The organism is Metabacillus lacus, from assembly GCF_009674805.1.
GTDB classification, from domain to species: Bacteria; Bacillota; Bacilli; order Bacillales; family Bacillaceae; genus Metabacillus_C; species Metabacillus_C lacus.
Genome location: NZ_WKKI01000004.1, coordinates 57,672 through 170,655, shown reverse-complemented (window position 1 = coordinate 170,655; position 112,984 = coordinate 57,672). Strand labels below are relative to the sequence as shown.

General features: G+C 43.5%; 117 protein-coding genes, 1 other RNA gene, 1 pseudogene and 3 other annotated features (1 of these 122 running past the window's edge). Of the genes and pseudogenes, 103 read left to right on the top strand and 16 right to left on the bottom strand.

Going from position 1 to position 112,984, the window contains the following annotated elements; genetic code table 11:
• Nucleotides 1–1,161: 1,161 nt before the first annotated feature.
• From GJU40_RS04610 to GJU40_RS04600, 3 genes are read right to left on the bottom strand one after another with little or no spacing between them, the layout of a single operon-like run.
• Nucleotides 1,162–2,895 (bottom strand): hypothetical protein, encoded by a 1,734-nt coding sequence (locus GJU40_RS04610; protein ID WP_154306564.1) that lies wholly within the window; start codon nucleotides 2,893–2,895, stop codon nucleotides 1,162–1,164.
• Nucleotides 2,896–2,911: 16 nt separating this feature from the next.
• The gene (locus GJU40_RS04605) at nucleotides 2,912–3,508 is read right to left on the bottom strand and encodes a PilW family protein (RefSeq protein WP_154306563.1); all 597 of its coding nucleotides are present in this window, start codon (nucleotides 3,506–3,508) and stop codon (nucleotides 2,912–2,914) included.
• Nucleotides 3,492–3,980 carry a type IV pilus modification PilV family protein gene (locus GJU40_RS04600; protein WP_154306562.1) on the bottom strand — a complete coding sequence of 163 codons (489 nt, stop codon included), beginning with the start codon at nucleotides 3,978–3,980 and terminating at the stop codon, nucleotides 3,492–3,494. The genes GJU40_RS04605 and GJU40_RS04600 overlap by 17 nt, the downstream gene beginning before the upstream one ends.
• A gap of 141 nt (nucleotides 3,981–4,121) precedes the next feature.
• Between GJU40_RS04600 and GJU40_RS04595 the strand changes: the two genes are divergently transcribed.
• The 20 genes from GJU40_RS04595 to minD all read left to right on the top strand — a co-directional run bounded on the left by GJU40_RS04595 (nucleotide 4,122) and on the right by minD (nucleotide 22,698).
• Nucleotides 4,122–5,582, top strand: a complete 1,461-nt coding sequence (locus tag GJU40_RS04595; RefSeq protein ID WP_154306561.1) for a DUF308 domain-containing protein — start codon at nucleotides 4,122–4,124, stop codon at nucleotides 5,580–5,582.
• Nucleotides 5,583–5,636: 54 nt separating this feature from the next.
• The gene (locus GJU40_RS04590) at nucleotides 5,637–6,344 is read left to right on the top strand and encodes a PRC-barrel domain-containing protein (RefSeq protein ID WP_154306560.1); all 708 of its coding nucleotides are present in this window, start codon (nucleotides 5,637–5,639) and stop codon (nucleotides 6,342–6,344) included.
• Between the two features lie 14 nt (nucleotides 6,345–6,358).
• The gene (locus GJU40_RS04585) at nucleotides 6,359–7,684 is read left to right on the top strand and encodes a VanW family protein (RefSeq protein ID WP_154306559.1); all 1,326 of its coding nucleotides are present in this window, start codon (nucleotides 6,359–6,361) and stop codon (nucleotides 7,682–7,684) included.
• Nucleotides 7,681–9,342, top strand: coding sequence for a GspE/PulE family protein (locus GJU40_RS04580; protein WP_154306558.1), 1,662 nt, complete (start codon nucleotides 7,681–7,683; stop codon nucleotides 9,340–9,342). Before GJU40_RS04585 ends, GJU40_RS04580 begins: the two co-directional genes overlap by 4 nt.
• Nucleotides 9,343–9,352: 10 nt before the next feature.
• Nucleotides 9,353–10,396 (top strand): type IV pilus twitching motility protein PilT, encoded by a 1,044-nt coding sequence (locus tag GJU40_RS04575; protein ID WP_154306557.1) that lies wholly within the window; start codon nucleotides 9,353–9,355, stop codon nucleotides 10,394–10,396.
• Complete coding sequence (locus GJU40_RS04570; protein ID WP_154306556.1) at nucleotides 10,396–11,604, top strand: type II secretion system F family protein; 1,209 nt, start codon at nucleotides 10,396–10,398, stop codon at nucleotides 11,602–11,604. The genes GJU40_RS04575 and GJU40_RS04570 overlap by 1 nt, the downstream gene beginning before the upstream one ends.
• A gap of 86 nt (nucleotides 11,605–11,690) precedes the next feature.
• Nucleotides 11,691–12,164, top strand: a complete 474-nt coding sequence (locus tag GJU40_RS04565; protein WP_154306555.1) for a type II secretion system protein — start codon at nucleotides 11,691–11,693, stop codon at nucleotides 12,162–12,164.
• Nucleotides 12,165–12,252: 88 nt separating this feature from the next.
• A complete protein-coding gene (locus GJU40_RS04560) occupies nucleotides 12,253–13,020 on the top strand; it encodes a prepilin peptidase (protein ID WP_154306554.1) in 768 nt (255 codons plus the stop codon).
• A 12-nt stretch (nucleotides 13,021–13,032) separates the two neighbouring features.
• Complete coding sequence (pilM, locus tag GJU40_RS04555; RefSeq protein ID WP_154306553.1) at nucleotides 13,033–14,034, top strand: type IV pilus biogenesis protein PilM; 1,002 nt, start codon at nucleotides 13,033–13,035, stop codon at nucleotides 14,032–14,034.
• A 2-nt stretch (nucleotides 14,035–14,036) separates the two neighbouring features.
• The gene (locus GJU40_RS04550) at nucleotides 14,037–14,648 is read left to right on the top strand and encodes a PilN domain-containing protein (RefSeq protein ID WP_154306552.1); all 612 of its coding nucleotides are present in this window, start codon (nucleotides 14,037–14,039) and stop codon (nucleotides 14,646–14,648) included.
• Nucleotides 14,645–15,436 carry a hypothetical protein gene (locus GJU40_RS04545; RefSeq protein WP_154306551.1) on the top strand — a complete coding sequence of 264 codons (792 nt, stop codon included), beginning with the start codon at nucleotides 14,645–14,647 and terminating at the stop codon, nucleotides 15,434–15,436. The genes GJU40_RS04550 and GJU40_RS04545 overlap by 4 nt, the downstream gene beginning before the upstream one ends.
• Entirely contained in the window at nucleotides 15,426–15,896 is a 471-nt protein-coding gene (locus tag GJU40_RS04540) for a type II secretion system protein (protein WP_154306550.1), read from the top strand. Before GJU40_RS04545 ends, GJU40_RS04540 begins: the two co-directional genes overlap by 11 nt.
• 115 nt (nucleotides 15,897–16,011) lie before the next feature.
• On the top strand, nucleotides 16,012–17,016 hold the full coding sequence (locus GJU40_RS21335; RefSeq protein WP_154306549.1) for an SPOR domain-containing protein: 1,005 nt from the start codon (nucleotides 16,012–16,014) through the stop codon (nucleotides 17,014–17,016).
• Nucleotides 17,017–17,197: 181 nt separating this feature from the next.
• Nucleotides 17,198–17,785 carry a Maf family protein gene (locus tag GJU40_RS04530; RefSeq protein ID WP_154306548.1) on the top strand — a complete coding sequence of 196 codons (588 nt, stop codon included), beginning with the start codon at nucleotides 17,198–17,200 and terminating at the stop codon, nucleotides 17,783–17,785.
• A gap of 44 nt (nucleotides 17,786–17,829) precedes the next feature.
• Entirely contained in the window at nucleotides 17,830–18,519 is a 690-nt protein-coding gene (radC, locus tag GJU40_RS04525; protein WP_154306547.1) for a RadC family protein, read from the top strand.
• 114 nt (nucleotides 18,520–18,633) lie between these two features.
• On the top strand, nucleotides 18,634–19,656 hold the full coding sequence (locus GJU40_RS04520) for a rod shape-determining protein (protein ID WP_154306583.1): 1,023 nt from the start codon (nucleotides 18,634–18,636) through the stop codon (nucleotides 19,654–19,656).
• Nucleotides 19,657–19,683: 27 nt separating this feature from the next.
• Nucleotides 19,684–20,565: a rod shape-determining protein MreC gene (gene mreC / locus GJU40_RS04515; protein WP_154306546.1), complete on the top strand. Its 882-nt coding sequence runs from the start codon at nucleotides 19,684–19,686 to the stop codon at nucleotides 20,563–20,565.
• Nucleotides 20,562–21,080 carry a rod shape-determining protein MreD gene (mreD, locus tag GJU40_RS04510; RefSeq protein WP_343031392.1) on the top strand — a complete coding sequence of 173 codons (519 nt, stop codon included), beginning with the start codon at nucleotides 20,562–20,564 and terminating at the stop codon, nucleotides 21,078–21,080. The genes mreC and mreD overlap by 4 nt, the downstream gene beginning before the upstream one ends.
• A 131-nt stretch (nucleotides 21,081–21,211) precedes the next feature.
• Nucleotides 21,212–21,892 (top strand): septum site-determining protein MinC, encoded by a 681-nt coding sequence (gene minC, locus GJU40_RS04505; protein ID WP_343031391.1) that lies wholly within the window; start codon nucleotides 21,212–21,214, stop codon nucleotides 21,890–21,892.
• A gap of 2 nt (nucleotides 21,893–21,894) precedes the next feature.
• Nucleotides 21,895–22,698, top strand: a complete 804-nt coding sequence (minD, locus tag GJU40_RS04500) for a septum site-determining protein MinD (protein ID WP_154306545.1) — start codon at nucleotides 21,895–21,897, stop codon at nucleotides 22,696–22,698.
• Between the two features lie 110 nt (nucleotides 22,699–22,808).
• On the opposite strand, the gene GJU40_RS04495 is transcribed toward minD, so the two are convergent.
• Both GJU40_RS04495 and GJU40_RS04490 read right to left on the bottom strand, forming a co-directional pair.
• A complete protein-coding gene (locus GJU40_RS04495) occupies nucleotides 22,809–23,186 on the bottom strand; it encodes a fluoride efflux transporter FluC (RefSeq protein ID WP_170289323.1) in 378 nt (125 codons plus the stop codon).
• Between the two features lie 7 nt (nucleotides 23,187–23,193).
• Nucleotides 23,194–23,565, bottom strand: a complete 372-nt coding sequence (locus GJU40_RS04490; RefSeq protein WP_154306543.1) for a fluoride efflux transporter FluC — start codon at nucleotides 23,563–23,565, stop codon at nucleotides 23,194–23,196.
• 178 nt (nucleotides 23,566–23,743) lie between these two features.
• Between GJU40_RS04490 and GJU40_RS04485 the strand changes: the two genes are divergently transcribed.
• The 10 genes from GJU40_RS04485 to pheA all read left to right on the top strand — a co-directional run bounded on the left by GJU40_RS04485 (nucleotide 23,744) and on the right by pheA (nucleotide 32,365).
• Nucleotides 23,744–24,529, top strand: coding sequence for a peptidoglycan DD-metalloendopeptidase family protein (locus GJU40_RS04485; RefSeq protein ID WP_343031390.1), 786 nt, complete (start codon nucleotides 23,744–23,746; stop codon nucleotides 24,527–24,529).
• Entirely contained in the window at nucleotides 24,522–25,388 is an 867-nt protein-coding gene (locus GJU40_RS04480) for a M50 family metallopeptidase (protein ID WP_154306542.1), read from the top strand. The genes GJU40_RS04485 and GJU40_RS04480 overlap by 8 nt, the downstream gene beginning before the upstream one ends.
• 54 nt (nucleotides 25,389–25,442) lie before the next feature.
• The gene (locus GJU40_RS04475; RefSeq protein ID WP_154306541.1) at nucleotides 25,443–26,900 is read left to right on the top strand and encodes an Rne/Rng family ribonuclease; all 1,458 of its coding nucleotides are present in this window, start codon (nucleotides 25,443–25,445) and stop codon (nucleotides 26,898–26,900) included.
• 54 nt (nucleotides 26,901–26,954) lie between these two features.
• Nucleotides 26,955–27,033, top strand: a sequence feature (ribosomal protein L21 leader region).
• 13 nt (nucleotides 27,034–27,046) lie between these two features.
• Complete coding sequence (gene rplU / locus GJU40_RS04470; RefSeq protein WP_154306540.1) at nucleotides 27,047–27,355, top strand: 50S ribosomal protein L21; 309 nt, start codon at nucleotides 27,047–27,049, stop codon at nucleotides 27,353–27,355.
• A gap of 8 nt (nucleotides 27,356–27,363) precedes the next feature.
• The gene (locus GJU40_RS04465) at nucleotides 27,364–27,705 is read left to right on the top strand and encodes a ribosomal-processing cysteine protease Prp (protein WP_154306539.1); all 342 of its coding nucleotides are present in this window, start codon (nucleotides 27,364–27,366) and stop codon (nucleotides 27,703–27,705) included.
• Between the two features lie 20 nt (nucleotides 27,706–27,725).
• Nucleotides 27,726–28,016 carry a 50S ribosomal protein L27 gene (gene rpmA / locus GJU40_RS04460; protein ID WP_154306538.1) on the top strand — a complete coding sequence of 97 codons (291 nt, stop codon included), beginning with the start codon at nucleotides 27,726–27,728 and terminating at the stop codon, nucleotides 28,014–28,016.
• A gap of 266 nt (nucleotides 28,017–28,282) precedes the next feature.
• The gene (locus GJU40_RS04455; RefSeq protein WP_154306537.1) at nucleotides 28,283–28,828 is read left to right on the top strand and encodes a sporulation initiation phosphotransferase B; all 546 of its coding nucleotides are present in this window, start codon (nucleotides 28,283–28,285) and stop codon (nucleotides 28,826–28,828) included.
• Nucleotides 28,829–28,850: 22 nt separating this feature from the next.
• Nucleotides 28,851–30,146 carry a GTPase ObgE gene (gene obgE / locus GJU40_RS04450; protein ID WP_154306536.1) on the top strand — a complete coding sequence of 432 codons (1,296 nt, stop codon included), beginning with the start codon at nucleotides 28,851–28,853 and terminating at the stop codon, nucleotides 30,144–30,146.
• Between the two features lie 913 nt (nucleotides 30,147–31,059).
• Nucleotides 31,060–31,503, top strand: a complete 444-nt coding sequence (locus GJU40_RS04445) for an ACT domain-containing protein (protein WP_154306535.1) — start codon at nucleotides 31,060–31,062, stop codon at nucleotides 31,501–31,503.
• 10 nt (nucleotides 31,504–31,513) lie between these two features.
• Nucleotides 31,514–32,365, top strand: a complete 852-nt coding sequence (gene pheA, locus GJU40_RS04440; protein ID WP_154306580.1) for a prephenate dehydratase — start codon at nucleotides 31,514–31,516, stop codon at nucleotides 32,363–32,365.
• Between the two features lie 477 nt (nucleotides 32,366–32,842).
• On the opposite strand, the gene GJU40_RS04435 is transcribed toward pheA, so the two are convergent.
• Both GJU40_RS04435 and GJU40_RS04430 read right to left on the bottom strand, forming a co-directional pair.
• The gene (locus GJU40_RS04435) at nucleotides 32,843–33,385 is read right to left on the bottom strand and encodes a transcription repressor NadR (protein WP_154306534.1); all 543 of its coding nucleotides are present in this window, start codon (nucleotides 33,383–33,385) and stop codon (nucleotides 32,843–32,845) included.
• Nucleotides 33,378–34,529 carry an IscS subfamily cysteine desulfurase gene (locus GJU40_RS04430; RefSeq protein WP_154306533.1) on the bottom strand — a complete coding sequence of 384 codons (1,152 nt, stop codon included), beginning with the start codon at nucleotides 34,527–34,529 and terminating at the stop codon, nucleotides 33,378–33,380. Before GJU40_RS04430 ends, GJU40_RS04435 begins: the two co-directional genes overlap by 8 nt.
• A gap of 100 nt (nucleotides 34,530–34,629) precedes the next feature.
• Here GJU40_RS04430 and nadB point away from each other — a divergent pair, with 100 nt between their 5' ends.
• The 13 genes and pseudogenes from nadB (at nucleotide 34,630) to yajC (ending at nucleotide 47,102) form a co-directional block, all read left to right on the top strand.
• The gene (nadB, locus tag GJU40_RS04425; protein ID WP_343031388.1) at nucleotides 34,630–36,204 is read left to right on the top strand and encodes an L-aspartate oxidase; all 1,575 of its coding nucleotides are present in this window, start codon (nucleotides 34,630–34,632) and stop codon (nucleotides 36,202–36,204) included.
• Nucleotides 36,204–37,034, top strand: a complete 831-nt coding sequence (gene nadC / locus GJU40_RS04420) for a carboxylating nicotinate-nucleotide diphosphorylase (RefSeq protein ID WP_154306532.1) — start codon at nucleotides 36,204–36,206, stop codon at nucleotides 37,032–37,034. Before nadB ends, nadC begins: the two co-directional genes overlap by 1 nt.
• Before the next feature lie 12 nt (nucleotides 37,035–37,046).
• Nucleotides 37,047–38,156 carry a quinolinate synthase NadA gene (gene nadA / locus GJU40_RS04415; RefSeq protein WP_154306531.1) on the top strand — a complete coding sequence of 370 codons (1,110 nt, stop codon included), beginning with the start codon at nucleotides 37,047–37,049 and terminating at the stop codon, nucleotides 38,154–38,156.
• A 225-nt stretch (nucleotides 38,157–38,381) separates the two neighbouring features.
• A pseudogene (gene safA, locus GJU40_RS21480) lies at nucleotides 38,382–38,532 on the top strand (SafA/ExsA family spore coat assembly protein); the annotation flags it as partial.
• A 1,542-nt stretch (nucleotides 38,533–40,074) separates the two neighbouring features.
• Entirely contained in the window at nucleotides 40,075–40,815 is a 741-nt protein-coding gene (nadE, locus tag GJU40_RS04405) for an NAD(+) synthase (protein WP_154306530.1), read from the top strand.
• Nucleotides 40,816–41,085: 270 nt separating this feature from the next.
• A complete protein-coding gene (locus GJU40_RS04400) occupies nucleotides 41,086–41,757 on the top strand; it encodes a YhcN/YlaJ family sporulation lipoprotein (RefSeq protein WP_170289322.1) in 672 nt (223 codons plus the stop codon).
• Nucleotides 41,758–41,954: 197 nt separating this feature from the next.
• Complete coding sequence (locus GJU40_RS04390) at nucleotides 41,955–42,500, top strand: BofC C-terminal domain-containing protein (protein ID WP_425481193.1); 546 nt, start codon at nucleotides 41,955–41,957, stop codon at nucleotides 42,498–42,500.
• 117 nt (nucleotides 42,501–42,617) lie between these two features.
• A complete protein-coding gene (gene ruvA, locus GJU40_RS04385) occupies nucleotides 42,618–43,220 on the top strand; it encodes a Holliday junction branch migration protein RuvA (RefSeq protein ID WP_154306527.1) in 603 nt (200 codons plus the stop codon).
• Nucleotides 43,221–43,229: 9 nt separating this feature from the next.
• The gene (ruvB, locus tag GJU40_RS04380) at nucleotides 43,230–44,231 is read left to right on the top strand and encodes a Holliday junction branch migration DNA helicase RuvB (protein ID WP_154306526.1); all 1,002 of its coding nucleotides are present in this window, start codon (nucleotides 43,230–43,232) and stop codon (nucleotides 44,229–44,231) included.
• The gene (locus tag GJU40_RS04375; RefSeq protein WP_343031387.1) at nucleotides 44,228–44,428 is read left to right on the top strand and encodes a DUF2905 family protein; all 201 of its coding nucleotides are present in this window, start codon (nucleotides 44,228–44,230) and stop codon (nucleotides 44,426–44,428) included. Before ruvB ends, GJU40_RS04375 begins: the two co-directional genes overlap by 4 nt.
• A 181-nt stretch (nucleotides 44,429–44,609) precedes the next feature.
• Entirely contained in the window at nucleotides 44,610–45,638 is a 1,029-nt protein-coding gene (gene queA, locus GJU40_RS04370; RefSeq protein WP_154306525.1) for a tRNA preQ1(34) S-adenosylmethionine ribosyltransferase-isomerase QueA, read from the top strand.
• A gap of 30 nt (nucleotides 45,639–45,668) precedes the next feature.
• The gene (gene tgt / locus GJU40_RS04365) at nucleotides 45,669–46,814 is read left to right on the top strand and encodes a tRNA guanosine(34) transglycosylase Tgt (RefSeq protein WP_154306524.1); all 1,146 of its coding nucleotides are present in this window, start codon (nucleotides 45,669–45,671) and stop codon (nucleotides 46,812–46,814) included.
• Nucleotides 46,815–46,841: 27 nt separating this feature from the next.
• Nucleotides 46,842–47,102, top strand: coding sequence for a preprotein translocase subunit YajC (gene yajC, locus GJU40_RS04360; protein ID WP_154306523.1), 261 nt, complete (start codon nucleotides 46,842–46,844; stop codon nucleotides 47,100–47,102).
• A gap of 210 nt (nucleotides 47,103–47,312) precedes the next feature.
• Here the strand turns inward: yajC and GJU40_RS04355 are convergent, their stop codons facing one another.
• The gene (locus tag GJU40_RS04355) at nucleotides 47,313–47,693 is read right to left on the bottom strand and encodes a TIGR04086 family membrane protein (RefSeq protein WP_343031399.1); all 381 of its coding nucleotides are present in this window, start codon (nucleotides 47,691–47,693) and stop codon (nucleotides 47,313–47,315) included.
• A gap of 229 nt (nucleotides 47,694–47,922) precedes the next feature.
• Between GJU40_RS04355 and GJU40_RS04350 the strand changes: the two genes are divergently transcribed.
• On the top strand, nucleotides 47,923–48,576 hold the full coding sequence (locus GJU40_RS04350; protein WP_154306521.1) for a DUF421 domain-containing protein: 654 nt from the start codon (nucleotides 47,923–47,925) through the stop codon (nucleotides 48,574–48,576).
• A 20-nt stretch (nucleotides 48,577–48,596) separates the two neighbouring features.
• On the opposite strand, the gene spoVB is transcribed toward GJU40_RS04350, so the two are convergent.
• Nucleotides 48,597–50,177, bottom strand: a complete 1,581-nt coding sequence (gene spoVB / locus GJU40_RS04345) for a stage V sporulation protein B (protein WP_154306520.1) — start codon at nucleotides 50,175–50,177, stop codon at nucleotides 48,597–48,599.
• A 154-nt stretch (nucleotides 50,178–50,331) separates the two neighbouring features.
• On the opposite strand from spoVB, the gene GJU40_RS04340 reads away from it, so the two are divergent.
• From GJU40_RS04340 to dtd, 8 genes are all read left to right on the top strand, one after another.
• Nucleotides 50,332–50,625 carry a post-transcriptional regulator gene (locus GJU40_RS04340; protein ID WP_170289321.1) on the top strand — a complete coding sequence of 98 codons (294 nt, stop codon included), beginning with the start codon at nucleotides 50,332–50,334 and terminating at the stop codon, nucleotides 50,623–50,625.
• A gap of 15 nt (nucleotides 50,626–50,640) precedes the next feature.
• Nucleotides 50,641–52,893, top strand: a complete 2,253-nt coding sequence (secDF, locus tag GJU40_RS04335; protein ID WP_154306518.1) for a protein translocase subunit SecDF — start codon at nucleotides 50,641–50,643, stop codon at nucleotides 52,891–52,893.
• Nucleotides 52,894–53,113: 220 nt separating this feature from the next.
• A complete protein-coding gene (locus tag GJU40_RS04330) occupies nucleotides 53,114–53,980 on the top strand; it encodes a cation diffusion facilitator family transporter (protein ID WP_425481194.1) in 867 nt (288 codons plus the stop codon).
• Nucleotides 53,977–54,309: a LapA family protein gene (locus tag GJU40_RS04325; RefSeq protein ID WP_154306516.1), complete on the top strand. Its 333-nt coding sequence runs from the start codon at nucleotides 53,977–53,979 to the stop codon at nucleotides 54,307–54,309. Before GJU40_RS04330 ends, GJU40_RS04325 begins: the two co-directional genes overlap by 4 nt.
• A 68-nt stretch (nucleotides 54,310–54,377) precedes the next feature.
• On the top strand, nucleotides 54,378–56,726 hold the full coding sequence (gene recJ, locus GJU40_RS04320) for a single-stranded-DNA-specific exonuclease RecJ (protein ID WP_154306515.1): 2,349 nt from the start codon (nucleotides 54,378–54,380) through the stop codon (nucleotides 56,724–56,726).
• Between the two features lie 16 nt (nucleotides 56,727–56,742).
• Nucleotides 56,743–57,255, top strand: a complete 513-nt coding sequence (locus tag GJU40_RS04315; protein ID WP_154306514.1) for an adenine phosphoribosyltransferase — start codon at nucleotides 56,743–56,745, stop codon at nucleotides 57,253–57,255.
• Nucleotides 57,256–57,535: 280 nt separating this feature from the next.
• Complete coding sequence (locus GJU40_RS04310; protein ID WP_154306513.1) at nucleotides 57,536–59,734, top strand: RelA/SpoT family protein; 2,199 nt, start codon at nucleotides 57,536–57,538, stop codon at nucleotides 59,732–59,734.
• Between the two features lie 14 nt (nucleotides 59,735–59,748).
• Nucleotides 59,749–60,201 (top strand): D-aminoacyl-tRNA deacylase, encoded by a 453-nt coding sequence (gene dtd / locus GJU40_RS04305; protein ID WP_154306512.1) that lies wholly within the window; start codon nucleotides 59,749–59,751, stop codon nucleotides 60,199–60,201.
• A 523-nt stretch (nucleotides 60,202–60,724) separates the two neighbouring features.
• On the opposite strand, the gene GJU40_RS04300 is transcribed toward dtd, so the two are convergent.
• Nucleotides 60,725–62,416: an N-acetylmuramoyl-L-alanine amidase family protein gene (locus GJU40_RS04300; RefSeq protein WP_154306511.1), complete on the bottom strand. Its 1,692-nt coding sequence runs from the start codon at nucleotides 62,414–62,416 to the stop codon at nucleotides 60,725–60,727.
• Nucleotides 62,417–62,555: 139 nt separating this feature from the next.
• Between GJU40_RS04300 and GJU40_RS20665 the strand changes: the two genes are divergently transcribed.
• The 30 genes from GJU40_RS20665 to GJU40_RS04155 all read left to right on the top strand — a co-directional run bounded on the left by GJU40_RS20665 (nucleotide 62,556) and on the right by GJU40_RS04155 (nucleotide 92,646).
• Nucleotides 62,556–62,732, top strand: a complete 177-nt coding sequence (locus tag GJU40_RS20665) for a hypothetical protein (RefSeq protein WP_170289320.1) — start codon at nucleotides 62,556–62,558, stop codon at nucleotides 62,730–62,732.
• Between the two features lie 50 nt (nucleotides 62,733–62,782).
• Nucleotides 62,783–63,017, top strand: a binding site (T-box leader).
• Nucleotides 63,018–63,234: 217 nt separating this feature from the next.
• Nucleotides 63,235–64,503: a histidine--tRNA ligase gene (hisS, locus tag GJU40_RS04295; RefSeq protein ID WP_154306510.1), complete on the top strand. Its 1,269-nt coding sequence runs from the start codon at nucleotides 63,235–63,237 to the stop codon at nucleotides 64,501–64,503.
• Nucleotides 64,504–64,516: 13 nt separating this feature from the next.
• Nucleotides 64,517–66,283: an aspartate--tRNA ligase gene (aspS, locus tag GJU40_RS04290; protein WP_343031386.1), complete on the top strand. Its 1,767-nt coding sequence runs from the start codon at nucleotides 64,517–64,519 to the stop codon at nucleotides 66,281–66,283.
• 103 nt (nucleotides 66,284–66,386) lie between these two features.
• Nucleotides 66,387–66,568: non-coding RNA, 6S RNA (ssrS, locus tag GJU40_RS04285), on the top strand.
• 295 nt (nucleotides 66,569–66,863) lie between these two features.
• A complete protein-coding gene (locus GJU40_RS04280; protein ID WP_154306509.1) occupies nucleotides 66,864–67,730 on the top strand; it encodes an NAD-dependent epimerase/dehydratase family protein in 867 nt (288 codons plus the stop codon).
• A 20-nt stretch (nucleotides 67,731–67,750) separates the two neighbouring features.
• Nucleotides 67,751–68,584, top strand: coding sequence for an aldo/keto reductase (locus tag GJU40_RS04275; RefSeq protein ID WP_154306508.1), 834 nt, complete (start codon nucleotides 67,751–67,753; stop codon nucleotides 68,582–68,584).
• A 630-nt stretch (nucleotides 68,585–69,214) separates the two neighbouring features.
• Nucleotides 69,215–69,976: a tRNA threonylcarbamoyladenosine dehydratase gene (locus tag GJU40_RS04270; protein WP_154306507.1), complete on the top strand. Its 762-nt coding sequence runs from the start codon at nucleotides 69,215–69,217 to the stop codon at nucleotides 69,974–69,976.
• A 99-nt stretch (nucleotides 69,977–70,075) separates the two neighbouring features.
• Nucleotides 70,076–71,368 (top strand): replication-associated recombination protein A, encoded by a 1,293-nt coding sequence (locus GJU40_RS04265; RefSeq protein ID WP_154306576.1) that lies wholly within the window; start codon nucleotides 70,076–70,078, stop codon nucleotides 71,366–71,368.
• 103 nt (nucleotides 71,369–71,471) lie between these two features.
• Nucleotides 71,472–72,161: a YczE/YyaS/YitT family protein gene (locus GJU40_RS04260; protein WP_246188265.1), complete on the top strand. Its 690-nt coding sequence runs from the start codon at nucleotides 71,472–71,474 to the stop codon at nucleotides 72,159–72,161.
• 10 nt (nucleotides 72,162–72,171) lie between these two features.
• A complete protein-coding gene (cymR, locus tag GJU40_RS04255; RefSeq protein ID WP_154306506.1) occupies nucleotides 72,172–72,591 on the top strand; it encodes a cysteine metabolism transcriptional regulator CymR in 420 nt (139 codons plus the stop codon).
• Between the two features lie 42 nt (nucleotides 72,592–72,633).
• The gene (locus tag GJU40_RS04250) at nucleotides 72,634–73,779 is read left to right on the top strand and encodes a cysteine desulfurase family protein (protein ID WP_343031385.1); all 1,146 of its coding nucleotides are present in this window, start codon (nucleotides 72,634–72,636) and stop codon (nucleotides 73,777–73,779) included.
• Between the two features lie 16 nt (nucleotides 73,780–73,795).
• Nucleotides 73,796–74,911: a tRNA 2-thiouridine(34) synthase MnmA gene (gene mnmA / locus GJU40_RS04245; protein ID WP_343031384.1), complete on the top strand. Its 1,116-nt coding sequence runs from the start codon at nucleotides 73,796–73,798 to the stop codon at nucleotides 74,909–74,911.
• 61 nt (nucleotides 74,912–74,972) lie between these two features.
• On the top strand, nucleotides 74,973–75,626 hold the full coding sequence (locus GJU40_RS04240) for a tetratricopeptide repeat protein (protein WP_154306505.1): 654 nt from the start codon (nucleotides 74,973–74,975) through the stop codon (nucleotides 75,624–75,626).
• Between the two features lie 18 nt (nucleotides 75,627–75,644).
• Nucleotides 75,645–78,005 carry an SF1B family DNA helicase RecD2 gene (recD2, locus tag GJU40_RS04235; protein ID WP_154306504.1) on the top strand — a complete coding sequence of 787 codons (2,361 nt, stop codon included), beginning with the start codon at nucleotides 75,645–75,647 and terminating at the stop codon, nucleotides 78,003–78,005.
• A gap of 120 nt (nucleotides 78,006–78,125) precedes the next feature.
• Nucleotides 78,126–78,611 carry a PRC-barrel domain-containing protein gene (locus tag GJU40_RS04230; RefSeq protein ID WP_154306503.1) on the top strand — a complete coding sequence of 162 codons (486 nt, stop codon included), beginning with the start codon at nucleotides 78,126–78,128 and terminating at the stop codon, nucleotides 78,609–78,611.
• A gap of 15 nt (nucleotides 78,612–78,626) precedes the next feature.
• Entirely contained in the window at nucleotides 78,627–78,818 is a 192-nt protein-coding gene (locus GJU40_RS04225) for a hypothetical protein (protein WP_154306502.1), read from the top strand.
• 22 nt (nucleotides 78,819–78,840) lie between these two features.
• Complete coding sequence (locus GJU40_RS04220) at nucleotides 78,841–78,975, top strand: YrzQ family protein (RefSeq protein ID WP_154306501.1); 135 nt, start codon at nucleotides 78,841–78,843, stop codon at nucleotides 78,973–78,975.
• A gap of 138 nt (nucleotides 78,976–79,113) precedes the next feature.
• Entirely contained in the window at nucleotides 79,114–80,172 is a 1,059-nt protein-coding gene (locus GJU40_RS04215) for an AI-2E family transporter (protein ID WP_154306500.1), read from the top strand.
• Nucleotides 80,173–80,217: 45 nt separating this feature from the next.
• Nucleotides 80,218–80,428 (top strand) — a binding site (T-box leader).
• A 78-nt stretch (nucleotides 80,429–80,506) separates the two neighbouring features.
• Nucleotides 80,507–83,137, top strand: a complete 2,631-nt coding sequence (gene alaS / locus GJU40_RS04210; RefSeq protein WP_154306499.1) for an alanine--tRNA ligase — start codon at nucleotides 80,507–80,509, stop codon at nucleotides 83,135–83,137.
• Nucleotides 83,138–83,269: 132 nt separating this feature from the next.
• Nucleotides 83,270–83,539 carry an IreB family regulatory phosphoprotein gene (locus tag GJU40_RS04205; protein WP_154306498.1) on the top strand — a complete coding sequence of 90 codons (270 nt, stop codon included), beginning with the start codon at nucleotides 83,270–83,272 and terminating at the stop codon, nucleotides 83,537–83,539.
• A gap of 3 nt (nucleotides 83,540–83,542) precedes the next feature.
• The gene (ruvX, locus tag GJU40_RS04200) at nucleotides 83,543–83,959 is read left to right on the top strand and encodes a Holliday junction resolvase RuvX (protein ID WP_154306497.1); all 417 of its coding nucleotides are present in this window, start codon (nucleotides 83,543–83,545) and stop codon (nucleotides 83,957–83,959) included.
• A gap of 31 nt (nucleotides 83,960–83,990) precedes the next feature.
• The gene (locus GJU40_RS04195; protein WP_154306496.1) at nucleotides 83,991–84,281 is read left to right on the top strand and encodes a DUF1292 domain-containing protein; all 291 of its coding nucleotides are present in this window, start codon (nucleotides 83,991–83,993) and stop codon (nucleotides 84,279–84,281) included.
• A 219-nt stretch (nucleotides 84,282–84,500) separates the two neighbouring features.
• Nucleotides 84,501–85,625 (top strand): endolytic transglycosylase MltG, encoded by a 1,125-nt coding sequence (mltG, locus tag GJU40_RS04190; protein ID WP_154306495.1) that lies wholly within the window; start codon nucleotides 84,501–84,503, stop codon nucleotides 85,623–85,625.
• Nucleotides 85,626–85,786: 161 nt separating this feature from the next.
• A complete protein-coding gene (locus GJU40_RS04185; RefSeq protein ID WP_154306494.1) occupies nucleotides 85,787–86,431 on the top strand; it encodes an O-methyltransferase in 645 nt (214 codons plus the stop codon).
• Between the two features lie 6 nt (nucleotides 86,432–86,437).
• The gene (locus tag GJU40_RS04180) at nucleotides 86,438–87,364 is read left to right on the top strand and encodes a peptidase U32 family protein (RefSeq protein ID WP_154306493.1); all 927 of its coding nucleotides are present in this window, start codon (nucleotides 86,438–86,440) and stop codon (nucleotides 87,362–87,364) included.
• Nucleotides 87,365–87,381: 17 nt separating this feature from the next.
• Nucleotides 87,382–88,650, top strand: coding sequence for a peptidase U32 family protein (locus tag GJU40_RS04175; protein ID WP_154306492.1), 1,269 nt, complete (start codon nucleotides 87,382–87,384; stop codon nucleotides 88,648–88,650).
• Nucleotides 88,651–88,655: 5 nt separating this feature from the next.
• On the top strand, nucleotides 88,656–89,291 hold the full coding sequence (udk, locus tag GJU40_RS04170) for a uridine kinase (protein ID WP_154306491.1): 636 nt from the start codon (nucleotides 88,656–88,658) through the stop codon (nucleotides 89,289–89,291).
• A 340-nt stretch (nucleotides 89,292–89,631) separates the two neighbouring features.
• Nucleotides 89,632–90,105, top strand: a complete 474-nt coding sequence (gene greA, locus GJU40_RS04165; protein ID WP_154306572.1) for a transcription elongation factor GreA — start codon at nucleotides 89,632–89,634, stop codon at nucleotides 90,103–90,105.
• Nucleotides 90,106–90,158: 53 nt separating this feature from the next.
• Nucleotides 90,159–91,931 carry a peptidoglycan D,D-transpeptidase FtsI family protein gene (locus GJU40_RS04160; RefSeq protein ID WP_154306490.1) on the top strand — a complete coding sequence of 591 codons (1,773 nt, stop codon included), beginning with the start codon at nucleotides 90,159–90,161 and terminating at the stop codon, nucleotides 91,929–91,931.
• 43 nt (nucleotides 91,932–91,974) lie between these two features.
• Nucleotides 91,975–92,646 carry a YrrS family protein gene (locus GJU40_RS04155; RefSeq protein ID WP_154306489.1) on the top strand — a complete coding sequence of 224 codons (672 nt, stop codon included), beginning with the start codon at nucleotides 91,975–91,977 and terminating at the stop codon, nucleotides 92,644–92,646.
• 329 nt (nucleotides 92,647–92,975) lie between these two features.
• On the opposite strand, the gene GJU40_RS04150 is transcribed toward GJU40_RS04155, so the two are convergent.
• Complete coding sequence (locus GJU40_RS04150) at nucleotides 92,976–93,182, bottom strand: DUF2536 family protein (RefSeq protein ID WP_154306571.1); 207 nt, start codon at nucleotides 93,180–93,182, stop codon at nucleotides 92,976–92,978.
• Between the two features lie 175 nt (nucleotides 93,183–93,357).
• On the opposite strand from GJU40_RS04150, the gene GJU40_RS04145 reads away from it, so the two are divergent.
• The 6 genes from GJU40_RS04145 to GJU40_RS04120 all read left to right on the top strand — a co-directional run bounded on the left by GJU40_RS04145 (nucleotide 93,358) and on the right by GJU40_RS04120 (nucleotide 97,771).
• Nucleotides 93,358–93,999, top strand: coding sequence for a class I SAM-dependent DNA methyltransferase (locus GJU40_RS04145; protein WP_154306488.1), 642 nt, complete (start codon nucleotides 93,358–93,360; stop codon nucleotides 93,997–93,999).
• Nucleotides 94,000–94,023: 24 nt separating this feature from the next.
• On the top strand, nucleotides 94,024–94,728 hold the full coding sequence (gene mtnN / locus GJU40_RS04140) for a 5'-methylthioadenosine/S-adenosylhomocysteine nucleosidase (RefSeq protein WP_343031398.1): 705 nt from the start codon (nucleotides 94,024–94,026) through the stop codon (nucleotides 94,726–94,728).
• A 53-nt stretch (nucleotides 94,729–94,781) separates the two neighbouring features.
• Nucleotides 94,782–95,705 carry a PLP-dependent cysteine synthase family protein gene (locus GJU40_RS04135; protein ID WP_154306487.1) on the top strand — a complete coding sequence of 308 codons (924 nt, stop codon included), beginning with the start codon at nucleotides 94,782–94,784 and terminating at the stop codon, nucleotides 95,703–95,705.
• A gap of 1 nt (nucleotide 95,706) precedes the next feature.
• Entirely contained in the window at nucleotides 95,707–96,840 is a 1,134-nt protein-coding gene (locus tag GJU40_RS04130) for a bifunctional cystathionine gamma-lyase/homocysteine desulfhydrase (protein ID WP_154306486.1), read from the top strand.
• An 83-nt stretch (nucleotides 96,841–96,923) separates the two neighbouring features.
• A complete protein-coding gene (locus tag GJU40_RS04125; protein ID WP_154306485.1) occupies nucleotides 96,924–97,160 on the top strand; it encodes a YrhC family protein in 237 nt (78 codons plus the stop codon).
• A gap of 470 nt (nucleotides 97,161–97,630) precedes the next feature.
• Nucleotides 97,631–97,771: a YrzI family small protein gene (locus tag GJU40_RS04120; protein ID WP_154306484.1), complete on the top strand. Its 141-nt coding sequence runs from the start codon at nucleotides 97,631–97,633 to the stop codon at nucleotides 97,769–97,771.
• 273 nt (nucleotides 97,772–98,044) lie between these two features.
• Here the strand turns inward: GJU40_RS04120 and sigK are convergent, their stop codons facing one another.
• A complete protein-coding gene (gene sigK / locus GJU40_RS04115; protein ID WP_154306483.1) occupies nucleotides 98,045–98,761 on the bottom strand; it encodes an RNA polymerase sporulation sigma factor SigK in 717 nt (238 codons plus the stop codon).
• 203 nt (nucleotides 98,762–98,964) lie between these two features.
• On the opposite strand from sigK, the gene GJU40_RS04110 reads away from it, so the two are divergent.
• Together GJU40_RS04110 and GJU40_RS20660 are read left to right on the top strand one after the other, a co-directional pair.
• Nucleotides 98,965–99,723 carry an SGNH/GDSL hydrolase family protein gene (locus GJU40_RS04110; protein WP_343031381.1) on the top strand — a complete coding sequence of 253 codons (759 nt, stop codon included), beginning with the start codon at nucleotides 98,965–98,967 and terminating at the stop codon, nucleotides 99,721–99,723.
• A 70-nt stretch (nucleotides 99,724–99,793) separates the two neighbouring features.
• Nucleotides 99,794–99,934: a hypothetical protein gene (locus GJU40_RS20660; RefSeq protein ID WP_170289319.1), complete on the top strand. Its 141-nt coding sequence runs from the start codon at nucleotides 99,794–99,796 to the stop codon at nucleotides 99,932–99,934.
• A gap of 424 nt (nucleotides 99,935–100,358) precedes the next feature.
• Here the strand turns inward: GJU40_RS20660 and pssA are convergent, their stop codons facing one another.
• Nucleotides 100,359–100,898, bottom strand: a complete 540-nt coding sequence (gene pssA, locus GJU40_RS04105) for a CDP-diacylglycerol--serine O-phosphatidyltransferase (protein WP_154306481.1) — start codon at nucleotides 100,896–100,898, stop codon at nucleotides 100,359–100,361.
• A gap of 102 nt (nucleotides 100,899–101,000) precedes the next feature.
• On the opposite strand from pssA, the gene GJU40_RS04100 reads away from it, so the two are divergent.
• Nucleotides 101,001–101,789, top strand: a complete 789-nt coding sequence (locus GJU40_RS04100; protein WP_154306480.1) for a phosphatidylserine decarboxylase — start codon at nucleotides 101,001–101,003, stop codon at nucleotides 101,787–101,789.
• 45 nt (nucleotides 101,790–101,834) lie between these two features.
• Here GJU40_RS04100 and sda read toward each other — a convergent pair whose 3' ends face one another.
• On the bottom strand, nucleotides 101,835–101,972 hold the full coding sequence (sda, locus tag GJU40_RS04095; RefSeq protein WP_154306479.1) for a sporulation histidine kinase inhibitor Sda: 138 nt from the start codon (nucleotides 101,970–101,972) through the stop codon (nucleotides 101,835–101,837).
• Between the two features lie 365 nt (nucleotides 101,973–102,337).
• On the opposite strand from sda, the gene GJU40_RS04090 reads away from it, so the two are divergent.
• From GJU40_RS04090 to GJU40_RS04055, 8 genes are read left to right on the top strand one after another with little or no spacing between them, the layout of a single operon-like run.
• Nucleotides 102,338–102,853, top strand: coding sequence for a YqeG family HAD IIIA-type phosphatase (locus tag GJU40_RS04090; RefSeq protein ID WP_154306478.1), 516 nt, complete (start codon nucleotides 102,338–102,340; stop codon nucleotides 102,851–102,853).
• 2 nt (nucleotides 102,854–102,855) lie between these two features.
• Nucleotides 102,856–103,956 carry a ribosome biogenesis GTPase YqeH gene (yqeH, locus tag GJU40_RS04085; protein WP_154306568.1) on the top strand — a complete coding sequence of 367 codons (1,101 nt, stop codon included), beginning with the start codon at nucleotides 102,856–102,858 and terminating at the stop codon, nucleotides 103,954–103,956.
• A 15-nt stretch (nucleotides 103,957–103,971) separates the two neighbouring features.
• Nucleotides 103,972–104,811: a shikimate dehydrogenase gene (gene aroE / locus GJU40_RS04080; RefSeq protein ID WP_343031380.1), complete on the top strand. Its 840-nt coding sequence runs from the start codon at nucleotides 103,972–103,974 to the stop codon at nucleotides 104,809–104,811.
• A complete protein-coding gene (yhbY, locus tag GJU40_RS04075; protein WP_154306477.1) occupies nucleotides 104,805–105,095 on the top strand; it encodes a ribosome assembly RNA-binding protein YhbY in 291 nt (96 codons plus the stop codon). The genes aroE and yhbY overlap by 7 nt, the downstream gene beginning before the upstream one ends.
• Nucleotides 105,096–105,139: 44 nt before the next feature.
• Complete coding sequence (locus GJU40_RS04070) at nucleotides 105,140–105,709, top strand: nicotinate-nucleotide adenylyltransferase (RefSeq protein ID WP_154306476.1); 570 nt, start codon at nucleotides 105,140–105,142, stop codon at nucleotides 105,707–105,709.
• Nucleotides 105,699–106,268, top strand: a complete 570-nt coding sequence (gene yqeK, locus GJU40_RS04065; protein WP_154306475.1) for a bis(5'-nucleosyl)-tetraphosphatase (symmetrical) YqeK — start codon at nucleotides 105,699–105,701, stop codon at nucleotides 106,266–106,268. Before GJU40_RS04070 ends, yqeK begins: the two co-directional genes overlap by 11 nt.
• Nucleotides 106,269–106,276: 8 nt before the next feature.
• Nucleotides 106,277–106,633 (top strand): ribosome silencing factor, encoded by a 357-nt coding sequence (gene rsfS, locus GJU40_RS04060; RefSeq protein WP_154306474.1) that lies wholly within the window; start codon nucleotides 106,277–106,279, stop codon nucleotides 106,631–106,633.
• Nucleotides 106,630–107,379 carry a class I SAM-dependent DNA methyltransferase gene (locus GJU40_RS04055; protein WP_154306473.1) on the top strand — a complete coding sequence of 250 codons (750 nt, stop codon included), beginning with the start codon at nucleotides 106,630–106,632 and terminating at the stop codon, nucleotides 107,377–107,379. The genes rsfS and GJU40_RS04055 overlap by 4 nt, the downstream gene beginning before the upstream one ends.
• 78 nt (nucleotides 107,380–107,457) lie before the next feature.
• Here GJU40_RS04055 and comER read toward each other — a convergent pair whose 3' ends face one another.
• A complete protein-coding gene (comER, locus tag GJU40_RS04050; protein WP_154306472.1) occupies nucleotides 107,458–108,294 on the bottom strand; it encodes a late competence protein ComER in 837 nt (278 codons plus the stop codon).
• 83 nt (nucleotides 108,295–108,377) lie between these two features.
• Between comER and GJU40_RS04045 the strand changes: the two genes are divergently transcribed.
• The 3 genes from GJU40_RS04045 to GJU40_RS04035 all read left to right on the top strand — a co-directional run bounded on the left by GJU40_RS04045 (nucleotide 108,378) and on the right by GJU40_RS04035 (nucleotide 111,977).
• A complete protein-coding gene (locus GJU40_RS04045; RefSeq protein ID WP_170289318.1) occupies nucleotides 108,378–109,004 on the top strand; it encodes a helix-hairpin-helix domain-containing protein in 627 nt (208 codons plus the stop codon).
• 63 nt (nucleotides 109,005–109,067) lie between these two features.
• Nucleotides 109,068–109,643: a ComE operon protein 2 gene (locus GJU40_RS04040; protein ID WP_154306470.1), complete on the top strand. Its 576-nt coding sequence runs from the start codon at nucleotides 109,068–109,070 to the stop codon at nucleotides 109,641–109,643.
• Nucleotides 109,644–109,664: 21 nt separating this feature from the next.
• Complete coding sequence (locus GJU40_RS04035; protein WP_154306469.1) at nucleotides 109,665–111,977, top strand: DNA internalization-related competence protein ComEC/Rec2; 2,313 nt, start codon at nucleotides 109,665–109,667, stop codon at nucleotides 111,975–111,977.
• Nucleotides 111,978–112,004: 27 nt separating this feature from the next.
• Here GJU40_RS04035 and GJU40_RS04030 read toward each other — a convergent pair whose 3' ends face one another.
• The gene (locus GJU40_RS04030; RefSeq protein WP_343031379.1) at nucleotides 112,005–112,139 is read right to left on the bottom strand and encodes a YqzM family protein; all 135 of its coding nucleotides are present in this window, start codon (nucleotides 112,137–112,139) and stop codon (nucleotides 112,005–112,007) included.
• 326 nt (nucleotides 112,140–112,465) lie between these two features.
• Here GJU40_RS04030 and holA point away from each other — a divergent pair, with 326 nt between their 5' ends.
• Nucleotides 112,466–112,984 carry the 5' portion of a DNA polymerase III subunit delta gene (gene holA / locus GJU40_RS04025; protein ID WP_343031397.1) on the top strand. 495 nt of this gene lie beyond the right edge of the window, so 519 of the gene's 1,014 nt are visible here — the first part of the coding sequence; it begins with the start codon at nucleotides 112,466–112,468; the stop codon falls past the right edge of the window.

Genomic DNA, 112,984 nt, shown 5'->3' with positions numbered 1-112,984 from the left:
GAGTCAAGCACCCTCCGCTCCAATCAGCAGATATATTCTTAGTCCTTTGACTTAACATCTATTGGGAGTCACAGCAAGCACTTTGCCAATTTCTTTACATTCATGGCAGGAAGCATTGTTTGCATACAAATTTCAATCCTTCGCATTAGCAAATACATGTTCAAATCGTCACTTCATTGAAAAATTGAAAAATCAATAGTGATTCTAGCTTGCGAACTAAATAATCTTTGTAGTGATAATGACAATGGTTTACTCCATCCATACCAATTTTTGTTCAGGAGTGGTGGGGGAAAAGCCGATTTCCGCTCCGGGTGCTTGCTTTCCGGGGGGCGGGCGGCGAGCCTCCTCGTCGCTGACGCTCCTGCGGGGTCTCGCCCATCCCGCTAATCCCCCAGGAGTCAAGCACCCTCCGCTCCAATCAGCAGATATATTCTTAGTCCTTTGACTTAACATCTATTGGGAGTCACAGCAAGCACTTTGCCAATTTCTTTACATTCATGGCAGGAAGCATTGTTTGCATACAAATTTCAATCCTTCGCATTAGCAAATACATGTTCAAATCGTCACTTCATTGAAAAATTGAAAAATCAATAGTGATTCTAGCTTGCGAACTAAATAATCTTTGTAGTGATAATGACAATGGTTTACTCCATCCATACCAATTTTTTTCAGGAGTGGTGGGGGAAAAGCCGATTTCCGCTCCGGGTGCTTGCTTTCCGGGGGGCGGGCGGCGAGCCTCCTCGTCGCTGACGCTTCTGCGGGGTCTCGCCCATCCCGCTAATCCCCCACGAGTCAAGCACCCTCCGCTCCAATCAGCAGATATATTCTTAGTACTTTGACTCAACATCTATTGGGAGTCAAAGCAAACACATTACCCAATTTTTTGATCCCTCGCAGAGTATCAAACGCATGCCATACTTTTCCTTTACATCAGTAAACACACGTTTAATCATCTTTTGCGACTTGCATATTGTTTCATTGTGTAAGTTTACTGTAGATGTTCTGCCTCTTCTAGGTAAGCCTCCATACATGATGCTGAATGAGTTTTTAATGGTTGGCTCCTGCGGGAAAAGCAGCTCGGCCCCGCCCGCGGAAAGCATCCACCCGGAGTGGAGATCTACCTACATTGATATTCTATCTATATTTTATAATAAAATTCACTTATTCAATGATGGGATCTTCCAGCAAGATTTGATATCTGTCTACCCTTGGGAGAGCATCTAGCTGATTTAATAACACTGACAAATCATGAGTCACAGAAAAACGAGACTGCTGCCCTTGCTGAGCATTACGCGGCACAATATTGCTTCCAAGTCTGTTAGATCTCGCAACTTTATTCTGCCGGATACTGTTTATGGTCAACATGTCTCTTGCAAAAATGCCTCCGTCAATCTGAAACAAGGAGCCAACTCCATATAATTCAGCTTTTCCTTCTGTATAGAAGAAAGCTTTTAAAGGAGTAATGGTGTCAGCGCCTATGTCTTTAAACTCGTTAATTCTAGTAATCATTAAATCTTTTCTCGACATCAGTACAAGCTGAGAAGAATCTATTCCTTTGATATTGGTGTTGGATATTTCGCTTTGGCCAAGCACATAAACAGTGGAATCAAATTGAACTTCATCATCTTCCGTTTTTTCAGGCTGGCTGCGGTCATCCACAGTATCTCCTTTGATCCTTAAATTTCCGGTCACGAGAATGTTTCCATCGATCTCGATGGGCCGTCCGCTTTGAGGCTGAATTTCCAAATCTCCATGAACAATCAGCCATGCCTGGGGATGCAGCTTTAAGTTGCCCTTAATATACAGAGGCGGATAATCCCCGGCCTGATGATTTTTGACACTTAATGTTCCTGCAGGTGAAACTTCCAAATTCGCATACAAAACGGACTTTGCGCTTTGATTTGAAATATTTTCAATGTCACGGTAATTTAAACCAGGTTCTATCATTGTAAAACGGGTGCAGCTGTTAAGAGGCGAAGATTTGTTCAGCATATGCTGAGATAATGCTGCTTTGCATGGTTCTATCAGTTTTTCAATGACAAAGGGCAGATTGTGATCCTGAAAATCGCTTTCTTTCAGGATCACTGAGCCTCCAGAGATTTTGGTAAGCAGCTGAAGCAGCGTTTTTCCAAAATTCACTTCCATATAATCATTTACATCCCTGCTGATGATCACCTTGGAATCCTCATCAAAAAAATTCAGCAGGGAAGCATCTTGGAAGTTTTTTAAGCCATTCAGATTGTCTTTGAGCAAAACTTCGCCAAATATTCTTGGATAGAGTGTATCAGATGAGCTTATTTGATTGAGCTGTGTGGAAGCACCATCCTTATACATTGCTGTGTTATTTGACAGCAGTGTATGGGAAAAAACATTGCCGTTAATCTCGGAAGCACCTTGAAGAAGGAGCGTTCCCTGTGGACCGGATCCCACAGCATAGCGAAGAAAACTTGGAGTTGGCGAGAGGAACACGGTTCTTTTCATCGTTTTGGACCGCTCTCCTCCTTCTCCTTGTTTTCTTTTTGCGGTATAGGAAAATTCATACACCCTTGTGAAGGTTTGAGAAGGCTGAATGTGATAGTGTGAGGATGAAATGTCCTTTATATTCATTCCCCTGCCTCGCAGCTCCTGCAGCAAAGGAGACAGATAGCTGTCTATGTTTATCAGCTTTTCATCTGTTAAGTAGAACAGTTGATTCACCGCAAGTTCCTGGGAGAGATGGGCGATTGATTCGTTCATCACGGCTGCTGCTTGTGCTGCTAGCTCAACCTCATCCTTTCTTGCTTCAGTCCTTTGCGCTCCGCCAATGGCTGCTGACAAAATTGCCAGGCCAAGCACTGTAAAAATGATCGTGATCAGAAGCACGGTCAGCAAGCTGCTGCCTCTTTCATTCTTCAACCTACTTCCACCTTTCCTAAAACCCAAATTTGCTTTCAAATTCTATGTGTTCCGCTCTGCCTTTCTGAAATAAGAGGCGAAGAGTGATCACGCCGCTGGAACATTGTTTTTTGCTGCTCCCGGAACCAGAGAGCCTGCTGTCTGTACAGGAAAGACTGCTGTTTAAGGATGAAATCTGAACATTGCTGCTGCTAATAATTCTTTCTGTCGTTTCTTTCTCTGATTGCTCCTGCCGTTTAATAGAAGATTGACTGACCAGATAGGTAATGGTGCTAGGTTTTTCTTTGCCCTTTTTTTCAACAAGAGAAGAATTTAATGAACTGATGCTCAGCTCGTGGTCATTTACAATTTTAAAACAAAACTCACTTTCAGTTTTAGTACAGTTCTCCACAGTATCAATTTTCGCTGCATACAAATCACTGAGAATCAAGGAGAGAATATAATCTCCCTCATCACGCAATTCCTGCTCGGCGGCCGTTTTGCTGTATGCTTGTACCCCCATTTGAAAAACACCGTAAATAGAAGCGAGGGCAATCGTGGAGATCGTAATGGCAGCCAGCAGCTCAATTACAGTCAAGCCCTGCTGATTAAAAATGTTACCGGATTTTTTCATGAACGATGTATCCCTCCAACGTGACAGACTGCCCGTTCCATTCACTCGTTACCATAACTGGGAGTAGATGCTGCTTCTGTACTGGCTGCAGAATTTTTGCAGTAATGCTGTAAGATCTATTGTTGAGCAGCGGCTGAAACATTGTGCTGCACTGCTCGGAAAATATCCGCTCGCCTGTTTTAGCTTTCGCTTCACAGTGCAGGCCGGCATGCAGAGTCAGTGAGAAATCAGCATCTTTTTCGGCAGCATACAACTCACTGATGAGTGTAAAGTCCTGCCTTTCTAGGTAATTCAGCATATTTTTCGCTGTGTAAATGCCAAGAGTCGACTCTTCACTTTTCTTAGTATAGCTGTACGATTGGGAGAAAAATGAGAGCATTGCTAACGAAATAATGCCCAGTATGGTCACTGATATCAGTACTTCCAGCAAGGTGAAACCCTGCTCCCTTTTTGAAAAGATAACCTTTTCCATAAAAATCACTTCTTTCCAATTCTTCAAATCTATTATACAATAAAATAGGAAAATACATCCGTTTTTCAGTCAATTTTTACTATTTTTAAAGATATATAGCACCAATTTTGCGTCATATCCTATTGTGAGAGGGTCTTATGTATGATAAATGTCGTATTAATTCTGCTTGGAGCAGGCATGCTGATTCCAATTATCTATTTGATTCCTATGGGAATAAGCCGGAAAGGAAAGGCACTCATTCTTTTCCTCTCAGGGGTCTTGGCGCTTATTTTTACGTTTGCCAATAAAACAATGGAAAGCTGGCAGGCTTTATTGTCACTGACAGGTTTAACAGGAGCAATGAGTATGCTGCTTTTCAAAAACGCTGGAAAATTCGTGAAGAAGATGCAGGAAGTGTCCCTGGATGACATTGATAGAGAAGCTGCACAGCATTCCTTCAGAACAGCAGCCCTGGAGACTGCTGCAGCCTCCGCTTTTCCCGCCAGCCAAGTAGAAGAATATGAAGAGCTGTTTGAAGAAGTACTGTACAGTAATGAAGATTTGAACCCTGCTGAACGTATTGTTGAAAAAGCTCTAGATGCTCTCACCGAGGAGCCGGCAGATTCCGGGGAAGAGAAAGCAGAAAGGGTTGAGGAAGCCGGCGGGCTGCTTGAGGAAATGGGTGATCATGGCTTGATGGACTTTCTGGATATTAGAAATGATGTGGAGGAGCCCGCTGTTGACGCTGCTGTGCCAGATGGGGAAGATCTCTCCGGAGAACAGAGTGACCATGCTGCAAGCCGGATGGAAGCAGCAGGGGCAGTCAGCAGCAGAGAGGATGAACTGACGGAAGATGAGCTGTTGAATTTCCTTGAAATTAGAAAATCTGAAGAGCAGCCTGATGATGAAAAACAGAACAGCTTTCCGCTGCGGGATGATACTCTCACGGAGAAATCAGCTGATCTTTATGATAAGGAAGAAACTTCCCATCAAATCTCAGCCGAAGAAGAGCCTGACTCCGGACTGCTGGATTTTCTGGACATCAGACATGAGACTGAAGAGGTTACTGTGAAAGAGAAACTGGAACTCTCCCCATATTCTTTCGGGATAAGTGAGGAAGAAAAGGAAGTCCTGCTTGGTCAGGTTCCTGCCGGGGAAAACTTAAAACCAATCCAAAAAGACCCCCCGGATACGATAGAACCAGTGGTGGAAAACGGGCTGAAAAGTCTTTCTGAAGAAACTGCACTCCCGGAAAAAGTTTCTTCTTTCTTAGTGGAAAAAGAACGTGATGACGACGATATAAAAAGCAAGAAGAACATCAGTAACATAGAAGAGAGAAAGAGGCAGAGTTTATCACCTGCACTGTATGATCTTCTTTCTGAACAGCTTCTCCTCTGGAAGAAAACACTACATGCCTCAGAGTATGAAGAAGTGTTGAAAACCGCGCTGAGCGCAGCTTCTTCTCATAAAGAAATGTTTCTTTTCGGAAGCAGGCTTCTTGAGCACTATACTGCAACAAAACAGGAAGTGCCGGCTGCTGAAATGTTCACAAGATTATCCAGTGAACTTGCTGCATTTCCGGTGCTTGTCAGCCAGCTGGACATGACTATGAGTAAGCAATAATTCTGCAGCATATTTACAAGATACTAAAAAATAAAAACGAACAAGGTGAGAGAGATGAAAAAAAGTACTGAGATTATAGGTTTGCCGATCATTAATATTTCTGAAGGATCTGAGGCGGGCAGTGTGAAAAGCCTTGTCATTAATCCTGACAAAGGGACAGTGGATTTTCTGACAGTTGAACACGAGGAGTGGCAGGTCAGCATCAAAGCTGTACCGTTCAGAAAGGTTGTCGGCATCGGGGAGTTTGCCGTTACGATAGATTCCGATCATGCAATTATAGATTTAAATGAAATTCCTATTGCAAATCAGCTGGTTAACAAACGAATTCGGATTACAGATACAAAAGTGATTACAAAAAAAGGACAGCTGCTTGGAGCTGCAACGGAATATTTTATAGATGATGAAAGCGGTCAAATAATCGGCATTCAGCTTAAGCTTGCAGAAAGAGATGTCTATTTAAAGGCCGCTCATATCCTGACATTTGGCAAGGATATTTTAATTGTGCAGGAAGATGCTGAAGCGAAGATTGCTGAAAACCTGGAAGACTTGGTAAAAGAGGGTTCGGGTGAAGATGAATCTGTCTCTGTTGAGCAAAAGCAGGTTGATCTGCTGTTTGGAAACAAGCTGTTAAGAGATATTCATTCCAAAGACGGCAGCCTGCTCATACAGCAGGGAGCAGTCCTTTCTTATGATGATATTCAAAAGGCCTTGAATGACGGGCCAGGCACGTTTGTTGAGCTTTCCATGAATACGGAAGTGTAAGGGAGAAGTGGACAATGAAAAGCTCTGGAGCAGCAGCCAAACTTTTAGTTGTACTCATCCTTTCAACAGGCTATCTGATTGCTTTTTCACAGGTGGGAGCTTACGCATACAGCCAGATGTTTAAACCGCTTCAATTTTCTGCAGAAACGCTGGTCGGCTCTGCAGATATATCTGGTTTAACAAGAAGTGAAGCTCATCGGGAAGTCGCTTCTGCAGTTGAAAAATGGGAATCTGAAAGAAATATTATTCTCACGGACGGAGAAACGGAAGCAGAGCTGGAGCAGGGAACTGTTGTTTTCCGCATCCCTGAAAGCATTGAAGCAGCAGAGGATGGCGGCAGCAGCAAAGTAGCTGCAGTCCTGAACAACGGAAAACTGGACTCCCTGCTGAAATCTCTACTGGGTTCAGGTGAGGAACTGATTGACAGAGATATGCTGAAAAGCAAGATTACTCAACATGCTGAAATGCTGTCTCCCAGGATAGTGTTCTCCCTGGAGGACTTTGTGAGTAACGGACTCGAAACAGCTGTTGCAGAAACGGTAACAGCAAAAGTGCCTGACGAAGAGGAAATGATCCAGCTTCTTGCCCATTTGAACGGACTGGTACTGGAGCCTCAGCAGGAAGTCTCTCTTCTTGACTTAACGAACGGAGGAGCAGGCTATTCAAAGGAAACGTTAAACCATTTTTCTTCCGCACTCTACAGAAGCGTTTTGTACACACCGTTTGAGATTCTGGAACGCCATATCAGCGTTGAGATTCCTGAATACATAGAACCTGGATTTGAGGCGGCAATTATACCGGGAAAAATGGATTTAAAAATTTACAATTCAACTCTGTCACCGTACACGGCGAGTTTTGAACTGAAGGGAAGCGAGCTGTACGCAACGATAACAGGAAAGCCGTTCCTTTCTGAGGCGAAAGTGGTCATGGTGGGACAAAAAACATTTCAGCCGCGAACGATCATCCGCTATGATGCTTCACTTTCTGAAGGAGCAGAAAGGCTGAGAGAAGGTCAGGCAGGAACTATGATGTCTTTGAAACGACTGCTGATTTACCGGAATGGAGCAGAAAAACTCCTGGGAAATCTAGAAGACTTTTATCCTCCAAAGCATCACATTCTCTATCAAGCACTGATTTCTCCGCCAGAGCCAGAACCGGAAGTGCTGATAGAACCAGAGATAGAGGAAGAAACAGAGCTTTCCGAAGATGAGATTGAAGTGGAAGTTGATGACATTCAACCTATAGAGGCTCTCCCTGAAAGCGAAGTAACAGAAGAACCCCTCTCAGAAGAGCAGGAAGGGGAGATAGAGGAAAGAGAAGCACTGGAGGAGCAGTCATGAAGCAGGTGAGAAAACGGCTCGGAGATTTACTGGTAGAGGCAGGACTGATACGTGAGGAGCAGCTGCAGGAAGCGCTAACCACAAAAGCACCGGGTCAAAAGCTTGGCGACGTGCTCCTTGATCTCGGTTTTATAACAGAACAGCAGCTAATTGAAGTACTTGAGTTTCAGCTTGGTATTCCGCATGTTAGTTTGTTTCGATATCCTTTTGACAAAAATCTGGTCAATATGATTTCCATTGAATTTGCGAAGCGCAATATGATTATTCCTCTTAAAAAAGAAGGAGATACGCTTTATGTTGCGATGGCAGATCCAATGGATTTTTACACAATAGACGATCTGCGCCTGTCAACAGGGTTTGTGATTGAAACAGCTATTGCATCAAAGGACGATATTGTTAAAGCCATTTCAAAATATTATGAAATGGATGACAGCATGTCGGATTTGATGGAACAGCTTCCTGACTTTGGGGATGCTGAAGAGGAAAAAATCACAGGTGAAGACTCTCCTGTTGTCAGGCTTGTGAATCAGCTGCTGACAAATGCTGTTCAGCAGCGGGCGAGCGATATTCACATTGATCCTCAGGAAACAAAGGTGAGTGTCCGTTACCGTGTGGACGGAGTGCTGAAAACGGAAAGAGCATTGCCAAAGCATATGCAGAATGTGTTAACAGCCAGAATTAAAATCATGGCGAATCTGGACATCACGGAACATCGCATCCCTCAGGACGGCAGAATGAAAATTTCTTTGAACTTTCATCATACAGATTTGCGGGTATCAACGCTTCCCACTGTGTACGGTGAAAAAATCGTCATGCGTGTGCTGGATCTGGGCAGTGCGCTCAATGATATCGAAAAGCTTGGATTTAACCAGCTGAATCTGGAGAGATTTACACATCTGATCAGCCAGCCAACAGGCATTGTATTAATCACCGGCCCAACAGGGTCTGGTAAATCTTCCACTTTGTATGCGGCTTTAAATCAGCTGAACAATGAAGAAGTGAACATTATCACAATTGAAGATCCAGTAGAATATCAGCTCGAAGGAATTAATCAGATTGCAGTCAATCCAAACGTTGGCATGACCTTTGCGAAAGGGCTGAGGTCGATTCTCCGCCAGGATCCCAATATCATTATGGTCGGGGAAATTCGGGACAGGGAAACGGCTGAAGTGGCAGTCAGGGCCTCGTTGACCGGACATCTTGTTATGAGCACTCTTCATACCAATGATTCGCTCGGTACCATTACCAGATTGATTGATATGGGAGTTGAGCCGTTTCTTGTTGCAAGCTCTCTTTCCGGCGTTGTTTCTCAGCGTCTTGTGCGAAAGGTGTGCAGAGACTGTTTAAGAGAAGAAGCACCTACAGAAAGAGAAAAAGAAATCTTTTCTAAGCGGGGAATGTCTGTCAGCAGTATCTCCAGGGGAGAAGGCTGCGGCACCTGCAATATGACAGGTTACAAAGGCAGAATTGCTATTCATGAGCTGCTGGTCATGAATGAAGAAATGAAAAAGGTCATTATGAACAAGCAGTCATATACAGAGTTAAAAGATCTGGCGGTTGCAAATAAAACGATTTTCCTGATTGATGACGGACTGATTAAAGTAAAACAGGGGCTTACCACAACAGAAGAAGTATTACGGGTTGCGGTACTGGAATAGGTGATCTGCTATGAAAGAAAGAATCGATGAAATACTAACAGCTGCTTTTCAAAAAGGCGCTTCTGACATTCATTTGTCAGTAGGCGTCCAGCCCATTATGAGAATTAACGGTGACCTTGTGAAATACGGTGAAGCCGTTCTTTTGCCAAGGGATACGGAAGGCATGTCAAGAGCTGTCATTTCCCAGACAAAATGGGCTCTTTTTGAGGAAAAGGGCGAGCTGGACTTTTCCTACGGCATCCCGGGCGTATCAAGATTCAGGGTAAATGCTTTTCGGCAAAGATCATGCATTTCGCTAGCTGTGCGTGTTGTTCCAAGAAACATTCCGACACTTGAAGAGCTTCAGCTTCCAGAGATACTTTCCTCCATCATGGAGAAGCCTCACGGACTTATTCTCGTAACAGGGCCGACAGGAAGCGGGAAGTCCACAACGCTGGCAGCAATGATACACCATTTAAATGCAACCGTAAAAAAGCACGTGATTACGCTTGAAGATCCAATTGAGTATCTTCACCGCCATCAGCTCAGTATTATTGATCAGCGTGAAGTGGGCTTTGACACGACCAGTTTTGCCACAGGTTTAAAGGCTGCGCTCAGGCAGGACCCTGATGTCATACTAGTGGGGGAGCTGAGAGATCTTGAAACCATACATACAGCTATCACCGCAGCTGAAACCGGGCATCTTGTTCTGGGAACGCTGCACACCTCTTCTGCACCAGCAACAATTGACAGAATGATCGATGTGTTTCCTGCAGGCCAGCAGCCCCAGATTCGCCATCAAATTGCTTCCGTATTGGCAGCAGTCATTTCTCAGCGCCTGTTTCCGCGCGCAGACGGCAAAGGGAGAAAAGGCGCTTTTGAAATTTTAATTAACAATGCCGCTTCAGCTAATCTGATCCGAAACGAAAAAACGCATCAGCTTCAAAGCGTGATTCAAACGAACCGCGCACAAGGCATGCAAACCTTTCAAAGTGCTCTTGGGGAACTGGTGGAATCAGGCCATATCTCAAGATCTGCAGCAATGCCATATATGTCACAGGGGATGATGGACTAATGCCGCGATTTCAGTATGAAGGAAGAAATCAATTAGGGCAGCAAAAAGGGAAAATACAGGCTTCTTCCAAGCGGGAAGCGATTCTGAAACTAAATGGTGAAGGAATACGGATCATTGGCATTGCAGAGGTGCCTGACACCCTTCTCACTAAGGACATCACGTTTGGAAATCCTGTGAAACTTCAGGATCTTGTCATTTTTCTCCGCCAGTTCTCCACACTGCTTGAAGCGGGCGTAACTGTTGTAGACTGCACATCTATTCTTGCAAAGCAGACGGAAAGCAAAGCGCTGCAAAAGGCACTGGAGCAGATGGAGGAGGATCTCAGATCGGGCAGCCCCTTATCAGCTGCTGCAGCAAAACACCCGAAGATGTTCACAAGCATGTTTATCAATATGGTCAGAGCAGGTGAAGCGGGCGGAAATATGGATGAAACACTGAACAGACTGGCAGAACATTATGAAAAACAGCATCGTACGAAACAGAAGATTCAGTCTGCTCTTGCCTATCCCGCAGCAGTCGGCATCATTGCAGCAGCAGTGGTCGCATTTTTATTAATCGCTATTGTTCCTACCTTTGTAACCATGTTTGAAGATTTTGGCGGTGAACTGCCCGCCATAACGGTGTTTGTACTGAACGCCAGCAACTTTATGCAGAATTTCTGGTGGCTGATTGCTCTGATGATTTTAATGTTTTACATACTGCTTCACACACTGTATAAAAACCCGGCAACAAAGTATTATCTCGATTATGCCCTGCTGCGCATGCCGATTTTTGGCAGCATGATCCAAAAAGCGATGATTGCCAGGCTGACAAGAACGCTCAGTTCATTATTCTCAAGCTCTGTACCAATCCTGCAGGCACTGGCCATTGTGGAAAAAGTAGTGGAAAACGAAGTCATCAGCAGGGTTCTTCTGGAATCCAGACGATCTCTTGAAAATGGTCTTTCACTAACAGAACCTATGAAAAAACATTGGGCATTTCCTCCCCTTGTCACATCAATGATTGCTATTGGAGAAGAAACGGGTGCACTGGACAGTATGCTGTCAAAAATAGCTGATTTTTATGAAGCGGAAGTAGAAAGCAGCACAGACCGGCTGAAATCATTAATAGAGCCGCTCATGATTGTCCTGCTCGCAGCAATTGTCGGAACAATCGTGACTTCCATCATGGTTCCAATGTTTGATATATTCAACCAAATTCAAACATAAATTTACAAAAAAATGATTTTAAATAAGTAATTTGTCATGTATAATAGAAATAGGATAATTTTACTAATATTTAGGAGGAAGAAAGTATGATGAAACGATTATTTAAAAATGAAAAAGGATTAACACTGATTGAACTTCTCGCAGTAGTTGTCATTCTCGGAATCATTGCTGCAATCGCTATCCCAAGCATCGGCGGCCTGATCGACAACTCGAAAAAAGATGCCCATGTGGCGAATGCACAGCAAATGGTGAGTGCTGCTAAGATGGCTATCAGCTCTGATACAAGTTTGCAGTCTTCTACAGTGCAATATCTGTCGCTTGCTTACTTAGAAGAAAAACAGTATTTGGATAAGGTGAAAGACCCTGATAAAGGAAATTATAAGCGAGGTAAAGCAGAGAGCGTTACTGAAGCTGATGAGAGCTATGTAAAAATCCAGGGTAGTAAAGTTGCAGGAGTTAGATTAGTTAATGATAATCGGGGTATTCAAATAACTAACTTCTTAGCTGATAACGCCAAGCTTGAGAGAAGTGAAGTAAAAGCAATAGCTGATTTAAAATAATCAATCGAAATTAGCAAAAATAAAACCAGGGATAGATAACCTTTCTGTATAGTTATCTATCCTTGCTTTATAAAATCGAGGTACTATCATGCTCCTAATCTATTCATACATCTTCATCCTGGGCCTTGTTCTGGGCTCTTTTTATAATGTGGTCGCCCTGCGCGTACCGCAGTCCATTTCCATCGTCGCACCCCGTTCGGCATGTCCTTCGTGTGGACATACCCTCACTGCTACTGAGCTGATTCCCGTTTTTTCGTTTTTGTTTCAAAGGGGAAAATGCAGGAGCTGCCGTGCAGGCATATCGCCATTGTATCCTGCAATGGAGCTTGCAACAGCGGTGCTGTTTGTCACCGCTCCATTGCTGGCAGGGTGGTCAGAGGATTTGATCGTCTCCTGGTCACTGATTTCTCTTTGCAGCATTGTGTTTTTATCTGATTTGAAATATATGATTATTCCCGATAAGGTGCTGGCCTTTTTTCTTGCACTGTTTATTGCGGAAGTCATTTTGCTTCCTCTGAATCCTTGGTGGGACTCACTGCTGGGCTTCTCAGTCGGTTTTTTCATTCCATTTCTCATCATCCTGATCAGCAGGGGCGGCATGGGGGCTGGCGACATGAAGTTTCTTGCCGTGCTTGGCGTTGTGCTGGGGTGGAAGCTCGTTCTGCTTTGCTTTATGCTGGCAACCTTTCTTGGAACAATTATCGGCCTTGCTGGCATGTTCATGGGGAAAATTCAGCGGGGCAAGCCGTTTCCTTTCGGGCCATTTTTGGTCGCAGGTGCCCTCCTGTCTCACTTTTTCGGGGAGAACATGATCTCCTGGTATCTTAACAGCATTGCAGCTTACTTTTATCTTTAAGGGGAATATGCCATGAAACTGTCTTTTCTATCTGGAAAAAAAAACACTGTTAATCTGCTGATCAATGATTATTCTATTCAATTTTTAGAGCTCAAATCATCTTCTCCGCTTGTGGCCAGCAGGTTTGGGGAGTACCTGCTGCCGCCTGGTATTGTAGAGACTGGGAGAATAGCAGACACTGAGAAGTTCGAAATCATTCTAGAGGAACGGATTCAGGAGTGGGGGCTGAAGCGGAAATCTGTCCGGTTTCTTGTGCCAGATTCGGTTGTGGTGATTAAAAGAATTTCAATTCCGGCAGATATCAAAGAAGATGAAATCAAAGGATATCTGTATCTCGAATTCGGGACGAATATTCACCTGCCATTTGAAAATCCCGTATTTGACTACACAGTGTTGAATTCCACAGGCGGACAAAGGGAGCTCCTTTTGTATGCCGCGCCTGAGGATCTTGTCTCTTCTTACGCTGCACTGTTCGAAAAACTTAAGCTGCCTGCCGTGTCTGCTGACATCTCACCACTGTCACAAAGACGTTTGCATGATCATTTTCACAAACTGGAAGAGCAGAAGAGCACCCTGATGGTTCAATTTCAGCTCAACGCTTTTACAATGACGATTTTTGAAGGAATATATCCCATCCTGACAAGGCATATTCCAATTGATTTTCTCTTTGAAGACTGGGAAACAACACAATCCCTTATCAGCGAAGGATACTACCGTTTCAAACCCTCCCATGAAAATGAATTGGAGAATTCGTACGTATTTCAGGATGCAGTAAAAGAAATGGAAAAGGTAATGAATTTTTTCAGATTTTCTCTGCATCAGGGAAACCGCGAAATTGATGCTGTTTTCATTTGCGGCGATCATCCTTTTCTGGGGGGAATTGAAGACATCATGAATAGCAGATTGGACATTCCGGTTTTACATATTGGACACAGCGAGATTCTGACAGCTCAGGGTGAAAAGCTTCCTGAAAAGTTTTATTCTGTTCTCGGACTTGCTCTTAAAGAGGTGTAATCATGGCGTTAGAGATTAATCTGCTTCCTGAAAAAAAGAAAAAAAGCTATAGAACTGCCTTGCTGATAGCTGTGTTTGTACCTATTTTATCAGTGCTGTTGATCTGGCTCACTTTTTCCTATCAGGGGAAAAAGGATGAGCTTCTAAGAATACAGCAGGAAACTGAACAGACGGCAAAACAGTCAGAGCTTCTTCAAGGTATAAAAGCCGAACAAATCAACTCCAATGCAGCTGCTGTTCTTCAAAATACAGTAAACTGGTCAATCAGCTATCCGGCCAGAGTTGTTCCTGTTTTGGAAGAAATTAGTTCTTTGCTGCCTGAAACCGGTTATTTTCAAAGCCTTTCTTACAGCGGAGCTCAAAGAGCTGATATCTCTGTACAATTTGATAACAGCAGAGAAGCCGCTTTTTATCTGAACCGGCTGAAGTCTTCTCATATCATCCTGGAAGCGAAGCTCCTGTCCATTACAACTCAGCAGCTTCAAACGGAGGAGAGCGGGACTGAAGAAGAAGAAACAGAGAGAAAGGAAGGAATTCCCCGCTATATAGCCGCTTATCAGGTTGTATTTAATTCAGAAGAACTAAAGGCTGCCGGAATGGAGGGAAGTGAATGAACAATATGTGGACAAAGCTTTATTGGATGCTTCTTTCTTTTTTTGGTATTTTGCTATCAGTCATTCTTGCAGGCTATTATTTTTTCTTTCTCACAGGAATCGAACGAGAAATAGAAAGTGCTTCTTCCTTGCTGGCAGCAGAAAAACAGCTGCTGGAATCAGTCGCTCAGAATTCAGAAGGTCAGATGATAAACAAGCAAACAGCAGCTGAACTGCAAAAAAGAATTCCGGTAGATCCTTTTGAGGAGCAGTTTTTGCTGGAACTGGAAAAAGCTGAAATTATTTCGAATACATTTATTACGAATCTGGCATTCTCGGAAAGTGTTTTTGAGATTCAGCCTCCAGAAGCGGAAGCAGCAGTCTCAACTGAATCCGAGCAGGAGAATGCAGCTTCTTCTGAAAACGGGGAGGTTACTGAGGAAGCTGAAGCTTCAGGAGGAGAAGCAGCATTTTTGCCCGCAGGTTTGGAGATGCTCAGCGTTCAGGCGAACGTTACTGCAGCCAATTATTATGACATGCAGCAATTTTTAATTTCCCTGGAAAAGATGCAGCGCATTGTGCAGATTGAAGATTTGACGATTACCGGCCAGCCGGAAATTACCAGCCTGGAGCAGGATATAGGAGATTATGAGTTTTCCGTTTCACTGAACTCATTTTATATGCCGGGACTGACAGAGCTGAAAAATTCTCTTCCCGGTATAAGCGCGCCTGTTTCCAGCAATAAACATAATCCATTTCAAAACTATCTCAATGATTCTGCAGTGATAACGGAAGAATATGAAGAGTAACAGCAGTTTTCCAACCCAAAGAGGAATGACTCTTCTTGAGGTGCTAGCAGTGATTGTCATTCTTGGAATTTTAGCTGCCATTGCAGTGCCGACCTTTGGTTCGCTGATTTCGACATCAAAGGACAGAGCTTTTGAGGGGCATGCCTATCAGCTGAAAGAGTCAGCCGTTTTTTATCAGCAGTCACTGAATAGATCGCCTCCTGCGTCCGTCACTTACGGAGATTTGCTGAAGGGCAGCATGCTGGAGCCTATTAGAGATCCTTATAGCAGGGAACTGTTTCAGGAGGGCAATGAATCATATGTACAGTTTTCAGTGGATGGATCCATTTCTGTGTGCCTTCTCGGCTATACAAAAAGAATCTGCACGGCTGAGGTGGGAGCAGACAGCAGCTCTCCGGATCAGCCGGTTCCTTTTCAAAAAATCAGCACGTCCTATATTTCTCCACTTGTAAAAAAATAGAAGGAAAATGACGAAAACCTTTGAGAACGAGACGACAAATGTCTTGTTTCTTTTTTTTGCCTCTATGCTAGGATGGGAACAAACATGACAGATCGTTCTGGAAGGCGGGGGCAAAGTGGACAAGCAGAGAGCAGAAACGATAAAAGTGAAAATTAACGGAGAAGAACGAGTTGTACCGTTTCCGGGCAGTAATGGGGATACAGCAGGGCAGCCATTTCTATCAAGCTGGGAGCAAAAAGTGCAGGCTGAAAAAGAGACGGCTGGGGCAGAACAGGAAGAAGAAGAATTTCCATGGATGCTGGCTGACAGCAGCGAGCTGTTTCAGGAAGAAGATCCTAAAGTCGTAACTCCATTCAAACGAAAAGGAAATGAAAAGGGGAATAACAAAACGTATTCTTATGCTGGCAGCAAAGGAAGCATTAACCCTGCTTTTCCTATTAAAAAATTTGCTGTTACAGCATTGCTGGCCATTGTGGTTGGGGCATGTTTCGGTACGCTCGCCCTGAAAATGATTTCAAGCGGCGCACTGCCTGCTGAGGGCAGTCCTGCTGTTATTTCTGTGGATGGAACACCGGCACTGTCAGAAGATGCTGCTTCAGGCGAGAAAGAAGCGCCAGCTGCAGGTGCAGGAGAAGGAAGCTATCAGTCTCATGTTGTGCAGCTTGGGAAATACTCCAGCAAAGAGGGAGCAGATGCTGTTGCCGCAAAAATGAAAGACAGCGGTTTTGCAGCTGCAGTGTTTTCTGCTGAGGATGCTTACTTTGTTTATGGGGGAGTCGCAAAAGAAAAAGCCATTACAGATTCACTTAGTACCGTTTATTCGGCAGCTTCCATAGAGGCCTGGGGCGGGAAAAATGTATCTTTATCCTACGATGCTTCCCAAAGTGAATTGATTCAGCAATTTGAGGTGTTATCCTCGGCCTCCGCCGAGCTGATCAGCGGGGGAAAAGCACCTGATTTGAAAGCTTCCGTCGCTGTACTCAAGGATGCTGCGGCAAAGAGTGAAACAGCAGCCAGCCTTTTGGCTGCAGCAGAGATAATGCAGTCAGATGCATCCCAAAAAGGCGGCTGGAAAGCGCAGCAGCTTCTTCTAGAAACGATGCAAGTGCTCCAAAAGTAAATATCTCTACTGAAAACTGCATTTTACGTGCAGTTTTTTATTTGCAGCAAGGCTGCCTGAGAGTTTTTCTGCAGAATAAGAGGTTGAAAATTGATTTTTTCGAGATTGTTTCCTCATATTGTATTTGTTACCATACTCTTATATCTCCCTGCCATAACAGTTTTGAAAGGATGAAAAGACGATGGAACAGCAGCATCTTGTTTTGGCTTCAGGATCTCCGCGAAGAAAAGAGATTCTGGAGAATGTCGGATTATCATTTACCATCGCTGTCAGCGATATAGAAGAAATCATTGAAGAAGGCGCAAGCCCTTCAGAGGCGGTTTCTTCGCTCGCAGCGCAAAAGGCGCAGAGCATTGCAGACCGCTTTCAGCATTCTTTTGTCATTGGTGCTGATACGGTAGTGGTTCTTGATGGCGTGATACTGGGAAAGCCTAGAGACAAAGAAGAGGCTTTTTCTATGCTGTCAGGTCTTTCAGGAAGCACCCACAGCGTTTTAACAGGCGTCTGTCTCATGCAGGGCAGCAGAACTGTCAGTTTTTACGAAAGTACATCTGTTACTTTTTATGAACTTTCTGAGACTGAAATCAGAAGTTATATTGAATCAGGTGAGCCGATGGATAAAGCAGGTGCTTACGGCATTCAGGGACTTGGTTCTCTGCTTGTGAAAGAGCTTCATGGAGATTATTTCTCTGTTGTGGGCCTGCCGGTTGCACGAACCATCCGCGAACTGAAGAAATTCGGCTTTCATGCTGAAAAAAATGCGCTCTAGAAAATATGTAAAAAAGCAGAAAGGAAAAAGAAGGAGAGAAGAAGATGAGTATATCTGCTTTAAAAATCCGCGAATTCCAAAAGGATGACCGGCCCCGTGAACGCATGCTGAATGATGGGCCGGCAAGCCTTTCAAATCAAGAACTCCTCGCAATCCTGCTTCGGACAGGGACGAAAAAAGAGTCCGTATTAGAGCTCGCCAACACTGTGTTAAAGCATTTTGAAGGACTAAGGCTGCTAAAGGAAGCGTCCGTACAGGAGATTACCTCCATTTCAGGCATCGGAGAAGCAAAGGCTGTTCACATTCTCGCAGCTCTTGAGCTTGGCAGAAGAATCAACCGCCTCTCCTATGACGAAAGATATGTTATTCGCTCTCCTCAGGATGGAGCAGATTTTGTCATGGAAGAAATGAGATTTTTAACACAGGAGCACTTTGTTTGTATATACTTAAATACGAAAAACCAGGTTCTTCATAAGCAGACCGTATTTATCGGCAGCCTTAACGCCTCTATTGTACACCCCCGCGAAGTTTTCAAGGAAGCCTTCCGCAGATCTGCCGCTTCTTTTATATGCGTGCATAATCACCCTTCCGGAGACCCATCACCAAGCAGGGAAGACATTGATGTGACAAAGAGACTCGCCGAAGCCGGCAAGATGATTGGAATAGAACTTCTCGATCACTTGATCATTGGTGAACAAAAATTTGTGAGCTTAAAGGAGAAAGGCTACTTGTAATACTTTTTTTTTTGAAGGTTTGAGTTATAATAGTGTTTATGAGTCTTTTTGAGAAAAGATAGACTGCGAATTCATCCATAAATGGAATTTGTTTTGGAAAGGGAGATACAAATCATGTTTGGAATTGGTACAAGAGACCTTGGGATAGATTTAGGCACTGCCAACACGCTCGTTTATGTTAAGGGAAGAGGCATTGTGGTTCGTGAACCGTCAGTTGTGGCGATTAAAACGGACAATAAGCATATTGTAGCTGTCGGAAATGAAGCAAGAAATATGATCGGCCGTACCCCCGGCAACATTGTGGCGCTCCGCCCGATGAAAGACGGAGTTATCGCTGATTACGAAACAACCGCTACTATGATGAAATATTATATAAAGCAAGCTACTAAAAATCGAGGCGTTTTTTCGAGAAAGCCTTATGTTATGGTGTGTGTTCCTTCAGGTATTACTGCTGTAGAAAAACGCGCTGTTATTGATGCAACGAGGCAGGCGGGTGCAAGGGATGCGTATCCGATTGAAGAGCCGTTTGCAGCCGCAATCGGTGCGAATCTGCCGGTTTGGGAGCCGACAGGCAGCATGGTCGTGGATATTGGCGGCGGTACGACGGAAGTGGCGATTATTTCCCTTGGCGGAATTGTAACAAGCCAGTCCATCCGTGTCGCAGGTGATGAAATGGATGAAGCCATCATCAACTATATCCGCAAAACATACAACTTGATGATTGGTGACCGTACATCAGAAGCTATTAAAATGGAGATCGGTTCAGCAGGCTCTCCGGAAGGTGTTGAAAACATGGAGATCCGCGGCCGCGACCTGTTGACAGGACTGCCGAAGACGATTGAAATCACAGCTGCTGAAATTGCTGATGCTCTTCGCGATACGGTCTACACGCTTGTTGATGCCGTGAAAAACACTTTGGAGAAAACCCCGCCTGAACTGGCTGCTGACATCATGGACAGAGGAATTGTGCTGACAGGAGGAGGAGCCCTTCTCCGCAATCTTGATAAAGTGATCAGCGAAGAAACAAACATGCCGGTACTGATTGCAGAAAATCCTCTGGATTGTGTAGCAATCGGTACAGGAAAAGCATTGGAACATATTCATTTATTCAAAAGTGAAGCAAAAGATAGCCGCTGATTAGAATTGAATTAAGAGGTGTAAGTCATGCCGCAATTTTTTCTCAATAAACGTTTAATCATCCTACTCGTCAGCATCATTGTATTAGTGGCATTGATTGGTTTTTCGTTAAAAGAGGACAGAAAACTTACATGGCCGGAGCAGTTCATCAATGATACAACCGGCTTGTTTCAAACTATGTTTCACAGGCCCGCACAATATGTGGCGGGCTTCTTTGAAAATGTTGAAGATCTGAAAAATACGTATGATGAAAATAAATATTTAAAGTCCCGCCTTGATGAATATGCAAAACTAGATTCAGAGCTTCAGATACTGGCTAAGGAAAATGAGCAGCTCCGTGAAGAGGTGGACAGAAAAGAAAGCCTCAGGGATTATAATCCGATATACAGTACGGTGATCGGACGAAGCCCTGATCAGCGCTGGTATGAGCTTGTTAAAATAGACAAGGGTTCTCAGCATGGAGTAGAGGCTGATATGGCTGTTATTACGTCTAGAGGCATGGTCGGCAGAGTAAAATCTGTTTCCAGCTTTGTATCAACTGTTCAGCTTCTCAGCGCTCAGGACAGGAAAAACAGAATCGCCGCAATCGTGGAAGGCGACGAGAGCATTTACGGTCTGATTGAAGGGTATGACAGTGAACGCCGCATGCTGATGTTCAGGCGCCTGAACTCCGATATGGATATACAGGAAGGGCAGAAGGTTATCACATCAGGAAAAGGCGGTGTGTTTCCGGAAGGGCTCCTGATTGGAGAAGTAAAGGAAGTGCAGCCGGATTCTTATGGTCTGACTAAAATGGCATTCATTGAGCCTTCAGCAGATTTTTACGATCTTGAAAATGTGATTGTCGTTGAGAGAACAAAAGACAAGGTGGATGTTGAGGCAATGTTTGAGGAGGAGGAAGTAGAGTGAACAAATATCTCCTTCCTCTTTTTATGCTGATATTATTTATAGCCGAGAGTGTGTTTACAGATCTGATTGCGGTCCCTTTTTCATCGGACAACCATATTTTTGTTCCCAGGTTCGTCCTGCTCGCACTGACATTTATTACTGCGTTTGTGAACAGAAGGTACGGAATTCTCTACGGTTTCGCATTTGGCTTGCTTCATGACATTGTGTATACAGAGGTAATCGGGATTTACCTGTTTGCTTATCCTCTGTTTGCTTACCTGCTTGCCAAAGTATTTAAGATTCTTCATAACAATGTGCTTGTTGTCCTATTTATGGGTCTGTTGGCGATTTCCGTTTTGGAGTTTTATGTGTATGGCATTCACACACTAATCCGTCCCACACCTTATCCATTTCAGGAATTTACTACACAGAGTCTTCTTCCGAGTCTGGGAGTAAACCTGTTTGCGGCAATCTTACTGATCCTTCCGGCGAGATTGTTTTTGGAAACATTAGATGTTGAACATAATGAAGAATAAACGGCCGCTGTTAAGAGGAATTTTTAAGAAGCTGTCGAATAACAATTAGGAAGTCAAGCCCAGGGAAAGCAATCCTTCCCCGGTATGTTTGGCATCCGGCACAGCCGGTCTAAGTCATTGAGGTGAACATCGTGAAAGCACAAAAACAGCAATACGTTACTATAAAAGGAACAAAGGATGGACTGACTTTGCATCTGGATGATAACTGCTCTTTTGAACAGATTCTTCTGGATTTAGAAGATATGCTGTCTCTGAAGCAATACATTCAGGAAGATGTCCCCCTTATCAGTGTAAGAGTAAAGGCGGGAAACAGGCTGCTTACTTCTCTGCATGAGGATAGTATCCGTGAAAAGATAGGTCAAAAACGAAATTTGATAGTGGATAGCATTGAAAGCAACGTGATGACAAAAGAGTCGGCGGAACAGCTCAGGCGTGAAACAGAAATTGTTTCTGTTGCGAGAATGATCCGGTCGGGACAGGTTTTTCAGGTTGAAGGCGATTTGCTTCTCATCGGAGATGTAAATCCCGGAGGAACAGTGATTGCCGGCGGCAACATTTTTATAATGGGTGCATTAAAGGGAATTGCGCACGCGGGTTACAGCGGCAACCAGGACGCTGTGATTGCTGCCTCTTTGCTGATGCCTTCCCAGCTCCGTATTTCCGGCATATTTAACAGGTCGCCGGATCATATTCCTGAAGAAGGAAGCGGGATGGAATGCGCCTATCTTGAAGGTGGAGAAATGATAATAGATCGTCTCCAGAATCTTGCTTATTTAAGGCCTGCGTTAACAAGGTTTGAGGGGGGAATGTAACCATGGGTGAGGCAATAGTAATTACATCAGGCAAAGGCGGAGTAGGTAAAACGACTACTTCCGCAAATCTGGGAACTTCCTTAGCAATACTAGGGAAGAAAGTATGTCTTGTTGATACTGATATTGGATTAAGAAATCTTGATGTGGTCATGGGACTTGAAAACAGAATTATTTATGATCTGGTGGATGTCATTGAGGGGCGCTGCAAAACACATCAGGCTCTTGTGAAAGACAAAAGGTTTGAGGACAGGCTTTATCTTCTTCCTGCTGCACAAACCAGTGATAAAACAGCGGTGGCGCCGCACCAAATGAAAAAATTGATAGATGAACTGAAACAGGACTATGATTACATATTAATAGATTGTCCGGCAGGCATAGAGCAAGGCTATAAGAATGCTGTGGCAGGGGCTGACAGGGCCATTGTAGTCACCACTCCTGAGATATCTGCAGTCAGAGATGCTGACCGCATCATCGGCCTGCTTGAAAAGGAAGAGATAGAACCTCCGAAGCTCGTCATTAACCGAATTCGTACGCATATGGTCAAGAACGGAGATATGCTGGATGTGGATGAGATTGTCAGCCATTTGTCCATTGACCTTCTTGGAATTGTTGGAGATGATGATCAGGTTATTAAAGCTTCCAACAGCGGGGAGCCAATTGCCATGAATCCTGATAACAAATCCTCGATTGCTTACCGCAACATAGCAAGGAGGATACTTGGGGAATCTATTCCTCTGCAGATTCTGGAAGAACAGAGCTCCGGCGTATTCGCCAAAATTAAACAGTTTTTTGGAGTGAAAGTTTAATAGCTATAAGTATATATAGCAAAAACACCGCTTTCCTTCTATCACCTGATGATAGAAGGGGGGCGGTGTTTTTTGATTAACGGCATTCTCTGCAGCATTTTTAAACAAGATTACAGTAAAAAGGAAAGTCCATGCTGTCCAATCCAGTAACCTGATAGTGTGAAGAAAAAACCTGCTGCGAAGGTTAAAGACACGTATGTAAGAAACAGGATCAGACGTTTTTTCTGCAGCAATGAATACAGCTCTAACATGAATGTTGAATAAGTCGTATAGCTTCCAAGAAAACCTGAGATAAACAGCAGGTTAGTTCTGTCTGAAAGCCCTGCATAACCTGCCAGAATTCCAACGGCAAAGGCGCCCGTCAAATTTACAAACGCTGTTCCAAATGGAAATGCCGTATATTTCCCTAAATATTTAGATAGTGTGTATCTTAGTATTGCTCCAGAAAAGCCTCCAATACCAACAAATAATAAATCAGCCAGCAGCATATCGTCCTCACACCTTTTTAAACTTTCCGGCTTGATAGCCTGCATACACAAACAGCAGGCCCAGCCAAAAACTACTCAACAAATAGATTAATGCTCTTAACAATTCATCTATTAAAGCATACTGAACAAGTTCAAGGCTTAAGGTGGAAAATGTAGTAAAAGATCCGATGAGTCCTGTGCCAAAGCCCAGTACAAGCCAGCGCGGCAGCTTGTGGACAGAGGCAAGTCCCTGCAGATAACCCAGTAAAAAACTCCCGATTACATTCACCAGCAGCGTTTTTAGGGGTGCGATCACTTCATGTGTATCCAACAGGTAGGCAATGGAATATCTGAGAACAGCTCCTGCAATTCCACCCGCCCCCACAGCAAGCAAAGTCATATACAGCCCTTCTCTCTATAATGATTTAGAAGAGGAAATAACAATATTATATCATCCTATTCCGTTTTAACAGGCTAAGTATTCAGTTGAAAGTGCATTTTTCTATTGAATGGATCTCTGGGACATAAAAGAAAGGGACAAGACATACATATGTACAAATAATTGAAACAGAGGATGGATGATGATGAGCCATCGTGCCGACGAGATCAGAAAACGAATTAGCAAGAGAAAAAAAGAGCGCCAGCCAGGGGTGGTCAGAAACTTTGAAAAAAAAGGGTTCACTGATATTCCATATGTGAGTGATGAGGAGAAATACGGTCAGGTGTCATTGCCGGCTTATGAGGCGGGGCCGGAAAATGAGAAAATTCTTCATCCGCTGTTTCGTTCAGATCTTTTTATCCTGAAGATCCTGCTCTCTGCCTGTCTTGTTCTTTTCTCAGCCATTGTATTTAAAAACAATACATTTCAGCCTCTGCAATTCTATGTTCATGAAGCGCTGAATGAGGAATTTCAGTTTGCCGCCGCAAGCAAATGGTATGAAGAAAAGTTTGGCAGTCCCCTAACAGTCTTTCAGCAGGGATCCGATCAAAGCGGAAAAGAGGTTGAGCAAGCACAATTTTCTCTGCCTGCTTCTGGAAAGGTTCTTGAATCCTTTGAGGATAATGGGCATGGAATCATGGTGGAAACCAATAAAACAGTGGTAGAAGCAGTGAATGAAGGGATTGTTATTGAAGCCGGCAAAAAAGAAGAAACAGGGTTAACAGTTGTTCTTCAGCATGCGGACGGCACTGAATCTTGGTATGGCAATCTGGAGAAAGTGAACGTGGCGCTGTACGATTTTGTGCAAAGCAAGAAGGAGATTGGGAGCATTAAGCAAAATGAAACTGAGAAGGGAACATATTACTTCGCCATTAAAAAAGGGGATACATTTGTGGATCCGGTTCAGGTGACCTCTATTGAATAACTTCTTATCCTTATTCATGAAGATTCATATTCACCCTGTTTTATGGTGCGTGATCGCAATCAGCATTGCAACAGCGCAATTTAAAAATCTTTTGTTTTTGTTCTTGATCGTATTTATTCATGAAATGGGCCACGCCGTTTGTGCTCATTTTTTTTCTTGGAGAATCAAGAGAATCATGCTTTTTCCTTTCGGAGGAGTTGCAGAAGTGGATGAGCACGGAAACCGGCCTGAAAAAGAAGAGCTTTTTGTCATTCTGGCAGGGCCTGCAATGCATCTTCCGCTTCAGCTAGCCGGATATCTCCTGTTCCTTGCGGGAATTTTGCCGTCTGCAGATTATGAGCTGTTCACATTTAATAATGTCACAATCTTTCTGTTTAATCTGCTTCCTATTATCCCTCTGGACGGCGGAAAGCTGCTGTTCTTAGGATTATCGAGATATAAACCCTATTTAACAGCTCAGCATGGAGCTTTTATTCTTTCAAGCTGCTTTCTGCTGGTTTACATGCTGATTGCACTTATGTTTTCTCCGCTTCAGCTCAATATCTGGCTGATCAGCGGCTTTCTCGCTTATAGCATTTACCGGGAATACAAACAAAGGCATTACAGCTATATGAGGTTTCTGCTGGAGAGATACTACGGCAAACAGCCTGCGGTCCCGCCTTTAAGGCCGCTTATTGCGAGTTCAGAAGAAACGCTGCTGCAGGTTCTTCTCAGGTTTCAAAAAGGCTGTAAGCATCCAATTGTGGTGGAGGAAAACGGAAAAAAGATTACCCAGCTGGATGAAAATGAACTGCTTCATGCTTATTTCAGCGAAAAAAGAGTGAACGCAAAGGTGAACGAGCTTCTTTATGCATATTAACTTTTCCGTGATACAATAATAGAGACGAAAAAGCAGCGGAGTGAGGTAACATTAGTGAAGAAGCTGATAATCAATGCAAAAACATCTGAAAAGAGGTCGGCCGCTGAGGAAGATGGCCGGCTTATTGATCTTTACATAGATAAACCTAACCAGCAAGAAGCGCCAGGCAGCATTTTTCTTGGCAGAGTGGTGAATGTGCTTCCCGGCATGCAGGCAGCATTTATAGATATTGGGCTTGAAAAAAACGGATTTTTAAGGGCTTCAGATCATCCCTCCTTTGTGAACGAGAACACTACGCCCATTCAAAGGCTGCTGCATCAGGGGCAGAAACTGATCGTTCAGCTTGCAAAAGAGGGGCAGGGGACAAAAGGTCCGCTGCTTTCAGGCAACGTGGAGCTGACAGGAGCTTCGCTTGTTCTGCTGCACGGCAAGAAACATATCGCTGTTTCCAAAAAAATCACAGATCTTTCAAAAAGAAAACAGCTTGAAGATCTGGGGAGGACACTTGCAGCTGAAGGAGAGGGAATCCTTTTCCGCACTAGCAGCGCTGCGATGCCCGAAGCTGAGCTTGCAGCCGAATACAGCATCCTTCAGGAGGAATTAGCACAGCTTTTCAAAGCTGAAGGAGATAAAGCACCTGCACTGTTAAAAGAAGCGCAGAGCTTTGGAATGAAAATGATGGGTGAATTACAGAAAACTGCATATGATGAAGTGATTTGCGATGAGCCTGAGCTTGCGGGCCGTCTAAAGGGCATTGCAGGAGAAAAGGTTATATATTATAGAAAAAAGGAAGATATTTTTTCTCATTATGAACTGCAGCCGCAAATTGAGAAATTGTTTAAAAAGGCAGTCTGGCTGAAAAGCGGCGGCTATCTGCTCATTGAACAAACAGAAGCTTTAACATCAATTGACGTTAACTCAGGGAAATTTGCAGGCAGGGACTCTAAGAGAGACACTGTGCTTCAAACGAATCTTGAGGCTGCCCAAGAAGCTGCCCGGCAGATCAAGCTTCGCAATTTAAGCGGCATCATCCTGATTGATTTTATTGATATGACTCTGGCGGAAGACCGGAAAAAAGTGCAGGCAGCATTTGAAAAAACGGCAGGGGAAGATTCTGTTCAGACGAAAATACTAGGTTTTACAAAGCTGAATATTCTCGAACTAACGAGAAAAAAGACAAGGGACAGTCTTCAAGCTTCTGAAACAGTTCCCTGTCCTTCCTGCGGGGGATCAGGAAAGGTACTATCTGCAGAACACCTGGCATTCAAGCTGGAACGACAATTGTGGGAGCATCAATACATGGATCAGGAAGCAATGCTGATTGAAACAACAGAGGAAATCGCCGCACTGCTTAAAGGCCGTGATTCTCTTCATTTGAAACAGCTGGAAGCAGCTCTCCAATTTAAGATTTATTTCAGAATTCGGCCGCAGATCGTCCCGTTTTATCAGGTTGTCTTTCTTGGTTCGGAAGGTGAAGCAGCAGTAAAGTTGCTGAAAAATATTCAGCAATAGCATTGACTGCTTTATGGATTTTTGATAATATGTTTAATGTTATGGTTTGTAGCACCATAGCTACAACCGCTCAGATTCAGGTTATAAGCAGGAAGTGTTTCCTCACCTGCATCAGGCGAGTCTTAGTTAAACAGGAGGTGCAAAGAATGTACGCTATTATTGAAACTGGTGGAAAACAAATTAAAGTTGAAGCAGGTCAAGCAATCTATGTTGAAAAACTAGGTGCTTTGGAAGGTGACACAGTTACTTTCGACAAGGTTCTTTTCGTAGGCGGCGACAACGCTCAAGTTGGAAGCCCGACTGTAGAAGGAGCTACTGTTACTGCTAAAGTTGAAAAGCATGGCCGCGCGAAGAAAATCGTTGTCTTCAAATATAAGGCAAAGAAAAACTACCGCAGAAAGCAAGGTCATCGTCAGCCTTATACAAAAGTTGTCATTGACGCTATCAACGCGTAAGGCAGCCGATGATACGAGCAGGCTTTAACCGTTCAAAAGACGGATACATCAGGTCCTTTACATTAACCGGACATGCTGAGTTTGCTGAGCATGGCAAAGATCTTGTATGTGCCGGAGCATCAGCTGTTGTCTTCGGATCTGTTAATGCTGTTGCAGCCCTGACAGGGGTGGAGCCCGACATTGAGCTTGCTGATGAAAAAGGCGGATATTTTTCCTGCCGAATTCCCGGCAATCTTGAAAAAGAGGCTTCTGCACAGATTCAGCTCCTGCTGGAAGGCCTGGTTGTCTCTTTACAAACAATAGAAGCTGATTACGGTGAGTATATACAAGTAATCTCTCATGATGAATAAGTAAACAGGAGGTGAACTTCATGCTAAGATTAGATCTTCAGTTTTTCGCATCCAAAAAAGGTGTAGGTTCTACAAAGAACGGACGTGACTCTATCTCTAAGCGCCTTGGCGCTAAGCGTGCGGATGGACAATTCGTATCAGGCGGTTCAATTCTTTACCGTCAGCGCGGTACAAAAATCTATCCGGGTGAGAACGTAGGCCGTGGTGGAGATGATACACTATTTGCAAAGGTTGACGGAGTTGTACGCTTTGAGCGTTACGGCCGTGACCGCAAAAAAGTGAGCGTATATCCTGCTGCTCAAGAAGCTTAAGATGGAAAACTCCAGCCTTTCAGGCTGGAGTTTTTTCATGTTTGGAAGATTGTATTTCTTTATTGGAATTGCGATGAAAAATCACCGCTGAGAGCGGGAGTACCAGGGTTCTCCTTCGCTGTTTCTGTTTGAAAAGACAGGGGGTTAAAGGCTTTTTTATGATTTCGCCTTCTTTTCAGGTTGCTGCTTTGTTATAATTTTCATTAGATGAGAATAATGTCAATTACAGCTCCTCGTATAGATAACAGACAGTTGGGAGTGCCAATATGAAAAGTAATGAAAAAATTTGGGATGTTGTTGAAATTTTAACCCACTCCCGTCATGACTGGATGAACAGACTGCAAATTATAAAAGGAAATATGTCACTGAATAGATATGACAGGGTGGAAGCGATTATCGAGGAGATTGTGGCTGAAGCTCAAAATGAATCCAGGCTTTGCAATATGAAAATGAATAACTTTGCAGGTTTATTAATGACCTTTAACTGGGAAAACCACCATTTTACACTGGAGTATGAAATTCTGGATGATTCCGGAGATGCTTCCAGGCACGATGATGTGCTGACAAAATGGACAAGCGGTTTACTGAACCTGCTGGATGAAGCTGTTGACCGATGTGCTGAGAATCATTTATGTATAACCGTTGAAATGTCTGGCGGGCTTCCTCGTTTCTTTTTTGATTTTAACGGAATAATAAACGGGGAAGAGAAGTTAAAAGGCTTTTTTTCAGCAGAGCTGAAAACAAGGCTTGCTGTTGAACAGTATAATGTAGCTTCACATGAAATGACTGCCATGGTGACAATTTCATCATAATTATTGAATCGGAGGCTATGCCATGTTTGTAGATCAGGTTAAAATTTATGTAAAGGGCGGTGACGGAGGAAACGGTATGGTTGCCTACCGCCGCGAAAAGTACGTACCTAAGGGAGGCCCTGCCGGCGGCGACGGAGGAAGGGGCGGAGACGTTGTATTTGAAGTGGAAGAAGGCTTGCGCACACTGATGGATTTCCGCTATAAAAAGCACTTCAAAGCGGACCGCGGAGAGCATGGAATGTCCAAAAATCAGCATGGGCGCAACTCGGCTGAAAACATTATCAAAGTTCCCCCAGGAACCGTGGTCATTGATGATGATACAAAGCAAATCATTGCGGATCTTGTAGAGCACGGCCAAAGAGCCGTGGTTGCAAAGGGAGGACGCGGAGGACGCGGAAACTCCAGGTTTGCATCTCCTTCCAATCCTGCGCCGGAAATTGCAGAAAACGGTGAACCAGGCCAGGAGCGATACTTAGTTCTTGAACTTAAGGTGCTTGCAGATGTGGGGCTTGTTGGATTTCCGAGTGTAGGAAAATCAACGCTTCTGAGTGTTGTTTCTTCTGCAAAACCGAAAATTGGAGAATACCATTTCACCACGCTTGTTCCAAACCTGGGTGTTGTGGAAACCGAGGACAACAGAAGCTTTGTTATGGCTGATCTTCCTGGACTGATTGAAGGCGCTCATGAAGGAGTGGGGCTGGGGCACCAGTTTTTGCGCCATATTGAGCGGACGAGGGTAATAGTACATGTAATAGATATGGCTTCCACAGAAGGCCGTGATCCTTATGAAGATTATTTAACAATCAATCAAGAGCTGAAAGAATACAACCTTAGGCTGACAGAGCGTCCGCAAATCATTGTTGCTAACAAAATGGACATACCTGAAGCTGAGGAAAATCTTGCAGCCTTTAAGGAAAAGCTGGAAGAAGACTCTCCTGTTATCCCAATTTCAGCAGTGACACGAGAAGGACTGAGAGACCTGCTTTATCTAATCGCTGACAAGCTGGAAGATGCACCTGAATTCCCGCTTATTGACGAGGAAAAAGAGGAAGAACTCAGCACGCACCGTGTTGTATATAAATTTGAAAGAGAAGAAAACGATTTTGTCATTACCCGTGACCCGGACGGTGCCTTTGTCCTCTCAGGTGACAAAATTGAAAAAATCTTTAAAATGACAGACTTCAACAGAGACGAATCTGCGAAGCGATTCGCAAGGCAAATGAGAGGTCTGGGAGTAGACGAAGCCCTCCGCCAAAAAGGTGCCGAAAACGGAGACACCATCAGACTGCTCGAACATGAATTTGAATTTGTGGATTAACCCGAAAAGCGGAATCGGCTTGCTCAGGCCTGACAAGCATAAGACAGCTTGGGCAGGAGGTCGCTCTTTGACCTCTTGACCAAGATGGCTTATGACCTCGAGGGCCTAGCCGATGGAGCTGGACAAGACCGAAAAGCGGAAGGCGCCCGTAAAGGAAGTCATGCTAAGGGCGCCACGTCCTGTGGCAACGCATGACTATCCGACGTCGTGTCGGACTTCGACAAGCATAAGACGAGCATCTTTAAAAGGCGCTCTTTGCCTTTTTAAGATGATTGGCTTATGACCTCGAGAGCCTAGCTGCCGGAGCTGGACAACCCGAAAAGCGGAAGGCGCCCGCACAGCCCCGACAAGCATAAGACGAGCCGGAATGTAGGTTGTTCTTTAACCTTCAGGCCGGATTGGCTTATGACCTCGAGGGGCTGGCGCCTGGAGCTGGACAATAACGAAAAGTGGAATCGGCTTGCTCAGGCCTGACAAGCATAAGGCAGTTTGGGCAGGAGGTCGCACTTTGACCTCTTGATCAAGATGACTTATGACCTCGAAGGCCTAGCCGATGGAGCTGGACAATAACGAAAAGCGGAATCGGCTTGCTCAGGCCTGACAAGCATAAGGCAGTTTGGGCAGGAGGTCGCACTTTGACCTCTTGATCAAGATGACTTATGACCTCGAAGGCCTAGCCGATGGAGCTGGAAAATAACGAAAAGCGGAACCGGCTTGAAAGGAAGTCATGCCAAGGGCGCCACGTCCTATGGCAACGCATGACTGTCCGACGTCGTGTCAGACTCCGTTGTAAGCTAGCTAATGTATCGTCTTTTGCAAGGAGAGCAGCTGCTCTCCCCTTTTTACATAAGAGACCGGACCGGCTTCGGCCGGCAGGAAACGAAATTGATGACTAAAAGCGGGGAAGCATACTATGAAGGAAGAAACTTTTTACCTGGTGAGGGAAGACGTACTGCCGGAAGCGATGAAAAAAACGCTTGAAGTGAAAAAGATGATTGAACGCGGCAAAGCCGATTCCGTTGCAGACGCAGTAAACAGGGTTGATTTAAGCCGCAGTGCTTTTTATAAGTATCGTGATGCTGTTTTTCCATTTCATACAATGGTAAAAGAGAAAATCATTACGTTGTTTTTTCATCTGGAAGACCGGTCCGGAACTCTCTCGCATTTGTTAAGCGTTGTTGCCGGTGCAGGCTGCAATGTGCTCACGATCCACCAGACGATTCCTCTTCAGGGCAGGGCAAATGTTACGCTCTCCTTAAGCACGAACGGAATGGTAGAAGAGATTAATCTGCTGCTGAGCAAGCTGAAGCGCCTTGAATTTGTAGAAAAAGTAGAAATACTGGGCTCAGGTGCATAGGGGGAATATGATGAGAGTCGGCTATTTGGGACCAAGGGCAACATTTACACATTTGGCAGTTGACACATTTTTCGGGGAAAGCGCTGATGCTTTAGCATATGCAACAATTCCGCATTGCATGGATGCAGCTGCCTCAGGAGAGATAGAAGCGGCAGTCGTGCCGCTCGAAAATGCACTGGAAGGTTCAGTGAATTTAACAGTTGACTATTTGGTGCACGAGCGCCCTCTCACCATTGTAGGAGAAATAGTTTTTCCTATCCGCCAGCATTTGATGGTCCACCCGGAGCATGTAGATAGCTGGAGTAAAGTGGACTGTATACTCTCTCACTCTCATGCGATTGCTCAGTGTCATAAATTTTTACATTCACATTTTAAAAATGCGCGGTTTGAATATGCTGCTTCTACCGGAGCAGCTGCTCAGTATATCAGCCAGCATCCCCAGGAAAAAAGTGCAGTGATTGCAAATGATTTGGCTGCAGCTGAATACGGTCTTTCTATTGTGAAGCAGGATATTCATGACTATCATTATAATCATACAAGGTTCGCTGTTTTGGCTCCGGGAGAAATTGAGCTGCCGCGGCAACCGCTGCAAGGAACCCCGAAGACCACGTTAATGGTCATGCTGCCATCCGACCAGTCAGGAGCCCTTCATCAGGTACTCTCAGCCTTTTCATGGAGAAAGCTGAATTTGTCTAAAATTGAATCGCGTCCAATGAAAACAGGCCTTGGAAACTATTTTTTTATGATAGATGTGGAAATGGAGCTTGATGAAGTTCTCATACCAGGCGCAATTTCTGAAATACAGGCTTTGGGGTGTGAAGTGAAGGTATTGGGTTCTTATCATGCGTATATCCTAAAATAAAAGAGAATTACACGTTGTTTAAGAGTTGAAAAATATGAAGCAAGCTGCTTGTGATAAGCAGTTGAAGTAAGAACGAGCTCCCTTTCAGATAGTTAAACTGAAGGGGAGTTTTTGGTATGTTTAAAGTGGAAGGTTCAACAAGAGGCTTTCAAAACGGTGCTGTTTGTTCTACTACTTCAAGAAAATGCCCAGATAGTAGAACAAAGCGATGCTGTATAACAAACGGGGCGTCTTTGTTCTGCTATTTCAAGAAATTCCCCAGATAGTAGAACACATCTGCAGGTTAGGGGGAGAGAAATAGCTATCTTATCTAAGATAGCAGGAGAAATTCCGTTATTCAGCTGATAGAAACCATTGCCAGACCCTTCAACCTCATGTGCAGCATTTCTTCCCTGCAAAAAACGCTCAGAATTTCATTTCTGAGCGTTTTTTCATTCTCCGTTCGGCCCTGTCAGCAAGACCTACAGCTTCAATTCTTCAATCTTCCTGCGCGAGGTAGCCAGCCGCCTGAAGTGCTTTCTTCACCTGCTGCAGCTTTTCAGGTGTATCAGCTGCAAGTGTATGAAGGTGAAGGCCGTCGGTCAGCTGGGAAAGATACGATGCCTTGGATGCTCGAATTTTTTCCATAAATTCATCTACTTCTCTTCTGTTGCTGACCATGATCGAGGCTGTTAAGTCACCGTAAACAGGGTGTTCTATGATCACATCTTTCACCAGCACCCCAAAATCAACAATTAAATAAAGCTCGTCAACGGTTTGCTGAGGGGAGTGCCTGCATGCAACGAGCTTTTCATGCTGCTGAATGGGAGGAGTCTCCTTAGAGTGGTAAATATAACCCTGGCTGGTGGCAATAATAGGTTCATTCAGTGCTTTCAGCAAGGAAATGTCCTGGACGATGACCTGCCTGCTAACATTGGTGCGCCTGGCAAGTTCACTTCCTTTCATTGGATTTTCAGCTGTTTTCAGCCAGTTAAGAAGCAGGTTTCTCCTCTGGGCTCCTGGCAGTTTTTCTTCAGTCATGCTGCAGCTCCTTTTCATCTATATTTTTAAGCGCAGTAAGAAGATGTTGTAAGTCTTCTTTTGATGTTTGTTTTCCAATCGATACCCGAAAGTATTGAAGCGCCCTGTCGGCTGAAATACCAATTGCGGTAATTGCTTTCGAAGGATCAAGCATGCCGGCCTGACATGCAGTTCCGGTCGAAATGGCAAGATGGCGTGAATTGCAGTGCAGCAGAACGTACTGCCCTTCGTATCCTTCCAGCATAAGGGCAAATATATATGGCAGCTGAAAAGAAGGATCTTCGGCATTCAGCAAAATCAGCGGCAGTTTTTCCTCCTGCACCTCTTGGATAAGGTATTCCCTTAGTTTCTGCGCCTTTTTTAGCTGCTCTTCCATTTCGCTGCAGGTATCCACTGACGCCTGAGTAAACGCTGCAATGGCAGGAAGGTCAACTGTTCCTGCCCTGAATCCAGATTCATGGGTTGTATCAGGAAGAAGTGGTTTCCAGTAAACACCAGGTGAAATATAAACGGCGCCTGTTCCTTTTGGTCCGTACACTTTATGGCTGGAAAAAGAAATTGCATCTACGTTCCAGTTTCTCATATCAATCGGGATTTTGCAGTAAGTCTGCACACAATCACTATGAAAAAGAACTCCGTTTTCCTTCAGAACCCTGCCGATTTCTTTGATATCCTGAATCACACCAAGTTCAGAGTTGGCATGTTGAATTGTAGCCAGGACAGTTTCTTCTGTTAAAGCTTCTCTTATTGTGCTGATAGCTATTCTGCCATCTGCTTCCGGATTCAAATAGGTGACCATATATCCTTCATATTCTAGTTTTTTTAAATAACTAAGAATAGATGCATGCTCCAGGCGGGAGGAGATAATATGTTTTTTTCTTGAGTCGGAAGCATTCAGCAAAGACCCAATGGCTAGAACATTCGCCTCACTTCCTCCGCCGGTAAAATAAATTCCCTCAGCCCTTCCTTTAATCAGGCCGGCAAGTATGCTTCGGCACGAAGACAACAGACGGCTTGACTGCTCTCCAAGATCATGAAGGCTTGCGCTGTTAGCGAACATATTTTGTGCAGTACTGCTGTATACATCTATGGCTTTTTGACTCATGGGAGTGGTTGCTGCGTAATCTAAATAGATCAATATCATCTCTGCCTTTCTCGGTATCAGGAAAATAAAAAACTCTTGTTTTTATTTTAAATTTGTGTAAATATAGGTGTCAAGACAGCTGTAAAACAAATGGAGGGTTATGATGCCTCAATCTGATATTTTGATCATAGGCAGCGGCCTTGCAGCTTTAGCCATTGCTTATCATACACATATGCATAAGAATGTGACAATCATCACAAAGAAGAGCCTAAAAGACAGCAATTCAGTTATGGCACAGGGCGGCATTGCTGTACCAATATCTTCTGAAGACAGCTGGAAGGCGCATTATAAAGACACGATGGAAGCAGGATGTTTTCATAACAGCAGCAAAGCGGTTGAACATTTAATTAAAGAAGGCCTCTGTGAAGTGAAAGCATTAATAGAGGCGGGAATGAATTTCGATAGAGATGAGAGAGGGAGGGTCCTGCTTGGAAAAGAGGGCGCTCACGGATGTAACCGAATTCTCCATGCCGGAGGAGACGCAACCGGGAAAAAACTGATAGAATTTTTTCTGAAGAAATTAAAAGAAAAGGTTTCATTTATTGAGGACGAGACTGCGGTAGAACTGATCGTTGACAGAGGGTATTGCTCCGGAGCGACAGTCAGGGACAGAGACGGTAATATGAAATACCGTTATGCAGAGGCAACAATTATTGCAACTGGCGGTTTTGGCAGCCTCTATTCGCAAACGTCCAATTGTCCTTCGTTAACGGGTGACGGACTTGCTATGGCTTACAAAGCAGGTGCAGAACTGGCAGATTTGGAATTTGTTCAGTTTCATCCAACAATGCTGTATATCAATGGTGAAACCAAAGGATTGATTTCAGAGGCAGTTAGAGGAGAAGGGGCATTTTTAGTAGATGAAAACGGAAGAAGAATCATGGAAGGAGTTCACCCATTTCAAGATCTTGCTCCCAGAGATGTTGTTAGCAGAGCAATTTTTCAGCAAATGGAGAGCGGTAAATCTATTTTTCTTAATATCAGTACTGTGAAAAATTTCCGTGAACGTTTTCCTACTATTACAAATTTATGTGAACAGCATTCAATTTCCTTGGAAAAAGGACTTCTTCCAGTTGCTCCCGGTATGCATTTTGCTATGGGAGGAATTTCAACAGATTTGAACGGCAGAACTAGTGTAGCAGCATTATATGCAGCGGGTGAAGCGGCATGTACTGGTGTTCATGGGGCAAACAGGCTAGCCAGCAATTCTCTGCTGGAAGGACTCGCGTTTGCCAGAAGCATTGCAAATCATATTGTTAAGACTCCTGGACAGGGCTATTGCAGAGCAGTAAAAAAAGAGCAGAAGCTTCCCATTGATACTCCTCAGCTTCCTTCACAAAAGGAAATTCAAGAAATGATGGCCAGGTATGTTGGAATACAGAGAAACGAAGCTGGACTGCTGAAAGCAGTTGGTTGGTTTCAAGGCTATACAAATCAAAAGAATTTTTGGCGATTTAATGTGAAGGAATTCACAAGTGAACAGACTGCTGTTTATCACATGTTAATTTCAGGCTATCTTGTATCACGATCAGCACTGCAAAGGACAGAAAGCAGGGGAGCTCACTTTAGAACCGACTTTCCGTTTGCTGACGAAGAAGCATGGCGGGGAAAACAAATCATTCAAAGCATCAACAGTTTAGATCAGCAGGGATTGGGAAGGGCAGGGGTACTGTAATGAATTCACTGAAATTAAAAAGAAAGCTGGAAGAATTTTTTCTAGAGGATATTGGAGAGGGAGATTTGACCAGCAATTACATCTTTGACAGCAGTCATACCGGAAAGGCAGTATTTCTTGCAAAGGAAGATGGAGTGTTTGCCGGGGCAGATGTAATCCGAAGCGGCTATAATCTGCTGAATTCAGCAATCAACGTTACGGTGTTTAAGAAAGATGGTGAAGAAATCACAGCAGGAGACAAAATTGCAGAGGTTGAGGGGCCGACGCAGACAATTCTGACGGGCGAGAGAGTGATATTGAATTTGCTGCAGAGAATGAGCGGAATTGCAACTGTCACTTCTAAGGCAGTCAAGCTTCTTCAATCTTCACATACTAAAATTTGCGACACGAGAAAAACATCGCCTGGACTCCGGATGTTTGAAAAATATGCAGTTGCCTGCGGCGGGGGCTGCAACCACAGGATGGGGCTGTATGACGGTATCATGATAAAGGACAATCATATTGCATACTGCGGATCTATAGAGAAGGCAGTGGAAAGAGCGCGTTCCCGTGCCGGGCACATGGTGAAAATTGAAGTTGAAGTTGAAACGTTGTCACAGCTTCAGGAGGCAATTGAAGCAAAAGCGGATATCATCATGTTCGATAACCGGACTCCTGAAGAGGCAAAGCAGTTTGCAGAAATGACTCCGAGCTGGATCATTACGGAAGCGTCCGGAGGAATCAAGCTGGATAACCTTGAGAGCTACTCAAACACAGGAGTGGACTATATCTCATTGGGATTTTTAACCCATTCAGTTCAAGCGCTGGATATCAGCTTAATTGTAGAGTAAGGAGGAGCAGCGATGGAATTGCTGGACATGATTGAGCATCAAAAGAGGGAAATGATGCCGGAAAGCTATAAAAATAGGTCTTATGAAGAAATGGTTCAAAGAGTGTGGGAAATCAAAGAGAAGCTGGGAGATACGCTGTATATTCCCGGACATCATTACCAGAAAGATGAAGTTATTCAATTTTCGGATATAACCGGAGACTCGCTGCAGCTGGCTCAGGCTGCTGCTCATAATAAAAAAGCCCAATATATCGTGTTTTGCGGTGTACACTTTATGGCTGAAACAGCTGATATGCTGACAACAGAGAATCAAAAGGTTTACCTGCCTGACATGAGGGCGGGCTGTTCTATGGCTGATATGGCAGACATCGATCAAACGGAGCGCGCGTGGACAAAGCTCTCCAGTCTGTTTGGCGATAGTATTCTTCCGCTGACATATGTGAATTCTACTGCCAGCATCAAATCCTTTGTCGGCAAACATGGAGGAGCTACTGTCACTTCTTCTAATGCAGAAAAGATGCTGAAGTGGGCTTTTACCCAGAAGGAAAGAATTCTGTTTTTGCCCGATCAGCATCTTGGCCGAAATACAGCGTACAATCTTGGAATACCGCTTGAAAAAATGGCGGTCTGGGATCCGCACAGCAACGAACTTCTCTATGAAGGAGATCTGGAAGAAATTCTAGTGATACTTTGGAAGGGACATTGTTCCGTTCATGAGAAATTCACGGTTAGCAATATTGAGCACCTGCGCAGCACAAAGCCGGATATGAAAATTCTCGTTCACCCCGAGTGTACAAGAGAAGTAGTAGAGTTATCAGATTATGCAGGTTCTACGAAATATATAATTGATAAAATTGAAGAAGCAGAGCCGGGTTCCAAATGGGCTGTCGGGACAGAAATGAATCTTGTAAACCGGATTATTCAGCAGCATCCTGATAAGGAGATTATCTCGCTTAACCCTTTTATGTGCCCATGCCTTACCATGAACAGAATTGATCTTCCACATCTGCTTTGGTCTCTTGAAAGTATTGAAAAAGGTGAAGAAATCAATCGAATTTCTGTGGACAAAGAGGTTGCAGAAAATGCAGTGCTTGCCCTGAACAGAATGTTGCAACATGTCTAAAACAGCGGTTGTTGAATATGAATCCTAAAGGCTGGTATGAAATCGGCTTTTAGGGATCGTATTCCAACCGCTGTTTTTGTGATGCTATGGATTTTCTCTCAAAAGCTTTTTAAAGTAAGCCCTTTTCATCATAAATGTACAACAGCCTGCATAAATTGTGGTGAGGAATAATGGCATCTGCCTAAAAAGAAATGGCATAAAGTTCTGTGTTTAGGAGGGAAAGCCTTGAAGATTCATATTGTTCAAAAAGGAGATACACTCTGGAAAATTTCCAAAAAGTACGGAGTTGATTTTGAAGACTTGAAAAAAATGAATTCTCAGTTGAGCAATCCTGATTTAATTATGCCGGGAATGAAAATCAAAGTCCCAGCTGCAGGAGTTCAAGTGAAGAAGGAAGGCATTGCAGGGATTTCCAGTCCAAAGGAAATGCCGATAAGCGATCATCCGTTTGCCAAAGAAAAGCCGATCATTCCGGCCGAGGTACCAGATGTCAAACCAAAGGAAACACCGCAGCAGGCAGTTCCATACGTTCCGCCGGCACCGGCTTTGAAGCAGCCGCTATATCCGGAAATAGACATTAACAATTATTACACAGTCAACATGGCGATGCTGCCGTCTCAGCCAAAGCTGCCGCCTAAACCGGCAAATGTTTTTCCTTCAAAAGAGCCTGAGAAAACGGCTCCTTTACAGCTTAAGAAAGACGCAACTAAGACAGAGGAGGCAAAAAAAGATATGGCGAATTATGGTTCAAATCCAAATCCTAATATTTCTCCCAATGTGTTTCCTAATGTCTCGCCGGATATCTCGCCAAATGTTTCACCAGCTAATGTAGGGGCAAACATAATGCCAAACATATCACCAACAATTATTACACCAAATGTCGCACCGCTGGCAGATGAAAATATCCCGCCTCAGGTAGCTGGTGCGGAAAAAGGTGCTCCTGCTTTTGCAGCTCCTGAGCAATGGGTACCTGTATCGCCTGTGCTGCCGGGATCCGGGCTGTGCCCTCCTTATGGACATCCGGGGGTAGCTGGAGCTCAATTCGGCCCAGGTCCGGCTTATTATCCTCAGCATCATGGCTATGGATTTCATCCGTATCATCCTGGGTGCTGGGTGCCTGTATCGCCTGTGCTGCCTGGTTCCGGTCTTCATCATGGAGGGGTAATGGGTGCTTATCAGCCTTTTCCTGGAGCAGTAGCGGGAGCATATGATAATATGCATCCTGGAGGAGTAGCGGGAGCATATGATAACATGCATCATGGAGCAGTAGCGGGAGCATATGATAATATGCATCCTGGAGCGGTAGCTGGTGCTTTTGATGATGACTGCGGCTGCGGCGACGGCCAGCCAGGATTCGGAGGCTACGGAGCGCCGGGCGGCTTCGGAGGCGGAGTGCCGGGAGCAGGCTTTGGCGGATACGGAGCACCGGGTGTTGGAGGCCAGCCAGGTTTTGGAGGGTTTGGGGCACCGGGTATTGGAGGTCAGCCAGGTTTTGGCGGATACGGAGCACAGGGCTTTGCAGGCCAGCCGGGATTCGGAGGCTATGGAGCGCCGGGCGGCTTTGGAGGCGGAGTACCGGGAGCGGGCTTTGGCGGTTATGGAGCACCGGGCTTTGCAGGACAGCCGGGCATCGGAGGTTTTGGCCAGGCGCCGGGAACACAATTATTCGGCAGACCAGAATATGAAGATGGTGAAGATGATTAATGAACTAGTGAGACGATAGTATGTGTCGTCTCTTTTTTTATGTTGTAATAGCCATAACCTCAAAAACCAAAAATAAATAATGGACAAGGCGATAAAGATTAACTGAAATAGCTAATGGATGGTTAATATTAAATAGGAAGGGGTAATGAAAATTGAGTATATAAAGTGCTTGTGCTATGATAAAAAAAATCTATGTGATAAAGGAGTACATATCATGGAAGATAATATAACAAAGCTTGTTGAGTGGATAAGAGAACAGGTAAATGGGGCAGGTTTGAAAGGAGCAATTGTGGGTGTAAGCGGAGGTATTGATTCAGCAGTAATTGCCCATCTGATTAAAAGAGCTTTTCCTGAAAGTTCTTTAGGTGTCATTATGCCGTGTAAAAGCAATCCTAAAGATCGTGAGGATGCACTGAGAGTTGTGGAAAGCTGTAATATTGATTACCATACAATTGATCTAACAGAAACGCATCAGATTCTGTTCTCAGCAATGGAGTCTGAGCTGGCACGCAAAAAAGAATGGAATGAAGAAACTGCCCGTCTTGGTGATGCCAATACACGTGCAAGGCTGCGCATGACGACTTTATATGCAGTGGCTAATAATTATGGATATATGGTTGTAGGAACAGATAATGCTGCGGAATGGCATACAGGGTATTTTACAAAATACGGTGATGGCGGAGTTGATATCGTTCCGCTTGTTCATTTTACTAAAGGTGAGGTTCGTGAAATGGCCAAAATCCTTGGAGTTCCGGACAGTATCGTCAGCAAGGCGCCAAGTGCAGGGCTGTGGGAGAATCAAACAGACGAAATCGAAATGGGCACTACTTATGACATGATTGACAAATACCTTAAGGGTGAGGAAATTCCCAAAAAGGATCAGGAAATCATCGAAAGAATGCATAATCGCACAGAACATAAAAGAAATATTGCCGCTTCTCCGCCGAAATTCTAAATCAGTCACAATCGCTAACTTTAGTCCTTCATGAACTCCATGAAGGACTTTTCACTTTTTTAATGAATTTTGTGCTTCATCAGCCTTATGTAGGGCATTTTTACAGCTTTTCCAATGAGTTTTGTCCTTTATCTGTTTGATGAGTTAATCGGCGTAAAAAAGTGCGGGCAACTGCAAATAACTAACAGCTATTTCCCTCTGCAAAACGAGCATCCTATGGAAGAACAGCATAATTGCTGTTTAATCTCGTCTGAGCAGGGGGTTTTTGTGTTGAGGAAAACATTATTAGGATTAACAGCAGCTGCGGTCATTACAGGAGGGCTTGCAGGGTGCAACAATAACCAGGGTGCAGGCCAAAATACTGATAATGGCGGAATGAGAAATGTCGGTTATTTTAATAATGAAGGCCATGGCATGGATAACGAAGGTCCGCTTACAGAAATGCTCAACGGAAACAATGCTGCACGAGAAAACAACAGAGGGAATTCGAATGGAAACAGGATGGGCAACAACCCGACAGCTATAAACAATCAAAACGGACGCGGAGATCAAAATTATCACGGGCATTTAAATGGCACAGGAAATAATAATCAGGGCAGAGATAGAGAACTGAAAGAAGATATTTCAGAAAGAGTATCAAGAATTAGAAACGTACGGAATGTTGATACTGTAATATCCGGAGACACTGTTCTGATTGGAATTGATGTTAACAGACGTGATGATGATAATACGAGAGAGCAGGTTCGCCGTGCTGTAGCTCCCATGACAAGAGGGAAAGATGTTAGGGTTGTAACGGATGAGAGACAGCTGGGAAGAATGAGAAATATCAACAATGATATTCAAAACGGCCAATCCGAAAATCATATCAATACGGATGTACAAGATCTGCTGAGAGAGATGGGAAATACAATCAGACGTCCGGTTGAGAATGTCGTTCGATAATAAAAACACATTAGTTTTGAAAAAGCCCGCCTTGCAGGGCTTTTTTCTGTTTACATGGCATGATTTACTGCAAGATGAAAAGCTGGAGATGAGAGGGCTGGAGGATACATATTTTCTTCTTGGAAATAATGGTTAAAAATTCTATAAATGGTCAAACTACTTTCTAAGAAAAGTTTTATAACAAGGAGGGCCTTTGAGTGAAGCTATTTCATCAGCATATACTGCTGTCTTTGTTTTTCGGTATGATTCTGTCTTTTTCTATTTTGAACAGCGGGCTTTCAATGGAGAATTCACAAATACAACAAGAAGCACATGAAGTATCCGGCCCGCTCAATGTGACGGTTGTCCTGGAGAGAATTTATCTTGATGGAGAAGTAAGCGAAGAGATCAGGAAAGAAAAGATATGGGCGATGGAAGATTTTTGGGCTGAGTTTGCTGACTGGCAGCTGGTGCATCAGGATGAAGAACAGATTGTTTTTCAGCAGAAAGTTGATGACATCTCGCCGCTGCTTAAATCTAACGGCTACTTTGGCATAACGGAGAATGGAATACTTTCTATTTTTAACGGAAAACCTCATCACACGCAGAAAGTCATTCAATCATTCTTTCAAATAGATGTAAAAAAGCTTGAAACCAGAAAGCATAAACAGCTTCAAAAAGGTATTCCTGTGAAAACCAAGAACCAATATAAAAAGGTAATTGAAACCTTCAGGGCATATTCTGCAGAAGCTGCACAAAAATAAAGACTGCCGGCCGGCCAGGCCGGTTTTTTGATGATTTTAGTCGAACATATGTTAACTTTTTTGCAGTATCAGCGATGATTTATGATACAATGAGGTACAGCAAAGAGGTGAAGTAACTTGTTTGAATACATTAAAGGAACAATCAATTTTGTTACTCCTGAATACACAGTAATAGAGAATAATGGCATCGGTTACGCAGTGCATGCTCCCAATCCATTTATCTACCGTGTTGGCCAGGAGCAAACCATATATACATATCATCATGTAAGAGAAGATATTTTTGCTCTGTACGGATTTCAGACACGCGAAGAAAAGCAGCTGTTTACCAAACTTCTGAATGTTACCGGCATCGGGCCGAAGGGAGCACTTGCCATCCTGGCTTCGGGAAGCCCCAATCAGGTGGTGCAGGCCATTGAAAGTGAAGACGAGAAGTTTCTTGTGAAGTTTCCCGGTGTCGGAAAAAAGACAGCCAGACAGATTATTCTTGATCTGAAAGGAAAGCTTGGAGACATCGTCCCTGATGGAGATTTGAACCTGTTTACGCATGAGTCGTTTGAGAAAAAAGATCATGCTTCCGCTTCATTGAATGAGGCCCTGGAGGCGCTCAAGGTTCTTGGGTATGCCGAAAGAGAAATTAAAAAAATACTTCCTGAACTTGAGAAGGAGAATTTGTCAACAGATCAGTATGTGAAGCGCGCGTTACAAAAGCTATTAAAGTAAGGTGATATCATGAGTGACCGTATCGTATCAGGACAGTCAGAACCTGAAGAAAGCTATTTGGAATTAAGTTTAAGGCCTCAATTCCTGCAGCAGTATATTGGACAGGATAAAGTAAAGGAAAATCTTGAGATCTTTATTAAAGCTGCAAAGCTTCGCGGGGAAACACTTGATCATGTTCTTCTCTATGGGCCGCCGGGACTGGGAAAAACAACACTTGCATCAATTGTTGCAAATGAAATGGGCGTGAACATCCGAACCACGTCCGGACCTGCAATTGAACGGCCGGGCGACCTTGCTGCTGTCCTGACTGCTCTTGAGCCCGGAGATGTTTTATTTATTGATGAAATTCACCGTTTGCAAAGGTCGATTGAGGAAGTTCTGTATCCTGCAATGGAGGATTTCTGCCTCGATATTATCATTGGAAAAGGCTCACAGGCCAGGTCTGTCAGGCTGGATCTGCCGCCGTTCACTTTAGTTGGAGCTACAACAAGGATGGGTCTGCTCAGCTCGCCGCTTCGTGACCGTTTTGGTGTTTTAAGCAGGCTGGAGTATTATAATGAAGAGCAGCTGAGCCAGATTGTGTATAGAACCGCTGATATCCTTCAGGTTGGTATAGATGAAGGAGCAGGCAGAGAAATAGCGAGAAGGTCAAGGGGGACTCCCAGAATTGCAAACAGGCTGCTCAGGAGGGTCCGTGATTTTGCACAAGTATTCAATAAGGAAAGTATCTCAGAAGAGCTTGCGGTTGAAGCGCTGGAGAGGCTGCAGGTGGACCGGCTCGGCCTTGATCACATTGATCATAAACTGCTGGTCGGAATCATTGAGAAATTCAAGGGCGGTCCTGTGGGACTTGATACGATCGCTGCGACCATTGGAGAAGAATCACATACCATTGAAGACGTATATGAACCATATTTGCTTCAAATTGGGTTTTTGCAAAGGACTCCCAGGGGTAGAATGGTAACAGAGCAGGTTTATAAACACTTTCAAATGGAGGTTCCAAAGCCGTGACAGAATTGCCTAAACTGCTGATGGTGCTTGGGGGTCTGCTGCTGGCGGCCGGTTTTATCATGCACTTTGTCGGCCGGCTGCCCGGAGATATTCTTTTTAAAAAAGGAAATACTACATTTTACTTTCCGATTGTTACATCCATCATCATCAGCATTGTGCTGTCTGTTTTGTTCAGCATTTTCGGCCGTTTCAGATAAGTGCTGAATCGTCTTGACAGCAAGTGCATCAAGAGCGGTCCAAGATTCAAGTTCAAGAGAGACAAACTGTCCTCAGCTTTCTTTTCCTCGAAAAGAAAGTCTGCGGCTTGACGGGACCCGCTTAGAAAAAAACATACACAAAGTTTTCGAAAACAGCCAAGAAAAAAGGTGAGATATTACATTGAAACTAGAAAATTTTAATTTTCACTTGCCGGAGGAATTAATTGCACAAACTCCTCTGGAGGAAAGAGATGCATCCCGGCTGATGGTGCTGAATAAAAAGACCGGCAGCTTTCAGCATGATATTTTCAAGTCGTTTGCGGACTACATTCAACCGGGAGACTGCCTTGTATTAAATGATACAAGAGTGCTTCCTGCACGTTTGTTCGGTTCCAAAGCGGGCACAGGGGCCAAGATTGAAGTTCTTTTGTTAAAGCAGGTAGAAGGCGACAATTGGGAAACGCTCATAAAACCTGCCAGGAGGATTAAAGAAGGTACTGTCATAGAATTCGGCGACGGACTTTTAAAAGCAGTATGTGTTCAGGAATTGGAACATGGAGGAAGAATCCTTCAATTTCAGTACAACGGGATTTTTTATGAAATTCTAGAACAGCTTGGTGAAATGCCGCTGCCTCCCTATATAAAAGAACAGCTGGACAAACAGGAACGCTATCAAACAGTTTTTTCAAGAGAAAGAGGCTCCGCGGCTGCTCCTACTGCCGGATTGCATTTTACTGAGGAAATTTTGCAGAGTATAAGAGATAAAGGTGCACATGTTGCTTTTATCACCCTTCATGTAGGTTTGGGAACTTTCAGGCCGGTGAGTGCCGAGAACATTGAAGAGCATGAAATGCATGCAGAGTTTTACCAAATGACCGAAGGCACTGCAAGGCTCCTCAATGATGTAAAGGAAGCTGGCGGAAGGCTGATTGCGGTGGGGACTACATCGACAAGAACACTCGAAACCATAGCTGGCAATCATCAGGGCAGATTTGAGGAAGAAAGCGGCTGGACAGATATTTTTATTTATCCAGGATACGAATTTAAAGCAATAGATGGAATGCTTACAAATTTTCACCTTCCGATGTCGTCCTTAATTATGCTGATTAGCGCGCTTGCAGGAAGGGAAAATATTTTAAAAGCTTATGGGGCTGCTGTTCAGGAAGAATACCGCTTTTTCAGCTTTGGAGATGCCATGCTGATTATTTAGCTGCAGCAGCAATTTAAAGGAGGAAATACATTGTCAACACCAGCAATACGCTATGAGTTAATTAAAACCTGTAAACAGACAGGTGCCCGCCTGGGCAGAGTACATACACCGCACGGATCCTTTGAAACGCCGGTATTTATGCCGGTAGGTACACTTGCAACAGTTAAAACGATGGCACCGGAAGAATTGGTGGAAATGGGTGCAGGGATTATTTTGAGCAATACGTACCATCTGTGGCTGAGACCTGGCCATGAGATCATCAGGGAAGCTGGCGGACTGCATAAATTTATGAACTGGAATTCTGCCATTTTGACAGATTCCGGCGGATTTCAGGTATTTAGTTTAAGTGAATTCCGCAGAATAGAAGAGGAAGGGGTTCACTTCCGAAATCACTTAAATGGCGATAAGCTTTTCCTGTCCCCTGAAAAAGCGATGGATATCCAGAATGCTCTTGGCTCTGATATTATGATGGCTTTTGATGAATGCCCTCCTTATCCTGCAGAGTATGAGTATATGAAAAGATCTGTGGAAAGGACAAGCCGCTGGGCTGAGAGATGCCTTCAAGCTCATAAACGTCCTGAAGATCAAGGCTTATTTGGAATTATTCAGGGCGGGGAATATGAAGAGCTCCGTAAACAGAGTGCACGCGACCTGACATCCCTTGACTTCCCCGGGTATGCAGTAGGCGGCCTTTCAGTTGGAGAGCCGAAAGATGTCATGAATAGGGTGTTAGAGTTTACTACACCATTAATGCCCAGCGGAAAGCCTCGTTATTTGATGGGAGTGGGATCACCAGACTCATTGATTGATGGTGCAATCAGGGGAATCGACATGTTTGACTGTGTACTTCCTACCAGAATTGCAAGAAACGGGACATTAATGACAAGCAATGGCCGGTTAGTTGTAAAAAATGCCAAGTTTGCAAATGATTTCCGTCCGCTTGATGAAAACTGCGACTGCTACACATGCAAAAATTACTCAAGAGCATACATTCGTCATCTGATTCGCTGTGATGAAACATTCGGCATACGATTAACTACTTATCATAACCTGCATTTTCTGTTAAAATTAATGGAACAGGTTAGACAAGCTATTAGGGAAGACCGCTTGGGAGACTTCCGGGATGAATTCTTCGAAAAATACGGATTTAACAAACCTAATGCAAAAAACTTTTAACCTAATATAAAAAGAGGAGTGACTTCAATGGAGTTTATTGGTACACTATTACCTTTAATTCTGATGTTTGCTATTTTTTACTTCTTGCTGATTCGTCCTCAGCAGAAGCAGCAAAAAAATGTTCGCAGTATGCAGGAAAGCCTGCAAAAAGGCGATAAGATTATTACGATTGGCGGATTGCATGCAATCGTGGACGCAATTGATGAGGATCGTGTTGTGTTAAAAGCAGGAGATGGTTCCAGACTTACTTTTGACCGCCGTTCAATTCGTGAGGTTGTATCTGAATAGTACATATAACTCATGTGCAGCAAGCAACCCAACAAACTGCGCTTGAAAGTGTTCAACAAAAAAGAGCCCAATGAAATGATCCTGATTATCAGTGAGAGCTGATAACTTGTGAAGTGTTTCATGCAAGGCTCTTTTTTATTTTTATATAACTGCTTAGTGGTGCTATCAGCGGATTGCAGCTGATTCTTACAAGACCTGCTGTACCACGCTCTATTTTTTATCCCCAGCTAAATTGACCCCGAACATGCCGCCCAGTGCACAAACGACCAAAAATGCACCGTGATACAGTGTTTGTTCCAGAGTGAACAGCTTTCCGTAGCCGAGAAATTGAAAAAGCAGCACAATACCGGTATAAATGAGTGCTGTAGCAGCACCTGCCAGCCAGCCTTTTTGTTTTCCTTTCCCTCCTGAAACAAACCCTCCTGCAAAAACTGCTAAAAATGATATGGCAAGGATCATCCAGGAAACGGATTCTTCTGACAGGCCTGTAAACCTCAGCAATAATGAAAAAATCAGGCTTGTTAGCACTGCGATCAGAAAAATAGTGACGAGGCCGTATAGTATTCCTTTTCCAATTCTTTGAGTTTCGATGGTCAATCTCTCCTTTCAGCGTCATGCAGCTTGTTTTTGCTTGTACATAAAAAATACGGGAAGATGAATAGACGCCAGCAACAAGTTCAGCTGCGTCTCTGTCTTCCATTCATTGTATTCGGAAATAGAGCCGTTTAGAATCAGCCTCAATGAACATCTTTCTGTTTTCGTATGAAGTTCCTCATTTTGCTAACAATAATAGATAGCGTCTTCAGAAGGGAGTCGGGCAATGGAATTTTATCTATCTGTTATCATCAGAACTGTTATGTTTTACATATTGATTATTTTCATTTTCAGGCTGATGGGTAAGCGGGAAATTGGAGAGCTCAGCATTCTTGATCTGGTAGTCTTCATGATGATTGCAGAGCTTGCAGTCGTGGCGATTGAAAATCCTAAAGACCCTGTTTTGCACAGTATTGTGCCGATGGTAGTCTTAATGGGTATCCAGATTGGCCTGGCCCTGCTGTCACTCAGAAGTGAAAAAATCAGGAGGATGATTGGCGGAAAAGCAGCTATCATCATTAATCATGGAAAAATAGATGAGCATGAAATGAGAAAACAGCGCTATAATTTTGATGACTTACTGGTTCAGCTGCGAGACAAGGATATCAATAAAATATCAGAAGTGGAATTTGCTATTCTCGAGCCTTCAGGGAAAATGTCTATTATAAAAAAAGACAGCGCAAAAAAAGTCCAAGATGATCTGGACCTTCCGCTGATTATTGACGGGAGAGTTCATAAAGATAATCTCCGGACACTCGGTAAATCTGAAAGGTGGCTTTTGGACAAGCTGGCTTCGCTTGGCCATCACAGCTTAGAAAGGCTGTCATTTGTCAGTTTCAGCAGCGGGGAGTTTTATATCGACATCAAAGATGAAAAATAAGCCTGCCAGCTTTTGCAGGCTTATTTTATTTTTCCTGCCGGAATCATTTTTGAAAGTACTTCACCAATAAATGGGATTCTTTGCGCTTCCTTCCTGTCAATCAGCTGAAACAGAAGCAAAAGAAGAAGATAAAGTGCCGACGTGAAAGCGACTGCTGCAAGCAGGCCGGAAGCCTGCCCCAGTTTCCCAAAGTAAAGAGTATACAGATAGCTCCCTGCAGTTCCGGAAATGATCATTGTCAACAGGCTTTTTATATAATCCATTAATTTAATGCTGACAGACACGGCTTTCATAACGGTTGCAAGGTGCAAAAGGGTGACAAGCATCATGCCGATGACGATTGCCAGTGCAGCTCCCATAATGCCGAGCGAGGGCCTTGTGCACAAAACAAATATGAGAGCTGTTTTCACAGCTGCCCCGATAAAGCTGTTTATCATTGCGGCATTGGCAAGGTTCATGGCCTGTAAAGCAGCTTGCAGGGGACCCTGAAAGTAATAGAATAGAAAAAACGGAGCCATTGCTTTAACATAAACAGCGGCATGATTTGTACCATACATGGCAGCCATAATCGGGTCTGCAAAAATATACAGTACCACTACTGCAAGCCCTCCTGACACAAGCGACAGCCTGAGCGCCTGCTGAATTCGGTGATCAGCAAGCTTCGTCTGTTTATTGGCGATTGCCTCGCTGATTGCAGGAACAAGAGAGGTTGATAAAGAATAAGTAATAAACGAAGGCAGCATGAGAAGCGGAAGGGCATAGCCAACCAGCTCTCCGTACTGCTTTGTAGCTGCAACAGCCGCTACGCCTGCAACGGCAAGGCTTTGGGCAACAACGATAGGTTCAAAAAACCAAGAGATAGAGCCGATCATTCTGCTTCCGGTGGTAGGCAGGGCAATTTTCATTAAATCATGAAAGGTGTTTTTACCGTTTTTAATAGACTGAAAAAACTGCTTTCTGATTTTTACTGTTTTTCTTAATTTGAACATGGTGAACAAATACAGGAGTGAAATCAGCTCTCCCACAACAGCTGATGCCATTGCTCCCGCAGCAGCATATTCAATGCCGTAGGGTAGAAACCAGTTTGTGAAAAAGGCGATCAGCGAAATGCGGACAAGCTGTTCAAGTACCTGGGATACTGCTGCCGGCCGCATGTTCTGTTTTCCCTGAAAGTAGCCTCTGAGAACGGATGATATAGCGATAATCGGAATGACAGGTGTGATGGCCAGCAGCGGATAGATTGTGCGCGGATCAGTAAACAGCGTGTTGGAAAGCAAGGGTGACATCAGCGCAATGGCGGGGGTGAAAATCAGGCTGAGAAACCCTGTTACAGACAGGGAAACAACCAGGATTTTTTTCACTTTTCTGCTGTCTCCCCTGGCATCGGCTTCTGCCACAAGCTTGGATATTGCAACAGGCAGCCCCAGCTGTGTAATATTGATAACGAGTACGAGCGTAGGTACTGCCATCATATACAGCCCGACGCCTTCCTCACCTATTAATCTAGCAATTACAATGCGGTTGATGAAACCAAGAACTCTTGTGATAAGCCCTGCTATAATCAGAATCAGTGTGCCTTGTAAAAAAGTTTGCTTTGACATTGCCTTCCCTGCCTTCTCAAAGTGCCTGTTATCATATACAATTACTATATGCACAAAGAATGGCCAAGCATGACAAGTTTGTTGTAAAATGGCAGCAGCAGACATCTTGAGAAGCAACTGGAAAAGAGGGATATTATTCGAGGAGCGTGTAAAGATGGATAAACAGCCGGTGGAGGTTTACCGCCAGCATGTAAAACCTTATATAACCAGTAAATTGGAAGAGTTTAAGCTCCTTGGGTATGATGACATATCAGAGGAAGAGCTATGGGCCTTTCTGATAAATAAGAAGTGGAAAAAAGTTCAGGAACTAATGCTGTACGAGCTTGTTGCCGATATTGCGGGAACAAAAGTCAGCGACGTATTAAACTATTCAAGAATACAGGCCTATCAAAATACTGGATGGCTTGAGAGCGAAGAAGGAAAAAAACTAATAGAGGATTTATTGTAACTAGGAGGATTCATCATGGTAAGACGTTGGCGAATTGTTGCATTTTTTCTAATTGTGGTGCTGATTGGCAGTGTCATTGGCATCAATACAAAGCAAGTGACGGACAACATCGTTCTAGGCCTGGATTTGCAGGGCGGCTTTGAGATACTCTATGAGGTTCAGCCGGCAAATGATGGGGATGTGATTGATCAGCAGGCAATGATCAGTACAGTAAGAGCACTGACAAAGCGTGCAGATGTACTTGGAGTGAATGAACCCAATATCCAAATAGAAGGTGAAAATCGAATAAGGGTTCAGCTGGCAGGTGTCCAAGACCAGAACCAGGCCCGTGAAATTCTGTCAACGCAAGCAGAATTAACCTTCAGGGATGTGGAAAATAAAGAAATGATGAACGGTTCCGACCTTGTCGAGGGAGGAGCTCAGCAATCGTTTGATTCTCAAGACAACAGTCCGATTGTTACGGTAAAACTGAGAGATGCTGAGAAGTTCAGAAGCATAACAGAAGAGATTTCTCAAAGGGGCCCTTTGGAAAACAGTCTGGTAATCTGGCTTGATTTTGAAGAAGGCGATACATATGCCGAGGAAGCCGGAAAAGAAAACCCTAAATTTATATCTGCACCTGCTGTACAGCAGGTTTTGAACACGACAGATGTAATGATCAGCGGTAATTTTACCGTTCAGGAAGCACAGGACCTGGCAAACCTTCTCAATGCAGGTGCACTTCCTGTCAGTCTGAAGGAAATTTATTCTCAATCGGTGGGAGCCAAATTTGGTGAACAGGCGATGGATCAGACTGTTACTGCAGGAATGATCGGCATAGCCATCATATTTTTGTTTATGCTCCTTTTCTACAGGCTGCCTGGAATTGTTGCTTTTGTAACGCTCAGTGCCTATATTTTTATTATTCTTCAGATATTTGACTGGATGAATGGAGTGTTAACGCTGCCCGGCATTGCTGCCTTGATCCTCGGGGTCGGTATGGCAGTGGATGCAAACATCATCACATATGAAAGAATCAAAGAGGAAATCAAGCTGGGGAGAACGGTCAGATCTGCGTTCAGAGCAGGTAACCGCCGTTCGTTCTCGACCATTCTTGATGCGAATATTACAACGTTGCTGGCAGGAGCGGTATTGTTCTTCTTTGGAACAAGCTCGATAAAAGGGTTTGCCACAATGCTGATGGTCAGTATTCTTGTCAGCTTTTTAACAGCTGTATTCCTGACCAGACTCCTTCTTGGCATGCTTGTTGAAAGCCGCCTGCTAGATAAAAGAGCAACTTGGTTTGGAGTAAACAAAAAAGATATTCTCGATATTGCTACAACTGATGAAAACACTGAAGTACCAACCAGGTACGACAATGTCGACTTTGTCGGCAAAAGGAAAATATTCTTTACCCTATCTGCCGGAATGATACTGGCAGGCTTACTCTCACTGTTTCTGTTTCAGCTGAATCTGGGAATCGATTTTGCAAGCGGCACCCGGATTGATATTCTTTCAGAGGAAAGAATTTCTGTTGAAACTGTTCGGGAGGAACTGGCTGCGCTCGATATTGAAGTAAAGGACATTGTGGTGGCGGGCAATCAGCAGGAAATTGCAGTAGCAAGGCTGGTTGGCGTGCTGGATCAAAATAAAATCGCAGAAGTCCGGGATTATTTTGAAGGCCAGTATGGCGCAGATCCAACTATCAGCACCGTATCACCTACAGTAGGAGAAGAGCTTGCCCGCAATGCTCTCATGGCTCTGGGTATTGCAGCAATAGGCATCATCATTTATGTGTCTATCCGCTTTGAATTCTTTATGGCACTGGCCGCAATTGCTGCCCTGCTGCATGATTCATTCTTTATCCTAGCCTTTTTCAGCTTAACAAGGCTGGAAGTTGATATTACATTCATTGCTGCTGTTTTAACGATTGTAGGTTATTCCATCAATGACACCATCGTGACATTTGATCGAATACGGGAAAATATGAAGAAAAAACGGATGAAAACTTTTGAAGATCTTGCTGAGATTGTCAACAAAAGTCTTCAGCAAACCTTCACCCGATCTATCAATACAGTACTCACAGTGTTTATTGCGGTGGTATCCCTGGCTGTGTTCGGGGCATCTTCCATTACAAACTTTTCGATTGCATTGATTGTCGGCCTGATTGCAGGAACGTATTCTTCCTTGTTTATCGCTTCCCAATTGTGGCTGATTTGGAAGTACAAGCAGATCAGCAGGCCTAAAGCGAAAAAACAGCCTGAAACAAATGAGAATCCGCTAGTATAGAAAAATGCTCCTTCCTGGAGCATTTTTCTATTTGTCGATGAATACCTGTGTAATTTTACGTCTTTTAAGAAAAACTACTAAATAGGAAACTGAAACGGAAAAGAATGCGTGAAGTAACATATATTTGGAGTTGTTTATTGGGTATTTATGGTACTGTATTGTAGAAAGGGTGAGATTCTTGGAGAATAAAGATCGCTTTAAACAGGCAGAGTTTGCTGCAATGATTGGGATTGTCGGCAATATTATTTTGGCCATAATCAAAGGAGTTGTAGGGGTAATGGCTAACTCCAGAGCTCTTGTGGCTGATGCCGTTCATTCCGCCTCTGATATTGCAGGATCTTTTGCCGTATATGTTGGAGTCAGGGCCGCAAAGCAGCCGCCTGATGAAGATCATCCGTATGGACACGGAAAGGCTGAATCCATTGCTGCAATTATTGTTGCCGTTCTTTTGTTTATAGTCGGAATTGAGATCGGAAAGTCCTCATTTGAATCGTTTTTTCAGGAAATAGAGTCTCCAAAGTTCTTCGCAATATATGCGGTGATTTTTTCAATTATCGTAAAAGAGGCCATGTTTCGCTATAAATATAACTTGGGTAAAAGAATAAAAAGCGATGCAGTCATTGTAAATGCATACGAACACAGATCTGATGTGTATTCATCAATTTGCGCACTTCTCGGTATCGGGGGAGCTATAATCGGTGGGCGAGTTGGGATAGACTGGCTTGTGTATCTTGATCCGATTGCAGGGCTGCTGGTATCACTGCTTGTCATCAGAATGGCCTGGAAGCTGGGCTCAGAATCTATTCATACCACACTTGATCATGTTTTGCATGACGAAGATACAAAAGAGATGAGAGAAGCCGTTTTAAAGGTGCCTGGAGTCAAAAAACTCGATGAATTTCATGCACGGGAACACGGTCATTATGTGATTGTAGATCTTAAGATCTCAGTTGATCCATATATAACCGTTGAAGAAGGGCATCGGATTGGCAAGGAGGTCAAGCATCAGCTTATTGAACATGAACATGTTCATAATGTGCTTGTCCACATCAATCCTTATTCTGAAAATGGGCAGGGGAACTTATGAAAAGACAATGGAGTTTGCTGTTGGCAATTGCTTTTACATTATTAGTGGCTATTTTTGCAGTCATAAATGTTGATCCTGTGGAAGTTGACTTTCTATTTGGCAGAGCAGAACTTCCGCTTATTCTCGTTATTTTGGGATCTGTCCTGATGGGCGGGCTGATGGTTGGGTCTGCCGGAGTATTCAAGATGTACAATCAGCAAAGAAACATGAAATCTCTTCAGCAGGAAAACAGCCAGCTGAAAGATGAAAAAATGTATCTGACAGAAACAGAAGAGGAAAAGCCGGAGCAATCACGTTTTGAAGAACGCCGGACCAGATACAAAGGATAATCTCCCATAAAATGAATTTGAAACCCCTCAGCCGCTTTTGTATAATAGTGTGGTTGAGGGGTGAATTTATGTTAAAACCTAAAAAGAGGTGGTCTTTAGCTGAAGCAGATTCGGAAAAGGCGAATGAGCTTTGTGACAAGCTGAAGCTGTCATCTTTGGTATCTGCCTTGCTGGTCAATCGGGGAATACATTCAGCAGAAGCTGCTGAACAGTTTTTACATACTGAAAAACAGCCCTTTCTTGATCCATTCCTCATGAAAGGAATGGAAGAGGCAGTATCCCGCATTAAAAAAGCTGTCAGCAATTCTGAACAGATTGTGATTTATGGAGATTATGACGCCGACGGAGTGAGCAGCACGACAATTATGCTGGAGACTTTACGGAAACTCGGTGCAATCGCCGAATTTTATATACCCAACCGTTTTACAGAAGGATACGGACCCAATGAAGGGGCTTTTCGAAAGCTGAAAGAAAAGGGCTGTTCTCTAATCATAACAGTTGATACGGGAATTGCTGCCGTAAATGAAGCTTCATTGGCAAGAGAGCTTGGTATGGACTTAATTATAACGGATCATCATGAGCCGGGTCCGGTGCTTCCGGAAGCACTGGCCATCATACATCCTAAACAAGAAGGCTGTTTTTATCCATTTAAAGAACTGGCTGGAGCAGGTGTGGCTTTGAAGCTTGCTTCTGCACTGCTTGGTGAAATTCCTGAAGAACTCTTGGAAGTGGCTGCAATTGGTACAATTGCAGACTTGGTGCCTCTTCATGGCGAGAACCGTTTAATTGCTTCAAGAGGGATAGGTGAGCTCAGACGGACGGTTCGACCGGGCTTGAAAGCTTTGCTGAAGCTTTCAGGGACCTCTCTTGACTCAGTAAATGAAGAAACCATCGGGTTTGCTATAGGTCCGCGCATCAATGCAGTCGGAAGGCTGGGGGCAGCAGATCCTGCTGTAGACCTGCTCATGACAAAGGATCCAGAGGCTGCTGCTGCACTTGCGGAACAAGTGGATACTATGAATAAAGAAAGACAAAAGCTTGTCAGCAGTATGACTGAAGAAGCAATACAGCATGTTGAACAAAATTATCCCGTGGATGAGAATCCGGTACTGGTTATTGCCCAGGAAAACTGGAATGCAGGTGTTGTAGGAATTGTGGCTTCGAGGCTGGTCGACAAGTTTTACAGGCCCGCAATTGTGTTGAGCATTGACCCTGAAACAGGCAATGCAAAAGGGTCGGCTAGAAGTATTGAGGGCTTTGACCTGTTCGCCAACTTGTCACAGTGCAGGGATATTCTTCCTCACTTTGGAGGACATCCAATGGCTGCGGGAATGACTTTAAAACAGGAGGACGTTGGGGAACTAAGAAGCAGGCTTTCTGTGGCAGCAAAAAGCAAGCTTACTCCTGAGGATTTGGTGCCAATCTCAAAGGTGGATATTTCCTGTTCGCTGGAAGAAGTTACAATCAGCACCATTGAAGAGTTGAACCTGCTTGCTCCATTCGGGATGGGCAACCCTAAACCTGTAGTTCACTTATCAGATGTCCTAGTTGAGAATGCAAAAAGAATAGGATCGGATTCATCTCACATCAAACTTGTTCTGAAGGAAGAACAAGCTCTGTTAGATTGCATCGGATTCGGTTTTGGATCTCTGTATGAAGAAATGGCGCCGCTGTCTAAAGTATCTGTGATTGGTGAATTGTCGGTAAATGAATGGAACAATAGGAGAAAGCCGCAGCTGATGCTCCATGATTTAGCTATTGATCAATGGCAGTTATTTGACTGGAGAGGGGCAAGAGATCCGGAAAAACTTGCGGGCAGCATATCTCCGGAAAAGCGGGCTCTTATTACATTTCAAAAGGAGAATTATAACAGGCTGCTGCAGCTGGGATATCATCCCCTGCTGGCAGATACAAAAGAAGCAGCCATTCACGCTGATATCTCAGGCAAATATGCTGTATTATTTGATACCCCTGATGAGCTGGACCTTGTGAAATATTTATTTCATAGTGGTTTACCTCAAAGAGTTTATGCTATATTTAATCAGCATGAAGATGCTTTCTTTTCAACGCAGCCGAATCGCGAACATTTTAAATGGTTTTATTCTTTCCTTGTGAAAAAATCGCCTTTCAATTTAAAACAAAACGGAGAACTTCTTGCCAAGCATAAAGGCTGGTCAAAAGACACCGTTGATTTTATGTCGAGAGTGTTTTTTGAACTGGATTTTGTTACAATAGAGAATGGTGTTATATCCATTGCGGATGAAGTAAAGAAAAGAGACTTGATGAAGTCAAAGACATATTCTCAGAGACAGCATAAGGTTGAATTAGAGAAAATGCTGCTTTATACATCATATCTTGAATTAAAACAGTGGTTTGAGGAAAATATGAAACAATCTTCAATGCTCTTGAATGTATGAGGAGGACAATAGTCAGATGGACTTAAAGAAATTTATTACCGTGGTCCCGAACTATCCAAAGGAAGGTATCCAATTTAAAGATATCACAACCCTTATGGATAACGGCCAAGCATACAAGTATGCTACTGACCAGATCGTAGAATATGCTAACAAACAGCAGATCGACCTTGTTGTCGGCCCTGAAGCCCGCGGCTTTATCATTGGCTGCCCGGTTGCCTATGCGCTTGAAGTGGGCTTTGCCCCTGTAAGAAAAGAAGGCAAGCTTCCGCGTGATGTCATTCGTGTAGACTATGGTTTGGAGTACGGGAAGGACGTACTGACAATTCATAAGGATGCCATCAAGCCGGGGCAAAGAGTCTTGATTACAGATGACCTGCTGGCTACTGGCGGAACCATTGAAGCAACAATCAAGCTTGTTGAATCGCTCGGCGGAGTTGTAGCCGGCATTGCTTTCCTGATTGAGCTAACCTATCTTGAGGGCAGGTCCAAGCTTGAAGGCTACGATGTATTAACACTTATGAAGTATTAATTTTCTAAACAGAAAGCACTCCAAAAGGGTGCTTTTTTTCTATAAATAACTGCCGAAGGGGCAGAGGACCATATATTGGTCCGCAAATTATCCAGTCTGGCTCTTTACAAGTGAAGCTTTTTTCATGATAATAATGACAATAATAAAATTAAAACAATTTATAAAGCAGCAAGGTACAATCTCGTTGCTTACAATATTTTACTGATTGTTTATTTTCGGAAATAAGGTACGTTCATACCGTATGATATCGGTATCAGAACCACTGGAATCAGGTGATGGAATGGCAAATGACAAAGTATTGACTGCAGAACAGGTAATCGACAATGCCCGGCATTATCTTTCTGATGAACATATAAACTTTATACAGCGGGCCTGCTCCTTTGCTGAGGATGCTCACAAAGAACAGTTCCGCAAATCGGGTGAGCCTTATATCATTCATCCAATACAGGTGGCGGGCATCTTGGTTGACCTGGAAATGGATCCTGCAACCATTGCCGGAGGTTTTCTGCATGATGTTGTAGAGGATACCGATGTAACGCTGGATGATATCAGAAAGGCTTTTAATGATGAAACGGCGATGCTGGTGGACGGTGTAACGAAGCTTGGGAAGATTAAATATAAATCTCAGGAAGAACAGCAGGCTGAAAATCATCGAAAAATGTTTGTTGCGATGGCCCAGGATATCCGGGTGATCCTGATTAAGCTGGCGGACAGGCTGCATAATATGCGTACACTGAAGCATCTTCCGCAGGAAAAACAGCGCAGAATCTCCAATGAAACGCTTGAAATATTTGCTCCTCTGGCACATCGCCTGGGGATCTCCAAAATAAAGTGGGAGCTTGAGGATACTGCTTTAAGATATTTAAATCCTCAGCAATATTACCGCATTGTTAACTTAATGAAAAAGAAACGAGCAGAGCGGGAGCAGTATCTGGACGGTGTAGTGGATGAAGTGCGCAGCAGGGTCAGTGAAGTAAATATTAAAGCTGATTTTTCGGGTCGTCCTAAGCATATTTACAGCATATACCGAAAAATGGTGCTGCAAAATAAGCAGTTCAATGAAATTTATGATCTTCTCGCAGTCCGGATTATCGTGAACAGCATTAAAGACTGCTATGCCGTTCTAGGCATCATTCATACGTGCTGGAAACCGATGCCGGGCAGATTTAAGGATTATATCGCGATGCCGAAGCCGAATATGTATCAATCCCTTCATACGACTGTAATTGGTCCGAAGGGAGATCCTCTTGAAGTTCAAATCCGCACGGAAGAAATGCACGAGATTGCAGAGTATGGAATTGCTGCACACTGGGCTTATAAAGAAGGAAAAGAAACAGAAACCAAAGCTACGTTAGAACAAAAATTGACATGGTTCCGGGAAATTCTTGAATTCCAAAATGACGCTACAAATGCTGAGGAATTTATGGAATCTTTAAAGATTGATCTGTTTTCAGATATGGTGTTCATTTTCACGCCCAAAGGGGATGTAATTGAACTTCCTTCAGGGTCTGTCCCAATTGATTTCGCCTATAGAATTCATTCAGAAATCGGCAACAAAACAATTGGTGCCAAAGTGAACGGCAAAATGGTAACGCTCGATTATAAACTGAAAACCGGGGATATCATTGAAATCCTGACTTCCAAGCATTCTTACGGTCCCAGCCAGGACTGGCTGAAGCTGGCTCAAACGTCACAGGCTAAAAATAAAATCAGGCAGTTCTTTAAAAAGCAGCGCCGTGATGAAAATGTCGATAAGGGCAAAGAGCTTGTCGAAAAAGAAATTAAAAACATGGATTTTGAATTGAAGGAAGTACTAACCTCCGATAATTTGAAAAGAGTGTTTGAGAAATTCAACTTTACTCATGAAGAAGATATGTATGCAGCAGTTGGATACAACGGAATTACAGCACTGCAGGTAGCCAACAGGCTCACTGAAAAGTGGCGCAAGCAAAGAGACCAGGAGCAGGAAAAACAGCTTGATGAAATGGTGTCTGAAGTTAAGCAGTACAGCACAGCAAGAAAAAGAGATTCCGGCGTCAGGGTGAAAGGAATCGACAATCTTCTAATCAGGCTGTCGAAATGCTGCAACCCTGTTCCGGGTGACGAAATTGTCGGATTTATTACAAAAGGCAGAGGCGTTTCCGTACACAGGGAGGACTGCCCCAATGTGATAGCCGAAGCAGCCCACGAGCGGCTGATTCCGGTTGAGTGGGAGCATCATCAGTCTGCCGGGCGAAAGGAATATAATGTTGAGATAGAAATCCTCGGCTTTGACAGAAGAGGCTTGCTGAATGAAGTGCTGCAGGCGGTGAATGAAACGAAAACGAATATCTCATCTGTTTCCGGCCGCTCTGACCGTAATAAAGTGGCAACCATTCATATGGCTATTTCTATTCAAAATATTAGTCATCTTCATAAGGTAGTGGAACGGATTAAACAATTATCAGACATTTATTCTGTTCGCAGAATATTGAATTAGAGAGGGCGTTTTTCTTGAGGATTGTTTTACAAAGATCCAAAGAGGCAAAAGTGATGGTTGACGGAGAAATAGTTGGAGAAATTTCTGCGGGGCTTTTGCTTCTTGTCGGAATTACCCATGATGATACACAGCAGGATGCAGATTACCTTGCAGAAAAGATTGTGAATCTCCGCATATTTGAAGATGAATCAGGCAAAATGAATCTCTCCCTGCTGAATGTAGGACTGGATATCCTTTCAGTCTCTCAATTCACATTGTACGGAGATTGCAGGAAGGGGAGGCGGCCTAATTTTATGGCTGCAGCAAAACCTCAATATGCCAAGGAACTTTACGATTATTTCAACGAAAAGCTAAAGGAAAAGGGTACAGAAGTGCAAACGGGAATCTTCGGCGCAATGATGGACGTACAGTTTACAAACGATGGACCTGTTACACTGCTGCTGAACAGTGAAGACAGAAATTCATAAGAAGATACTTTTAAAGCCAGGCATGCTGCCTGGCCTTTATTATTGCTTATGAAAGTTGTATTCGGAAGACTTCAGCTTTTCTACATTTTTCAGCTCCAACAGCTAGGCCCTCGAGGTCATAAGCCAATCCGGCCTGAAGGTTAAAGAACAACCTTCATTCCAGCTTGTCTTATGCTTGTCGGGCCTGAGCAAGCTGCCTCCGCTTTTCTACATTGTCCAGCTCCACCGGCCAGCCGCTCGAGGTCATAAGCTGTCTAGGCCATAAGGGCAAAAAGCGCCCTTACGTCCAAGCCATCTTATGCTTGTCGCAGCCTGACAGGACGTCGGACAGTCATGCGTTGCCACAGGACGTGGCGATCTTAGCATGACTTCCTTAGTAAGGCGCCTTCCGCTTTTCTACATTGTCCAGCTCCAGGCGCCAACGGCTCGAGGTCATAAGCCATTTTGGTCAAGAGGTCAAAAAACGACCTCATGCCCAAACCGTCTTATGCTTGTCGCCGCTGAACGGGCGCTTTCCGCTTTTCTAGTTCAAATATCCAGTCAATCCATAATAGATTGCTTGTGATACCTGTTCTTGGTAGGACGCGGAGTGAATGGAGAGTTCTTCATTCGGATTGCTGAGAAAGCCTAGCTCCAACAGCACGGAGGGACGGTTGTTTTCTCTGATTACATGAAAGTCTCCATGCCTGATGCCCAAACTTTTGGATGACGTTCTTTTGACCAGCTGATTATGAATGCTGCTTGCCAGGGGCTTGTCCGCAGCAGAATAATAATAAGTTGTGAGCCCGTGAACACGGGAGTCAGTGCTGCTGTCATAGTGAATGCTGATAAACGCATCTGCATTTCGGTAATGTGATGCTGCAGCTCGCGCAGGTAAACTGATATATGTATCCTGACTTCTTGTCAGATGCACATCTGCTCCGGATGCCTTTAATTTATCATAAACAAGCTTTGCGGTCTTCAGAGTAAGATCTTTTTCAAGCGTTCCTCTTGTGCCAACTGCCCCGCCATCTCTTCCGCCATGACCTGGATCGATTACGATTGTTTTGCTGGAGAGGCCCGGGCTGCTGTTTTTTGCTGCCGCAGTTTCCTTTGGCTGGCTGTTTCCGATTACCCAGCTCGCTACAAAGCCTGCTCCTCCCTGAGGAAGCTCAACCTTCAGCCAGTCCCCATCTTTTCCCAGTACTGAAAAAGTTTCGCCAGCCGCGGCAATATGAGCTATGCTGCTTGAAGTATCAGGGCCCTTACGGATATTTGTGCCGCTTCCTGTAATGGTTACCGTGTTTATTTCCGGCTGTACTTTGCTGGAAGAAGAAGTGCTGACATACCAGCCTGCTGTCCAGCCTTTGTTTCCATCATGCTCAATATAAAGCCAGTCCCCTGAACTGTCGAGAACAGTCACTTTTGCTCCTTTTGGAAGGGTAAACTTTACCTTCCCTGACAGTGAGGAAGATTCTCTTACTTTCAATCCTCCTGCAGTAACTTTTCCAGACTGCCCAGTTGAATTTTCAGGAAGCTTTTCGCCGGCTTTTCCAGATGATAGATATTTTGTCAAAACCCAGCCGGATATGCTGTTTCCTTTTTTGATCTGTGACCACTCACCGTTTTGAGCTAGTACCTGCACAGTTTCATTTCTTGCAGCAGAGCCCTCAATGCTGCTGGCTGTATCAGGAGCCTGACGGATATTCAGGGATGAAGCATTGACGGTTGCTGTGCTTTGGACTGAAATTGGTTCAGCTGCTGTTTTTCCTAAGTTTACATACTCTGCAGCTACCCACCCTTCTGTCCCGCCTTGCGCCACCTTCACCCAGTCACCCTGACGGTTAAGCACTTTTGCTTTCCGGCCTTTGGCAAGAGTTCCAATGACATCGTACTTGGAGCCTGCTCCGCTTCGTATTCGCAAGTCATCAGCAGCCGTTTGCACGTATTGCTCCTGACCTCTGGGCGAGGAAGTCAGCCAATTGGCTACCCAGCCTGATTTTCCACTGCTGAGCCTGATTTTTGTCCAGTTTTGTTTTCGTTCTACAACTGCATACTCCCGGCCTTTTTCCACTTTTGCAATAAGAGAATAAGAGGTGCCGGGACCGCTTCTAACATGCACATTTTCGGCTGCAATCGTGAGACTGCCCTCTTCGGCTTTTATGGTCAGCGGCTGTGTGTGGAAAAGGCCGGCAGCCAGCATGAAGCATAGAAACCATATACTTTTTTTTCTCAAAATCTCCCCTCCTTTTCAAAGATGTATTATATCAAAACAATTCTATTTATTGTGGCAACTTTCCTTGATTGAAATGAAATATTTTTTTAAGTTCTGGGAAGGATAGGAATGAGAAGAACGAGAAAGGAAGTCCGATGAAATGAGATACAGTGCTAAAGGCGAGCAGTCCCAGACAAGCTCAATGGATGTATTTGGAATGGATCTTCATGACTTTATAGCGAAAGAACAGCGCTCAGACTCCTATGAGCTTGCTTCAGAGTTTGGGTTATCGCTCAGGGATGTTAAGAATTTAAAAAAACATATGAATCGCTCTTGACATAAACCTGCTGTCTTCGTATGATAAGAGAAATTCTAATGATACATAATAGTGAACCAAAGATGGAGAAGAGTAATGGTGATTACACATGATCAGAGAAGAAATGCCCGGGCTGAAAGCATTTCTGCATGATGACATCGTGAAACAACACTCCTTAGGTTTCTTTCTGAAAGGCAGGCGCCTATTAGGAAAAGGACGTTGCAGGCGTTAACTGTTTGAGTGGAAGCGGCGTATCTGCCTGCTTCAACTAGGGTGGCACCACGGGTATAAACTCTCGTCCCTACTTTTTAGTAGGGGTGGGAGTTTTTTTATTTGGCTGATTCCTGTATCAGCCAGCACCTCGCTTGATGCAGAGAGGTGAATGACAGGAATCAATAGCAAGCAGCGGGTGAATGGTATGTGAATATCCTGCCCTATCTTTTCAGCAAACCCGTTACATATAAAGCAGCAAAATATGCGGAAACGCCCTATATTACACAGGAAAAAATGGAGGAGACTTAGAATGGCATTTCAAATTCCAAGAGGTACACAGGATATTCTGCCTGGCGAAGTTGAACGATGGCAGTATATCGAGGAAAAAGCAAGAGAGCTTTGCAAAAGCTTTCAATATAAGGAGATTCGGACTCCTGTTTTTGAACACACTGAACTTTTTCTCAGAGGAGTAGGAGAAACAACAGACATTGTCCAAAAAGAAATGTACACCTTTGAAGATAGAAAAGGCAGAAGCATTACTCTTCGTCCAGAAGGAACTGCTTCTACTGTTCGCTCTTTTGTAGAAAAGAAAATGTACGCAGCTCCTCAGCAGCCCGTTAAGCTCTATTATATCGGGCCGATGTTCCGCTATGAACGTCCTCAGGCAGGCAGGTTCAGGCAGTTTGTGCAGTTTGGTGTAGAAGCACTGGGAAGCAATGATCCTGCAATTGATGCGGAAGTTATTTCCCTTGCCATGAATCTGTATAAAGTGACTGGGCTGAAAAAACTGAAGCTTGTCATTAACAGCCTTGGAGACAGTGAGAGCAGAAAGTCGCACAAAGAAGCGCTGGTTTCCCACTTTCAGCCAAGAATCGAAGAATTTTGTTCAGACTGCCAAAACAGGCTTCAGCAAAATCCCCTCAGGATTCTTGACTGCAAAAAGGATCGTGATCACGAGCTGATGGGAAATGCCCCGGCTATTTTAGACTACTTAAATGAGCACTCCAGAGCTTATTTCGATAAAGTCCTGTACTATCTCGACTCCCTCGGTATTGCTTATACCGTTGACCCGAATCTGGTCAGGGGCCTAGACTATTACAATCATACAGCTTTTGAAATTATGAGTGATGCCGACGGGTTTGGAGCGATTACAACCCTTGCAGGGGGAGGCCGCTATAACGGGCTGGTAGAGGATATTGGCGGCCCTGAAACCCCGGGAATCGGTTTTGCTCTCAGTATTGAAAGGTTCCTGTCAGCACTGGATGCAGAAGGTGTAAAGCTGCCAATTGATGAAGGCATTGATTTTTATGTAGCTGCGCTGGGTGAAGAAGCAAAAGACCGCTCAGTTTCATTGGTCGCTGAACTTAGAAATGCCGGAATCTCAGCAGAAAAGGATTATGAAAATAAAAAAATGAAGGCCCAGCTGAAAGCGGCTGACCGCCTGAGTGCCAGGTTTGTCGGGATACTCGGAGAAGAAGAACTGGCAAAAGGCGCTATCATGGTAAAAAATATGGACACAGGTGAACAGGAAGAGATAGGGTTGGATTCTATATCAGCATACATGCTGGAGAAACGCTAAGGAGGAGAACATAGTGGCTGACAGAACAAATTACTGCGGAGAAGTAACAGAAAGCGCCATCGGCGAAAGGATTGTACTAAAAGGCTGGGTTCAAAAACGCAGAGACCTGGGGGGCCTTATTTTTACAGATCTCAGGGATAGAACAGGCTTGATACAGGTAGTCTTCAATCCGGATGTTTCACAGGAAGCACTGAATACAGCCGACAAAGTCAGAAACGAATTTGTTCTCGAAGTTGAGGGAACAGTTGTCGCCCGTGAGGAAGGAACAATTAACCCCAATTTGCCGACAGGCAAGGTGGAAGTTCACGCAGAAAAACTCACCATTCTGAATGCGGCTAAAAATCCTCCGTTTCAGATAGATAATAAATCTGAAGGTGTTTCTGAAGATGTCAGGCTGAAATACCGCTACCTGGATTTAAGAAGGCCGGTTTTATTTGATACATTCAAAATGAGGCATAATGTCACAAAATCCATTCGTACCTTTTTGGACGATAAAGGCTTTCTTGATGTAGAAACGCCGATCCTGACAAAAAGCACGCCTGAAGGTGCACGTGATTATCTTGTGCCGAGCCGGGTGCATGAAGGCGAGTTTTATGCGCTGCCTCAATCTCCGCAAATCTTTAAACAGCTCTTGATGGTCTCAGGCTTTGACCGCTATTATCAAATTGCAAGATGTTTCAGAGATGAAGATCTTCGTGCGGACAGACAGCCTGAGTTTACTCAAATCGATATTGAAATGTCATTCATGGAGCAAAAGGATATTATGAGCCTGACAGAAGAAATGATGGCTGCTGTGATGAAAGAAACAAAAGGGGAAGAGCTAGAGCTTCCACTTCCAAGGATGACATACGACGAAGCAATGGGCTCATACGGATCAGACAAGCCTGATACAAGGTTTGATATGCTGTTGACCGATGTGTCAGAGATGGTTGCCGAAAGCGGGTTTAAGGTGTTTTCAAGCACTGTCTCCGGCGGCGGCCAGGTGAAACTCATTAATGCAAAGGGAGGGGCCGCCTCTTATTCCAGAAAGGATATCGATGCACTGACAGAATTTGTTTCTGCATACGGAGCAAAAGGTCTGGCCTGGATGAAAGCAGAGGAAGACGGCTTAAAAGGGCCTATTTCCAAGTTCTTTGCTGGAGCGGAGCAGGAAGCGCTGATTTCTGCAGCTGGTGCAGAAGCAGGAGATCTTCTTCTGTTTGTGGCTGATAAACCTGCAGTTGTTGCTGATGCTCTTGGTGCACTGCGTCTGAAGCTTGGAAGAGAGCTAGGTCTGATAGATGAATCAAAAAACAATTTCCTATGGGTGATTGACTGGCCGCTCTTGGAATTTGACGAAAAAGACAACAGATATTACGCAGCTCACCATCCTTTCACCATGCCGGCGAAAGAAGATCTGAATCTTTTTGAAAGTGCACCTCAAAAAATGAAAGCACAAGCATATGATCTCGTGCTGAACGGCTACGAGCTTGGCGGAGGATCCATTCGTATATACGAGAAGGATATTCAGGAAAAAATGTTCCAGCTGCTGGGCTTTTCAGAAGAGGAAGCAAAGGAACAGTTCGGATTCCTGCTGGAAGCTTTCGAATACGGCACTCCTCCTCACGGTGGAATTGCACTTGGATTGGATAGGCTTGTTATGCTCCTTGCAGGGCGTACAAATCTTCGCGATACGATTGCCTTTCCAAAGACGGCCAGCGCGAGCTGCCTATTAACCAATGCGCCTGGAGAAGTAAGTGAATCTCAGTTGGACGAACTTTCTTTAAGTCTGAAAAAATAGGTTCAAAGAACGCTTAATAAACAGTAAAAAAGGCCGACGGAACTGCAAGGGTTAATTCTTGCAATACAAAATTCAGTATGTTATTCTTTTTTCAAGACGAAAGGAAGTCCTGATGTGTTCGTTGTACACCTAGTTTTGACCTAACATTTTTTATACGGGAGCCCAAGTTTTCCGGTGGAGTACATGCCTTATTCTGTAAGGACTTACGAGTATCGGGAACAGGGCACCCACCTGCGGTGAGCGGGATCAAAACAAGGAAACGGCGACGGCACGATTGGGACTTCTTTTCCATTTATAACTGCTAACCTACTGATAAAACCTGCAATGTTTATATTGCAGGTTTTTTATATTCAATGCTTGCGCTCAGAAACTCTTATTTTGTGAAAAGTGCTAAAAGGATCTCTTTTCATATTGCTGCATTGGAGGAAGAGAAAACATGGTTTTTCTCTACATACAAAAAAGCCCCCATATGAATATCTTGAAAATAAGAGATGACAACTATTATACTTAGTTTATTAGATGAACAAAGAGGGTAAATGATAAAGTCTTGTTCACAGCAGTTTGATGATGGAGGCTGAAAATGAAAAAGGCAGTAATAACAGGCGGAAGCGGCTTACTTGGTTCAGCTGTAATAGAAGAATTTTTAGCGCATGGCTATGAGGTAGTGAATGCTGATGTGAAACATCCTAAGGAAGCGCTTTGCAGGACAGTCATTACAGATTTAACAAACCTTGGAGAAGTATATGGGGTTTTGGCAGGTGCCGATGCAGTTGTTCATCTTGCTGCAATTCCAGTAGCTTATTCACACCCAAACGAAGTAACTTTTCAAAATAACGTCATGTCTACGTATAACGTTTTAGAGGCTGCAGGAACTTTAGGGATAAAAAAAGCGGTTATCTCTTCTAGTGAGTCTTCCTATGGAATCTGTTTTTCCAAGCAGAATTTGAACCCTCAATATGTGCCAATCGATGAGGATCATCCGCAGTTACCTGAAGAAAGCTATGGCTTGTCGAAAATTGTAAATGAGCAAACCGCTGATATGATTCACCGCAGAACGGGCATGCAGGTTGTATCTTTCCGTTTGGGAAATGTCATTTCACCAGAAATGTACAGTAAGTTTCCAGATTTTATTCATCATCCCCATGAGAGAAAGCCTATTTTGTGGAGTTATATTGATACACGGGATGCAGCATCAGCATACCGGCTGGCTGTTGAGGCGGAAGGACTAGGTTCCGTTGTGCTGAATATTGGTGCGGATGAAACAAGTATGGATATTGAAAGCGAACAGCTTATGAAAGAATGCTTTCCAAATGTAAAAGATTTTAGGAGAAATTTAAGCGGCTTTCAGCCTCTTTTAAATAATGAAAAGGCTAAAAAGCTCCTAGATTGGACTCCTGTTCATAAATGGCGAAATTATGTAAATGTATTATCACCCGATCACAATTGAGATAAAAGGAGAGATGATAGATGAGCGTACAAGAGACAACTACCCTGCATAACGGCGTAAAGATGCCTTGGCTGGGCTTTGGTGTTTTCAAGGTGAAGGACGGGGAGGAAGTTGTGAATTCCGTCAAGGCCGCTTTGGAAACCGGCTACAGAAGCATTGATACGGCAGCTATATATGGAAATGAAGTTGGAGTCGGACAGGCAATTGCTGAATCCAATGTTCCGAGAGAAGAATTGTTTATCACCACAAAAGTCTGGAACTCACATCATGGCTATGAAGAAACGCTTGCTGCTTTTGATGAAAGCTTGCAGAAGCTTGGGTTAGACTATTTGGATCTCTATTTGATTCACTGGCCGCTGCCTTCTGAGGGCAAATATGTTGATACCTGGAGAGCTCTTGAGAAGCTCTATAGGGATGGAAGGGTTCGTGCCATTGGGGTTAGTAATTTTAAAGTGCATCATCTTGAAGAGGTCATCGAAAAAGGTGAAATTACCCCGATGGTCAATCAGGTTGAATATCATCCGCAGTTCAATCAGCGAAAATTGCATGATTTCTGTAAAAAGCACAATATCCAGCTTGAAGCCTGGTCTCCATTGATGCAGGGAGGACTTCTGCAGCACCCGGTTTTGGTGGAAATTGCAGAAAAACACAATAAATCCACTGCACAGGTGATCATCCGCTGGGATATTCAAAATGGCGTTGTCACAATTCCAAAGTCAATAAACCCAAAACGGATTGCTGAAAATGCAGATGTATTTGATTTTGAGCTTTCTCAAGAAGACAGAAACGCAATCAATGCCTTAAATCAGGATCAGCGTATGTTTGCCGATCCGGATGAATTTGATCGGATATAGAAACAATTAGTTTGCGGAGTTCCAAAATATTGGAGCTCCGTTTGTCTGTTAACTATATCAAGGAAGATTTTTCTTTTAACGGCTGAGGATAGAGTAAAGCTCTTCAGTGCTTAAAAGTATTCTTCAATAAACCAGCGCCCCGCGAAAGTTAATAAACGGAGCTTTTCCGTTTAAACGAAGAAAATAGCTTTTTTCAGGCAAAATAAGAGGAACTATTCCGATTATGCTCATGAAAAACCTTCTATTTGTACTGTTTAAGGTTCATAGACGGAATCACTCCGGCTATTAGAGGCTATTTTAAAAGAATTTAGGCAATAAGCGGAAATGTTACGCCTATTTACCTGACAGAGGTCCTCAGTATGTTCCATGGTGCACCCGGCAACTGTTACCAGTGAAACCGGAAACCCTGCGTAATATTTCTCCAACGCACGATGGAAAGCTCACTCTTTCGACGTTCTCAATGAGAACCTTGCTGCACCTCCTCTTAATTTTTCCCAGCATCTTCATACAAGGTTGCTTTCAAAACCTCCTTGCTTTTACAATGAATTATGATATAGTCGTCTTCAGGTAAAAAAACAAAAACAAGTTGAAATACTATAACAATAGAAACATGAAATTGGAGTGAGTTATTTGCTGCATCAGTTTTCACGCAATGAGCTTGCCATAGGCAAGGAAGGAATTGAAACGTTAAAAAACAGTACAGTCGCTGTTCTCGGCATTGGAGGAGTTGGCTCCTTCTCAGTTGAGGCACTTGCACGTTCCGGAGTAGGAAGATTAATTTTGGTTGATAAGGACGACGTGGACATAACGAATGTCAACCGGCAAATACATGCGCTGCTGTCAACAGTGGGGCAGCCTAAAGTTGATTTGATGAGAGACCGAGTAAAAGATATTAACGCTGACTGCGAAGTGATTTCGCTTAAAATGTTTTATACGGAAGAAACGTACGAAGAGTTTTTCAGCTATCAGCCTGACTACGTGATTGATGCGTCCGATACGATTTCATATAAAATTCACTTGATAAAAGAGTGCTTAAAAAGGGAAATTCCCATCATTTCAAGCATGGGTGCGGCCAATAAGACAGATCCGACCAGATTTCAGATTGCGGATATTTCAAAGAGCCATACAGATCCAATTGCAAAGGTTGTAAGAACCAGATTAAGAAAAGAGGGAATCCGCAAAGGCGTTCAGGTAATTTTCTCGGATGAGAGCCCTATTGTCATTCGCGAGGATGTGCGCAAAACCGTAGGTAACGATGCGGCAAAAATCCGCAAAGCCAAAATGCCTCCTTCTTCAAATGCTTTTGTTCCCTCTGTAGCAGGACTGATTATGGGCGGACATGTTATTATGGAATTGTTAAAAGATATTAAACTGACAAGAGTTTCAGATTAAACTAGGGGCGGCTGATGAGCTGCCTTTTTATGTAGAGGCTGATGGTAAGTGTCAGCAAAAAAAATGCTCAGCAGTATAGGAGACGAGGGAGGCGTAACTATGTACGGCGAACCGCTTGCATATCGGATGCGACCGCAGACATTAGAGGAAATTGCAGGGCAGAAGGACATTATCGGAAGCCATACAAGCTTATATAAGATGATAAAAAACGGCTTTGTTCCGTCCATGCTTCTATACGGAGAGCCCGGGACAGGGAAGACCTCCCTTGCACACGCGATAGCCGGAACAACCAAGCTGCCCTTTATCAGCCTGAATGCGACTACCTCTGGGAAAAAAGATGTTGAGGCTGCTGTCGAGGAAACCCGCCTTACCGGAAAGGTGCTGCTGTTCCTAGATGAAATTCACCGCTTTAATAAAGCTCAGCAGGATTATTTGCTTCCCCATGTGGAGAGCGGCTCCATCATTCTGATTGGGGCGACAACTGAAAATCCGTTTCATGATGTGAATCCTGCAATCAGAAGCCGGTGCGGGCAGATTAAGCAGCTGACAAGGCTTGAGGAAGATGATATCGCCCAGTTGCTGAACAGAGCTTTAAAGGACGAGAAAAAAGGTCTTGGCAAAACTTCTGTTTCCATTACTGAAAACCAGATCCAGAAAATTGCCGGGGGATCTAACGGAGATGCCAGAAAGGCTCTGACTATGCTGGAGTCTATCGTGTATGCTTCCCCGAAAACTGAAGGCAGCTTTTTCATAGAGGACTCCGTTATTGAAGATATGATCGGCAAAGCGGGCGTATACGGAGACAAAAAGGGATCTCATTTTTATAATCTGCTGTCAAGCTTTCAAAAAAGCATCAGGGGAAGCGATGTCGATGCTGCGCTTTATTATCTTGCACATCTGCTTGAAAATGGAGATCTGACTGCTGTCAACAGGAGGCTGCTTGTCATTGCTTATGAAGATATCGGCCTTGCGAATCCGGCAGCAGGTACACATGTACTGTCGGCTGTAGAAGCAAGTGAACGGCTCGGTCTTCCTGAAGCCAGAATTCCGCTTGCAGCGGCAGTGGTGGAATTGTGTCTTTCTTCAAAATCAAATTCAGCATATAAGGCGCTTGATCAGGCCATATCCGACATAAGAAGCGGTAAAACAGGTGAAATACCTAAGCACCTACGTGACGGCCATTACAGCGGTGCTGCAGCACTTGGGCACACAGGGTACTTATATCCCCATGATTATCCCATTGGCACGTTCGGGGGTTGGGTTCATCAGGAATACCTGCCGTCCAAGCTCGAAGGGACCCGCTATTACCACCCGATAGAAGCGGGGGAGGAAAAAAGACTGTCTGCTATTTATAAAAAGCTGGAACAATTTAAAACAAACAGCACAAACTGAGTAGAAGTCTTTTTCCTGTGCTGGCTCAGAGATTGTGCTATAATATCTAAAGTTTACAGAAAGAAGCTGAAGTAGAATCTTCTGCTTGTAAGGGGATGGAAACATGGAGATCAAGCCCGGCAAAAGGCTTCTGAATGTAATGCTTCTGAGATGGTCTATTTATTTTTGCGGTCTGCTTCTTATGGCGCTTGGGATTGTTTTTACGATCAGAGCAGGACTTGGGACTTCTTCCTGGGATGTTCTCCATATCGGCCTTTTTTACACTTTAGGCCTGACAATCGGCACTTGGTCGATTTTAGTAGGTGCCCTCATCCTCACTCTGTCAAGCATTCTTACAAGAGAATTTCCAAAGCTTGGAGCATATGTGAACATGCTGACAGTTGGCATTTTTATAGATCTTTATATGCAGGTTCCTTTTCTGCAAACACCAGTTTTGTTTACAGGCCGGATTACGATGCTGCTCAGCGGATTGGTTATTATGGCGTACGGGATGGCTTTCTACATTTCAGCCCGCTGCGGTACAGGACCAAGGGACAGTTTGATGATCGCTCTTGTTGAAAAAACGGGTTATAGCATTTCCAGGGTTCGCAGGACAATCGAAATTGCTGTATTGCTCATCGGCTGGCTGCTCGGCGGACCCGTGTTTATCGGGACAGTGATTTGCACATTGTTCATCGGAACGCTGGCCGGAATTGCGATTCCGCAATGCCAGCAATTCACTGACGCATTGCTCCGCCGGTTGTTTTATCAAGAAGAGTATGTATCAAACAGTGTTATAAAAGAGAAGATGTAGGAGTGTTGAAATGAAAATCTCTACTAAAGGCCGTTACGGGCTTACGATTATGATTGAACTGGCAAGAAAGTACGGAGAAGGGCCGACATCCCTTAAAAGCATAGCCAAAACGCATGACCTTTCCGAGCATTACCTGGAGCAGCTGATTTCCCCGCTGAGAAATGCCGGGCTTGTGAAAAGTATAAGAGGAGCTTATGGAGGGTATATTCTGGGCAATGAACCTCAAAGTATTACAGCGGGAGATATCATCAAAGTGCTTGAAGGCCCGATCAGTCTCGTTGAAGGTCTGGAAGATGAAGAGCCTGCTAAAAGAGAGCTATGGATCCGCATACGGGATGCGGTAAAAGATGTACTGGATAATACGACTCTTGAAGATCTTGCGAGTCATTCAGATGATGATAATCAAGATTCATATATGTTTTATATTTAACGCTGTTAAGTAAAGTTTAAGTTATGAAAAGGAGGACTTGACGTGCATATTTATCTGGACCATGCAGCTACATCACCGGTTCATCCGGATGTTATTTCCAAGATGTCGTCATATATGGCTGAAACCTTCGGCAACCCATCAAGCATACACTCTTTTGGACGGCAAAGCCGGAAATTTCTGGATGACGCTCGGTACGCTGCGGCCAGAAGCATTTCATGCAAACCCTCGGAAATCATTTTTACGAGCGGCGGGACCGAAGCCGACAATATGGCAATCATTGGGGCGGCAATGGCGAACAGGCATAGAGGCAGACATATCATCACAACTGCCATCGAGCATCATGCCGTTCTCCACTCCTGCCAATATCTCGAAAAAAACGGTTTTGAAGTAACATATCTGCCTGTAAATGAGGAAGGAAGCATTTCTTTAGAGGATCTTCAAAACAGCCTGACGGATTCAACGATACTGGTATCAATCATGTATGCTAACAATGAAGTGGGCACAATACAGCCGATAAAAGAAGTGGGTGCGCTTCTGCAAGAACATGAAGCTCTTTTTCACACAGATGCTGTACAAGCCTATGGAGTGGAAGACATAAAAGTAAAAGAAATTGGTGCAGATCTTTTGTCTGTGTCTGCTCATAAAATAAACGGCCCTAAAGGTGTCGGCTTTCTTTATGCAAAAGAAGGCATCAAGCTGCAGCCTTCCCAATATGGCGGAGAGCAGGAGCTGAAAAGAAGAGCCGGAACCGAGAATGCGGCAGGAATAGCGGGATTTCATGAAGCGATCAGCATAGTTGAGCGTGAGCGCGGGGAAAAACGTGAAAGCCTGAAAGCTTTGAAAGAGGAAATGATTTCCGTTTTTAATTCTGAAGAAGTTCGCTATGAGATAAACGGACATGAGGAAAGAAGTCTCCCTCATATTTTGAATGTGTATTTCCCTGGAACCCACATTGAATCATTGCTTGTGAATCTGGATCTTTCCGGTATTGCGGCCTCAAGCGGTTCTGCATGCACGGCGGGTTCCGTTGATCCTTCGCATGTGCTTGTCAGCATGTTCGGCAAGGAATCAGAACGCTCTGCTTCTTCAGTCAGGTTCAGTTTTGGACTTGGCAATACAAAAAATTCAGTTTCAGAAGCAGCGCTGAAAGTCTGCGGTATTGTAAAAAGACTTACCGCAGCTAAGTAATCAGGAGGTGAGGAACGTGCAAAAGTCTCCTAAAGACACACGTGTAGTAGTGGGCATGTCAGGCGGAGTTGATTCTTCCGTGGCAGCCCTTTTGCTGAAGCAACAAGGATATGATGTGATCGGCATCTTCATGAAAAACTGGGATGATACCGATGAAAACGGTGTTTGTACAGCAACTGAAGATTATAATGATGTCATACAGGTTTGCAATCAAATTGGCATCCCTTATTATGCCGTGAACTTTGAGAAACAATATTGGGAAAAAGTTTTTACTTATTTCCTTGATGAATATAAAGCGGGGAGAACACCTAACCCTGACGTGATGTGTAATAAAGAAATTAAATTTAAAGCTTTCCTGGAACATGCTCTTTCCCTCGGGGCGGATTATCTTGCAACCGGGCATTATGCACAGGTTGCATTCCGTGACGGAGAATATAAAATGCTGAGAGGCCTGGACGACAACAAAGACCAAACATATTTCCTGAATCAGCTTGGCCAGGAACAGCTGTCAAAAGTAATGTTTCCAATCGGCGGCTTAGAAAAGCCGAAGGTGCGTGAACTTGCAAAGGAAGCAGAACTTGCAACTGCTGCTAAAAAAGACAGCACAGGCATCTGCTTTATAGGAGAGCGGAACTTTAAAGAGTTTCTAAGCGGATATCTGCCCGCTCAGCCTGGAATGATGACCACATTAGATGGTGAAGTAAAAGGAAAGCATGACGGTTTAATGTATTACACTATCGGCCAAAGACATGGGCTAGGCATAGGCGGAAGCGGAGAACCTTGGTTTGCAGTAGGAAAGGATCTTGAAAAGAACATTCTTTACGTTGACCAGGGGTTTGATAATGATGTTCTCTATTCCGACGCTATCAACGCTGTAAACATGAGCTGGGTATCTGACAGCAAGCCGGAAGGTGAACTCACCTGTACTGCAAAATTCCGTTACCGCCAGGCGGATAACGAGGTTACAGTCAAGATGACCGGGAACGATACAGCAAAAGTTTCATTCAAAAACCCTATCCGGGCAATCACACCGGGACAGGCAGTTGTTTTTTATAACGGAGATGAGTGCCTTGGCGGCGGAACCATTGATGATGTGTTTAAAAACGGGGAGAGGCTTTGGTATCTGGGCTGATAAAAGAGACCTCAACAAATTTGTTGAGGTTTCTTTTACTTTCTAACAAAGGAGAATCAGTATGAATAAAAATGAACTTGGAATTCAGGCGATGCAAGCAGGAAAAATTGAAGAGGCGGCTAAATACTTTACAGAGGCAATAGCAGAATCCCCGAACGATCCTGTATTGTATGTCAATTTCGGCAATCTTCTTTCAGCAGTGAATGAACAGGAAAAGGCACTTCAGTTTTTCAAGCGCGCCATTGAAATAGACGAAAATACTGCAACCTCCTATTATGGAGCAGGAAGCGTTTATTACGAACAAGAAAAATACCAGGAAGCAAGAGAAATGTTCAATCTGGCAATCCGCAAAGGAATGGAGCATCCTGATCTTTACTTTATGCTGGCTATGTCACTTTTGCAGGATGATCAGCCTCGTCTGGCCCTTCCTTATTTTCAGCGCGCTGTAGAATTGAACGGAGATGATGCAGATGCCCGGTTTCAGTATGGCTTATGTTTGGCAGGAGAAGACAGCATAGATGAAGCAATGACGCAGTTTGAGCTTGTATTGAAGCAGGATCAAAAACATGCGGATGCCATGTACAACCTTGGAGTGGCATACGTGTTTAAAGACAGGCCCGAAGAAGCACTATCCATGTTCAGCAAAGCGCTGGAAGTTCAGCCGGATCATATGCTGGCAGGACACGCCAAAAAGCTGATGACAGACGGGCAGTAAAGGAAGGAAGTGAGAGGGATGGCCAAAGATGGATCTCTTGAATCTGAAAAGTACATAAAGGGCGAAGTAAAAGCAGTCTTTTTTTACAATGAACAAAATCATTATAGTGTACTGAGGGTGCAGGTTCTTGAAACTACGGAAGCACAGATTGAAAAAGATGTAACCGTAACGGGTTATTTCCCTCTCTTCGAGGAAGAAGAAACATATACATTTTTCGGAAAAATGACAAACCACCCAAAGTTTGGAGAACAATTTCAAGCAACACACTTCAGGAAAGAACTTCCTACAACTAAAGAAGGAATTATCCACTATTTGTCTGGTGATCTTTTTAAAGGGATTGGGAAAAAAACAGCACAATCTGTTGTTGAGCACCTTGGTGAGAATGCAATTTCAAAAATACTTCAAAATCCGTCTGTCCTTGATTCTGTTCCCAAGCTGAATTCCGAAAAAGCAAAAGCGCTGAGCGCAGCTTTAAAGCAGCACCAGGGGCTTGAGCAGGTGATGATTTCCCTGAATTCCTATGGATTCGGCCCGCAGCTGTCAATGAAAATCTATCAGGCTTATCAGGACCAAACCATAGAAAAAATCAAAGATAATCCCTATCAGCTTGTTCAGGATATTCAGGGAATCGGCTTTGCAAAGGCAGATGAACTAGGTGAGCAGATTGGCATTTACGGAAACAATCCAGAAAGGCTCAAAGCTGCCATTTTGTATATTCTTGAGCAGGCCAGCCTGCAGGAAGGCCATGTTTATTTAACAGTCGGGCAGCTGCAGGAAAAAGCGAAACAGCTTTTGGATCAGGCAAATCAGGGAATCGTGCTTAACGAGGATATTTTACAATCTGTTTCCCGGTTGTCGGACAGCAAGGATGTCATTCTTGACGAAGAAAAAGTCTATATGCCTGCACTGTACTATGCAGAACAGGGAGTGGCCAGGCATTTGAAAAGAATCTCGTCTCAAACAGAATATGAAGATGCATTTCCTGAATCGGAATTTCTGCTGTCTCTTGGCAGCCTTGAGGAACGGATGAACGTGCAGTATGCTCCATCTCAAAGAGATGCGATCAGAAAAGCGCTGATGTCACCAATCATGCTTCTTACTGGAGGTCCCGGAACAGGGAAAACGACTGTTATCAAGGGGATTGTTGAACTGTATGCTGATTTGCACGGTATTTCGCTTGATCAAAAGGAATATAAAAAAGACAACCCTTTTCCGGTCCTGCTGGCAGCTCCAACCGGACGTGCGGCGAAACGGATGAGCGAAGCCACCGGCCTGCCGGCAGTCACCATTCACCGCCTGCTGGGCTGGAATGGTGCGGAAGGCTTTGATCATAATGAAGATCAGCCGATCTCAGGCAAGCTGCTCATTGTTGATGAAGTTTCCATGGTTGATATATGGCTTGCAAATTCCCTCTTAAAAGCTCTGCCGGAACACATTCAGCTGATTATGGTTGGCGATGAGGATCAGCTGCCTTCGGTTGGACCAGGACAGGTGCTTCGTGACATGCTTTCTTCAGACAGCCTGCCGGCTGCAAGGCTGACTGATATTTACAGACAGGCAGAAGGCTCAAGTATTATTGAAATGGCGCATGACATCAAAAACGGCAAGGTGACGGAAAATCTCCTGTCGCCAACACCTGACCGCTCCTTTATACGCTGTGGAACTCAGCAAATTTCAGATGTGGTGAAAAAAGTCATCGTAAATGCGAGAAACAAGGGATATACTGCAAGGGATATACAGGTGCTTGCCCCCATGTACAAAGGCGGGGCAGGCATAGATATGCTGAATAAGCTGCTGCAGGAAATTTTCAATCCTCCCCATCACAAAAAGCGGGAACTAGCTTTTGGCGATGTGGTCTATCGAAATGGAGATAAGGTGCTTCAGCTTGTAAATCAGCCTGAAAGCAATGTTTTTAACGGGGATATGGGGGAGATTGTCTCTATTTTCTATGCAAAGGAAAATACAGAAAAAGAAGATATGATTGTCATTTCTTTTGAAGGAAATGAAGTAACATATACAAAGCAGGATTTTAACCAGTTCACTCATGCATATTGCTGTTCCATACATAAATCTCAGGGAAGTGAGTTTCCGATTGTCGTCCTCCCGGTAGTGAAGAGCTATTACCGGATGCTTAGAAGGAACTTAATTTATACAGCCATTACAAGGAGCAAGCAGTTTCTGATTCTCTGCGGTGAACCAGATGCATTTCAAAGAGGCATTCAAAGCAGGGAAGGTATAGAAAGGCAGACCACCCTGGCAGCAAAATTATCCGGAGAGTCTTTGAACACTGAACTTCAGACTCTGCAGGATGAGCTGCCGTTCAGCATTCAAGATGCGAACATAGGGATGGAAGGTGTCACACCATTTGATTTTATGTAGGAGACCACAGCGGCGGGCAGATGCCCCGCCGCTTGTTTTTTGTACAATGGTAAGACTTTCACCGTATGCGCTATAGTCTAAATGCAGACTCTATAAATGTTCGGGAGGGTGTGAGTCACTTTGCGAACATTTAAGCACATTAAAGGGATGGCAGTCTACGAACAACATACAGCTGCCATGCTGGGCCGGGTAATTGATTTTTGCATCAGCAGTGATGGAAGCGTTCTTGGGCTCCTGATGAACAGCAAAGGCCTTTTTAAGCCTCACCGGCTGATACCAGCCGGAGCAATCACCGGTTCAGGGGAAGATTGCATCGTAATTGTATCGGAAGACGAGCTCCTGCCCGCACCTCACTCTCAGGGCATTTATTATTTTGAATCCCATCATTCTCTCCAGAATAAGTATGTTCTTTCAACAGAGGGGGAACATCTCGGGATGCTGGAAAATGTATACTTCAGCGATCATTTGGCGAGAATTGAAGCATATGAGCTGACAAACGGGTTCTTCGCAGACTTGTCCGAAGGCAAGATTCTGCTGAATGCCCAAGAGCAGACTTTGTCTGTCAGCAGAGATGCGATTATGATAGCAAATGATTTTGAACCATAGTGAGGTGCCGGGAAGTTGTTTAAGTGTCCAAATTGCCAAAGTAAAGATATTGGAAAAATTGGCGTGAATCAGTATTATTGCTGGAACTGCTTTATTGAATTATCGATTTCAAAGGGCATGATTCATACTCATCAAGTAGAAGAGGATGGATCACTAAGCTCGCTTGATGATCTTTTTCATGAGGATGACCGCTCAATCAGCATGTAATCTAAAACGAGGAGTGATTGTATTGAATCGTACAATGACATCGTTAGTTACACTGGGTCTAGGTGCCGCAGCCGTATATTACGGTTCTCAGCAAATGGGTCATAACGGAAAAAGAACAATGAGACGCTTGAGAAAACAAATGATGAAAATGATGTAATCCGAAGGCCTCTGCTTAAGCGGAGGCTTTCTTTATGCTCCCGTGCAGGTGCAAAGCACAGAGAATTTCTGCTCATCAGCAGCCGCACCGGATAAAATTCCTTCTTTTTCTAAACACTAAGAAAAGGAGGCGGAAGCATTGAATGATAAATATATAAAGCTGCTTTTAAAATTCTTCATCGTTTTACTTGGGCTGCTGTGCATTTATATGTTTTTAAATTTGAAGATAATTTGGAATCCATTTTGGATTATGGTGAAAGCCGTTTTCCTGCCGTTTATTATTTCAGCACTCATTACTTATCTCCTTCATCCAATCGTCGAAAAATTACATGAAACAGGGATGCCCAGATCTCTGTCCATTTTCATCATTTATGTATTATTCTTTGGAAGCGCAGGTTATGGATTTTACCGGGGCATTCCAGTTTTGATTGACCAGCTGATTGAACTGTCTGAAAACATCCCTGCTCTTGCCAGCAGCTATAATAAGTGGCTGTTATTTGTACATCATCAAACAGACAGATGGCCGGATGGCCTGCATGATCGAATAGATATGGCATTTATAAGGGCAGAGAATTGGGTGGCCGGAGGGGCGGAGAGGCTGATTGCGAGTTTAAGAAGTGTGCTGGACTATATTCTGGTTTTGGCCATCATCCCGTTTTTAGTCTTTTATATGCTGAAGGACTTTTCTCAAATGAAAAAAGCTGCCTGGTATCTGACGCCGAAAAGCTGGCGTAGAAAGCTGATTCCCTTTGTGAAGGATGCTGATAAATCTTTGGGAGATTATTTCAGGGGCCAGCTGTTTGTATGTGTCATTATCGGTACACTTGCTTCTTTGTCTTTCTGGTTCACCGGTGTCCGCTATCCGCTTATTCTTGGTTTGCTGATTGGCATTACTAATATTATCCCTTATTTTGGCCCTGTAATCGGAGCTGTTCCTGCTGTTATTATCGCAGCAACCGCCTCAGGGAAAACGGTGATTGTCGTTCTTTTGATTATCGCTGCCCTTCAGTTTATTGAAGGAAATATTCTTGGACCTTTAATCGTCGGAAAAAGCCTTCATCTGCATCCGGTCGTCATCATGCTGGGATTGCTGGCTGGAGGAGAAATTGCGGGGATACCCGGGCTGATTGCAGCTGTCCCGGTGATAGCCGTCCTGAGAGTGGTGGCAGTACATTTGCCGCTTCTAAGGCAGCATTGACAACAGCTGCTTCCTTATTTATAATTCACCATATATCCTAAATAAGCAATCATGCTGAAGAACAAGAGTATGCGTGCAGACCATTCTTAGAGAGGGAATTCCTTGGCTGAAAGAATTCCTGTGTGAAGGGCCGCAGAAGCTAGTTCCGAATTCCGGCAAAACCGGACGCAAAGCCGCGTTACAGGCTGAAATGAAGGTGATGGGCATAACTTGCTCATAATCAGGGTGGTACCGCGAGCAAGCTCTCGTCCCTGTGTAAACAGAAAGCTGTTTACACAGGGACGGGAGTTTTTTGTTTGCCGGATTTCCCATAACAGATAAAGGAGAGTGTAACATGGCGTTATCATCTGCACAGGTAAGACAAATGTTTTTGGACTTTTTTAAAGAAAAAGGGCACTCAGTTGAACCGAGCGCATCACTGGTTCCTCATGAAGATTTTACTTTATTGTGGATTAACAGCGGAGTGGCTACGCTGAAAAAATATTTTGATGGCAGAGTCGTTCCTGAAAATCCCCGAATCTGCAATGCGCAAAAATCGATACGTACCAATGACATTGAAAATGTCGGAAAAACCGCAAGACATCATACCTTCTTTGAAATGCTTGGAAACTTCTCAATAGGGGACTATTTTAAAGAAGAATCTATAGAGTGGGCCTGGGAGTTTTTAACCAGCGAAAAATGGATAGGTTTTGACGCTGAAAAACTGTCGGTTACCATTCATCCGGAAGATGAAGAAGCATTTTCTCTGTGGAAGAATAATATCGGTGTACCTGAAGAAAGAATCATCCGTCTAGAAGGAAACTTTTGGGATATCGGAGAAGGTCCAAGCGGTCCAAATACGGAAATATTCTACGACCGCGGTGAAGAGTACGGCAATGACTCCAGCGATCCTGAGCTGTATCCCGGCGGAGAAAATGAACGATACCTGGAAGTATGGAACCTCGTGTTCTCTCAATTCAACCATAATCCTGACGGCACATATACACCCCTGCCGAAAAAGAATATTGATACAGGGATGGGACTGGAAAGAATGTGCTCCATTATCCAAAATGTGCCGACAAACTTTGATACCGATCTTTTCATACCGATTATTGAAGCGACAGAAGCAATTTCCGGGGAAAAATACCGTGAAAGTGCTGAAAAAGACGAAGCATTTAAAGTTGTCGCAGACCATATCCGAACAGTATCCTTTGCTGTCGGAGATGGCGCACTTCCCTCCAATGAAGGAAGGGGCTATGTGCTTCGCCGCTTATTAAGGCGCGCTGTCCGTTATGCTAAGAAAATCAATATTCATAAACCTTTTATGTATGAGCTTGTACCGGTTGTTGCAGACATCATGGTGGATTTCTATCCAGAAGTAAAAGATAAAACAGACTTTATCAGCAGAGTAATCAAAAATGAAGAAGAAAGATTTCACGAAACACTTCACGAAGGACTCAGCATTTTAAACGATGTGGTGCAGTCTCAAAAGCAGAAGGGAAGCAGTACGATTCCCGGAGCAGATGTATTCCGTCTGTATGACACATACGGGTTTCCTGTAGAGCTGACGGAAGAATATGCAGAAGAAGAGCAAATGGTCATTGATCGCGAAGGCTTTGAAGAAGAAATGAAACAGCAGAGGGAACGAGCAAGAGCAGCGCGCCAGGATGTTGATTCCATGCAGATTCAAGGCGGGGTGCTGGGCGAAGTGAAAGTGGACAGCGAATTTGTCGGCTATAGCTCGCTCACGTCCCTCTCCACCGCTGTTGTTCTTTTGAAAAACGGAGAATATACAGAAGAGGCACATGAAGGGGAAGAGGCTTCACTTATTCTTGATGCAACACCTTTCTATGCAGAAAGCGGAGGCCAAATTGCTGATGAAGGAATTCTCTCAAATGATGAAGTGACCGTCAGAGTGAAGGACGTTCAAAAAGCGCCGAATGGGCAAAACCTTCACAATGTGTATATAGAGAGCGGCACATTGAAAAAAGGAGCTGTGCTCACAGCACAAGTTGACAAAGAAAACAGGGGAGCTGTAATTAAAAACCATACAGCTACTCATCTGCTTCATCAGGCTCTTAAGGATGTTCTGGGCAGTCATGTTAACCAGGCAGGCTCGTTAGTAACAGCTGACCGCCTGCGCTTTGACTTTTCACATTTCGGTTCTGTTACGCAGGAAGAGCTGAAGGAAATCGAAAGAATCGTAAACGAAAAGATCTGGAACAGCCTTGATGTCAATATTGAAATGAAGGGGATTGAAGAGGCTAAAGCTATGGGAGCAATGGCGCTCTTTGGCGAAAAGTACGGCAGCACTGTACGTGTTGTGCAGGTTGGCGGATACAGCCTTGAGCTTTGCGGCGGGTGCCATGTCGAAAATACCGCTTCAATCGGCTTGTTCAAAATACTTTCAGAGTCAGGCATCGGAGCCGGTACAAGAAGAATTGAGGCTGCAACAGGACAGGGAGCCTATCAGCTGCTGAATGATCAAATTCAAATTCTGCAGAATGCTTCTTCCAAACTAAAAACAAGTCCTAAAGATATTGTGGGCAGAGTGGAAAGCATACTTTCAGAATTGCGTGAAGCTCAGCGTGAAAACGAATCTTTAACTGCGAAACTCGGCAATCTGGAAGCATCTAATATTTCAAGCTCAGCTCTACAGGTAAATGGCATCACTCTTCTGTCCAGCAAAGTAAATGCCAAGGATATGAACAGCTTAAGAGCAATGGTAGATGATCTGAAGAACAAGCTGGGATCAGCCGTCATCATCCTTGGAGCTGCACATGAAGGGAAAGTCTTTTTGACTGCGGGAGTGACAAAAGATCTTGTGGAAAAAGGCTATCATGCAGGCAAACTCATTAAGGAAGTGGCATCACGCTGCGGAGGCAGCGGCGGAGGACGCCCTGATATGGCTCAGGCAGGAGGGAAGGATCCTGAGAAGCTTCAAGATGCGTTACACTATGCTGAAGAATGGGTAAAAACGATATAAGATATTCCTGTTTGCAAAATACACTGCTGTAATATTTGGAGGTTCACGCACTGTAGTGTAGAATGAAGATAGACTTGGACAAGTTTGGTTCATTTGCCATGTGAAATGAATCATGGAAAAGAGGTGCAGATTTTGAGTTCGTTTGATAAAACAATGAAATTCAATTTTACGGACGAGTCACTTGAAACAAATGTCAACGATGTGCTGTTTACGGTGTATGAGGCGCTGCAGGAAAAAGGATACAATCCGATCAACCAGATTGTTGGCTATTTGCTGTCAGGTGACCCTGCCTATATTCCACGCCATAAAGATGCCCGCAACATGATTCGTAAACTCGAACGTGATGAGCTGATTGAAGAACTGGTTAAGTCATATTTAAAACACCATCGTGAGGCTAAATAAAGAATGAGACTTCTAGGACTGGATTATGGAACCAAAACGATAGGAGTAGCAGTAAGCGACCATCTGGGCTGGACCGCTCAAGGGCTTGAGACGGTTAAAATTGATGAAGAAAGCGGAGACTATGGTTTGTCAAGGCTTTCTGAAATTGTGAAAACAGAGGGAATCGAAAAGATTGTCCTAGGTTTCCCGAAGAACATGAATGGATCAATTGGTCCACGCGGCGAGGCCACCCAGCGCTTTGGAGAGCTGCTTGAGAAAGAATTTGATTTGCAAGTCGTCCTCTGGGATGAACGGCTGACTACTATGGCAGCCGAAAGAATGCTGATTTCAGCTGATGTCAGCCGCAAAAAAAGAAAAAAAGTCATTGATAAAATGGCTGCAGTGATGATTCTGCAAGGTTATTTGGACAGTTTAAACTAACTGTCAAAACTATTGAATGAGGTGAAACAAAATGGAACATGGTGAAAAACAAATTACAGTAATTGACGAAGAAGGAAATGAGCAGCTATATGAGATTCTCTTCACATTCGAATCTGATACATTCAACAAATCTTATATCCTTTACTATCCTGTAGGTGCTGACACGGATGACGAAGGAGATATCGAAATTCAGGCATCGAGCTTCGTCCCTAATGAGGAAGGCGAAGACGGAGAGCTTGAGCCGATCGAAACAGATGAAGAGTGGGATATGATTGAAGAAATGCTCAATACTTTCCTTGAAGAGGAAGAAGAGCAGGAATAATAAAAAAAGGGCTGCAGGCCCTTTTTTTTGTCCTCAAAAAGTAGCTTCTGCCCCGCAGTTACCCCTGAAACTAAACACTCTCCTGCTGCTGTACATACCTATCTGCTTCCCTCAAAACAGATTCTTTCACTAAGTCAACAGCCAATCTTCCGCTTTTTTGACGAATTTCAAAGAAAAATGTTGTATAATATAAAACTGATGAGAGGGGGCACATATTAGATGTTTAGGTCAAAACTTAATAAAAAAAGCTTACTCGAAAAACAGAGAGATGCCCGGGTAGTGCGAAAAGTTGTGCTGACAGTGTTTATAGCAATCATAATCATCCTGGGAGGAGTCCTCGGAGGCGGTTATTTGTATGTAAACTCTGCACTTCAGCCAGTAAAAGAGGATGATTTAACGCCGGTAGACATCAATATCCCGATTGGATCTTCAGTCAACAATATTGCAGCGATACTGGAAGAGAACAATCTGATAAAAAACAGCCGGATTTTTAGATATTATGTAAAATTTAAAAATGAATCAGGTTTTCAGGCTGGAGACTATCAATTAAACAGAACCATGAGCCTCTCTGATATTACAGAAGCTTTAAAGTCGGGCAAAATTGTGGAAGCTACAGCATTCCGGCTTACTGTGCCTGAGGGAAGAAAGCTGACGGAGATTGCGGAGCTGATTTCTGCCAAAACGCCATTTGAGCAGAAGCAAATCATGGAAGTACTGCAAAATCAAGCTTTTATCGATACGCTTAAGCAAAGATATCCAGAGACACTTACAGATGAAATAGATGGAGAACACATTCAGTACAAGCTTGAAGGATATTTATTTCCTGCAACTTATGATTATTATGATGAAGATGTAACGATTGAAGACATTGTGGATGTGATGGTGAAGAAAACTGACGAGGTGCTTGCTGGTTATCGTGAGAGACTTGCAGAAAGCAGCACCTCTGTGCATAGTTTTCTTACGATGTCATCCTTAATAGAAGAAGAAGCAACACAGCAGGCGGACAGAGACAAAATATCCAGTGTTTTTTTCAACAGGCTTGAAGCAGGCATGCCGCTTCAGACAGACCCAACTGTCCTTTACGCCCTTGGAGAGCATAAAGACAGGGTGCTCTACAAAGATCTTGAAGTAGATTCTCCTTATAACACTTATCGAAACAGGGGCCTCACGCCAGGGCCGATCTCCAATGCAGGAACCACCTCAATGGATGCAGCACTGCTTCCGGAAGAGACGGACTTTTACTATTTCCTTGCAACTCCTGAAGGAGAGGTTATTTTTACAAGAACCCTTGATGAACATAACCGTGAGAAGGCCAAGCATATTACAAATAGAAACGATTCATGATAGAGAGGGGAAAGACGAAAATAATTCGCTTTCCCTTTACTTTTGTGGTAAAATGTATCGAGTTGTAAATCAATGCAAACATTTATTCTTATTGATATAGATTTGGGGAGTTCTTTTTTCTGAAAGGACTCTTCTTTTTGCGAAAAGGGGGCAGTTTGCCGATGATTACTAGGCAGCTTGCTGGATATCTGGAAAGTCTTCTGCCTGAACAGAAGGGTCATTTGAAGGAAATGGAAAACTATGCAGTTGAGCATGAAGTACCAATCATGGAGAAAACAGGCATAGATGTTATGCTGCAGCTGCTGAGGCTTCATTCGTCGCAGCATATTCTTGAGATTGGGGCTGCAATCGGCTATTCCGCCAGCCGGATGGCACTTGCTTTGCCGGATGCTGCAATCCTCACCATTGAAAAAGATGCTCAGCGTTATACTGAAGCTACTTATAATATTCAAAAGCTAAACCTTTCGAACAGGGTGTCTGTCCTGCATGGTGATGCTTTGGAAACGGCAGAACAAGCGGGGTCCCATGGATCATTTGATGTCCTCTTTATTGATGCTGCAAAGGGACAGTATCGGCGTTTCTTTGAAATGTATGAACCGCTGTTATCAGACGGCGGCATGATCTTGACAGACAATGTGCTGTTTAAAGGCCTTGTTGCAGAAGAGGAAGTTTGTATAGAGTCAAAAAGAATCAGATCACTTGTAAAAAAAATCAAATCCTATAATGAATGGCTCATGAACCATCCGGATTATATAACAACCATTATACCGGTTGGGGATGGTTTGGCCGTTAGTATGAAGAGGTGAACAATAATGACAAAACCTGAATTGCTGGTAACACCAAAATCCGTGGAAGACATTATTCCCCTTGCAGAAGCAGGCGCAACGGCTGTCATGATTGGAGAACAGCGTTTCGGACTGCGTCTTGCCGGTGAGTTTTTACCCGGGGATATTGAAAAAGCGGTTGCTGCTGCCCACTCTGCAGGAATTAAAGTCTATGTAGCAGTAAATGCCATTTTTCATAATGACAAGCTTGAGGAATTAACTGAATATCTTGCTTTTCTGGAAAAAGTGAAAGCAGATGCCATTGTTTTTGGAGATCCTGCTGTATTGATGGCTGCAAGAGAAGCAGCTCCTTCCATTAAGCTTCACTGGAACACAGAGACCACAGCTACAAACTACTTTACTTGCAATTACTGGGGCAGAAAAGGAGCTTCACGTGCAGTATTGGCGAGAGAGCTCAACATGGATGCCATCATCGAGATGAAAGAACATGCCGAGGTGGAGATTGAAGTGCAGGTGCATGGGATGACGTGCATGTTTCAATCAAAAAGATCTCTGCTGGGCAACTATTACCTTTACCAGGGCAAGTCCATGAAAGTGGAAGACAGAAGCGGAGAAGGGCTGTTCCTTCATGATAAAGAAAGAGAGAACAAATATCCTATCTTTGAAGATGAAAATGGAACTCATATTATGAGCCCGAATGATATTTGCATCATTGACGAGCTTGAAGAAATGATAGATGCCGGTGTAGACTCTTTTAAAATTGACGGCGTACTGAAATCCTCAGAATATTTGCTGCAAACGACTAAAAGATACCGCATGGCGATTGACTTATGCATAGATGACCGGGATGCGTATGAAGATGCAAAGGATCAGCTGCTGAGCGAGCTTCAAGAACTTCAGCCGGTCAACAGGCCTTTGGACACTGGATTCTTCTTCAAGGAAACAGTTTATTAAGATAAGGAGGATACACCATGATCACAATGCATGACAAAATATCTGAGATTCGTGATGGAAAACGTGTAATTGTAAAAAAACCCGAATTGCTTGCACCTGCCGGTAATCTTGAGAAGCTGAAGATTGCGGTTCATTATGGGGCGGATGCTGTGTTTATCGGGGGGAGAGAATATGGCCTCCGTTCCAACGCAGATAACTTCTCTCAAGAAGAAATGGCAGAAGGCGTGCAGTTTGCCAGCAAATATGGTGCAAGAATCTATGTCACAACTAATATTTTTGCTCATAATGAAAATATTGAAGGACTTGAAGAGTATTTAATGGGTCTTCAGGATGCAGGAGTAGCAGGAATCATCGTAGCCGATCCTCTGATTATTGAAACCTGCCGCCGTGTTGCACCAAAGCTGGAAGTGCATCTCAGCACACAGCAGTCTCTCTCAAACTGGAAAGCAGTTCAATTCTGGAAAGAAGAAGGACTGGAAAGAGTTGTGCTTGCACGTGAAACAAGTGCGGAAGAAATTAAAGAAATGAAAGAAAAAGTAGATATAGAAATTGAAACATTTATCCATGGTGCAATGTGTATTGCTTATTCAGGACGCTGTGTTCTTAGCAACCACATGACTGCCAGAGACTCAAACAGGGGAGGCTGCTGCCAATCCTGCCGCTGGGACTATGACCTGTATCAGCAGGATGGAAACAGTGAAGTTCCGCTTTTTGACAACGGAGACGCTCCTTTTGCTATGAGCCCAAAAGACTTGAAGCTCATTGAGTCGATCCCGAGAATGATTGAACTTGGAATTGACAGCTTGAAAATCGAGGGACGAATGAAGTCTATACACTATGTGGCAACAGTTGTCAGTGTATACCGTAAAGTCATTGATGCATATTGTGCAGATCCAGAGAACTTTGTCATCCAGAGGGAGTGGCTCCAAGAGCTGGATAAATGTGCGAACCGAGAAACCGCACCTGCCTTCTTTGAAGGAGTGCCAGGCTATCAGGAGCAGATGTTCGGCACACATGGCAGAAAAACGGAATTTGATTTTGCTGGACTTGTGCTCCATTATGATGAAGAAACAAAAATGGTAACGATGCAGCAGCGCAACTTCTTCAAAAAAGGAGACAAGGTAGAGTTTTTTGGACCTGAAATCTCCAATTTTACTTCTGTTGTTGATGAAATTTGGGATGAAAAAGGAAATGAGCTGGATGCTGCCCGCCATCCGCTTCAAATTATTAAATTTAAAGTGGAACAGCCTGTTTTCCCAAACAACATGATGCGAAAGGGGAAATAAACATTATGGCGAAAAAACCCATAGTCATTGGGGTTGCAGGAGGCTCAGGTTCTGGTAAAACAAGTGTAACCAAAGCCATTTACGAGCATTTTAAAGGGCATTCCATCATGATGCTTGAGCAGGATTTCTATTATAAAGATCAAAGCCATCTTCCTTTTGAAGAAAGATTAAAAACCAATTATGATCATCCTCTGGCTTTTGATAATGAACTTTTAATAGAGCATATTAAAGATCTTGTGGAATACAAAGCGGTAGAAAAGCCTGTATATGATTATAAAATGCATACCCGTTCCAGCGAAGTCATTTCTGTGGAGCCCAAGGATGTCATTATCCTTGAAGGCATCCTGATTCTTGAGGATGAAAAGCTGCGTGAACATATGGATATGAAACTGTATGTAGATACGGATGCGGATATCAGGATCATCAGAAGGATGCTGCGGGATATTAAAGAGCGTGGAAGAACGATTGACTCTGTCATTGAACAGTATGTTTCAGTCGTAAGGCCGATGCATAATCAATTTATTGAGCCTACAAAAAGGTATGCTGATATTATCATCCCTGAAGGCGGCCAAAATCATGTTGCAATCGATCTGATGGTAACAAAAATTCAAACAATTCTTGAACAAAATGCTATTTTGTAATAACATAGCATAGATACATTGCACTGTGCCCATATTATGTATAGATTGTAAAGTTATTCTGCATTCTGCCGGGGCTTCTTTGCCTTCATGATTTCTTCACTTTTAAAAGAAATAACAGAGCGGTGAAGCGAATGGCATTTTTAAAAGTTGAACTTTCAGAAAAATTGTGACTTTTTTTGATAAAAGAAGCTATAATGGTTATTAACCTGTTCTTTTGATGAATATGAAATAAACCGAAGTGAGGACATTGCTGTCCTCTCTTCTCTATATGTTAGATAGACTATACATAGCTGAATCACCTAAAGGGGCCAGTTTTGTAATACTAGAAGGAGTGATGATGATGGCACTAGATAAAGTGTTTCCAATGACAACTGAAGGTAAAGAAAAATTGGAGCAGGAACTTGAATATCTGAAAAGCGTCAAACGTAAAGAAGTGGTAGAAAGAATTAAAATTGCCCGCAGCTTTGGTGATCTTTCCGAGAACTCCGAGTACGATTCCGCGAAAGAAGAACAAGCTTTTGTAGAAGGGCGCATTACCACTCTTGAAAATATGATCCGCAATGCAAAAATTATCGTGGAAGAGACTGGAACAAACAGCGTTACGCTTGGCAAAACTGTTTCTTTCATCGAGCTGCCTAATGGTGATGAAGAAGCCTACACGATTGTTGGAAGTGCAGAAGCTGACCCATTTGAAGGCAAGATTTCCAATGATTCTCCAATTGCAAAAAGCTTGTTCGGACGCCATGTAGGAGATCAGGTAACGGTTCAGACACCAGGCGGAGAAATGCTTGTGAAAATTGTCAGTATTAAATAACAGGTTTAAGGTAAACACACCTCGTCGAAAATAGATGGCGAGGTGTTTTTATTATGCAATCAGCCAAGAGGCTTAAAGTGTTAGCTGCTGTCATCCTGATTGGCCTAACCTGTTTAACAGCGAGAATGGCACAAATATCAATTTTTCAAACAGAGTCCTTTACAGATGACAGCATTAATCTCGTAGAAGAGAGCGTCAGGCAGCGTACTCAGCAAGTGCTGATCGATGACGGCAGAGGCAGCTTTACGGACAAAAACGGGGAGCCTTTGACAAATTCATCGCAGCCTGTTGTTGTCTTTTTCCCTTTTCTAAATAAAATCAGCTGGAATTCCGAAAAGCTTGCAACTATTTTAAAGGTTCCTCCGTCCAAAATAACAGAGTGGATAGAGGGCGCTGTAAAACCGGTTCTGGTGGGAGAAAAAGAGGGAGTGGAACTCAGTCAAGGGCAGCTCAAAGATATTAACGAACTGAATATTCCTGGCGTGTTCGGCATCTTAAAACAAAGCGATATACCGAAGCGCCTTGCTCAGCATACGATTGGGTTTACGAGCCAGTTCCCTGAAAAGCTTCAGCAGCAGTACTCTGAGAAGGAACACTTATCGTTAAAAACCAAGCTTGGCATCATCGGCCTCGAAGAAGCATTCGATGAGTTTCTGCTTCCTGAAACAGAAACAAAGCTTCTGTATCATGTTGATGGAAAGGGTCAGCCGTTGTTCGGGGTGAATGTTAAATACATAGCAGATTCCAATCCCTTTTTTCCCGTTACTGTTAAAACAACGCTTTCTAAAGACATTCAGCAGATCGCCGAGGATATACTGATAGAGGAAAAAATGAAAAAAGGCGGCCTGATTCTTCTGGATATTCAAAATTCAGAGATTGCCGCTGTGGTGTCAAAGCCGGATCTGAATCCTTCAGCAGAATCAACCTATTACAATCATATGTTTCAGTCTATCTTTCCCGGTTCCGTATTCAAAACGGTCATTTCCGCAGCAGCTATTCAATATGGACTGGACAATCCAAACAAGAACTATGACTGCCGTAAAAATCTCTATGGAGAATATGATGATAAGCTGGATGGAGGCCTGCTTGGGTTTGAAGAAAGCTTTGCACAAAGCTGTAACTATACTTTCACATCTCTTGCACAGGAAATAATGGACAGGGATCCTAATAGTATTGAAGAATTTGCCGGCAAGCTGGGATTGCTGGAGGGCAGCGGCTGGAAAGGAAATGTGTTTCATCAGGCAGTGTTTCAGCAGATTACTTCAGAGGATACAGGGACAGTCTGGGAGGATGAGGCGGACAAATCCTCAAAAAAAGCGATTGCACAAACAGCAATCGGCCAGAAAAATGTCCGAATTTCCCCGCTCTCAATCGCCAATATGATGGCAACCATCGCCCGCGGCGGGGAGAAAAAACAAGTTAAGCTGGTGGACTCTATTCAATACAAAAACGGTTCTGCGCTGTTTTCATTCCCGGATCAAGAGATGGATGGAGAAGAAATTGACAAATATACTGCCCAAAAGCTGCAGCAGCTGCTCAAAAGAGTAGTAGACTCACCAAACGGTACCGGCCGAAGATTTCAATCTCTTCCGCTAGCTGTGTCTGGAAAATCCGGGACGGCCGAAACAGGAAAAGTGAACGCGAGTGGCGAAAAATTATATCATAAATGGTTTGCAGGCTACTTTCCGGCTTCCCATCCCCAATATGCATTAGTAGTGGTTGATATGGATACACCTGCAGCTGATGCTGTGACAAATCAGGTATTTTATAAAATGGTTGAAAAGATGGCTGATTTCAGCACTCTTATAGATAGAAACAATCACTAATGTTAAAATAGAGACATAGCAGTGGGACAAAGGAGTGAAGATATTGAGTGAACTTTATAATCAGTCTCGCTATTCCAGCAGAGATAGGCGAAGAAAAGCAAATGTAGTATTAAATATTCTCATCGGTACAGTCATCGTCCTTATTTTAGTTGTAGGCTCCCAGCTTATCAGGAGCGGAGGAGACGAGCAGACTTCATCTAACAGCGAAGCAAATCCATCCACATCGGACGGCAGCGGCGAAACCAATGAAGAGGCAGCTGTACAACCTGGAGACGATGAAGAAGCAGAAGAAGGGGATGCAGCAGAAACTGCCGGAGAAGACAGCAGTCAGGAAGAAGAAGAAACAGTGGAAGAGGCTGAAGGTGATCCCCTTGCTGAAGCAACAGTGACAGACGGTGATCCTAATTCAGATGTTGATAAAGTAATCGAAAATCCTTCTTGGCAGCCAGTAGGGACAGAACAGTCCGGTCCTCATACAGCTGTATATGAAAAAAACTCACAGGACTGGGCAGAGATGACGAGGGCCATAAGCTACGCAACCGGCATTCCTGAAGACAACATGACAATATGGTTTCTTGGGAATAACGGGACACCTAACGATGCCAGAGGCACTGTATCTCCTAAAAATAATGCGGGTGAAAAATATCGTGTAGCCATCACTTTTGTAGAGGGAGAAGGCTGGATGCCGGTTACAGTCGAAAAGCTCAGGCAGTAGTGATAGAAGCAAATAACTTAAAAACATAACAGCAAATCGGTAAGCAGTCCAGGTATTTTAGAAATTGGACTGCTTATTTTTCTTCGCCGGATCTATTCATGGCAGTGACACTCACTCATATTTTTTAAGAGAAACGCATGGTTTTGATAGTCTTATTCATCATCTTCTACAATGTAAAACGTGATCTGGAGATAGTGGTTCTTCAGCACCTTATGAAAACAAAATAAAAACGCTCAGAAAACCTGCATTTCTGAGCGTTTTTTTAATGCTATTTTCGTCTGTTTAGTAGTTTGTTCTTCAAAACAGAGCGATTGTAAATGTTTTTATAGTTATCTTTTTTGTTTAAAATGAACAACCGCACTATAATATCTTTTCCCGTCCTCTGCTACATGCATCTGGTGTGCGACATGGTGGACCTCAAGCAGGATCGCCCTGTTATGATGTATCTGTTCATTTATTTTCCGCTCAATATCTCTTAAAGAAACACCTTCAAAAAATTCAACTTTATCCTGTATGTAATCAAAATGAAAACTCATCATATTCCCTGCCTTTCCTCAACATCATAGCATGTATGGGGAGAGGAAATCTATTTGTAATTCCAGTTTCTTTTCATTGCATTTTTCTTTTTCCCTGTGATAAATTTAGAACAGTTCATCGCTAAATTCATAGTATACTTATAGGATTTATTATAATTAGTGGAGTGTGAGAGAAATGGGAAGAGAATTCTTAGGTCTTTTTGAACAATGGGCAGGCACATATGATACCACTGTAAACGGACACGATGAGGAATATAAAGATGTTTTTTTAAATTATGATAAAATATTAACGGAAGTTGTAAAACGTTCAGGAAAAACTGTTCTCGAGTTCGGAGTGGGAACCGGAAATCTTACAAAAGAATTGCTGACTGCAGGGAAACATGTAGCAGGTGTGGAACCATCAGACGCCATGAGAGAGATAGCTGTTTCAAAGCTTTCAGGAGAAGCTGTCATCACTGACGGAGATTTCCTGGAGTTTCAACGTCCCCAAAATCAAATAGATAGTATTGTTTCAACTTATGCTTTTCACCATCTAACAGATAATGAAAAAGAAAAAGCGGTTGAGATATATGGAAGCCTGCTGCAAAGTGGTGGTAATATAGTATTTGCAGATACTGTTTTCATCAATCAGGAGATTTTCAGCGAAACGGTTGAAAAAGCCAGACAAAGAGGATACTACAATCTTGCACAGGATTTGGAGTCTGAGTACTATACAACACATACAGTGATGAAAAACATTTTTGAAAAGCACGGGTTTCATGTGGAGTTCACCCAGATGAACGGATTTGTGTGGATCATGGAAGCAGTGAAACAATAACTCCTTGAAGGGATTGACTTGTTAGTGAAGGTAGCAATAATTGGAGCAATGGAAGAAGAAGTAACAATTTTAAGAGAAAAGCTGGAAAACCGTAATCAGGAAGTGATTGCGCACAGTGAGTTCACAACCGGCCAGTATAAAGGAATTGAAGTGATTCTTTTAAAATCGGGAATAGGAAAAGTGAATGCTGCTATCAGCACAACTTTACTGCTGGACCGCTATAAGCCTGATTATGTGATTAACACTGGATCGGCCGGTGGATTTCATCAATCATTAAATGTCGGCGATGTGGTCATTTCCACGAATGTTGTTCACCACGATGTGGATGTTACAGCGTTTGGATATGCCTATGGACAGGTGCCGGGACTTCCGGCAGCATATAAACCTGCAGAAGAGCTGGTTAAAATTGCAGCTTCTCAGGCAGAAGAGATCAGCGGAATACAGGTAGTCAAGGGCTTAATCGCAACAGGAGATTCATTCATGAGCGATCCTGAAAGGGTGGATTTTGTCCGCACTAAATTTCAGGACTTATACGCTGTGGAGATGGAGGCAGCGGCCATTGCGCAGGTATGCCATCAGTTTGATGTTCCATTTGTAGTGATTCGTTCTCTGTCTGATATTGCGGGGAAAGAATCAGGAATATCCTTTGAACAGTTTTTAGATACAGCTGCCAAACATTCAGCTGATCTTGTACTTAAAATAGCCTCACAGCTAAAGGATGCCAGATAGGTTGCCGGAGAATTTTTTCGGCAGCTATTCTTCATTGGGAGAGGAGTGTAGAAATGGATATAGTAAGAGGTGTACATCAATTAATCGGACGGACTCCTTTATTTGAAGTAACAAAGTTTGAACTGCCTCAGGGAGTCAGGCTGTTTGCAAAACTTGAATACTGCAATCCTGGAGGAAGCATAAAGGACAGGCTGGGTGTTGAACTGATTGAAGAAGCCCTTAGAACAGGAAAGGTGAAGGAGGGAGGCACAATTATTGAGCCTACCGCCGGCAACACCGGGATTGGGCTTGCGCTTGCAGCTCTTGAGAAAAACCTGAAAGTTATGGTGTGTGTTCCTGAAAAATTCAGCATTGAAAAGCAGGATATTATGAAAGCGCTTGGAGCGGAAGTTGTGCAGACTCCTACCTCTGAAGGGATGAAGGGTGCGATTAGAAAAGCACAGGAGCTTAACAGCAGTATTCCGAATTCCTACTGCCCTCAGCAATTTGGCAACCCGGCAAATCCGGAAACCTATTACAAAACACTTGGCCCGGAAATCTGGGAGCAGCTGGAAGGGGATGTAGGTGTGTTTGTGGCGGGTGCAGGAACCGGCGGAACTTTTATGGGTACAGCCAAATATCTGAAAGAAAAAAACCCGCAGATCAAAACGGCAATCGTGGAACCCGAAGGATCCATTTTAAATGGAGGAGAATCCGGGCCGCACAAAACCGAAGGCATAGGAATGGAATTTCTGCCCGAATATATGGATGAGTCTTATTTTGATTCCATTCACACAGTGCTTGATACAGACGCGTTCAGGCTTGTTAAAGAACTTGCGCAAAAAGAAGGCCTGCTTGTCGGAAGCTCTGCAGGCGCTGCTTTGCATGCAGCTCTGCTGGAGGCGCAGCAGGCACAGCCCGGAACTAATATAGTCACAATTTTTGCAGACAGCAGTGAACGCTATCTCAGCAAGAAGATTTATGAAGGAGGCATTTAACATGAACAAGAAAACGAAAATGATACACGGAGGTATTGTAGGAGATCCTGCAACAGGTGCTGTTTCAGTACCGATTTACCAGGTAAGCACTTACAAGCAGGACGCAGTGGGCGTTCATAAAGGATTTGAATATTCCCGTACAGGCAATCCGACCAGGCATGCGCTCGAAGAATTGATTAAGGACCTGGAAGAAGGGGAAGCGGGCTTTGCATTCGGTTCCGGAATGGCAGCAATCACTGCGATTATGATGCTGTTTAACAGCGGCGATCATGTGATTATGACCGATGATGTATACGGCGGCACGTATCGAGTCATGACAAAAGTGCTGAACAGATACGGGATAGAATCTACTTTTGTTGATACAAGCGATCTTTCCAATATTGAAAAAGCACTTCAGGACAATACAAAGGCGCTTTATATAGAAACACCGACAAATCCTTTGCTGAAAATTACAGATCTTGAAAAAGCAGCTGAAATTGCCAAAAAACATCAGTTGATGACTATTGTAGATAACACATTCAGCACTCCATACTGGCAGACTCCGCTCACATTGGGAGCAGATATTGTCTTCCATAGTGCGACAAAGTACATTGGAGGCCACAGCGACGTTGTAGGCGGCCTTGTTGTTGTAAACAATGCAAAGCTGGCTGAAGACCTTCATTTCATTCAAAACTCAACTGGAGGCGTTCTGGGGCCTCAGGATTCATGGCTGCTGATGCGCGGAATCAAAACGCTCGGCCTTCGCATGGAAGCAACCGAGACCAACGCTGCTGAATTGGTGGACTTCTTAACGGGCCATGAGGGCGTAAAAAAGGTTTATTATCCAGGCCTTGAGTCTCATCCGAACCATAGCGTTGCGAAAAAGCAGGCTGGCGGATTTGGCGGCATGATTTCCTTTGATGTAGGAAGCGGAGAAAAGGCGGAAGAAGTTCTTGGCAAGGTTAAGTATTTCACATTGGCAGAGAGTCTTGGAGCCGTTGAAAGTCTCATCTCGCTTCCCGCTAAAATGACTCATGCCTCGATTCCATACGACCGCAGACAGGACCTCGGTATTACTGACGGGTTGATCAGAATCTCTGTGGGCATTGAAGATGCTGAAGACTTGATTGAAGACTTAAAGAACGCTCTTGCTTAAAAATTGGCTGAATTTGCTTGGTTATGAACCTGCTAAAATATGTTATCGTGAAGGTAGACTTCATTAGATAGCAGGTGATGCAGATGAGTAAAAAAGAAATTTCGTCCAAAATGACTGATTATAAGTATTACGCATTTACACTGCTTGCAGTCAGTGTGTATCTGTACCTTGGCTTGATTCTTCCGACAGCCGGAGACTTGGCTCAGCTGCAGGTAACATTGATGATGACAACTGTTTGCGTATTTTTAAGCGGCTCGTTCCTGTTTTTTAAAAAATCTTTAAAATATAAAAAAATGATTGATGATGAAGCAGTTGAATAAGTACCCTGCCCTTTGCTGACAGCAAAGGGTATTTTCGTACTGTAAATGCAGAGCAGAAAGCTGATTAGAAATATAAAACAGCCTTCCTGCTGATTATTTCCATCTTTCTCAGCCCTCTGCATTATAATTTCCATATTTGGAAAATGGGCTGTTTTTTTCCAGAAAGTAGTTTACAAACTCTGATGATGTGGATATAATTACCATGAGAACAAAATTTGAAATGGAGGTCGAATAACATGATGAGAAGCAACTCAGCAGCAGCTAATAAAACAATTACATTAAGTAACTTATTCGACCGGCATATGACCATTTCTTGAACTTTCCCTTACCTTTGACAGGGATTATTCATCTTACATCTATGCCGCAGGCCGAATAAGCCTGTGGCTTTTACATGCAGTAAAAAGGCCGCTCTGAAATGCGGCCTTTTTGCGTGCATGAAGGATGAAAATATCTGAAGGAGGTGAATATGTATGACCATCAATTTATTTTTTGTGACCATTACCATCAGCAACCGCAACAAAACTATTGAAGATTACCAAAAAGACCAGTATGTTCAGCAATTAATGGAAAAAGCAAAACAAAAGCAGATTGACACATATTTCTATCAGTAATAATGAACGCTAATTCAAGGAGAAAGGGTGAGGATACATGATGAAGTTAAGAATGAAACTGTTGATGTACTTAAATGCCAAGAGGGACAGCTTCTAGTCAAAGGGAGAAGAAATTGCCGAAAGGAGCCCCGTTAAGCCAAAAATGCGGCTTTGCAGGGCTCCTTTTTTCTTGCTGTATATAGGGCAGGAAAGAAGACGGGCAGCTGAATGAAAAACATCCCGATTTCCTGTCGGGATGTTTTTAAGTATTTTTTGCCTTTTATATGCTCATGATTATGTTGAGTTTTTCTTTTCTTTTTCCGCCCGGTAAAATTCGTGAAACATTTTCATTAGTGCTCTTTTTTCAATTCGGGACACATAGCTTCTGGATATGCCTAGTTCTTTGGCAATCTCACGCTGTGTTTTTTCTTTTTTAAGATCAAGTCCAAATCTGCCGACAATCACTTCCTTTTCCCTGTCATCCAGAATTCCGATGAACTTTTTAACCTTTTCCAGTTCCATGTTCAGCTGAATTGTATCAATTACGTCGTCGTTCTCTGATTTCAGCACATCAATCAGGCTGATTTCGTTTCCTTCTTTATCCTGACCGATTGGATCATGCAGCGAGACATCTTTTTTCGTCTTTTTTAATGCTCTTAAATGCATCAGTATTTCGTTTTCAATACACCTTGCCGCATAAGTGGCCAGCTTTGTTCCCTTTCCTTGGGAATAGCTTTCAATTGCTTTAATCAGACCGATCGTTCCTATTGAAATAAGATCTTCTGAATCTTCTCCTGTATTCTCGAATTTCTTGACAATATGTGCAACCAGCCTTAAGTTGTGTTCAATCAGCAAATTTCTAGCCTGCTCGTCTCCCTCTGACATTAAGGTTAAATACTTTCGTTCATCACTGGCTGACAATGGTTGTGGAAAGGCATTATTCTTCACGTAAGATACTAAAAACACTAATTCCTTTAAGAAGTATCCTAAAGCTGTTAACACTCCTGACATACCTCCACCTCCGCTTTCATCTGCTTGCTGTATTTGGGCAAATGCCTAGTAATTCATATGTATGCGGTGCCAGGGAGGTTTGTGTCTGTACAAGTGAATAAGTTCATAATGAGTTACAAGGGCGGATAAAAAACTTTACTCCAAGAAGATGATCAGTTATCTTATTGGGTAGTTAATTGAATGATGATAGGCGGAGCATAAATGTGAAAAGATGGATCATATACGCTGTATTTTTAATTTACATATTGGGAGGCTGCAGTACGATGGGAAACAAGGGAGAAATAGAAATTGTAGCATTTGGAGACAGCAATACACAGGGGGCTAATTGGAAGATCAGGCAATATCCCCAGCAGGAAAAATGGGTAACCCTGATTAATACCGCATACAGCGGGAATCTGATGATCCATAATGCGGGCATTAGCGGAGAAACGACTGAGGATGCTTTGAAAAGGTTTGAAAAAGATGTGCTTTCCAAAAAGCCTGATCTGGTTTTTATCATGTTTGGAACCAATGATGCAGCCATGCTGCCAAGCGGGCTTCCAAGAGTGGATAAAACAAGATTCAAACGGAATTTAAAATATTTCACAAAAGAAATAAGAAAAATTGGGGCTGAACCCGTTTTAATGACCTGTCTGCCAGTTATCGAAGGAAGCGGAACAGATACTTATTATTATTCCAGATATGACAGGAAGTGGTTTGAGGCAGGAGGGGGAGCGAGGCAGTGGCATAATGCTTATAATGACCTGACGAGGGAGGCTGCCAGGGAGGAGGGAGCAGTGCTAGTTGATCACTGGTGGAACCTGATAGATCTTGCAGGAGAAAGCTCAGACGAGGCTCTGCTGTCATCCGGGCTGATTGACCCTTCCGGCAACCACTTAACCCCTTCAGGAGCCAGAGAGCTTTACAATGGGATTATGGCATCAGGCGTTTTGCAGCAATTTTTGCAGCAATCATCTGAGTGACCAGCCTATACCCCTTAGGGATGTCACGCATAATGTGGTGATATAGTCCAGTGAAGGGAGGGCTCCGAGGATGGGACCTGCATCATACTGTCCTTCCGGCTTTGGTTACTATGGTTTGTCGGTAGCAGGCTATTGGTATGCATTGTTCATCGTGTTGTTTGTTCTTCTTCTGATTTTTGGAGGAAGCTATTGGTTTTATTGCTGCCGCTAAAAAAACACCTGATAGTTGTTCAGACCGTAGGCAAACTCGAGGACTTCGAATAGCCTACGGTTTATTTCATTTTAAAATATAGATGGAATACCAATGTGGTTGGATCTTCACTCCTGGTGGACGTTTCCCGCAGGCGGGTCCGAGCCGCTTTTCCTAACTGAGCTCAGTCCAGGGTCCCGACTATCCCGATTTTCCTAATTACACTGAATCACCCATTTTTTCTAGAGGTGACCAGTGATGATGACTATCTGTTTAATGAACGTGAACAAATTCCCACAAGATTCTTTATTGATTTTTTTTGTTCTCTATTTCCTTGCTTAAACATCTTTATTCGGAGGTCATTATTACACTATACAAAAAGACTGTAGACACGCTCGATTTTCACCGAGTTTTGTCTACAGTCTGAAACACTTGAAAGATGTTTTTATACTTTTTTTATTCTGAATGGCGAAACCATCAAAAATGAGAGGATGATCAAAATGAACAGATAGAATACGGCGGGAACAGCGGCTGATGCAAGGTAGGATAGCGTAGCAGCACATCCTGCGGCTGTGATTGGCAGGCCTGTGAAATAACCATTGCTCTCTGTAACGTTAAATTTTGCGAGGCGGAATGCACCGCAAAGGATATAAAGAACAGTGAAGAATATTCCAGGTGCACCCAGGTCATATAAAATTCCTTGATAAAGCAGTAGTGCTGGGGCAACACCAAATGATATAATATCACTCATTGAATCAAGTTGTTTTCCAAGTTCAGATTCAATATTGAACTTTCTCGCTGCTATTCCGTCAAAACGGTCTGCCAGTGCTGCGATAAAAATAAGCAGCAGGCTTAAATCAAATTCTCCTCTAAGAGTAAAGATAATGGCATAACCGCCAAGACCAAGATTTGTAAGAGTGATCAAGTTTGCAAAATTGGCCTTAAGCTTTTTTATCGTCAGATCAACATATTCTGAAATGATCATGGAAGCGCTCCTTTTTATAAAAACCAAAATAGATGATTTATTTACCATTGTAAACAGGAACTAGCAAAACGTAAAGATAATATTTTACATGGAGGTTAAAAATTGCGCAAGAAAATATATCAGTCATTCATCGAGTTAACCAATTCACTCCCATTGTCCAAAGGGCTTATGACCTTTTCAAAGTCAAAGCTAAGCAAAAGAATGATTCCTTCCTATGCAAAGCTTTTTATGATTGAACAAGAGGAGATGGGCAAAAATATTGCAGAGTACACGTCCTTGCATGATTTGTTTATCAGAGAACTGAAAATCGGAAGCAGACAGATTTCCGCTCTCACCGAGAGTGTAAGCAGTCCGGTTGATGCTGTTGCCGAGCAATTCGGTACAATTTCCGAACACTCTTCTATTGTTGTCAAAAATCAGCAATATTCTATTGAAGAAATGTTGGAAAACAAGGAGCTTGCAAAAAAGTACATTGGAGGGCAGTTTATCGTCCTTTATCTGAGCCCCAGGCATTATCATAGAATTCACAGCCCTATTGACGGAGAAATTACCGAGCAATATAATCTGGGATCCGCTTCTTACCCGGTGAACCGGTGGGGCTTGACATACGGTAAAGCGCCGCTGTCGAGAAACTTCAGAAAGGTCACCGAAATGGTCTGCGGTTTGAATGGAGGACATGCAGCAGTCATAAAGGTAGGAGCAATGTTTATCAATTCAATTGAAACAACACACGTATCTAAAACCTTGAAAAAGGGGGAAGAAATGGGCTACTTTTCTTTTGGCTCCACAGTGGTGCTGCTGTTTGAAAAAGACAGATTCAGGCTTTCACCAGGGCTGCAGGTACAATCTGAAGTAAAAATGGGGGAAGAAATAGCCTCTGTTTTGGTATAAGTGCAGTGTTTTGCTAAAAAAAAGAAGCTGAACTCTGCAGGCACTTCAAGAAAGTGTCAGTACATGGTTCAGCGAGCGGCGCTTGATTTCCGATTCAATCAGTTCTATAAAGTCTTCACTTAATTTCATTTCTGTTGCTTTGTAATATGATTCGATTAGCAGTTCGTCCGATAGTTTCCTCATGCCAGGTAGCCAAGTAATTGGCTCACACCTCCTATCAACGAGCGTAATAAAATATTTTTTATAAGCATATATTCTTAGGTTATTTCTTTCTTTCTACAATCTACCACGATTTAATTTAAGGAACAATCGTTCTGTTTATCCACAGACAGGGGTGGATAAGCTGTGGGCATCATGTTTATAAAGTTGTAGAAAATGGAAATTTAAAGGGTGGATCATGTGCATAAATTTATCCACATTGTAGAAGAACAATTAAATTTGTCGAAAAACTTTTGTTCTAAATAGCTAATTGTCAAAATGGTTTTGAAGTAAGAACAGTTTTCGGATAAGATGTACTTTGGTAAATATGAAATTCAGAGGTGTTAGCTTTGTTAAAAAACTTCTTGCCTGGAGAATACGTTAAAAATATATTTGATATCTCTCCTCTTAAGCTGAAAGAGCGAGGCGTTAAAGGGATTATCACTGATTTGGATAATACGCTGGTCGAATGGGACAGGCCTGATGCAACACCTGCCCTGATTGACTGGTTTAAAGAAATGAAGAGAAATGGAATCAAGGTTACGATTGTTTCCAATAATGTAGAGAAAAGAGTGAAAGCTTTTTCGGAGCCGCTTGACATTCCATTTATTTTTCAAGCAAGAAAGCCATTTGGAAGGGCCTTTCGGAGAGCGGCAAGGGAAATGGAACTGCCAAAGAATGAAGTGGTAGTCATAGGCGACCAGCTGCTGACCGATGTACTGGGTGGAAACAGAAGCGGTTTTCATACGATTCTTGTTGTTCCTGTTGCTTCGACAGACGGATTTTTTACAAGAATCAACAGAAAAATTGAGAGAAATATTATGAGAAGCTTAAAAAGAAAAGGATGGATTCAATGGGAAGAATAGAGATGGAAGACATTACGTGTATCGGCTGCGGAGTGAAAGTACAATCGGAGGATCCGTCAGGGCTTGGTTATGTGCCTGCCGGCAGCCTGGAAAAAGAAACAATTGTCTGTCAGCGCTGCTTCAGGCTGAAAAATTACAATGAAGTTCAGGATGTTTCTTTGACAGATGAGGATTTCTTGAAAATTCTTCATGGAATTGGCGACACAAAAGGCCTGATTGTGAAAATAGTTGATATTTTTGATTTTAACGGAAGCTGGATTGCTGGGCTGCCCCGCTTTGTAGGTGGAAATCCGATCCTGCTTGTCGGCAATAAAGTGGACATCCTTCCTAAGTCAGTTAAGCATTCAAAAGTGATAAACTGGATGAAAAGAGAGGCAAAGGAGCTCGGCCTACAGCCTGTAGACGTGTTTTTAATCAGTTCTGCAAGGGGAATTGGTGTAAAAGAAGTTGCAGAAGCGATTGACCATTACAGGGAAGATGGCGATGTTTACGTGGTCGGATGCACCAACGTAGGGAAGTCGACCTTTATTAACAGAATGATAAAGGAAGTTACCGGCGAGGGAGATGTTATCACAACTTCTCATTATCCGGGAACTACGCTTGATATGATTGAAATTCCTTTATCAGATGGCGCCGCTTTGTTTGATACCCCTGGGATCATCAATCATCATCAGATGGCCCACTATGTAGATAAAAAAGATTTGAAGCTGCTTTCTCCCAAGAAAGAAATAAAGCCAAAAGTGTTTCAGCTGAATGAGGAGCAAACCTTATATTTCGGCGGCCTTGCCAGACTTGATTATTTAAAGGGAGGAAAAACCTCCTTGGTCTGCCATGTTCCTGCTGAAATTGATATACACAGAACAAAGCTTGAAAATGCAGATTCTCTTTATGAAAAGCATGCGGGTGATATGCTGAAGCCGCCCCGAAAAGATCAGCTTGATACTTTCCCAGAACTGACGGCGCATCATTTTACCATTAAAGAGCCTAAAACAGATGTTGTATTTTCAGGACTGGGCTGGGTAACAGTGAATGAACCGGATAAGAAAATAACAGCCTATGCACCAAAGGGAGTAAATGTTACAATCAGAAAATCTCTGATATAGCATGGAGGGGTTTCTGTGGAAAAATTATATGGTCTGATTGGGTGGCCTGTGTCACATTCAATGTCACCGGCTATTCATAATCACGCTTTTTCTGAATTAAATATTAGTGGGCATTATCATGCCTTTCCTGTTTCTCCCCAAGGGCTGGAGAAAGCTGTAGCAGGACTGAGAGCACTGGGAATTTCGGGCTTTAATGTTACAATTCCGCATAAGGTAGCCATTCTTCCTTACTTGGATGAACTTGATCTATCAGCAGAGCTGGCGGGCGCAGTCAACACGGTGAAAAACAGCGGAGGGCGCCTGATTGGCTATAATACTGATGGACAGGGATATCTTCAGTCACTGAAGGAGAAGGCGGGCGAACTTCAAGGGAAAAACATCCTGCTTATTGGAGCAGGAGGAGCAGCGAGGGCGATCTTTTATACGCTTTCCCATGCAGGCTGCCGCTCTATAGATGTTTGCAACAGAACGATTGAAAAAGCTGCAGAACTAATCCAGCTGAATCCTGCAGGTACTTTTGGAAGGCCGCTTGCTATACAGGAGGCTGAAGACATACTTTCAAAATATGATGTGATTATTCAGACCACTTCAATTGGAATGAAGCCCCATGCCGGCAAATCCCCGATCCGTTTGTACAATGCAAAAAAAACATGTATTGTTAGTGATATCATTTATAATCCTATTACTACCGAGCTTTTAAAGCAGGCGGAAGAAAAAGGGCTGAAAACTGTAAACGGTGTAGGCATGTTTGTGAACCAGGCTGCCCTTTCGTTTGAAATCTGGACCGATAGAATTCCAGATAAAAAAGGTATGGAGAGAATTGTTTTGGATAATTTAGGAGGTACTACATGTTAACTGGTAAACAAAAACGTTTTTTACGTTCGGAAGCACACCACTTAACGCCTATTTTTCAGGTTGGAAAAGGCGGAGTGAATGAAAATATGATTAAACAGATTGGCGAAGCATTGGAAGCGCGTGAACTGATTAAAATCAGCGTGCTGCAAAATTGCGAAGAGGACAAAGATACTGTAGCTGAACAGCTTGTAAAAGGAACCAGGGCAGAGCTTGTCCAGGTAATCGGCCACACAATTGTCCTGTATAAAAAGTCAAAAGAAAACCAGCAAATAAAACTTCCTTAAAACATCTTTGCAGGAAATCGTATGAAAGCAGGGAGGGGTAATGTTTGGCCAGAATTGGTTTGTTTGGCGGCACTTTTGATCCGCCCCATATAGGACATCTTATTATGGCGAGCGAAGTGAAGGACGCCATGCAGCTTTCAGAGGTTTGGTTTCTGCCAAACTCCATTCCCCCTCATAAACAAGGTGCTGGTTTTACCGGCAGTGAGCACCGCCTCAACATGCTGAATGCGGCTTTGGAGGGAAATGCAGCATTTAAAGCAGAGCCCATAGAGCTTGCGAGGGAGGGTCCTTCTTATACATATGATACAGTCAGGCTGCTAAAAGAAAAATATCCTCAGCATGAATTTCACTTTATCATTGGTGCTGATATGATTGAATATCTTCCCAAATGGAGAGATATTGACAGCCTTGTAAAACAGGTAAAGTTTATTGGCGTCAACAGGCCGGGTTATCGTACTGAAACAAAATACCCGGTCATCCTTGTTGATGCTCCTCTTGTTGATATTTCTTCAACCATGCTCAGGAGGAAATTTTCTGAAAAGAGGAATACAGATTACCTGCTTCCTATCGGGGTAAAGAAATATATTGAGGAGAATTCACTTTATGGAACGTAATGCTGCATTGGGGATTGTAAAGCCGCAGCTGACTGAGAAACGCTTTCAGCATACAATCGGCGTGATGGATACTGCTGTTCAACTCGCAGAGCTGTACGGAGCTGACAAAAAAAAGGCTGAGCTTGCTGCTATATTTCATGATTATGCCAAGTTCCGTCCTAAAAAAGAAATGGAAAAATTGATAAGGGAAAAGCAGATGCCGGCTGATCTTCTCTTTCATCACCACGAACTCTGGCATGCTCCTGTAGGTGCCTACCTTGTTCAGCATGAAGCAGGTATACATGACGAAGAAGTTTTAAACGCCATCAGATACCATACTTCCGGAAGATCAGGTATGACTCTGCTTGAAAAGATTGTATATGTAGCAGACTATATAGAGCCCGGCAGAAGCTTTACAGGTGTTGAGGAAGTCAGGGAACTGGCTTTCCAGGACCTCGATTTGGCGCTATTAAAGACTGTCAGCAATACGATATCGTTTTTATTGAAAAAAAACAGGGGAATCTACCCTGATACTCTCGCTGCTTACAATGACCTTGTGATAACTAAACTGGAGGATTGAATGCATATATGAAAGAAACAAATTTATTAGCCATTACAGCTAATGCCGCCGATGATAAAAGAGCAGAAGATTTGATTGCCCTCGACATGAAAGGAATTTCATTGATTGCTGACTACTTTTTTATCTGTCATGCGAATTCTGATAAACAGGTTCAGGCGATAGCAAGGGAAATAAAAGATCAGGCAGAAGAAAATGGATATGTGGTAAAGCGAATGGAAGGCTTTGATGAAGCAAGGTGGGTGCTCGTTGACCTGGGAGATGTTGTAGCGCATGTGTTCCACCGTGAAGAAAGAGGCTATTACAATCTTGAAAGACTTTGGGGCGATGCTCCTCATGCTGACCTGGACAGCGTGCTTCAAAAATGATTTACCAAGGCTTTGCTGCTGTCTATGATGAAGTAATGTCAGAAGCTCCATACGAGCTGTGGACCAGCTTTATTGTGGAAGCTATGAAGGCAGAGGGCAGCAGTGGAGGCAGGCAGGTGCTGGATGTAGCATGCGGGACTGGAGAAATTACCACAATGCTGTATAAGCTTGGCTTTGCAACAACAGGCATTGATATTAGTGCAGAGATGCTTGCTGCTGCCAGCAGAAAGGCGATGGAGAACAACCAGGATATTCCCTTTTTTCAGCAGGACATGAGGGAGCTTCAAGGTGTGGAAGATACGTTTGATGCTGTTTGTATCTGCTGTGACTCCCTCAACTACCTAGAGACCCGTGAAGATGTAGTTTCAGCCCTGACAGGGGCTTTTAACGCTTTGAAAAAAGGCGGCGTTCTGATCTTTGATGTTCATTCAGAATACAAAATCAACGAAATCTATTTAAAGAACACTTTTGCAGATTCATCTGAGGATATAAGCTACATATGGAATTCTTTCAAGGGTGAATTCCAAAACAGTGTGGAGCATGAACTTTCTTTTTTTGTTAGAAGTGAAGAAGGTTTCTATGAAAGATTTGATGAAACCCACTATCAGCGGACTTTTTCGGTGAGTGACTATTTGTCATTTTTGAAAAATGCAGGATTTTCCGGCGGTAATGTCAGCGCTGACTTTCAATATGGTAAGCAGCCTGATAAGCTATCTGAAAGAATTTTCTTTACTGCTGCTAAATAACCTCACGAAAAAAACCATCAAAAAGATGGTTTTTTTTGCATTCTAAAGGAGGAATATCGAAGCAGCCGGAGAATTGTACTAAGGTGAAATGGACGTTCCATTAAACTGCTGCTGAACCTCATCTATATCCTCATCAAACTTTCTGTGTGTACCTTGAAACAAATTTTCAAAAACATCTCCCAATTCATTTTCCAGCACGTTTATTCCGATTCCGGTTACCCCGCCTTTAACACACACCTTTTCCTGAAGAGCAGGAAGCGTATAAAGGCCGTCTTCCAAAAGGCTCGCTATTCCTATGATCATTTCGCTTGCCAGCTCTGTTGCCTGAGGTTTGCTGATGTTTGTTTCCCTGACTGCTGCATCAATGAATCTTTGCAGAAGATAGCTGAAAAATGCCGGTCCGCAGCTTACAATATCAGAGGACACCCTTGTTACATCATCCTTTATATGCACGGGCCTCGAAATTCTGCTGAACAAGAGCTCCAGCTCTTCCTTTCTTTTAGTGGAACAGCTTTTGCCAAGTGTAAATAATGATATGCCTGAATGAGCGCGGTTGGTTATGCTGGGAATCACTCTGGCTACCTGGCAGTTTACAATAGATTCAATTTGCGCTGCCTTGATTGGACTGGTGATTGATACCACGCACTGTTCCTTTTTTAATATCGGAGCCAGACTGATGAGCAAAGGGTAAATATCCAGAGGCTTTAAGCAAATAAAAATAATATCAGAAGACTTGCAAACTTCCTCTGCTGATCCAAGAATGGTGATATTGGAATATATATTCTGCAATGCCTGCGCTTTTTCGCTGCTCCTGTTTGTGATAAAAATTTGTGAGGGTTGCAGTGCTCTTGATTCAATAAAAGCTTCAATGAGGATACGCCCCATATTTCCGGTCCCTATAAATCCCACATTCAATGGCAGTTCCCCTCCTTCTTTTACATTCTCTCTCCTAAACGATATGAATGACTTTAGTCAAATATGTTAAATCAGGAGGCGTTATGGAGCACCTTCAAAAAAATAAAATCTTGCTAGCGCTATTATTGTTGTTCGTCAGTATTGTATGTATTGTTTTCTGGAGAAGTGGAGAGCACAATGCAAATAAACCTCAAGAAGAGTTTGAAGAACTGACTACAGTAACTTCTGAAGAAATACAGGAGCTTACAGTTGAACAGAAAGAGAAGGATATGCTCATTATGGTTGATGTGAAAGGGGCTGTGAAAACTCCAGGGGTATACCAGATTAGCTCGGGCGGCAGGGCTTTTCATGCAATTGAGGCTGCGGGCGGACTGCATGAGGCTGCAGACGATAAATTTATTAATCTAGCCCAAAAGCTGGAAGACGGGTCTGTTTTGTATGTTCCGGCAATCGGGGAAATGCATGGTCTTCCCCCTCTATGGGGACAGGAAGCTGAAAGTGCGGGAGAGGAAAAGAAGACGGTAAACATTAATGCCGCTTCTCAAGAGGAGCTCCAGAGCCTCACGGGAATCGGGCCTGCCAAAGCAGGCGCCATTATACAGTATCGTGAAGAGCATGGAGGGTTTGTTAGCATTGAAGATATCAAGAAGGTTTCAGGAATAGGAGAAAAATCATTTGAAAAATTAAAGGAAAATATTGCAGTGAAATAACAATTTGACTAGAGCTGCTATCACTCGCTACACTATAAAAGAATCTATAACGGGGGTAAGAAAATGGAACGCATTTCATGGAATCAGTATTTTTTGGCGCAAAGCCATTTGCTGGCACTGCGGAGCACCTGTACTCGGCTTGCAGTTGGTGCCACCATAGTCAGAGATAAAAGAATTATTGCAGGAGGGTACAATGGCTCGATAGCAGGAGGCGTACACTGTACAGACGATGGATGCTATGTCATTGACAATCATTGTGTCAGAACCATTCATGCTGAAATGAATGCGCTGCTTCAATGTGCCAAATTTGGCGTCCCTACAGCAGGGGCTGAAATATATGTTACTCATTTTCCTTGTCTGCAATGCTGCAAAGCCATCATTCAGGCGGGAATCTCATCTGTTTATTATGCCATGCCTTACAAAAATCACCCTTATGCAGAGGAGCTTTTCAAACAGTCGGGGGTAGAAGTGAAGCATATTGATTTTAACGGAACTCATTCAGATGCAAAGAATGAACAGAGAGCGGCTTTAGTAAAGGAATTATTGGGACGGCTTGCGGATGGCAGTGAGATGGAAACAGAATTGGATGAATTGTATGAGCGGGCTCAGCGATTATTCCCTGAAAGTATTGAGAACTGAGCAAAAGAGAGGAGCAAGCGTTTGAAGGGAAAAATTGTTTACCTTGCGGCCGTATCGGCACTTGGAACTGCAGGTGCTCTCTCGGCCTTTGCACCATTTGCAGTATGTGCGCTCCTCCTTCTTGTTTTGCTAACTGTCATCCTGCAAAAAAACGTTTTGCTTGCCATTATGCTTCTCCTCGCTTATCTGATATTCTTCTTTTACAGCGGCTGGTATGACTCTCAGAATATCTCATTGGAACAGGGAGGAACTGCTGCAGATGTATATTCCTTAACATCCATACCAAGAATTGACGGCGATTCCTTCCGCGGAACAGCTGAAAATCAACTTGGAGAAATCTTTGCCCTTTCTTATAAAATTTCCTCAATTGAGGAACAAAGCGCCCTCAAAAAGCTGATTCCCGGCACGCGCTGCCGTATCAGCGGCTCGTATGAACCTCCGAAATCACCATCAAATCCTCATGCTTTTGATTACAGAAACTATCTTTATTCCAAAAAAATTCATTTTATCCTTCGTATCACAAGTATAGAAGGTTGTTCAGCTCCATCGCACTTTTCCATCTCCCATTTCCGTCATCTTGGCATCTCCCATATTTCACGCACTTTTCCTGAAAATAGCAGGGGTATCGTGGAAGCACTCGTATATGGAGAAAGATACCACATTCACGAAGAAGTCAGCAAAGCCTATCAGGAGCTGGGTTTAATTCATCTGCTGGCGATATCGGGGCTTCATGTGGGAATTCTGCTGGGTGCCGTGTATTATCTGCTGATCCGCTCCGGTATGACGCATGAAAGGGCAAGAATTCTCTTGCTGATCATTCTGCCTGTCTATACTCTCCTTGCTGGAGGGGCTCCATCTGTGACAAGAGCCGCTCTAATGGCAGGGTTGTATCTGTTATTGAAAATCCTGGGAAAAAAGCTTTCTGCTGCAGATGTTATTGGACTGGCCTTTATTCTGATGCTGGCAGCTGATCCTTACAGCTTATTTCATGCAGGATTTCAACTATCGTTTGTGGTCAGTTTTGTTTTGATTGTTTCAGCTAACATAGTGAATGAAGGAGGAGGCTCTTTTTGGATACAGTCTTTTAAGGTATCCCTCATTTCCCAAATTGGCTCTGTCCCCTTGCTGCTGCACCATTTCTCGGGCTTCTCTTTTTTCAGCATGTTCCTTAATATGGTATTTGTACCCCTCTATTCTGTCATCATTCTCCCATTTTCCCTTATCACTGTTGCACTGTCAGCTGCTTTTCCTTCAGCAGGAGATCTTTTCGTATATGTGCTGGACAAATTGATTTTCCTGACTAACAGTGGTGTCCTCAAGATTGCAGGGCTGCCGCTATTCACCATAATGGGGAAGCCTCATCCCATCCTCCTGTTTCTCTACATTTGTCTGTCGGTGCTGCTGCTTTTGTCTGCAGAAATAAAAAGCAGGTTCCTTGGGGCTTCGGCAGCATTGCTGCTGGCTTCAGCTTTTATGCTTCATTATCATTTGGAGAAGTTTACGAATACCGGTGAAATTGTTTTTCTTGACGTAGGCCAGGGAGATGCCATTTTTTTAAGGGCGCCGTACGGCAAAGGAAATTACTTGATTGATACGGGTGGAACTCTTACGTTTCAGCAGGAGGAATGGCGTAGAAAGAATACTCAGTATTCAATCGAAAGCAGCACCCTGACACCTTTTTTTCGGTCTAAAGGCATTAGAAAGCTGGATGCTTTAATTCTTACGCACGGAGATATGGATCATATGGGAGAAGCCGTCAAGGTACTGAACAGTATAAAAGTGGAAGAAATTATTGTACCGAAAGATTTCGCGAGAGGAGAGCTGGAAGCTGAGTTGCTGAAGGAGGCCCTGATCAAAAACATTCCTGTGAAAACTGTCAGTAGAGGAGAGGTTTTGAGTGGGAAGTATTTTGACTTTTATGTGCTATCTCCGGAAGTAAGCAGCGATAGCAAAAACAATGACTCCCTCGTGCTGTATACAGCTGCAGGGGGAAAAAGGTGGCTGTTCACCGGCGACCTTGAAAATGAAGGAGAAAAAGAGCTGATGCTAAAATACCCGAAGTTGAAAGCGGATGTTTTAAAAGTTGGGCATCATGGGAGCAGAGGATCTACTTCAGATGAGTTTCTCAATCACATTCAGCCTTTAACCGCGGTTATTTCTGCAGGAAGAAATAACCGGTACGCCCACCCTCACAGCGAGGTGCTGGACAAACTGAAGAAAAGAGAAATCACTATCTACCGGACAGACAGTGACGGGGCAGTTGAGTTTGTGTTTCAGGAGAGCAATGGAACCTTTTCTGTTCATCCCCCATACGATGCAGTATATCCAAAATGAAAAAAGGCTGCGGATGGCAGCCTCTTCTCAGGATCCAATTAGATGAATGACCGTTCCAATCACAAAGATAGTGGCAAAAAAGCCGAAAGAAACAATAAAGCCGACACCGGAATCTACAGCGTCATTTCGTTTACTTTGCACATTCTTCTCAAATTCGTTCACCAGTTACCCCTCCTATTTCATAATAAGTATAAGGTATTGTATAAAAAAAATCTATTACTGTTTCCGTTTTCATCCAACCGTATGTAAACATTTACACAGTACATTTTTTCTATATGCAGGGAAGAATATCTGTAAGCGGGATAATCGTTTTGCTGCAAGATACCCGGGGCTTGGGGCAAAACGTTTTTATATAAATGGAAGGGGCCGGACTACATCCGGCTCCCTTCTGAATTTACATTCCTGTTTGATTCTCCCCCTTGTCAAAATAGGAGTTTTTGAATAGGATTAAAGGGAACTCACTGTGATTGGAGACTGCACCCTTAATGATTATTTCGGAAGCATGGAAACATATCAAAAAGAATAAGCCTCAGCATGTTTACCTTCTATTTGGCAAGGAACGCTTTTTGCTTCAGGAAACGGTTCAGAAGCTGACAGAAGTTGTACTTTCCCCTGAAGATCGTGATTTTAACCTATCTGTCTATGATATGGAGGAATCACCGGTGGATGCTGCTTTAGAAGATGCAGAGACGATTCCGTTTATGGGAGATAAAAAAATAGTACTTGTAAAAAACCCTTATTTTCTTACTGCTGAAAAAGGCAAGGAGAAGGTAAACCACAATATTGAAAAGCTTGAAGCATACATAAAAGAACCTCCTCCGTACACAGTTTTAGTCTTTTTTGCTCCATATGAAAAACTTGATGAACGGCGAAAAATTACGAAATTAATTAAAAAAGAATCTGCTGTCATTGAGGCAAACTCCCTTTCAGACCGGGAGCTCTTCAGCTGGGCAAGAGAATTGCTGGAAAGCACAGGGAAAACTGCATCGGGGCAGGCTGTGGAAAAG

Bases quoted from the DNA above. Each gene is read 5' to 3' on its own strand.
- GJU40_RS04605 (WP_154306563.1), bottom strand. From the start codon at position 3,508: ATGAAAAAATCCGGTAACATTTTTAATCAGCAGGGCTTGACTGTAATT.
- GJU40_RS04600 (WP_154306562.1), bottom strand. From the start codon at position 3,980: ATGGAAAAGGTTATCTTTTCAAAAAGGGAGCAGGGTTTCACCTTGCTG.
- GJU40_RS04595 (WP_154306561.1), top strand. From the start codon at position 4,122: ATGATAAATGTCGTATTAATTCTGCTTGGAGCAGGCATGCTGATTCCA.
- GJU40_RS04590 (WP_154306560.1), top strand. From the start codon at position 5,637: ATGAAAAAAAGTACTGAGATTATAGGTTTGCCGATCATTAATATTTCT.
- GJU40_RS04585 (WP_154306559.1), top strand. From the start codon at position 6,359: ATGAAAAGCTCTGGAGCAGCAGCCAAACTTTTAGTTGTACTCATCCTT.
- GJU40_RS04580 (WP_154306558.1), top strand. From the start codon at position 7,681: ATGAAGCAGGTGAGAAAACGGCTCGGAGATTTACTGGTAGAGGCAGGA.
- GJU40_RS04575 (WP_154306557.1), top strand. From the start codon at position 9,353: ATGAAAGAAAGAATCGATGAAATACTAACAGCTGCTTTTCAAAAAGGC.
- GJU40_RS04570 (WP_154306556.1), top strand. From the start codon at position 10,396: ATGCCGCGATTTCAGTATGAAGGAAGAAATCAATTAGGGCAGCAAAAA.
- GJU40_RS04565 (WP_154306555.1), top strand. From the start codon at position 11,691: ATGATGAAACGATTATTTAAAAATGAAAAAGGATTAACACTGATTGAA.
- GJU40_RS04560 (WP_154306554.1), top strand. From the start codon at position 12,253: ATGCTCCTAATCTATTCATACATCTTCATCCTGGGCCTTGTTCTGGGC.
- pilM (WP_154306553.1), top strand. From the start codon at position 13,033: ATGAAACTGTCTTTTCTATCTGGAAAAAAAAACACTGTTAATCTGCTG.
- GJU40_RS04550 (WP_154306552.1), top strand. From the start codon at position 14,037: ATGGCGTTAGAGATTAATCTGCTTCCTGAAAAAAAGAAAAAAAGCTAT.
- GJU40_RS04545 (WP_154306551.1), top strand. From the start codon at position 14,645: ATGAACAATATGTGGACAAAGCTTTATTGGATGCTTCTTTCTTTTTTT.
- GJU40_RS04540 (WP_154306550.1), top strand. From the start codon at position 15,426: ATGAAGAGTAACAGCAGTTTTCCAACCCAAAGAGGAATGACTCTTCTT.
- GJU40_RS04530 (WP_154306548.1), top strand. From the start codon at position 17,198: ATGGAACAGCAGCATCTTGTTTTGGCTTCAGGATCTCCGCGAAGAAAA.
- radC (WP_154306547.1), top strand. From the start codon at position 17,830: ATGAGTATATCTGCTTTAAAAATCCGCGAATTCCAAAAGGATGACCGG.
- GJU40_RS04520 (WP_154306583.1), top strand. From the start codon at position 18,634: ATGTTTGGAATTGGTACAAGAGACCTTGGGATAGATTTAGGCACTGCC.
- mreC (WP_154306546.1), top strand. From the start codon at position 19,684: ATGCCGCAATTTTTTCTCAATAAACGTTTAATCATCCTACTCGTCAGC.
- minD (WP_154306545.1), top strand. From the start codon at position 21,895: ATGGGTGAGGCAATAGTAATTACATCAGGCAAAGGCGGAGTAGGTAAA.
- GJU40_RS04495 (WP_170289323.1), bottom strand. From the start codon at position 23,186: ATGCTGCTGGCTGATTTATTATTTGTTGGTATTGGAGGCTTTTCTGGA.
- GJU40_RS04490 (WP_154306543.1), bottom strand. From the start codon at position 23,565: ATGACTTTGCTTGCTGTGGGGGCGGGTGGAATTGCAGGAGCTGTTCTC.
- GJU40_RS04485 (WP_343031390.1), top strand. From the start codon at position 23,744: ATGATGATGAGCCATCGTGCCGACGAGATCAGAAAACGAATTAGCAAG.
- rplU (WP_154306540.1), top strand. From the start codon at position 27,047: ATGTACGCTATTATTGAAACTGGTGGAAAACAAATTAAAGTTGAAGCA.
- GJU40_RS04465 (WP_154306539.1), top strand. From the start codon at position 27,364: ATGATACGAGCAGGCTTTAACCGTTCAAAAGACGGATACATCAGGTCC.
- rpmA (WP_154306538.1), top strand. From the start codon at position 27,726: ATGCTAAGATTAGATCTTCAGTTTTTCGCATCCAAAAAAGGTGTAGGT.
- GJU40_RS04455 (WP_154306537.1), top strand. From the start codon at position 28,283: ATGAAAAGTAATGAAAAAATTTGGGATGTTGTTGAAATTTTAACCCAC.
- obgE (WP_154306536.1), top strand. From the start codon at position 28,851: ATGTTTGTAGATCAGGTTAAAATTTATGTAAAGGGCGGTGACGGAGGA.
- GJU40_RS04445 (WP_154306535.1), top strand. From the start codon at position 31,060: ATGAAGGAAGAAACTTTTTACCTGGTGAGGGAAGACGTACTGCCGGAA.
- pheA (WP_154306580.1), top strand. From the start codon at position 31,514: ATGAGAGTCGGCTATTTGGGACCAAGGGCAACATTTACACATTTGGCA.
- GJU40_RS04435 (WP_154306534.1), bottom strand. From the start codon at position 33,385: ATGACTGAAGAAAAACTGCCAGGAGCCCAGAGGAGAAACCTGCTTCTT.
- GJU40_RS04430 (WP_154306533.1), bottom strand. From the start codon at position 34,529: ATGATATTGATCTATTTAGATTACGCAGCAACCACTCCCATGAGTCAA.
- nadB (WP_343031388.1), top strand. From the start codon at position 34,630: ATGATGCCTCAATCTGATATTTTGATCATAGGCAGCGGCCTTGCAGCT.
- nadC (WP_154306532.1), top strand. From the start codon at position 36,204: ATGAATTCACTGAAATTAAAAAGAAAGCTGGAAGAATTTTTTCTAGAG.
- nadA (WP_154306531.1), top strand. From the start codon at position 37,047: ATGGAATTGCTGGACATGATTGAGCATCAAAAGAGGGAAATGATGCCG.
- nadE (WP_154306530.1), top strand. From the start codon at position 40,075: ATGGAAGATAATATAACAAAGCTTGTTGAGTGGATAAGAGAACAGGTA.
- ruvB (WP_154306526.1), top strand. From the start codon at position 43,230: ATGAGTGACCGTATCGTATCAGGACAGTCAGAACCTGAAGAAAGCTAT.
- yajC (WP_154306523.1), top strand. From the start codon at position 46,842: ATGGAGTTTATTGGTACACTATTACCTTTAATTCTGATGTTTGCTATT.
- GJU40_RS04350 (WP_154306521.1), top strand. From the start codon at position 47,923: ATGGAATTTTATCTATCTGTTATCATCAGAACTGTTATGTTTTACATA.
- spoVB (WP_154306520.1), bottom strand. From the start codon at position 50,177: ATGTCAAAGCAAACTTTTTTACAAGGCACACTGATTCTGATTATAGCA.
- GJU40_RS04340 (WP_170289321.1), top strand. From the start codon at position 50,332: ATGGATAAACAGCCGGTGGAGGTTTACCGCCAGCATGTAAAACCTTAT.
- secDF (WP_154306518.1), top strand. From the start codon at position 50,641: ATGGTAAGACGTTGGCGAATTGTTGCATTTTTTCTAATTGTGGTGCTG.
- GJU40_RS04330 (WP_425481194.1), top strand. From the start codon at position 53,114: ATGATTGGGATTGTCGGCAATATTATTTTGGCCATAATCAAAGGAGTT.
- GJU40_RS04325 (WP_154306516.1), top strand. From the start codon at position 53,977: ATGAAAAGACAATGGAGTTTGCTGTTGGCAATTGCTTTTACATTATTA.
- recJ (WP_154306515.1), top strand. From the start codon at position 54,378: ATGTTAAAACCTAAAAAGAGGTGGTCTTTAGCTGAAGCAGATTCGGAA.
- GJU40_RS04315 (WP_154306514.1), top strand. From the start codon at position 56,743: ATGGACTTAAAGAAATTTATTACCGTGGTCCCGAACTATCCAAAGGAA.
- GJU40_RS04310 (WP_154306513.1), top strand. From the start codon at position 57,536: ATGGCAAATGACAAAGTATTGACTGCAGAACAGGTAATCGACAATGCC.
- GJU40_RS20665 (WP_170289320.1), top strand. From the start codon at position 62,556: ATGAGATACAGTGCTAAAGGCGAGCAGTCCCAGACAAGCTCAATGGAT.
- hisS (WP_154306510.1), top strand. From the start codon at position 63,235: ATGGCATTTCAAATTCCAAGAGGTACACAGGATATTCTGCCTGGCGAA.
- GJU40_RS04280 (WP_154306509.1), top strand. From the start codon at position 66,864: ATGAAAAAGGCAGTAATAACAGGCGGAAGCGGCTTACTTGGTTCAGCT.
- GJU40_RS04275 (WP_154306508.1), top strand. From the start codon at position 67,751: ATGAGCGTACAAGAGACAACTACCCTGCATAACGGCGTAAAGATGCCT.
- GJU40_RS04265 (WP_154306576.1), top strand. From the start codon at position 70,076: ATGTACGGCGAACCGCTTGCATATCGGATGCGACCGCAGACATTAGAG.
- GJU40_RS04260 (WP_246188265.1), top strand. From the start codon at position 71,472: ATGGAGATCAAGCCCGGCAAAAGGCTTCTGAATGTAATGCTTCTGAGA.
- cymR (WP_154306506.1), top strand. From the start codon at position 72,172: ATGAAAATCTCTACTAAAGGCCGTTACGGGCTTACGATTATGATTGAA.
- GJU40_RS04240 (WP_154306505.1), top strand. From the start codon at position 74,973: ATGAATAAAAATGAACTTGGAATTCAGGCGATGCAAGCAGGAAAAATT.
- recD2 (WP_154306504.1), top strand. From the start codon at position 75,645: ATGGCCAAAGATGGATCTCTTGAATCTGAAAAGTACATAAAGGGCGAA.
- alaS (WP_154306499.1), top strand. From the start codon at position 80,507: ATGGCGTTATCATCTGCACAGGTAAGACAAATGTTTTTGGACTTTTTT.
- ruvX (WP_154306497.1), top strand. From the start codon at position 83,543: ATGAGACTTCTAGGACTGGATTATGGAACCAAAACGATAGGAGTAGCA.
- GJU40_RS04195 (WP_154306496.1), top strand. From the start codon at position 83,991: ATGGAACATGGTGAAAAACAAATTACAGTAATTGACGAAGAAGGAAAT.
- mltG (WP_154306495.1), top strand. From the start codon at position 84,501: ATGTTTAGGTCAAAACTTAATAAAAAAAGCTTACTCGAAAAACAGAGA.
- GJU40_RS04185 (WP_154306494.1), top strand. From the start codon at position 85,787: ATGATTACTAGGCAGCTTGCTGGATATCTGGAAAGTCTTCTGCCTGAA.
- GJU40_RS04180 (WP_154306493.1), top strand. From the start codon at position 86,438: ATGACAAAACCTGAATTGCTGGTAACACCAAAATCCGTGGAAGACATT.
- GJU40_RS04175 (WP_154306492.1), top strand. From the start codon at position 87,382: ATGATCACAATGCATGACAAAATATCTGAGATTCGTGATGGAAAACGT.
- udk (WP_154306491.1), top strand. From the start codon at position 88,656: ATGGCGAAAAAACCCATAGTCATTGGGGTTGCAGGAGGCTCAGGTTCT.
- greA (WP_154306572.1), top strand. From the start codon at position 89,632: ATGGCACTAGATAAAGTGTTTCCAATGACAACTGAAGGTAAAGAAAAA.
- GJU40_RS04160 (WP_154306490.1), top strand. From the start codon at position 90,159: ATGCAATCAGCCAAGAGGCTTAAAGTGTTAGCTGCTGTCATCCTGATT.
- GJU40_RS04150 (WP_154306571.1), bottom strand. From the start codon at position 93,182: ATGAGTTTTCATTTTGATTACATACAGGATAAAGTTGAATTTTTTGAA.
- GJU40_RS04145 (WP_154306488.1), top strand. From the start codon at position 93,358: ATGGGAAGAGAATTCTTAGGTCTTTTTGAACAATGGGCAGGCACATAT.
- GJU40_RS04135 (WP_154306487.1), top strand. From the start codon at position 94,782: ATGGATATAGTAAGAGGTGTACATCAATTAATCGGACGGACTCCTTTA.
- GJU40_RS04130 (WP_154306486.1), top strand. From the start codon at position 95,707: ATGAACAAGAAAACGAAAATGATACACGGAGGTATTGTAGGAGATCCT.
- GJU40_RS04125 (WP_154306485.1), top strand. From the start codon at position 96,924: ATGAGTAAAAAAGAAATTTCGTCCAAAATGACTGATTATAAGTATTAC.
- GJU40_RS04120 (WP_154306484.1), top strand. From the start codon at position 97,631: ATGACCATCAATTTATTTTTTGTGACCATTACCATCAGCAACCGCAAC.
- sigK (WP_154306483.1), bottom strand. From the start codon at position 98,761: ATGTCAGGAGTGTTAACAGCTTTAGGATACTTCTTAAAGGAATTAGTG.
- GJU40_RS20660 (WP_170289319.1), top strand. From the start codon at position 99,794: ATGGGACCTGCATCATACTGTCCTTCCGGCTTTGGTTACTATGGTTTG.
- pssA (WP_154306481.1), bottom strand. From the start codon at position 100,898: ATGATCATTTCAGAATATGTTGATCTGACGATAAAAAAGCTTAAGGCC.
- sda (WP_154306479.1), bottom strand. From the start codon at position 101,972: ATGAGGAAACTATCGGACGAACTGCTAATCGAATCATATTACAAAGCA.
- yqeH (WP_154306568.1), top strand. From the start codon at position 102,856: ATGGAAGACATTACGTGTATCGGCTGCGGAGTGAAAGTACAATCGGAG.
- yhbY (WP_154306477.1), top strand. From the start codon at position 104,805: ATGTTAACTGGTAAACAAAAACGTTTTTTACGTTCGGAAGCACACCAC.
- yqeK (WP_154306475.1), top strand. From the start codon at position 105,699: ATGGAACGTAATGCTGCATTGGGGATTGTAAAGCCGCAGCTGACTGAG.
- rsfS (WP_154306474.1), top strand. From the start codon at position 106,277: ATGAAAGAAACAAATTTATTAGCCATTACAGCTAATGCCGCCGATGAT.
- GJU40_RS04055 (WP_154306473.1), top strand. From the start codon at position 106,630: ATGATTTACCAAGGCTTTGCTGCTGTCTATGATGAAGTAATGTCAGAA.
- GJU40_RS04045 (WP_170289318.1), top strand. From the start codon at position 108,378: ATGGAGCACCTTCAAAAAAATAAAATCTTGCTAGCGCTATTATTGTTG.
- GJU40_RS04040 (WP_154306470.1), top strand. From the start codon at position 109,068: ATGGAACGCATTTCATGGAATCAGTATTTTTTGGCGCAAAGCCATTTG.